We start from the raw sequence: 115,343 nt of genomic DNA on the forward strand, positions 1-115,343 counted from the left end.
GCCCGAGGCGTTCGTGCGGGGCGAGCGCGGGGGCGACGATGCCGGCGATGCCGCACATGCGTGAAGTCGCTCCGGGCCTTGGGGTCAGCGTGCGCCGTCGCGGCGGAAGGCCGCGAACCGGCGGTTCTCGAACAGGGGCTCGCCCCAGCGCTGCTGTCCCGCGTCGCGCGCGCGCGCCGGCAGGACGACGACGTCCGTGGCCGGCGCCGCCTCGAGCGAGGAATGAAAGCGCCACTGGCCGCGGGCCTCGAGCGAATCGCGGTAGCGGACCACGTAGTTGCTCGTCAGCACGTGTCCGCCCTCCGAGACCACTTCGGAAACCCGTCCCAGCCGGAAATCGGAGCCGGGACTATAGCAGTTGTCGTAGAGCACCGTGCCCGCTCCGGTCCGTGCGATCGCTTCGGCCATCGGCTCGCCGGATTCCTGACGCGCATACCGCACGAGCCACGGCGAGCCGGCCGTGAGCAGCAGTGGGGCGAACAGGAGCCCCGCCAGCAGCGGCCGCGGCAGGCGTCCCGCGCGGGCGCGCCAGCACTCCGCGCTCCACCAGGCGAGCGCCGGCAGGGCGGGCAGCAGGTAGGTGACGAGCTTGGAGCGCGAGAGCGTGAAGAAGATCGCCGCGAACAGCACGAACCCGGCCGCGACGCGCGTCGCCCCCGACCGCGGCATGCGCCACGGCGTCGCGAGCGACCAGGGCAGCGCGCCGCCCGCCAGCACCGCCGGCACGAACCACCACGGCTGGTCCCGCTTGAAGGCCCCGCTCGTCATACGTTCGAGCGATTCCTCGAGGAACGCGTAGCGCGCGTACTCGGGGTGGCGGCGCAGCGCCAGCGCGAACCAGCCGCCCGCCACCGCCAGCACGATCAGCCACCCGGGCGGCCACGCCAGCCAGCGCAGCGGCGCGCGCGAACGCATGAGCAGCGCCGCGCCGGCGCTGCCTCCCACGGCCCAGGCGAGCATCACCGGTCCTTTCAGGAGCACCCCGACCGCCACCGTCGCGTACATCGCCGCGCGGCGCGATGTCGAGCGACCCGAATCGGATTCGAGCGCGACGCCCGTCCAGACCGCGGTCACACACGCGGTCAGCGGCATGTCGAAGATGACGTAGGCTGCGAGCGAGGCGAACAGCGGCGCCGAGGCTGTGAGCAGCATCGTCTCGACCGGCGAGGGGGCTTCGGCGCCGGGCATCGCCGCGAGCCGGCGGGCGGTGCGCGCCAGAAGCAGGAGCACGATCAGCGAGGCGAGAATCGAAGGCAGCCGGGCCGCGACGCGGTTGGCGCCGAATACGCGGATCGCGAGCGCCCCGGCGGCGAACAGTCCCGGCGGCTTGTCGAGATACGGCAGGCCCGCGAGATGCGGAATCACGAAGTCGCCATCGGCCGCCATTTCGCGCGCGACTTCGGCGTTGCGACCCTCGTCGGGGTCCAGGAGCGGCACCCGCCAGGCGCACCACAGCGACAGAGCGGCCGAAGCTGCGAGGACGAGCAGGACCGCGCGGGAGGAGGACGCGCTGCGAGCGGGCATCACGCGCGGCACGTTAGCACAGCCTTGTCGTGTGCCGGCCCGGCGCCTTGCCACCACCGGCAGCGGGACGCATGCTGCGTGCAGCGGTGGCTGCGCGAGGCGCGCCGCGCGATTTCGTCACGATCATGGAACCGGGCGCTCCCTTCGTGGAGCGCCAATGAGGAGTGCGAGCGGTATGGAGATCGGCTTCGTCGGACTCGGCCGGATGGGATTCAACATGACCCTGCGCCTGCTGCAGGGCGGGCATCGCGTGTCGTGCTGGGACCTCAGTCCCGACAAGGTCGCGGCGGCGGCCGGGCGCGGCGCGACGCCGGCCACTTCGCTCGCGGATCTGGTGCGCCGTCTGGCCCCGCCGCGTGCGATCTGGGTCATGCTCCCGGCCGGCAAGGCGACCGACGACACGATTCACGCCCTGCAGCCGCTGCTCGCCGCCGGCGACCTGATCGTGGACGGCGGCAACTCCAACTTTCACGACGACCAGCGGCACGCGAAGGAACTGGCCTCCACCGGGCTGATGTACGTGGACGCCGGCACGTCGGGCGGGATCTGGGGCCTGCAGGTCGGCTACTGCATGATGCTCGGCGGTCCCGACGAGGCGATCGCCCGCCTCAAGCCGGGCCTCGACACGCTCGCTCCTCCCGAAGGCTGGCTGCATTGCGGACCGGCCGGGGCCGGCCACTACGCGAAGATGATCCACAACGGCATCGAGTACGGCATGATGCAGGCGTACGCGGAAGGCTTCGAGATCCTGCGCGCGGGCGAGTATTCGTACGATCTCGCGAAGCTCTCGCACCTGTGGAACCAGGGCGGCGTCATCCGTTCGTGGCTGCTCGAGCTGGCGGAGCGCGCGTTCGCGAAGGATCCGGGCCTCGAGAAGATCCGCGGCTGGGTGGACGACTCGGGCGAGGGCCGCTGGACCGTGCTCGAGGCGATCGAGAAGAACGTCCCCGCCGAGGTGCTGACGCTCTCGCTCATGCGGCGCTTCCGCTCGCGGCAGGAGGACACGTTCACCGACCGCGTGCTCGCCGCGCTGCGCGCGGAGTTCGGAGGGCACGCCGTCAAGGGCCGCGACGCGTGACGACGCGCATTCACGTGCCCGTCGAGTCGCCCGCGGCGGCCCGGAAGGCGCCCGCGCCGCCGTGCGCGATGGTCGTCTTCGGTGCGACCGGCGACCTGACGCGCCGCAAGCTGATGCCCGCGCTCTACAACCTGGCCGCCGGCGGACACCTGCCCGAGACGTTCGCGGTGCTCGGGTGCGCTCGGCGGGAGTGGAGCCGCGAGGAGTTCTGCGAGCGGATGCGCGCGGGCGTGCGGGAGTTCTCGCGCCGGCCGCTCGCGGAGCCGGCGTGGGAATGGTTCGAGCCGCGTCTGGGCTTCGTGTCGGGAGACTTCCGCGAGCCGGCGACCTACCGGCGCCTCGCGACCTCGCTCGGGGAACTCGACCGCCGGCTCGGCACCGCGGGCAACCGGCTCTTCTACCTGGCCGTGCCGCCGGACGAGTTCGGACTGATCCTGAAGGGCCTCTCGGGCGCCGGCCTGATCGCCCCGCCCAACGGACCGGCGTTCTCGCGCGTCATCGTCGAGAAGCCTTTCGGGCGCGACCTCGAGACCGCCCGGGCGCTCAACGCGCTCGTCAGCGAGGTGCTCGACGAATCGCAGACGTTCCGCATCGATCACTATCTCGGCAAGGAGACGGTGCAGAACATCATGGTGTTCCGGTTCGCGAACAGCATTTTCGAGCCGATCTGGAACCGCAAGTACGTGGATCACGTCCAGATCACCGCCGCCGAGACGGTCGGGGTCGGCTCGCGCGGCCGATTCTACGAATCCACCGGCGTGCTGCGCGACATCGTCCAGAATCACCTGCTCGAGGTGCTCTCGCTGTGCGCCATGGAGCCGCCCAACTCCGGGCACGCCGACGACGTGCGCGGCGAGAAGCTCCGCGTCCTCAAGGCGCTGCGCCTGCCCTGGCAGGGCACGGTCGAGGACGAGCTGGTCGTCGGCCAGTACGGGGGCTACCGCGCCGAGCCGGACGTCGCGGCGGACTCGCTCACGCCGACGTTCGCCGCCCTGCGCGTGCACGTGGACAACTGGCGCTGGCAGGGCGTGCCGTTCTACCTGCGGGCCGGCAAGCGCATGGCGAAGCGCGTGACCGAAGTGTCCTTCCACATGCAGCCGATTCCGCTCTCGCTGTTCGGCCGGGGCGACCTGTGCGAGCACGTCGAGCCGAACGTCATCACGCTCCGCATCCAGCCGGAGGAGGGCATCGAGCTTTCGTTCTCGGCCAAGCAGCCGGGGAACGACTTCACGGTGACCCCGGTGGCCATGGACATGAAGTACGCCGAGGCGTTCGGGGGCGAGCCGCCCGAGGCCTACGAGCGGTTGCTGCTCGACGCCATGCGCGGCGACGCCACGCTGTTCTCGCGCCGTGACGCCGTGGAAGCCTCGTGGACGTGGATGCAGCCGATGCTCGACGGGCTCGAGGCGCTGCCGCGCCGGGCACCGCTCGCGTACGAGCCGGGCAGCTGGGGGCCCGAGGCCGCCGACCGCTTGATCCAACGCGATCGCCGCCGGTGGCGAAACCCCTGAGCGCGCCGGCGCATCGCCCGCGGGTCTTCGCGGACGCCGGCGGTGTCGCCGAAGCGGCGGCGCGAATCGTCGTCGAGGCTTCGGTCCGCTGCCTCGAGGAGCGCGGCGAGTTCCGGCTCGCCATTCCCGGTGGCCGGTCGGTCGCGGGGATGCTCGACCGCCTCGCGCGGGAGCCCGACCGCTCGCTGGTGGACTGGACGCGCGTGACGCTGTTGTTCGCCGACGAGCGGGCGGTGCCGCCGGACCACCCCGATTCGAACTACCGGCTGGCCCGCACGCTGCTGCTGGACGCTCTCGGCGATCCGCTGCCGCGCGTGCGCCGCATGCGCGGCGAGGCGGCCGATCTCGAAGCCGCGGCGCGGGAGTACGACGCCGAACTGACGGTGCCGGCCGATCTCGTGGTGCTGGGGATCGGCGAGGACGGGCATGTCGCCTCGCTCTTTCCCGGCTCGCCGCTGCTCGCCGATTCGCCGCGGCGCGCGGCGTGCGTGCTCGACAGCCCGAAGCCGCCACCGCGCCGGCTGACGCTCACCCCGCGCGCCCTGCGCGAAGCGCGCGAGGGGCTGCTGGTTCTCGCCACCGGCGCCGGCAAGGCCGGCGCGGTGCGCGCGGCGCTGGCGGGCGGTGCCGACTTCCGCCGCGTGCCCGCCGCGCTGGCGCGCGACGGGATCTGGCTGCTGGACGCCGCCGCGGCCGGTTGAAGCCTCAGGGCTTGCGCTGCGGGCGGATTCCGCCCGCGCGGAGCAGGGCGTAAATCGCCGCCACCTCGATGTCGCTGGCGTGCGCGAAAACCGGATACGGCATGCGCAGCGGATCGAGCGACCGTCCGTCCACCGGGCTGAGGCCGCGCCGCATGGCTCCGTCGAACCCGGTCAGCGAGTGCGCCGAGGCGAGACCGACCAGGTCGGGGCCCTTCGGCGCCATCTGGCCCTCGGGTGCGCCGCGCAGGTCCTCGCCGTGACAGTCCTGGCAGGCGAGGTAGCCCGCGACGTATTCGCCGTACTCGGGCGTCACGGCTTCCGCCGGTCCATCCTGAGTCGCCGGCGCCTCGGGCGTGACGGCGAGAGGGAAGAGCTTCGCGCCCAGCACGAGATAGGCGAGCGGACTGAGCACCCGCGGCGGGACCGCACGCGAGACGGCCGGCTGCGAACGAAGGTAGGCGATCAGGGCGGCGACGTCGCGATCCGAGAGGTTGTGGAAGCGCACCGACGGCATGACGAGCATCGGCCTGCCCTCGCGATTGACCCCTTCGCGGATGGCGCGGGCGAGCTCCGCGTCGGAATAGCGGGCGAGCACTCCGCCGGGTGTGAGATTCGGCGCGTGCAGGTGGCCGAACGGCGGCATGCCCGGTTCGGCGAGGAAATCCGCCGTCGAACCGGAGAGCGGCAGCTGCAGGTTCGGCGAGTGGCAGCCCGCGCAACTGCTGCGCGCGAGGTGCTCGCCCCGCGCGAGCAGCGTCGAGTCGGGGCGGAGGGCCACCGCACGGGCGCGGTTCGCGGGCGTGCGGTGAACGAGGATCCAGCCGTTCAGCATCAGCGCCGCCGCGGCGACGAGGATCAGGGCGAGAAGGCCGCCGGCGACGATGGCGAGGAAGCGGACGATTTTCATGCGCGGCTCCGGGCGTGAATGGCGCCGGCCCATGCCGGCGCAAGAAAGAAGGGAGCGCTCCCGAAGGAACGCTCCCCGCCTACGCCGGCCGGCTAGCGCAGGTTGCGGCGCGACTTGCCGCCACCCGCGCCGAACAGGACGTTGAGGTAGTTCGAAACCTCCTCGCGGACGATGCCCGGCAGCACTTCGCGCACCTTGGCCTGCACGCCCGCGCGAACCTGCGCGTTCAGGCCGACGCCGGCCGCCTTGCCGCCGGCCGCCTTGCCGGAGAACGACATGACCGCCGGCTTGCGGCCGCGCGGCCCCTTGATTCCCGCCTTCTTCCGCCACGAGTAGTAGGTGACGTTCTTCACGCCGAACTTCTTCCTCACCTGATCGGCGGTGAGCTTCTCCGAGATCGCGGTCGCCAGAATCTGCTTGCGCTGCGCCTCGGAGTACGACTTTCGTTCACGTTTCGCCATGCCAGCCTCCTGAAGTCCGATGTCCATTCGGGGGATGATGACGCCGGGCAGAGAAGGCCACATTTCGAATGCGGGGTCAATGACGATGTTGACCGGAATCCAGATTCAGGCGACGAATACAAAATGCTCGCTTTCGGTCAAGCCTGTTTCATCCGCGCAGCATCGCCACCTCGCGCGCGCCCCGGGCGCCACGTAGGCGAGCACGAACGGGGCCGGATGGCGTGCGAACACCTCGGACGACGCCACGCGGGCCTCGACCACTGTTGCGATGCGATTCCCGAGCGCCGCGACCCAGGCGGCGAGGCTGGTCCCGACACCGACCAACGTGGCGCGGCGGTCGGGTGCGAGGATTCCGCGAACGAGGAACTCCCGCTTGAGCGCCAAGAACCGGTCGCGCGCGTAGCGGTCGTCGGCGCGCGTCGCGCTGCGCGCGTGCTGCCGCCAGCCGTAGAGGACGCGGGGAAGCTTCGCGAACCGCGCTCCGGCTTCGAAGAGCCGCAGCCACAGGTCGAGATCCTCGGCCCAGCCGCGTTCGCGCCAGCCGCCCACCGCTTCGAGCGCCGGTCGCCGCAGCATGGCCGTGCCGTGCGCGAGCGGGCTGTCGATCAGGGACTCGCGACGCATTTCATCGTGGCCGAGCAGGCCGTTGTGCCACGCGGCCCAGCGTCGCATGCCGGTTCCGAAGCCGCCGGACGGGAACAGGCGGACGCGCGCGCCGACGACGCCGACGCCCGGTCGAGCGCGCAGGAACGCGAGCTGCGCGGCGAGGCGCTCGCGATGCGACAGGTCGTCGGCGTCGTGCCGCGCGAGGATCGGCGAGCGCGCGAGGGCGAGCGCGGTATTGAGCGCCGCCGGCAGCCCCCGGTGGGGCGTGTGCACGACGCGCAGGCGGGGCTGGAACTCCGCTTCGCGGTCGAGCAGCCGGGCGGAGCCGTCGCTCGAGCCGTCGTTGACGGCGACCACCTCGAAATCGGCCAGGGTCTGCCGCCACAGCGAGGCCAGGGACGGGCCGAGCCAGCGGGCGGCATCTCGTACCGGAAGCAGGACGGAGACGGCGGGCATGGGGCGACGGTAGCGTGGAGGGCTCACCGACCGCCAGCGCGGTGGTGCTCGAGCGACCGGCCAGCAACTCGCATCGGAGAACGAAAACCGCACTCGATTGCCGGCGTCCGCGCCCGGCGCTTAACCTGCGGACATGGCGGGACGGCGGCTCCTCATTCTCGGCGGTGGTTTCGGCGGCCTCGACGTGGCGCGCGCGATCGGGCGCTCACGGGCCGCGCGCGGGTACTGGGACACGTTGCTCGTGGACAAGGAGAACTTCTTCCAGTTCAACCCGCTGCTCCCCGCGGTCGCCGTCGGCGCGGTCGAGACACGGCACATCGTCTGGCCGCTGCGCGAAATGGCCCGACACCGTCACATCCGCTTCCACAAGAACAAGGCGATGCGGATCGACCTCGAGCATCGGGCCGTCACGCTGCACAACGGCCTCGTGCAGCCGTGGGAGAAGCTCGTCATCGCGGTCGGCAGCGTGACGAACTGGTACGGCGTCCCGGGCGCGGAGGCGAATACGCGCCCGTTCAAGACGATCGTGGACGCGATGACGCTGCGGGCGCGCGTCGTCGAGCTTTTCGAGATGGCCGAGCAGTCGCAGGACGATTCCCAGAAACGCCGGCTGCTGTCGTTCGTGATCGTCGGCGGCGGCGTGACCGGAGTGGAGGTCGCCGCCGAACTCCTCGACATGACCCGCGAGACGCTGCTGCCCAAGTACTCGTCGCTGTCGGTCGCGCACCTGTCGGTCACCGTGATCGAGGGCGGCGAGCGCATCGTCTCGGCGGCCCGACCCTCGCACTCGGCCTACGTGAGGCATTTTCTCGAAACGCGCGGAGTGCGGGTCGAGACGAGCGCGCGCGTGACGCGCGTCGAGCCGCGGCGCGTACACCTGGCCGACGGACGGAGCTTCGATGGCTTCACCATCGTCTGGACGGCCGGCGTCTGCCCGCCGTCGCTGGTGCAGGAACTGCCGCTGCAGCGCCACCTCGACGGCCGTCTGATCGTGGACGAGCACCTGCACCCGCTCACGCCGGAGGGCCGGCCGCGCGAGGACGTGTTCGTGATCGGCGACTGCGCCGCTTCGCCGAAACCCGGCGGGGGCATGCAGCCGCAGCTTTCGCAGACCGCGATCGCCATGGGCACCTTCGTGGGCGAGTCGCTCGTGCGGGCGGCTCACGGCCGGCCGGCGCGAAAGTTCCATTTCAAGGATGCCGGCTACATCATCTCGCTCGGCCAGCACAGTTCGGTGCTCGACCTCTTCGGGATCCCGCTGTCGGGCCGGCTCGCCTGGCTCGGCTGGGCGGCGGCCTACCTTTTCAAGATGGTGGGGCTGCGAAAGCAGCTGGAGGTCGGCATCGATCACCTGACGCACATGATCTTCCAGCACGACACTTCGCAGATTCTCGCGCGCCGCGCCGTGCTGACGGACGACGAAATGAACCTGTCCCTGCGGGCCGATGCGTCCGCGGACGAGAAGAGGGCGCCATGAAAACCGAAACGACGCTGCGACTGGCGACGGCCGCGGGCACGAGCCTGCGCTTCGACGCCCAGTTTCCGAAGCACTCGATCACCCTGGACAGCGGGCCCGAGCCGACGGCGCCGAGCCCGATGCACCACCTGCTGGCGGCGATCGGCGGATGTGCGGCGATGGACGTGATCAGCATCCTGCGCAAGAAGCGGCTCCAAATCAGCGCCTACGAGGTCGAGCTCGAGGCCGAGCGGGCCGAGACGCACCCGAAGCGGCTCCTGTCGGTGACGCTCGTCCACCGCGTGACCGGCCGCGGCGTGCCGCTCGCGGCCGTCGAGGAGTCGGTGCGGCTCTCGGCCGAGCGCTACTGCTCGGTGCGCCACACGCTCGATCCGGCGATGCCGATGACCGACCGCTGCGAGGTGATCGAGGGCTGACGACGCGTGTGCGCGCGAAGCCCTGCGTCGCCGGGACCCGCGGGTCACCCGCATGCATGCGTGCGGGCGGGGTGAAAACCCACTAGCATCCGCCCCGAACGCCCGCCCCACGCGGGGCGCGCCCGTCCCGACCGCACGAAGCCGCGAGACGCCTCGCGTGACTCCAGCCTGGGAGAGCCCCATGTCCGAGTTCCGGATCGAGAAAGACAGCCTGGGCGAGATGAAGGTGCCCGCCGCCGCGCGCTACGGTCCGCAGACGCAGCGTGCCGTCGAGAACTTTCCGGTCTCCGGCCGGCCCCTTCCGCCCGCCTTCATCCACACGCTCGGCCTGATCAAGGCGGCGGCCGCCCGGGTCAACGCCGGACTCGGCACCGTGGATACGGCCATCGCGAAGGCGATCGAGCAGGCGGCGCTCGAGGTGGCCGGCGGGCAGTGGGACGCCGAGTTTCCCATTGACGTCTTTCAGACCGGCAGCGGCACGTCGTCGAACATGAACGCGAACGAGGTCGTCGCGCACCGTGCCAGCGAGATTCTCGGGCGCAAGGTGCACCCGAACGATCACGTCAACTTCGGCCAGAGCAGCAACGACGTGATCCCGACGGCCCTGCACGTCTCGGCGGTCCTGGAGATCGAGCGCGACCTGCTGCCGGCCCTCGCGGTGCTCTGGACCGTGCTCGATGCCAAGGCGCGGGAGTTCCACGACGTCCTCAAGACCGGTCGCACGCACCTGATGGACGCGACCCCGATCCGGCTCGGGCAGGAGTTCTCGGGATACGCCTCGCAGGTCCAGCACGGCATCGCCCGGATCAAGGCGACGCTGCCGGACCTGTGCGAGCTGGCCATCGGCGGCACCGCGGTCGGCACGGGGCTCAACACGCATCCGGAGTTCGGACGGCGGATGGCCATGGAGCTTCAGCGGCTGACGGGCAAGCCGTTCACCGAGGCGGCGAACCACTTCGAGGCGCAGGGCGCGCAGGACGGCGCGTGCTGGGCGAGCGGGGCGCTCAACTCGGTCGCCGCCGGCCTGATGAAGATCGCCAACGACGTGCGCCTCATGAACAGCGGCCCGCGCTGCGGGCTCGGCGAGGTCACGCTGCCCGCGATCCAGCCGGGCTCGAGCATCATGCCGGGCAAGGTGAACCCGGTGATCTGCGAGTCCGTCGTGCAGGTCGGCGCGCAGGTGATGGGCAATCACGTCGCGATCACCGCCGGCGCGCAGTGGGGACAGCTCGACCTCAACGTCATGCTGCCGCTCATGGCCCGCAACCTGCTCGAGAGCATCCAGCTGCTGGCCGCCGCCTCGCGCGTGTTCGCCGACAAGGCGCTGCGCGGGCTGGTCGCGAACGCCGACACCTGCGCCGGCTACATCGAGATCTCGCCCAGCATGGCGACCGCGCTGAATCCGCTCATCGGCTACGACAAGGCCGCCGAAATCGCCAAGCGTTCCTTCAAGGAGCGCCGCCCCGTGCGCGAGCTGGCGCGCGAGATGACGACCCTGACGCCCGCGGAGATCGACGCCGCGCTCGACCCGGCCCGCCAGACGCACCCCGGACTGGAGATCGGCGGCGGGGCGGGAGGCTGAGCCGGATGGGCTCGTACGCCGTCGAGCACGGCGTCCCCTCGCACGAGGATCTGGCCGCGCGCTTCGCCCAGGCGCGTGTCCGGCTGGCCGCCGTCGCGCACCGCACGCCGGTCGCCTCGTCGCGCTCGCTCGATGCCCGCTTCGGCGCCCGGTTCTCCTTCAAGTGCGAGAACCTGCAGCGCGCGGGCGCGTTCAAGTTCCGTGGCGCGTGGAATCTGGTCTCGAAACTGCCACCCGGGGTTCGCGCCCGCGGCCTCGTCGCCTACTCCTCGGGCAACCACGCGCAGGCGGTGGCGCTCGTCGCGCGCGAGCTGAACGTGCCCGCGACTATCGTCATGCCGAGCACCGCGCCGCGCGTCAAGCTCGAGGCGGTGCGCGAGTACGGCGCCGAGGTCGTCCACCACGACCTGCTGGGTGAGCGGCGCGAAGCGCTGGCCGAGCGACTCGCGCACGAGGGCGGCCGCACGCTCGTGCCGCCCTTCGACCATCCCGACATCCTTCTCGGACAGGGCACGGCCGCCGCGGAGCTGTTCGAGGACGCCGGTCCGCTCGACCTGCTCCTCGTGCCGCTCGGCGGCGGCGGGCTGCTGTCGGGCAGCGCGCTCGCCGCACGGCTGCTCGCGCCGGACTGCCGGGTGATCGGCGTCGAGCCCGCAGCGGGCGACGACGGGGCGCGCAGCTTCCGCAGCGGCGCGCTCGAGCGCGCCCGCGAACCCGTCGAGACGATCGCCGATGGCGCGCGCACGCCGAGTCTTTCGAAGCTGACGCTGGCGCTGGTGCGCCGCTACGCGCACGACGTGGTGACGGTGACCGACGCCGAGCTGCTCGCGGCGCTGCGGCCGCTCTGGGAGCGGCTCAAGCTCGTCGTCGAGCCGACCGGCGCGCTCGGTTTCGCCGCCGCGACCGCCGGCCGCTTGGATGTGGCCGGGAGGCGTGTGGGCGTCCTGCTCTCGGGCGGCAACGCGGACGTTGCCGCTGTCGCGGAAGCCCTGACAGCATAGAATGACCGCCCCGCGTTGCGGGGGCGAGGCCGCGCCGGTGGGATGACGTGCCGGGCGGGCATCTACATCTGCCGGATCGAACAGCCGGGGAGGAGGGCGGCGTGTCGCTTCGCCTTCATCCGCTGATCAGGGTTGTGCTCCTCATGGTCGCCTTGGTCTGCTGCTCGCTCGGCGGGGGCGCGACGGCTCAGGCGCAGGATTCGGGCAAACTCGTGGTTGTGCATCCCAACGGTCAGGACTTTCCGCGAATTGTCGACCTGTTCGGCGGGTACTCAGTGCTTGCCTGGCGAGGGCAGCCCGGGACGTCGAGCCAAGTGATTTGTGTAACGCTGCTGGACTCGAATGGAGTTCGAGCCCCGGGCTGGTCTGAGGGTGGTCAACGAGTCAGTCCAGATGGCTTTGGCGTGTTCGAGCCGTATATTGTCCGGACTTCGGACGACGCAGCCGCAATCGTGTGGATGGATCGGTCGTCTGGAACCCCGGACGCCTACGTTGCGTGGATTGCTCGTACGGCAGGCGCCATTCCGACACCTGAGCTTGTAGCGATCGACACCGTGACTTCGAGGCACAGCTCCCAACAGGTCTTCGATGCAGTTCGAGCGGACCCCAACCATGCGATCGTGGCGTTGTCAGAGAGCTCTTTTGAGCCAACACGCACGCTGCTCAAGTCGATCGCTCGGCCAGGCGCTCCGCCTACGGCCTGGCCGTCGGCCGGCGCCACTCTTGCAGACACGGTTGAGATGTTTCCAGAAGCGCTGGAACCGGACGACTCGGGTGGGTGCTTTGTGCTGACCCAGTCGTTCCACTCCTGTCCGAACTGGCAGTTGGGGGACCCGCCCTGCCCGATCGATCTCAAGGTGCATCACCTGCTCGCGGACGGCTCGCAGGATCCTGCCTGGCCGCCGGGGGGCTTCCTGCTCACGGACCATGCCGGGTGGGATTTTCATGGGTGGGTGGTCTCGGACCGGTTTGGCGGTGCGTACGCAGCCTGGTACGACACGACGTCGGATACGTTGCGGATTCGCGCCCAGCACCTGGGGCCGAACGGCCAGCCGTACGCAGGTTGGGCCGCCGACGGAAAGGAACTGGCGGCGGCCACCGGGTCGCAGATCCGCTACGTCCTGGATCTCGACGCGACCAGCACGGGTGCGCTCGTCGCGACGCTCGAGCTCAACTGGGAGCCGTACCTGGTCGCGCTGGCGCCCGACGGCACGACCTTGCCAGGCTGGCCAGCGGAGAAGCGACTCATTCCTCCGCTCACGTTTCCCGATGACATGTTCTCTTCCAACTACAACACGGCGCTGACTCCCCAGGATTGGATCGTCGTCGTATGGGAGACGTTTACTTCGTACACGGGGGTCAACATCTGGGGAACGGCTGTGGATTCCGATGGCCGGACACTTCCGGGATGGCCCACCGCGGTCCGGGCGATCTGTACGGCGCCAGGCGCGCAGGCCCGACCGTATCTGGCTCTGGATGCGGACGGCCAGACCTTCAAGGTGGTCTGGGAGGACACTCGGCTGGGGCCGAACATCGGTGAAGCCATCTACTACGACCGCTTCTGGCTCACCGACGGCACCGTACCGACTGCCTGGTCCGTGAGGCTGCTGGGGGCTCGCTTCGACGGGCGGGCCCTGCGCGCCTCGTGGCGTGTCTCCGGCGGAGACCTCGATTCGGTGGTTGCGCTCCGTTCCGTGGACGGGGGAACCTTCGGGACCATTTCTCGGCCACTGCGGGCGGGGGCCGAGGAGCTCGCCCTTCAGGACTCGCTTCCGCCGAGCTTCGCCAGCGCCCGCTACGTCCTCGCGGCCAGCGAGTCGTCTGCGCTCAGAGCGATTTCCGATACGCTGGAGATTCGTGCACGGTCGGAGACGGGGCGCCTGCGGCTCCGGTGTGCGGCGATTCAGCGCGGCGCCGCCCTCAGCTTCCAGGTCGACCTCGATCGTGACATGGAGGAGGGCAGAGTGGAGGTGTTCGATGTGACGGGCCGGCGGGTGCTCGAGCGCCGTCTCGGGATGCTCGCGGCGGGCTCGCATCCCGTGGTGCTGGATCTGGGCTCCGAGCCGAGCGGGCTCTACTATGTTCGCGTGAGCGGACCCGGCGGCTCCCGAGCGACCTCCGGCGTGGCGAGGATTCGCTGACGGAAACTTCCGACGCCCCCGGCGGCAACGCCGACCTCGTCGCGATCGCCGCCGCGCTCGCGCGGGGCTAGATCCCCTCGATCCCCGCCTCGCGCAGCGCGTCGCGCAGGTCTTCCTCGGGGTGCACGCCGAGCAGCGAGCGGACGATCCTGCCGTCGCGGCCGACGATCACCGTGAGCGGAATGGACTGCGCTCCGTAGGCCGCGCCGACCTTGCCGTCGGCGTCCATCAGCACCGGCACCACGATGTTCTGCTTCTGCACGTAGGCGCGGACGGTCGCGGGCGGCTCGTGCAGGTTGACGGCGTAGAAGCGCACGTCCTTGCCCGCGGTCTCCTTCTCGAGCTTGGCCACGATCGGCATCCAGCGCCGGCACGGCCCGCACCAGGTCGCCCAGAAGTCAAGGACGACGACCTTGCCGCGGTTCTGGGCCAGCGAAACCTTGCCGCCCTTGCCGTCGAGCACCGAGAGCGAGAAGTCGGCGGCGGCCTTGCCCGCGTCATCCGGGTCGTTCGAGGCGCCGATCCGGCGCACGCGCTTGAGATCGGAAGGCGTCGTCAGGCGGAAGAACGAATCGGCCACCGCGCGGCCCGTCTCGGCGAGGGTGAAACGCATGTCCTGAATCTGGCGGACCTCGCCGACCTGCGGGTGCGTGAGGTCGGTCGTCAGCGAGTCGCGCAGCAGCAGCTCGCGCACCGGGTCGATCCACAGCACGCGCGGCAGCACGCGCACGCCGGGCCGGGTGCTGTCGGGCGCGTAAGTGACTTCGACCCGACGGACCTCGACCGCTCCCGCGTCGGTGCGCACGGTGTCGCGCCCCAGCATGCGGGCGCTCGTGATGTCGCCGCCCAGTCCGGCGGCGATGGCGAGCGCGCCGTCGAACGAACGCGCCATCGGATCGAGTTCCGCCGCGCGCGAGAAGTCGGGCGCCTTGCTCACGGAGTACTGGCCGAGGCCGGGAGCCGAGATCATCAGCGACTCGCCGTCGGCGACGACGCGCGACGGCATCATCGGGTTGCGGACGTCGTTCAGCAGCCGCGACGGGCGCACGGCGGCGTAGCGGAAGGGCATCTCGAGCGACTGCGCCTGCGGCAGCCGGGGGCCGGTGGCGCTCGCGTGTACGACGCCCTCGAAGCGGTAACGTTCCAGCCGCGGGTAGTGCGCGGCCACCGAGTCCACGAGCGCGCGGGCGTCGTCGGCGGTGGCCGTCGGAGCGCAGGCAGGAACCAGCGCGGACGAAACGAGCAGAAGCGCGAGCAGCGTGGGCGCGAAACGACGGATCATCGCGGGTTCTCCAGCGGATGGGGGAGCGCGGTGAAGGCGCCGGCGAGCCGCTCGAGCCCCGCATCGGGGTCGGAGCCCAGGTCCACGCGCAGCACGCGCCGGCCGTGCTTCTCGAGCACCTCGAAGTCGCCGGCGGCCTGCGCGGTGCGCAGCGTGCCGAAGCCGTAGCGCTCGTCCGGAATCGGCAGGTCGCCCTCGTCGGCGGTCACCTGCAGGAAGACGCCGGTGTTCGGGCCGCCCTTGTGGAGCTGGCCGGTCGAGTGCTGGAAGCGCGGGCCGTAGCCCAGCGTCGCCGCGACCTTCGCGCGCTCGCGCACGGCCTGGCGGATCGCCTGGAGCTTCGCGTGCCGCGCGTCGGTGCGGCGCAGGTAGGCGAGCACTCCGAAATAGTCGCCCGGTTCGATCTGCGCGAGCAGCCACGCGGCCCACCCGGGCGCGCCCGCGCCGGGCGAGCCGCCGCGCGCGGGAACGTAGGCGGCCAGCGCGCCGTCGCTCGCGGCGCTCGCGCGCGCCGGCAGGCGGCCCTCGGCGAGATATCGCTCGAGCATCGCCTGCGTCGCGGCCTTGGCCTCGGCGACGTTGGGTTCGTCGAAGGGGTCCACGGCGATCGCGACGGCGGCGGCGGCGGTCGCGACCTCCCAGCGCAGGAAGTCGCCGCCCAGGTCCTCGAGCCGTGGGGAGTCCCAGGACAGGACCGGATGACCGGCCCCCGCGAGCGCCTCCAGCCGGCGCTCGACGTCAGCGGGCAGCCCGGAGGCGCCGACGGCCACGAACACGCGGTCGTTGCCATACTCCGCGGGCTCGGCGAGCGGTTCCTCGGCGATCGGCACGAGGCCGCGTCCGCTCTTGCCGGTGCTCTCGGCGATCAACTGCTCGACCCACGCGCCCACCGACGCGAACGCCGGCGCGAAGACGAGCGTGACCTTGTCGCGGCCGTGGCGCGCCAGTTCGCCGAGCGCCGCTCCGAGCGCCACGGCGTCGCCCCCGTCGCCCGCGAGCGCGGCGCGCTCGGCGAGGGCCGCGTCGAGCATCGCGGCCACGTCGGCGCCGATCAGGGCCGCGGGCAGCAGTCCGAAATAGGAAAGGGCCGAGTAGCGGCCGCCGATGTCCGGCGGATTCTCGAACGTGCGCCGGTACCCGCGCGAGGCGGCGAGCCTGCCGAGCGAAGTGCCGGGGTCGGTGATGGCGACGAAACCCCGGCCGGCGCGATCGCCGCGCACGGCGACGGCGCGCGGCCAGAAGAACTTCTCGAACGAAGCGACCTCGATCGTGCCGCCCGACTTGCTCGCGACGACGAACAGCGTCGTCGCCGGGTCGTGCGTGTCGGCGACGGCCCGGACCGCGGCGGGCGAAGTGTTGTCGAGCACCGTCAGGTCGAGCCGTCCCGATCGCACGCCGAAGGTGTGGCGCAGCACTTCGGGCGCGAGGCTCGAGCCGCCCATGCCGAGCAACACGGCGCGCGTGAAGCCTTCGGCCGAGACCCCGGCCGCGAACGCCTCGAGTTCGGCGGCGCGTGCGCGCATCGCCGCGGGCGACTCGAGCCAGCCGAGGCGGTTCGCGGCGACCCTGCGGTGCGCGGGATCGTCGCCCCACAGGGCGTCGTCGTGGGCCAGCAGCCGTGCCGGGAAGCGCGCCGAGCGCAGCGCTTCGAGCCGCCCTCGGACGTCGGCCTCGTGCGCCCCGAGCCGCAGGCGCAGCGTGCGCGCGCTCACGAGCCCGCTCCGCGCTGCGCGACCATTCCACGCCGCTTCGTCTCGAGCGTCGCGAGCAGATCCTCGTAGGACTTGACGAACGCGCGCACGCCCTCGTCCTCGAGCTGGGCGATCAGCGTCTCGCCCGGGATGCCGAGCGCCGACAGCCTCCCGAACAGGGCGCGTGCCTCGTCGAGGTCGCGATGGATCCGGGTCTCGACGACGCCGTGGTCGTTGAACGCCTGCAGCGTCGCCGGCGGGATCGTGTTGACCGTGTCCGGGCCGATCAGCTCCTCGACGTACAGCACGTCGCGATACCTGGGGTTCTTGGTGCTCGTCGAGGCCCACAGCGGCCGCTGCGCGTGCGCTCCCTTCGCCTTGAGCGCCGCGAAGCGCGGCGAGCCGAAGGCGCGCTCGAACTCCGTGTAGGCGAGCCGCGCGTTCGCGATCGCGGCCTTGCCGCGCAGGGATTCGAGCTCGGCGCGCTCGCTGGAGCCGGCCGGCAGCGTCGCGAGCCGCTGTTCGATCGCCGCGTCCACCTTGGTGTCCACCCGCGAGACGAAGAACGAGGCCACCGAGCGCAGCCGTCCGAGCTCGCCGCCCGCGGCCGCCCGCTGCTCGAGGCCCGTGAGGTACGCTTCGATCACCTCGCGGTAGCGGGCGAGCGAGAAGATGAGCGTCACGTTGACGCTGACGCCGGCCGCCGTTCCGGCCGCGATCGCGCCCAGTCCGGCCGGCGTCGCCGGAATCTTCACCATGACGTTGTCGCGCGCGACCGCCGCGTTCAGCCGCTTCGTGGCGGCGAGCGTGCCCGCGCCGTCGCCCGCGAGGCGCGGGCTGACCTCGATGCTTACCCGGCCGTCGAGGCCGTGCGAGGCGTCGAACACCGGTTTCAGGTGATCGCACGCCATCTGGATGTCCTCGATGGCGAGCGATTCGAACAGCGCCTCGCCCTCCAGCCCCGAGGCGATCCGGGTCGCGAGCGCGGCGTCGTAGTCGTCGCTCCGGGCGATGGCGTGCTCGAAGATGGTGGGATTGGACGTGACGCCGACGACTCCGGCGTCACGAACGAGCGCGTCGAACTCGCCCGAGACGAGGTGGCCGCGGCGGATGAAATCGAGCCACACGCTCTGGCCGAGCGAAAGCAGTTGCTGGGCACGACTGGACATGGCGTTCCTTCCTCGGATGGGCGGCCGGGGGGATGCCCGCAAGATGCCCCCCGAAGCACCGGCGCGCAAGCGCGCTGGCCGCGGCGGTCAGGCCTTCGTTTCGCGTCCGTACAGCGCGGTCAGCGACCGCAGCCGCTCGGCGAGCGGCGCGTCGAAGACGCCCGGGGAGGCGCGCCAGCTCCAGTTGCCGGCCGGCCGTCCCGGAAAGTTCATGCGCGCCCCGCCGCCGAGCTGGAGCAGGTCCTGCGCGGGCACGATGCAGGTGTCCGCGACCGACGCCATGCACGCCCGCAGCAAGTCCCACGGCGGCTCGCGCATCGGGCTCGCGAGATAGCTGCGGGCATGGTGGCGTTCCGCTTCCGAAGCCGAAGCCCACCAGCCGGCGGTCGTGTCGTTGTCGTGCGTCCCTGTGTAAACGACGCTGTTGGGCACGTGGTGATGGGGCAGGAAGACGTTCCCCGCGTCCGAATCGAAGGCGAACTGCAGCACCTTCATGCCGGGGAAGGCGAACTCGTCGCGCAGCGCCTCGACCTCCGGCGTCAGCACGCCGAGATCCTCGGCCAGGATCGGAAGGCGGCCGAGGCCGCGCTCGAGCGCGCGAAAGAGCGCCGCACCGGGCCCGGGTTCGAACGCGCCCGCGCGCGCGTCGGGCGCGCCCGCCGGCACGGACCAGCAGCGCGTGAAGCCGATGAAGTGGTCGAGCCGCACGCGGTCCACCAGCGCGAAGATGGCGCGCAGCCGCGCGAGCCACCATGCGTAACCGTCCCCGGCCATCTCCTCCCAGCGGTAGAGCGGGTTGCCCCACAGTTGTCCGGTCTCGCTGAAGTAATCGGGCGGAACGCCCGCGACCGCGGTCGGTCGGCCGTCGTCGCCGAGTTGGAAGAGCGAGGGGTTGGCCCACACGTCGGCGCTGTCGTGCGCGACGAAGATCGGCGCGTCGCCGACCAGCGCGATGCCGCGCAGCGCCGCGTAGGCGCGCAGCTGGCCCCACTGGCGGAAGAACGCCCATTGCGCGAACGCGTGCGCCGAGACCGCTTCGCCCAGCCGGGCGCGCGCCGAGGAGAGCGCCGCGGCCTCGCGGCGGCGCAGAGGCGCCTCCCATTCCACCCACGGCGCGCCCCCGTGCGCGTCCTTGAGCGCCAGGAAAAGAGCGACGTCCTCGAGCCAGGCGGCATGCTCGGATCGCCACCGCTCGAACTCGGTGCGCAGGCTGCGCAGGCCCGCGCCCGCGGCGAAACGGCCGGCGGCGCGGGCGAGCAGTTCTCGCTTCCACCCGATGACCGGGCCGAAGTCCACGTGGTCCGGCGGCAGGCGGGGTGCGCCTTCCAGATCGTGCTTCGACAGCAGCTCGTCGGCGACCAGGGCATCGGGGGAGACGAGCAGCGGATTGCCCGCGAACGCCGAGAAGCACTGGTAGGGCGAGTCGCCGAAACCCGTCGGTCCGAGCGGCAGCACCTGCCACAGCGACTGCCCGGCGGACGCCAGCCAGTCCACGAAACGATGTGCCGCGCTGCCGGCGTCGCCGATGCCGTGCGGACCCGGGAGCGAAGTCGGGTGGAGCAGCACGCCGCTCGAGCGGGGAAAACGCATGAGGCCCCTTTCGGTCATGGGTCCACGGACGGAACCGGCCGCGCATTGTGGGCGAACGTTCCGGCGCGCTCAAGGAGGGGCGCCTGCGGTAGGGTGAGCGGACCGGATCGCTTCGTGGTCGCCGACGCGCGCCGCGCGGGGCGTCCGGGCGAACCGATCTCCTCTTAGAAGGAGGAACCCGTGCAGTTCGCGAAGTCGTTCAGCCGGCATTTCCGCCGCGCCGCCGGTCGTCTGCGCGTCGCGATGCTCGGCGCCACGCTGCTGGCCGCCTTCGTCGCCGCTCCTCGAGACGTCACCGCGGCGTCCCCGGGCGGCGCGTACGTGATGCGCAGGGGATCGGACACCCTCGCGGTCGAGCGATTCGAGCGCGCCGGGGGTGTCCTGCAGGGCACGCTGCTCTTTCGCGTCACCGGCATGCTCGTCCGCTGGCGGCTGGCCGACGGCCCGGCGGGAGGAACGACCCGCATGGAAGCGTCGTTCTCCGGTGCGGGCGATCCCGCCGGCTCGCCGCCCCGGCAACAGGTGACGCTCGAGTTCGCCGGCGACAGCGTCTTCAGCGTCTCGCAGCCCGGAGGTGAGCATCGCTTCGGAACGGCGCGCGGCGCGATGCCGTTCGTGAACCCGTCCGTCGCGCTGGTGGCCGAGTTCGCGCTGCGCCGTATGCCGCTGCCCGGTGGCCGCGCGAGCGGCGCGTTGTTCCTGCTCGCCGGAGGCGGCACCACGGAGGCGGTGGTGACGCGGCCGGCGGTGGACAGCGTGGTGGTGTCGTTCGCCGGGGTTTCGTTCTGCTTCGGGCTCGACCGCGACGGCGACGTCGTGCGTGGCCGCGTGCCCGAGCAGGACCTCACGATTGAGAGGGTCGCGGACCTGCCGCCGGGATTGCTGTCGCTGCCGGCGCCCGATTACTCCGCGCCGGCCGGCGCGCCCTACAACGCCGAGGAGGTGAAGGTGCCTACGCGTGACGGGCACGTGCTGGCGGGCACGCTGACGCGTCCGCTGGGCCCCGGGCGCTCGCCGTGCGTGATCACGCTGACCGGCTCGGGCCAGCAGGACCGCGACGAGGCGATCGGCATCGTTCGCGGCTACCGGCCGTTTCGCGGCGTCGCGGACGCGCTCGGCCGGCGCAGCATCGCGACGCTGCGGCTCGACGACCGCGGCGTCGGAGCGACCGACGCGCCGGCGCGCGGCGCGACGAGCGAGACGTTCGCGCACGACGCCGAGGACGCGCTCGCCTGGCTGCGCGGGCGGCCGGACGTGGACGGCGACCGTCTCGCCCTGATCGGTCACAGCGAAGGAGGGCTGGTCGCGCCCATGGTCGCCGGAGCCGATCCGAAGCTGCGCGCGCTGGTGCTGCTCGCGGCCCCGGCGTGGACCGGCCGCCGCGTGCTCGAATATCAGAACGACCGCGCGCTCGCGCGCTACTCGCCCGCGTCGCCGCGGGACTCGGCGCTGCGCGCCGCGATGGCCGAAGTGGACAGCCTGGCGGCCCGCGACGCGTGGCTGCGCTTCTTCCTCGACCATGACCCGATGACCGCGATCGCCCGCGTGCGCGTGCCGGTGCTCCTGCTGCAGGGCGAGACCGACCGGCAGGTGACGGCCGGGCAGGCGGAGGAACTCGCGAAGGCCCTGTCGCGCGCCGGCAACCGCGACGTCACCGTGCGCGTCTTTCCGCGCCTGAACCACCTGTTCCTCGACGACCCCGACGGCGACCCGTCGGGATACCCGCGCCTTTCGGGCGAGGGTTTCTCGCCGGCCGTCGTCGAGACCCTGGCGGTCTGGCTCACGAAGCGGCTGCGCTGAACCCCGCGGTCGTGAGCGGCGCGCTCTACCCGCCCGCCAGCCAGGCCGTGACGCGCTGCGCGACCGCCTCGGCGGTGAGTCCGAAGAAGGGCGCGAGATCCGACGCGGGCGCCGACTCGCCGAAGCGGTCAATGCCGATGAGCAGCCCCGAGTCGCCCGCGATCTCCCGCCACCCGGCGGTGACACCCGCCTCGATCGTGACGCGGCGTCCGCCCTCGGGCAGCACGCGCGAGCGCCACTCGGCCGGCTGCGCCAGGAACAGCTGCGGCGCCGGCATGCTGACGACCCGCGCCGGCCGCCCGGAGCCGGCGAGCAGGGCTGCCGCCGCGACGGCGACTCCGACCTCGGAGCCGGTCGCGATCAGGGTCACCGCTCCCGCGGCCGTGGATTCGACGAGCACGTAGGCGCCGCGGCGCAGGTCGGCGGCGTCGAACGTCGCCGGACGCGCCAGCACCGGCGTCGTCTGGCGCGTCAGGGCGATGATGGTCGGGCCGTCGCGCCGTTCGATCGCGAGGCCCCAGGCGGCCGCCGTCTCGAGTCCGTCGGCGGGCCGCAGCACGAGCAGGTTGGGAATCGCGCGCAGGGCCGCGAGGTGCTCGACCGGTTGGTGGGTCGGGCCGTCCTCGCCGACGAACACGCTGTCGTGCGTGAACACCCAGGTCACCGGCAGCTTCATGAGCGCGGCGAGCCGCAGGCTCGGGCGCGCGTAGTCGGTGAAGACCAGGAACGACGAGCCGTAGGGCACGAAGCCCGAGAGCGCCATGCCGTTCAGGATCGCGCTCATGCCGTGCTCGCGGATGCCGAAATGCAGGTTGCGTCCGCCGAAGTCGCCGCGCCGGACGCTGGGCGAGTCCTTGATGCTCGTCTTGGTGCTCGGCTCGAGGTCGGCGCTGCCGCCGACCAGCGCGGGCACGAGCGCCGCCGCCTGCTGCAGAACGGCGTGGCCGTGCGCGCGCGTCGCCGCCGCGGCGGTGGGCGCGGCCTGGCACAGCCGGTCGAAGAGGTCGGCGGGAATCCGGCGTTCGATCATCGCGTCCCAGCGCCCGGCGCGCGCGGCATCGCCCGCCCGCCAGCGCTTCATCCCGGCGTGCCAGGCGTCGTAGCCGGGCCGCAGTTCCGCCGCGCGCGCGGCGAAGCGGGCACGCACTTCAGCGGGCACGAGGAATGGTGGCGAATCCGGCCAGCCGAGCGCGCGCCGGGCGCCGGCGAGCTCCTCGGCGCCGAGGGGCTCGCCGTGCGCGTGCGAGGTGTCCTGCTTCTTCGGCGCGCCGTAGCCGATGTGCCCCCGCACGATGACCAGGCTCGGCCGCGACTCTTCGGCGACGACGGCCGAAAGCGCCGCCTCGAGGTCGGCGTGGTCGTAGGGATCCGCGCGCAGCACGTGCCAGCCATAGGCCTCGAAGCGCTTCTGGACGTCCTCGCTGAACGCCAGCGACGTGCTGCCTTCGATGGTGATGCGGTTGTCGTCGTAAACGAACACGAGGTTGCCGAGTCCGAGGTGCCCGGCGAGCGAGGCGGCCTCGTGCGAGACGCCCTCCATGAGGTCGCCGTCGCTGCACAGGCCGAACACGCGCCAGCTCACCGGCGAGAACTCCGGCGTGTTGAAACGCGCCGCCGCCATGCGGGAGGCGAGCGCCATGCCGACGGCGTTGCCGATGCCCTGCCCGAGCGGCCCGGTCGTCGTCTCGACGCCCGGCGTGTGACCGTGTTCGGGATGTCCGGGCGTGCGGCTGCGGAGCTGGCGGAACGATTGCAGGTCCGCCAGCGAGAGGTCGTACCCGGCCAGGTGCAGCGTGGCGTACAGGAGCATCGAGCCGTGCCCGGCGCTCAGCACGAAGCGGTCCCGGTCGGGCCACGCCGGATCGTCCGGCTGCCAGCGCATGAACTTCGTCCACAGCACGTAGGCCACGTCGGCCATGCCCATCGGCAGGCCCGGGTGCCCGGATTTCGCCTTCTCGACGCCGTCGGCGGCGAGGAATCGGATCGTATTCGCGCACAGCTGGTCGAGCGCCGCGTTGGCATGCGTCGGGACGGGGTTCATGGGCGAGCCTCCAGCAATGGGGAACGGCGGGCGTACGCCGCGGCGCCCCAGACCGCGGTCCGGGAGTCGAGCACCACGGCGATGGGGACCCGCGAGAGCACGGGAGAGAGGCGGCCCTTGTCGAGGAAGGCGCGGGTGAATCCGCCGCCTTCGAGCGCCGGCAGTAGTCGCGGGGCGATGCCGCCGCCCACGAAGACGCCCCCGAGGGCGAGCGCCTTGAGCGCGAGATTGCCCGCTTCGGCGCCGTAGATCGAAACGAAGCGTTCGAGCGCGAGCGCCGCGCGTTCGCACGACCCGTCGAGCGCCGCGGCCGAGACCACCGACGCCGGGTCGGACGCCGAGTCGAAGGCGCGCGCGACCGCCGAGGGTTCCTCGCCCCGCCCGGTCTCGCGCATGAAACGGTACAGGTTCGCGAGTCCCGGCCCCGAGAGCACGCGCTCGTAGCTCACCCGCCCGTGCTTTGCGCGGAGCCACACCAGCAGCTCGTCCTCGAGCGTGTCGCGAGGCGCGAAATCCGAGTGCCCGCCCTCCGACGCCATCGGGATCCAGGTCGTGCCGTCCCAGTGGAGGATGGATTCGCCGAGTCCCGTTCCGGCGGCGATCAGCGCCCGGTTCCCTTCGGCACGCTCGCCGGCCTGCAGCGTGCGCAGGTCGGAAGGGCCGAGCATCGCGAGCCCCCAGCCGGTCGCCTCGAGGTCGTTGATCAGCGTGACCGGCGCGCCCAGGGCGCGCTCGAGCGCCGCGCCGTCCACCTGCCAGGGCAGGTTCGTGGTGATGCAGCGATTGTCCGACACCGGTCCGGCGATGCCGAGCACGACGCGCGCGGGTCGGACGCCGGTCCGCTCGAGGAAGGCGCGCAGCAGCGCATCGAGCGAGGCCGAGCCGGCGGTGGGCAGGCGTTCCTCGATCGAGGGCGCCCGGGTTCCGTCGCCGGGAGCGAAAACCGCGAGGTGGGCCTTGGTGCCTCCGATGTCTCCGGCGAGAATCATGATGGGCCCGACTCTAATGTCGCGCGTGGCGGCGCGCCAGCCGGCGCCGGCCGAAGCCCGCCGACCCGCCCGCGCGGACATGCGGACGCGGCTTGAACGCGGGCGTGCCCCCGCCTAACGTCTGCGCGTCGCCCGCTCTCCATCTGGCCAGCGCCGTCCGAGGAGCCCCGAGGCCCGTTGAATCCCACCCTGCCCGAGCTGACGCGTGAAGAGCTCCGTCGCTACGGACGCCACCTGACGCTGCCCGAAGTCGGACTCGACGGCCAGCGCCGGCTGAAGGCCGGCAGCGTCCTGCTCGTCGGAGCCGGCGGGCTGGGTTCGCCGGCCGCGCTCTACCTCGCGGCCGCGGGCGTCGGCCGGCTCGGCATCGTGGATTTCGACGCGGTGGACGAGAGCAACCTGCAGCGGCAGGTGGCGCACGGCACCTCGGCGATCGGCCGGCCGAAGCTCGACTCGATGCGCGAGCGGCTCGCGGACCTGAATCCGCACGTCGCGATCGAGCCGCACGCCGTTCACCTGAAGCGCGGCAACGCGCTGGAAATCGTGGAGCGCTACGACGTGGTCGTGGACGGCACCGACAACTTCGCCACGCGCTACCTGGTGAACGACGCCTGCGCGCTGCTGGGCAAGCCGAACGTCTACGGCAGCATCCTGCGCTTCGAGGGGCAGGCGAGCGTCTTCGACGCGGCGCGCGGACCCTGCTACCGCTGCCTCTTTCCGGCCCCGCCGCCGCCCGGCCTGGTGCCGTCGTGCGCCGAGGCCGGCGTGCTCGGCGTGCTGCCGGGCGTGATCGGCGCGATCCAGGCCAACGAGGCGATCAAGCTGCTGCTCGGCGAAGGCGAGACGCTGCTCGGGCGGCTGCTGCTGTACGACGCCTGGTCGCTCACGTTCCGCGAGCTGGTGCTGCGCAAGGATCCCGAGTGCCCGCTGTGCGGTCGAGCTCCGACGATTCGCGCGCTCGTGGACTACGAGAAGCTGTGCGGAACGAAGCCGCCGCCGGCGCCCGCCGGGGTGGTCCGCGAGCGCGTCACCGCCCCGGAGCTGGCGGCGATGCGCCGGGAGGGCGCCGCCTTCACGCTGCTCGACGTGCGCGAGCCGGCGGAGCTCGCGATCTCGCGGCTCGACGGCGCGACCCACATCCCGATGGGCGTTCTGCCCGTGCGGGCGCACGAGCTCGACGCCGCGCGTCCGGTCGTGGTGTTCTGTCATCACGGCGTGCGCAGCCTGCATGCCGCACGCTGGCTGCGCGCCAACGGATTCACCGACGTGCGGGATCTCGAGGGCGGAATCGAGGCGTGGTCGCGCGACGTGGACCCCGCGGTGCCGCGGTACTGAATCGAGGAGGGGCGATGGACCGGTGCATCCGACGACGGCTCGCGCGCATGCTCACCGGCGGCGCGCTCCTCGCCCTGGCTGCGGGCTGCGCGATCAACCCGGCGACCGGCCGGCGAGAGTTCTCGCTGGTCAGCGCCGAGCAGGAGAAGCAGATCGGTCGCGAGGGCTTTCCGGCGACGATCGCCGAGTACGGCCAGTACGACGACGCCCGGCTCTCGGCTTACGTGGACAGCATCGGACAGCGGCTCGCGAAGGTCAGCGAGCTGCCCGACCTCGACTGGCACTTCACCGTGCTCGACGATCCGGTCGTCAACGCGTTCGCGATGCCCGGCGGCTACATCTACGTCACGCGCGGCATCCTCGCCTACCTCAACTCGGAGGCGCAGCTCGCCGGCGTGCTCGGGCACGAAATCGGCCACGTCACCGCGCGACACTCGGCGAGGCAGATCACGCAGCAGCAGCTGGCCGGGCTGGGACTCGGGCTGGCCAGCGTCTTCTCGTCGTCGTTCCGTCGCTACAGCGGCGCCGCCGAACAGGCGCTCGGGCTGCTGATGCTCAAGTACGGGCGCGACGACGAGACGCAGGCCGACGCGCTCGGAATCCGCTACGCGACCGCCGCCGGCTGGGATCCCCGGCAGATTCCCGGCACCTACGAAACCCTCGGCCGGCTCGCCGACAAGGGTGGCGGAAGGCTGCCGTTCTATCTCTCGACGCATCCCGATCCGGGCGACCGTCAGCAGCGGACCGCGCAGCTGGCGGCGGAGGCGGTCGCGGGCCGGAAGGACCTGCGCGTGCGCGCCCACGAATATCTCGGGCACGTGCGCGGCGTCGTTTTCGGCGGCGATCCGCGCGCGGGTTACTTCGAAGGCGCGCGCTTCTATCACCCGCAGATGGGCTTCGAGCTCACGTTCCCCTCCGGCTGGACGACCGCCAACAGCCACTCCGCCGTGGCCGCGCAGCAGCCGCAGCAGCGCGCCGCGCTGCAGCTGACGCTGGCGCCGAACGCGGGCGCGCTCTCGCCCGCGGACTACGTCTCGGGGCTTGCCCGGGATGGCCGGGTCGCGAGCGCGACCGGCGCACGCGAGAGCATCGGTGGCTGGCCGGCGTGGGTGGGGCGCGTGGCGCTGCCCGCGCAGGACGGCGCGACTCCGGTCGTGCTCGACGCCGCGTGGGTCCGGCAGGCGCCCGACCGCCTGTTCCAGTTCCTCGGCCGCAGTTCGGTCGTCGGCGACGCGGACGAGGCCGCGATCCTCGCCGCGGTCCGCTCGCTGCGTCCGCTGGATGCCGGGCGCGCGAGCGCCGTTCCCGATCGCGTGCGCGTGCTGAGCGCGCCCGCCGCCGGCACGCTGCGCTCGCTGCTGCCGCGGCTGCAGCCGAACGCGCTCGATGTGCTCGATCTGGCCATCCTCAACGGCGTGGATTCGACGACGGCGATCGCTTCGGGCGAGTGGCTCAAGCTCGTCGAGCCCGGTCGGCGACGATGAGCAGCTTGAGAAGGGTTGACATCCCCGGCGCGGCATCCTAGGTTGCCGCACGGCCATGAAGAAACTCACCGTCGCCGCCATCGTGGTGTCGTTCCTCGCGCTCGCCACCGTCGCGTTCACGCAGTCGTTCGGCGTGCAACTCGGCGGACGCAAGGGACCGAAGCAGCCGATCGCCTACAGCCACGCGATTCACGCGGGCAAGCTCGGCATGGACTGCCGCTACTGTCACTACGGCGCCTACAAGTCCAACTGGGCGAACATCCCGGCGATGAGCACCTGCATGGGCTGCCACAAGATGGCCGCCACCGACCGCCCCGAGGTGCAGAAGCTCACCGGCTACTGGGAGCGCGGCGAGAACATTCCGTGGGTCAAGGTGCACTACCTGCCCGACCACGTGAAGTTCAACCACAAGCGCCACGTCCAGGCCGGCTTCGCCTGCCAGGAATGCCACGGCCCGGTGCAGGAGATGGACGTCGTCTACCAGTACAGCTCGCTCAAGATGGGCTGGTGCGTGGACTGCCATCGCAAGCACGAGAACGACCCCAAGTTCACGGCCACGCTCGACTGCCTCGCCTGTCACCACTAGAGGACCCGTTCCCCCATGTCGGATTCGGTGGTCTTCAATCGCCGCGACTTTCTCAAGCTGGTGGGCGTCGGCGTCGCCGGCGCGGCGGCGGGCTGCGCGAAGCCACCCGCGGAGAGACTGATTCCGTACCTGGTGGCGCCCGAGGACATCCTCCCGGGCGTTCCTTACTTCTACGCCAGCACCTGCCGTGAGTGCCCGGCCGCCTGCGGCATCGTCGTCCGCACGCGCGAGGGCCGCGCGATCAAGATCGAGGGCAACCCGGATCATCCGGTGAACCAGGGCGGACTGTGCGCGCGCGGGCAGGCGTCGCTGCAGGGGCTCTACGATCCCGACCGCCTGAAGACGCCGATGCTGAAGGAAGCGGGCAAGTGGCGGCCCGCCACCTGGGAGGAGGCGCTGGCGCTCGCCGCCGGCAAACTCGGCGCCGCGAAGGGCAGGACGCTGCTGCTCACCGGGCGCGAGACCGGCTCGATGCGCGCGCTGGCCCGCGATTTCGCGAAGGCCACCGGCGGCCGGCACGTGATGTGGGAGCCGTACGCGTACGAGGCGGTGCGGGCGGCCAACCAGAAGACGTTCGGCCTCGCGGCGGTGCCGCGCTACGACTTCGCCTCGGCGCGCTGCGTCATTTCGTTCGGCGCCGACTTCCTCGAGACGTTCGGTTCCCCGGTGGCGCAGGCGCGCGGATTCGCGGCCATGCGCGCGAAGCGGGACGATTCGGCCGGCTGGTTCGTTGCCGTCGAGCCGCGCCTTTCGCTGACGGGCGCGAACGCCGACGAGTGGGTCGCGATCCGGCCGGGAACCGAAGCCGCGCTCGCGCTCGGGCTCGCGCACGTGATCCTCGCCGAGAACCTCGGGCCGCCGGTGCCCGAGGGCGGCGCGCTGCGCGCCGCGGTCGCGGCCTGGACGCCCGACGAGGTCGCGAAGCAGACGGACGTGGACGCCGCAAGCGTGCAGCGGCTCGCGCGACTGTTCGTCAGGGCCGGCTCGCCGCTGGCGGTGGCGGGCGGCATCGCCGCCCAGGGCACGCAGGCGACCTCGCTGGTCGCCGCGGTCAACCTGCTCAACTACGCCTCGGGCGCGGTCGGCCGCACGCTGCGATTCGACCGGCCCCTCGACTTCGACGGCGTCTCCGGTTTCGCCGCCCTGGGCGAGGAACTGAAGGCGATGTCGGCCGGCGCGTTCGACGTCGCGCTCGTGAACGGCGCGAACCCCGCCTACGCGCTGCCGGCGTGGGCCGGCTTCGCGGACGCGTTCGCGAAGGTGCCCTTCAAGGTCGCGCTCGCGGCGGCGATGGACGAGACGGCGGACCAGTGCGACCTCGTGTTGCCGGTCCTGCACCCGCTCGAGAGTTTCGGCGACGACTTCGGCGTCAAGGGCGTCTTCTCGCTGATCCAGGCGACGATGAAGCCGCTGCCGATGTTCGACGCGCGCGCCGCCGGCGACGTGCTGCTGCAGCTCGGCACCGGCTCGGGACTTCTCACCGGCGCGGCCCCGGCGTGGTTCGACTACGTCAAGGCCAACTGGAAGCCGGTGCACGCGCGGCTGGGAAGCGGGCGCGACTTCGACACCTTCTGGCTGGACTCGCTCAAGGCCGGCGGCGTCTGGGAGCCGGCCGCGAATCCCGCGGTGCGCTGGGCCGGTGCGCCCGTGTTCGCGACGTCGCCGCTCGCGGGCGAGGGCGACTACACGCTGGTCGTGGTGCCGTCGAACAATTTCCACGACGGCCGCGGCGCGAACAAGCCCTGGCTGCAGGAACTGCCCGACATGACCAGCAAGGCGGTGTGGGGCACCTGGGCCGAAATCCACCCCGACACGGCGAAGAAGCTGGGGCTGGACTCCGGCGACGCCGTTCGCGTCGAGACTTCGGCCGGCAGCGTCACGGTGCCCGCGTACCCGTATGCCGGCATCCGTCCGGATACGGTGGCGATCACCCTCGGGCAGGGCCACACGAACTATGGTCGCTACGCGACCGGCCGCGGCGTCAACGCGCTCGCGCTCGTGCCGCAGGCGACCGACGCCGCTTCGGGCGCGCTCGCGTACCTGGGCGCGAAGGCGAAGCTGGCCGCGGGCGCGAAGGCGGCCAGCCTGTACCTGCAGCAGGCCACCAAGGACCAGCACGATCGCGGCATCGCGCAGGTCATCCCGGTCGCTCAGCTGCTCGCGGCGGCGGGTGCGTCCGGCGGGCACGCGACGGAAGGCGGGCACGCGAGCGAAGCGAAGGGCGCGCACGAGCGCGCGTATCCGGGGCACTACCCGGGCGGCGAGGGCGTGCACGGCGACGTGAGCCCGATGCAGATGAAGAAGGGCCGCTACACCGAGCCGCTGGCGCGCCCCGACTCGGTGAAGATGCCCGCGCACACGATCACCGCCTTCGAGAGCGAGCTCAAGGGGCGCGGACCGCGCGCGAATCCGGTCAACGTCGGCAGCTACGCGACCGCCAAGCACCGCTGGGCGATGGCGATCAACCTCGACGCCTGCACCGGCTGCGCCGCGTGCGTCGTGGCGTGCTACGCCGAGAACAACATTCCGGTCGTGGGTCCCGAACTGGTCCAGAAGGGCCGCGAGATGGCGTGGATCCGTATCGACCGCTTCGAGGAGAAGCTCGCGCCGGGCGCCGCCGACGTGCGCTTCATTCCCATGATGTGCCAGCACTGCGGCGACGCGCCGTGCGAGATGGTGTGCCCGGTCTACGCGACCTTCCACACGCCCGAGGGGATCAACGGGCAGGTTTACAACCGCTGCGTCGGCACGCGGTACTGCTCGAACAACTGCCCGTACAAGGTGCGCGCGTTCAACTGGTTCGACTACAGCGCGCCCGAGAAGGTGACCTTCGCGTTCCCCGAACCGCTCAACTGGCAGCTCAATCCCGACGTCACGGTCCGCTCCAAGGGCGTGATGGAGAAGTGCTCGATGTGCATCCAGCGCATCCTCGAGGGCAAGGGCAACGCCAAGGACGAGCATCGCGAGGTCCGCGACGGCGAGATCCAGACCGCGTGCGCGCAAAGCTGCCCGGCGCGGGCCATCACGTTCGGCGACCTTGCCGACGCCGATTCGGCCGTGCACAAGGCCAGCTTCGGCGAGCGGCGCTACTGGGTGTTCGACGAACTCAACACGAAGCCGGGCGTCACGTACCTGCAGAAGGTCAAGCGGGACACGATGAGCGGGGGGCAGGCGTGACGACGACGACCCTGCGGGATCTGACCGTGGACGGCGTGAACGACGTGGACGAACGTCCCGTCACGCAGAAATCGCTGAACGACGACGTCCTCAGGCTGATCAGCCTGCCGGGCAAGGTCTGGTGGACGCTGTTCCTGCTCGACCTGATCGTGCTCGCGGTCGCGCTCGCCTCGGTGCGCAACCTGATCGTGCTCGGCTGGGGCGTCTCGGGCTTCCAGCGCCCGGTCATGTGGGCGGTCGGCATCACGAACTTCGTCTTCTGGGTCGGCATCGCGCACTGCGGCACGCTGGTCTCGGCGGTGCTGTTCCTGTTCCGCTCGCATTTCCGGCGCGCCGTGTATCGCATCGCCGAGGCGATGACGATCTTCGGCGTGCTGACCGCGGCCGTCTTCCCGGCGATCCACACCGGCCGGCCGTGGTTCGACTACTGGCTGTTCCCCTATCCGAACCAGCGCCAGATCTGGACGAACATCCGCTCGCCGCTCGAGTGGGACGTGTTCGCCGTCAACACCTACCTGACGATCTCGAGCATCTTCTTCCTCGTCGGGCTCATTCCCGACATCGCCGCCGCGCGCGACCGCGCCAAACACCCGGTGATGCGGCTGATCTTCTCGCTCCTGTCGTTCGGCTGGTCCGGCGCGAACTACCAGTGGAAGCACTTCTACGGCGCCTACCTGTTCTTCGCCGCGCTCGCGACGCCGCTGGTCTTCTCGGTGCACTCGGTCGTCTCGTGGGACTTCGCGATGGCGCAGGTCCCGGGCTGGCACACCACGATCTTCGCGCCCTACTTCGTGGCGGGCGCGATCTTCTCGGGTGTGGCGATGGTGATCTTCCTGCTCATCATCATCCGCAAGGGCTTCAACCTGCAGCACCTGGTCACCATCGACCACATGGAGAAATTGTCCAAGCTCGTGCTGCTGACCTCGAGCATGGTCGGCTACTCGTACCTGACCGAGTTCTTCATGGCGTGGGCGGGCCCGAGCAAGACCGAGCGCGACCTGTTCGTGTTCCGGGCGTTCGGGCACTACTGGTGGGCCTTCTGGATCATGTTCAGCTGCAACGTGATCTTCCCGCTGTCGCTGTGGTTCAAGTCCGTGCGGCGAAACATGACGGCGCTGTTCATCCTTTCGATCCTGGTCAACGTCGGAATGTGGTTCGAGCGGTTCGTCATCATCGTCACCTCGCTGGCGCGCGCCTTCAACCCGTCGAACTGGTTCCACTACCGCATCTCGATCACCGAGATCGCGCTGATCGTCGGGTCGTTCGCGTGGTTCTTCATGTTCTTCCTCGTGTTCGTCCGATTGCTGCCGGCGTTCTCGATCACCGAGATCAAGGAAACGCTGCCCGTTCCGCGGCGAAAGGGGAGCCACTGATGCTGGGCGGGATGTTGGAACGCATCTTGAACCCGGTGCCCCCGAAGTTCAGCGGCGTGCTGGGCGTCTGGTACTACGTGGACGACGCCGCCGACGCGGTGAAGGCGCTGCGCCAGGCCGGGCACGCGGACCTCAACGTGTTCTCGCCCGTGCCGCACCACGAGCTCGAGAGCGCGCTCGACCACGGCCCGTCGCTGGTCCGCTGGGTCACGGCGGTGGGCGGCTTTCTGGGCGCCGCCGGCGGTTTCGGCCTGTGCTACTACACGCTGTGGGCGTGGCCGCTCGTCATCGGCGGCAAGGAGCTCTATTCACTGCCGCCGATGACCGTGATCGGCTACGAATCCATGATTCTCATCGCCGGCATCGCGAACCTGATCGGCATGCTCGCGCTCGCGAGGCTGCCGCAGGTCAAGCCGGTGGCGCCCTACGATCCGCGCTTCCAGGAGGACCGCATCGGCGTCTGGGTGCCGTGTGACGCGAAGGCCGCGCAGCGCGTCGAGGAAGTGATGAAGGGCAGCGGGGCCGAGGAGGTGCAGGTCCATGCTTAAGCCCGCGCTCCTGCTCGGCGTCCTCGCGCTGTGGTCGGTGTCCTTCCAGCAGGGCTGCCAGGATCTGAAGAAGTCGCTCACGCACCTGCGCTATTACCCGATCCGCGACATGCGCCAGACCATCGTGATCGACCCGCAGCGTTACGACCCGACGAACGGCAAGTGGGTCACCTTTCGCGCCCCGGACTCGCTGGCCGTCTCGTCGATCGGCCAGGACCGCTGGATCGGCTCCGCGCCCTACGACGAAACGGCGCCGCTGATCCACGACCCCACGCCCGTGACCGACGAATCCATCGTGCGCGGCGACACCTTGTTCCGCGCGATCTGTTCGCCCTGCCACGGCAAGACGATGATGGGGGACGGCACGGTCGTGCCGTTCTTCATGCCGCCGCCCGACCTGCTCGCGCAGGCGACGCGCGATCGCAGCGACGGCTTCATCTACAGCTACATGCGCTACGGCGGGGTGGTGATGCCGTCGTACGGGAACGCCCTCTCGGCGCACGACGCGTGGGACATTTTGCACTACCTCCGCCACATGCAGAAGGTCAGCCCGAGATGAGCCACGAGGACGTGCTCCGCGACATCGCCGGCAAGCTCCCCGTCCGGCCCAACGCGCGCAAGCGGCGGATCTGGATCGCCTGTTTCGTCGTCGGGGCGGCGTCGCTCGCCTACCTGTTCGCGACCAACCCGCTGCGTGCCTGGGGCGCGTGGGCGATCAACACGATCTACTTCCTCGGTGTGGCCCAGGGCGCCATCGCGCTTTCCGCCTCGTACCGGCTGTCGAACGGTCGCTGGGGCGGTCCGGTGATGCGCATCGCCGAGTCCTTCACGGCCTACCTGCCCGTCGGCATCGCGACGCTGCTGGTGCTGCTCGTCGGCGGCATCGGGACCTACCTGCCGTGGGTGCAGGGAGTCGAGCCGCGGCTCAAGCCGTTCCTGAACGTGCCGTTCCTCTACGTGCGCACGCTCGGCGGCGCGCTGCTCTTCTGGTGGCTGTCGGCGAAGCTGGTCCGGGTGACGCTGCGCTCCGACCTTCAGGCCCTCAAGCCGCACGTGGCGCCCGAGCTGAAGGCCGAGTACGAGCGCATGTCGGCGAACTGGAAGGGCGACGAGGCGGAGGCGAAATGGCGCCGTCACGAGCTCGCTCACCTCTCGCCCCAGCTGGCGCTGACCTTCGTGATCTTCTTCTCCGTGCTCGGCTGGGACTTCATCATGGAGCTGACGCCGAACTGGGTGAGCGGCCTGTTCGGCTGGTGGATCTATGCCGGGGCGTTCATCGCGGGCATCGCGATGACGGCTTTCATGGCCGTGCAGCTGCGCGCGAAGTACCGGCTCGAGGCGTACATCTCGACCAACATGTTCTGGGACATCGGCAAGATCCTGTTCGCCTGGTGCATCTTCTGGGCCTACCTGTTCTGGTCGCAGTACCTGACCATCTGGTACGCGAACATTCCCGAAGAGAGCTGGTGGGTGTTCATCCGTTTCGAGGAGCCGTGGCGCACGCTGTCGTTCACGGTATTCACGCTGGTGTTCGCCATTCCCTTCCTCGGAATGCTCAACAAACCCGCGAAGACGAAGCCCGTGCTGCTCATGACCTTCTCGCTCATCGTGCTCGTCGGTATCTGGCTCGAGCGCGTCGTCCTCGTGATGCCGTCGCTGAACGCCGAGCAGGTCTGGCTCGGGCTGCCGGAGATCGGGGTCACGATCGGCTTCCTCGGTCTGTTCGGCTGGCCGGTGCAGAGCTTCCTGTCGAAGTTCCCCGTCGTGAACGTGACCGACGTGTTAGAGGGCGCGGGAAGATCCGGGCACTGACGTCTTTCCTCCGCCGATGACGGCGCCCGGATCCTCGCCTCGAGGGTCCGGGCGTTTCTCGTTTCGAGGCTCGTTCGGGGGCGTTGGGGATCGCATGCGGGCGGGTTCTGGGCCCGCCCGATCGGAAGACGCCGGGATGGCGGAATGGCAGACGCAGCGGACTTAAAATCCGCTGGGGGAAACCCCGTGCAGGTTCGAGCCCTGCTCCCGGCACATCTCCGAAGTCGGGACGAACGACGGCAGGTGCGGATCGAAAGAGCGGGGCGGACCCGTGCGGCGTTCGTGTATCCTGCGCGCTCGTCGGCGCTCCGCGCGCCGCCCACAGGGAGGTGCGATTGGGGCTCTGGCGGTGGCTGGCGACGTCGTGCGACGCGGGCTGGCGGCGGCATGCGCGGTTTCTGGGACTCGGCTGGCTCGGCGGCCTGCTGGTGTGCGCGCTCGCCGCGTGGGCGGGGCACGGGCTTTACTACTTTCTCGACTTCCGCTGGAGCGGACGGCCGTTGTCGGGGTTGATGACGCTGGCGAGCGGCTTCTGCCTGGTCATTTGCGGCAGCGGTTTCCTGGTCGCCTCCCGGCGCGCGATGCGAACGCCGGGGCAGGGGCGTGAATGGCTGGGCTGGCTCCTCGGCGGGCTGGGTTGCTTCTGGCTCGCATTCGACGAAGTCGGCCAGCTTCACGAGCAGGCGGCGGAACTGCTGCTTCGCGCGGGTGTCCCGCGTCCGCTGGGCGTGCTCGACACGGATCTGTACGTCTTCACGGCCTACGTGGCGGGGCTGGTGCTCGTCGTCGCGATGCTGTGGCCGACGCGCCGGGCACTCGAGCCGGCCATGCTCCCCCTGGCCGTCGCGCTCGTCTGCTTCGCGCTGTCCGAGGTGTTCGACCAGCTTCCGTGGGACCGCCTCGCGCCCGCGACGCGGCCATGGGTGGGAACGACCGAGGAGGTCTACAAGTCGCTCGGTGCGTGGTCGCTGGCGATGTGCGGGCTGCTGTGCGCCGACGAGGCGACTCGCGCGGACGCGAACCCGGGCGAGCGTGTCGGTCGAACCTGACGCCCGCGAGCGGGCGCCGCGGGAGCGCGACGGGCCGAAAGCGCCGAGGCCGCCCGGAAGGTTCCGGACGGCCTCGAATCATGCGCGGTTGCAGGGGCTCATCCCGGCAGTCCGCCGTTCACCTCGGTGACGATCGGAGCCTCGGGCTTCTGCTTCGCCGGCTTCGGCTTCGCGGGGGCGCTGGCCCGCACGGGAGCGGCGGTGGGCCGCGGCTGGTTCGAGCGCCAGCCGAGGAACGCGAGCGCCGCCACGGTCACGAGGGCGACGGCCCACACGAGCGGTCCCGGGCCGGACTTGTTCTCCATGGCTCAGATCTCCTTCCACGACAGCGTGCGCGCCGTCGGCATGTTGGAGTTGAAGCGGAGCGTGGTCGGATAGCACGGCGGCACGAGGCCGCGCTTGTCGTAGCGGAAGTTGCGGCCGTAGCCGGTGAGCAGCTTGCCCGTCCTGGTGTCGAACGTGAAGAACGGGCCGTAGAAGGTTTCGGTGATGCCACCGCGAAGATTGAAGATGCCGCGCGAGGAGCCGCTGTTGTAGTTGTCCACCGTGAACTGGCCGTCGGTGGCGTCGGTCGCCATCACGAACGCGTCGAGGTTGAGATTGTCGGGAGCGCCGCTGCCGACGTGCACCGCACCGACGGGCGTGAAGATGCCGAGCACGTTCGCGGCCTTGTCGTAGCTGTCGTAGGTCAGGTCGCGCGTCAGCGTGATGTCTCCGTTGGCGGTCAGCAGCATCTTGTTGCCCTCGGCGACCGCCGGCAGGACGAGCCCGCCGCTCGTGCGGTCAGGTCCGCGCAGGTCGCTGATGCTGCCGTTCACGAACAGCTGGCCGTTGGGGACGCCGGTGAAGGAGGCGTCCGGCGAGCCGCTGAAGCTGGACCCGTTCCAGACCTTCGTCGAGCCGCCGGAGGCCGGGTCCACGCATACGGTCTTCACCGTGCTGCCCTGCGTGAACTGGTACCACTGGCGGTTGCCCACCGTGTCCGCCCACATCTTGCACTTGTCGAGCCTGCCCTGGATGTACAGGCCGCCCGTCATCGCGCCGGTGGTGGCCGAAGCGCCGCCCGAGTTGACCATGTAGATGCCGTTCGGCGGGGTGCTCGAGCCCGCGCCCGTGCCGAGCACGCCGTTCACGTACGAGTTGGTCGGCGAGGTCGTGGCACCCGCGTTGCCGAGCGCCTCCTGCTGCTGGTTGTAGGCGTTCGTGGGCAGCGGAATGTCCGGCTGACCCCGGTAGAAGCCGTTGCCGAAGTTGGGCACGTCGATCGTGCCGTTGTTGTTCGCGGCGAGCGTCTTGGGGCTGCCGTTGTTGTTGAACATCGCCCTGGAGTTGGTGCTCGTCACCGCGTCGTAGAAGGTCGGCTTGAACGCGAAGTGGAGCATGTCGTTCGCGTGCACGCGGCCGTCGAAGGTGACGCTCGAGGTGAACCAGATGGCCGCGCCGCTGGTCGAGGTGTGGTTCTCGAGGAAGATCAGGTAGTCGGCGAACGTGCCGCGCGTGGCGCTCAGGCGCAGGTTGCCGGACGCCTGCACGCGGCGGGTGCCGCCGTTGCCGACGGTGCCCTGCGACTGGATCGTGAAGCGGTAGTCGTACGCCTGCATCTGCTTGGTGATGTCCGTGTCGGCCCAGGCGATGGTGCCGCTGGCCGAGAACGGCGGGTTGGAGGAGGCGACGGTGAAGACGCCGTTCGGGAAGATCGCGCCCGGGTTCTTGATCACCAGGCTGTCCATGCCGTTCCACGCGGCGACGCAGCTGTCCACCTTCGCCTGCGCGAAGTTGGCCAGCCACTGCTGCTCCGTGCGCACGCCGGCGTCGGCGGCGTAGAGCGAGGCCTTGGCGATCTGGACGTTGGACGACATGGCGCGCTCGCCGACCGTGGTCGTCATGAACGTCGCGACGATGATCGACGACATCAGGACCACGAGAATCGCGGCGGCCAGGGCGATCCCTCGCTCCGAATGCGTGCGGTGCGGGCTGCGAGCGGGAACCATGGGAAACCTCCGGAGCTAGAACGTGCGTGGGCGGATCGAAGCCCACACGCTGTCGCGCAGGGTGCCGTACCGGGCGTCGTCCACCCGGGTGAAAACCACGGGAATGATCTTGTCCACCATGTTCAGGTCGACGGGATCGCGGGTCCACGTGCCGTCCTGGAGCTGGTACCAGACGCGGAAGCCGCTGACGTCGTAGGCGACGACCTGGCGAGGCTGGCCGGGCTCGTAGCGAACCACGCACGGTTTGCGGAAGCTCGTCGAGTCGTACACGTAGCTGGACATCGTGACCTTGTACAGGTACGAGCCCGAGCCGTATCCGGGCGAGGGCGGCCAGTTCGTGTGGCCGGTGTTGTAGGACGACGTGTTGGCGTGCAGCAGCGTGTTGGTGCCGGTGTTGACACCGGTCACCTGGAACAGGTGCGCGCGCTGACTCTGCTTGTCGGTGATGAGCACGAGATCGTCTACGTTGATGCCGGCCACGCTGGCGACGGTCAGCGCCGAGTTTTCGTCGAGCATGTTCGCCGTCAGGGTCGTCGCGGACTGCCAGGCGCCGAGCAGGACGATCGAGTCCGGACTGGTCGGGCCGCCGTAACCGAAGTTGATGGCCTGCAGGTCCGCGCCGCCGCCGGAGCGGACGACCGTGCGACCCCAGCCCGAGCCCGACATGCGAACCTCACGCTCGAGGAGCTGCACGGCGGTGCGCGCCATCTGCCGCTCCTCGGCGACCTTGGTCACGCGGGTGCTCTGGTTCTGCGAACCGGTGAGGGCGAGAAACACCATGCCGAGCACGCCGCCCAGCACGGTCAGCGTCACGAGCAGCTCGATCAGGCCGAAGCCGTGAACGGCCGCCGCGGGGGTCGGGACACGGGACCGCATCTCAACCTCCCGACTGCGGGCACACGATCGTGACCGCGGCTTCGGCCTTGGCGCCGACACTGTTCTTCGAGACGCTCACCACGACGCGCTTGCACCCGGCGATCGGCGCGTCGTCCGTGACGGTCCACCTCACGTAGTAGGTGCTGTCCACCGGGTTTTCCGGGTCCGTGTGGGCGCCCGAGAGCAGATCGTCGTGACCATAGGGCGTGGTCAGCAGGGTCTCGGCCCTTTCGGCGGCGAGCGCCGACGCGCGAGTCTGCACGCCGGCCTTGGTGACGCGCTTGGTCGCGGCCGGGACGACGAGGCCGAGCGACAGCACGCCGACGGCGAAGATCACCAGCGCGACCATGACCTCGATGAGCGTGAAGCCCGCGCGAGGGTTGCGGAGTCCTGCTGGGCGACGGGAGCGGAGTCGTTCGTTCATGGCCGGTACGCGATTCCCGCGGCGGAGACCTGGAGCGTGTCGCTGTTGCCGCGCTGATTGGCGAACACGAGCGTTCCGCCGTTCGAACCCGGCCAGAGGATCCCGCTGATGTCGAACACCAGCGTGTCGGGTTGCGGAGAGACGGAGACGCTGAGGAGCTGCGTGGTCGAAGGCAGGTTGCGCCGGTAAAGGCGCTCGTCGGTGTCGAGGACGCCGTTGGCGTTCTTGTCCACGTAGATCTGGTAGCTGGTGATGTTGGTGGTGGCCGGGGGGTTGCCGAAGATGACGTAGACCGGGGAGCGCCTCGAGACGGCGTACTGCCGGGCGCTCCGCAGGTCCTCGAGCAGGTTCGTCCTCACCTGCTTGAGCGCGAGCGAGTTCCGGTAGCTCCCGAACGCGGGCAGGCCGATCGCGAAGATGATCCCCGCGACGACCAGCACGATCATGAGCTCCATGAGGCTGAATCCATCCATGCGACGCACTGCCCACCTCCAAGGTGCAAGCCGGACACAATCCAATGCTGCCTCTGCAAGTCCGGGGCCGGGCAGCTCCGGCGCTTCAAGCCCAGCCTCCGCTGGCGTCTGGGAGATCTCGCCCGGCCGGAGGCTGGCGTTTTGCAGCCCGGAAGCCCGCTCCGCCGTGCGTCCCGCACGGACGTGCGCCGCTCGATGACCCGAAAGCTCGTCCGGAGTTCGGCGGTCCGAGGCGCCAGGCCCCGCAGTTCGCACTGGGCCGAAGCGCCCGACTGTGGACCCGGCTCATTCTCTACCGGGGGACGGCCAGAACTCGCCCGTGAACACCTGCCGATTCATCTGTTATAAGGAACGCCCATCGGACCCGCGGCGCTCGCACCGCCTGCTGCGCCCAGCGGGCCTCGGCATTTACCCGAGGGAGTCATGTCGCGGCCACTCGATTTCGTCCTGCGTGCCAACGCCGACTACATCGACGCGCAGCACTCGCGCTGGCAGGCCGATCCCGCGTCGGTTCCGCCCGAGTGGGCGCTGTTTTTCGCGGGCGTCGAGGTCGGCGCCCGGCGTGACCGAGGCGAGGCGACTGCCCAGACCACGTCCGAGGGGGGCGCCCAGGGGGTGATCCACGCCTACCGCGAGTTCGGCCACCTGGTGGCCCGGCTCGATCCCCTGGGCTCGGGTCCTCAGCAGCACCCGTTCCTGGAGCTCGCGGCGCACGGGCTCTCGGAGGCCGATCTCGATCGGCCCGTCTCCGGGGCACCGTTCCTCGGAGAGTTCGGCGGCACGCTGCGCCAGCTGATCGAGGCGCTGCGTTCGACCTACTGCGGAACCCTGGCGGTCGAATACATGGACATCTCGGATCCGGCGCGTCGCGAGTGGCTGGCGGACCAGATCGAGCGCGGGCTCAACCGCCCCCGACCCACCCCGGGAGAAAGGGTCCGCATCCTTCGCGCGCTGCTGGCGGCCGACGGGTTCGAACACTTCCTGCACGCCCGCTATACCGGTCAGAAGCGCTTCTCGCTCGAGGGCGCCGCGAGCCTGATTCCGATGTTCGAGTCGCTGACGGTCGAGGCCGGGCTGCTGGGCGTCGAGACGCTGCGGATGGGCATGCCGCATCGCGGCCGGCTCAACTTCCTCGCGAACATCCTGAAGAAGCCGCTCGAGGAAATCTTCAGCGAGTTCGAGGGCAGCTTCCTGCCCGAGGACGTCCAGGGGCATGGCGACGTGAAGTACCACCTCGGCTACTCGTCGAGCATGCCGCTGCCGAACGGCCGCAGCATCGCGCTGTCGCTGTGCTACAACCCCAGCCATCTGGAGTTCGTCAACCCGGTCGTGCTCGGATCGCTGCGCGCCAAGCAGCAGGTGGCGGGGGACACCACGCGCACCCGCGGCGTGCCGGTGCTGATTCACGGCGACGCCGCCTTCGCGGGCGAAGGCATCGTCGCCGAGACCCTGGCGCTCGCGCAGCTGCCGGCCTACGTCACCGGCGGCACGATCCACGTCATCGTCAACAATCAGGTGGGCTTCACGACCTCGCCGGAGTACTCGCGCCCGACCCGTTATCCGACGGCGATCGCACGGGCGCTGGACGCGCCGGTGTTCCACGTCAACGGCGACGACCCGGAGGCCTGCGTGCGCGCGATGTCGCTCGCCCTCGCATGGCGCATGCGCTTCCAGCGCGACGTGTTCATTGATCTCGTGTGCTATCGCCTGCACGGGCACAACGAGATGGACGATCCGACCTTCACCCAGCCGGTCATGTACAAGGCCATCGCCGAACACGTGCCGGCCGCCCGCCGCTATGCCGGGCGGCTGGTCGCCGAGGGCGTGCTCGATTCCGCCACGCTCGAGAAGATCGAGTCCGAACTCGCCGCCACGTTCCGTGCCGCGCACCGCAAGGCGACCAGCGATCCCGTGCCCCCGAACCGCGGAAATCCGGCGGGCCTGTGGCGCGGGCTGGAGTGGGCGGGTGAGGACTGGAGCGCCGACACGCGCGTGCCGCGGGCCACTCTGGAGCAGATTCTGCACGGGCTGACGAACCTGCCGGAGGACTTCCGGCCCCACCGCAAGATCGCGCAGCTTGCCGTGGACCGCCGGAAGATGCTCCTCGAGGACCGGGTGGACTGGTCGCTCGGGGAGTCGCTCGCCTACGGCTCGCTGCTGCTCGAGGGCCGGAACGTCCGGCTCTCGGGACAGGATTCGGGGCGGGGCACGTTCACGCACCGCCATGCGATGCTGCACGACGCCGAGGATGGCCGCCGGTGGGTGCCACTGCAGCACCTCGCGCCGGAGCAGGGACGTTTCGAGATCGTGGACACGATGCTCAGCGAAGCGGCCGTGCTCGGCTTCGAATACGGTTACAGCACGGCCGACCCCCACACGCTGGTGATCTGGGAGGCGCAGTTCGGGGACTTCGCCAACGCCGCCCAGGTCATCGTGGACCAGTTCGTGGCGAGCGGCGAGGCCAAGTGGGGCCGCATGTCGGGCCTGACGCTGTACCTGCCGCACGGCTACGAAGGGCAGGGACCGGAGCATTCCAGCGCGCGGCTCGAGCGGTTCCTGGAGCTGTGCGCCGATCGCAACATGCAGGTGTGCAACCTGACGACGCCCGCACAGCTGTTCCACGCCCTGCGCCGCCAGCTGCACCGGCGCTTCCGCAAGCCGCTGGTCCTGATGAGCCCCAAGAGCCTGCTCCGGCACAAGCTCGCGGTCTCGCGCGTGGAGGAGTTCGAGCGCGGGGCGTTCCAGGTCGTGATCGACGATCCGCGAACCGACGTCGCGGCCGTGACGCGCGCGCTGATCGTTTCGGGCAAGCTCTACTACGCGCTGCTCGAAGCACGGGCGGCGGGCAAACGCGAGGACGTCGCGATCCTGCGGCTCGAGCAGCTCTATCCCTTCCCCGGCGACGAACTCAAGGCGGCGCTCGCGCGCTACCCGAACCTCAAGGAGGTCCGCTGGGTTCAGGAGGAGCCGGCCAACATGGGGGGCTGGCGGGCGATGCGCCACCGCATTGACGGCGTCCGTCCGGCGGGCACGGACTTCCGGCGCATCTCGCGCCCGGCGGCGTCCTCGCCGGCGACTGGCTACTACGGAATGCACCAGCAACAGGAGCAGCAGCTCCTCGCCGAGGCCTTTGGCGCCACCGTCGTGGATCGCGACTCCGAAGGGCGCCCGGCACGGGCGATGAAGGGAGCAAGGCCGTGAGCGTCGAGATCCGGGTACCGAGACTGGCCGAGTCCATCTCCGAGGCGGTGCTCGTGGAATGGCTGAAGGACGACGGCGCCGCCGTGCGCGTGGACGAGCCGGTCGCGACGCTCGAGACCGACAAGGCGGCGGTCGAAATCGTCGCGGACACCTCCGGCGTGCTTCGCCACGCACGGAAGGTCGGCGAAACCGTGCAGGTCGGGGACGAACTCGGCCGGATCGAAGCTGGCGGGGTCTCGGCCCCGCCCTCCGCGGCGGTCGCGTCAGCGCCAGAGGCCGCCCCGCCGGCCGTCGCGGCCGCGGGCCCCGCGGCGGCGCCCGCGAAGGACACGACGCTCTCGCCGGCGGTCCGAAGAATCGTCGAGGAGCGCGGGCTCGATCCGGCCGCGCTGCAGGGCACAGGTCCCGGCGGCCGCGTGCTCAAGGAAGACGCGCTGCGTGCCGCGGCGTCCGCCCCGGCGGCGCGCGCGGCCGTGCCGCAACCGCCACCGGCCGGTTCCGCGCCCTGGGCCGCGCCCGATTCGGCGCCGGCGGTCGCTCCGCGGCCGGCAGCGCCGGAGCCGGCGACGCCTCCCGCCGCGCTCGAAACTCCCGCGCCCGGCTCGGACGAGCGCATCGTGCCGATGAGCCGGATTCGCGCGCGCATCGCCGAGAAGCTGGTGCGCGCCCAGCAGACGGCGGCGATCCTCACCACCTTCAACGAGGTGGACATGTCGCGCGTGATGGAATCGCGGGCGCGCTGGAAGGACGCATTCGAGAAGAAGCACGGCGTGCGCCTCGGGCTGATGAGCTACTTCGGCCGGGCGTGCATCGAGGCCCTCGAGGACGTGCCGGCGGTCAACGCCGAGATCCGCGGCAGCGACATCGTCTATCACGACGTCGTGCACCTCGGCATCGCGGCGAGCACGCCGAGGGGCCTGGTCGTTCCGGTCGTGCGCAACGCCGAGCGGCTCGACTTCGCCGGCCTCGAGCGCGAGATCGCGCGCCTGGCCGGCCGCGCCCGGGACGGCATCCTCACGCCGCAGGAACTCTCGGGGGGCACGTTCACGATCACCAACGGCGGCGTCTTCGGATCCCTGCTTTCGACGCCGATCCTGAATCCACCGCAGAGCGGCATCCTCGGCATGCACAAGATCGAGAAGCGGGCGGTGGTGGTGGACGACTCCGTGGTCGTGCGGCCGATGATGTACCTGGCGCTCTCCTACGACCACCGCCTGATCGACGGCGAGCAGGCCGTGACGTTCCTCGTGCGCGTGAAGGAGCGCCTCGAGGATCCCGAGCGGCTGATGCTGGCGGTCTGAGGGAGCGATGAGCGAAACGGTGTTCGACCTCGTCGTCATCGGTTCCGGCCCGGGCGGCTACGTCGCCGCCATCCGCGCCGCGCAGCTCGGAATGAAGACCGCCTGCGTCGAGAAGTACGCGACCCTCGGCGGAACGTGCCTGAACGTCGGCTGCATCCCGAGCAAGGCGCTGCTGGATTCGAGCGAACATTTCCACCTCGCGCGCCATGGCTTCGCGCAGCACGGGATCCGCGCCACCGTCGAGCTCGACCTGCCGGCCATGATGAAGCGCAAGGACGGCGTCGTACGCGACCTGACGCGCGGCGTCGAGGGGCTGTTCCGCAAGCACGGGATCGAGCGGGTCGCCGGCACCGCGCGGATCGCGTCCCCGGCAGCGGTCATGGTCGCGAACGGGACGGATGTCCGGACGCTGAACACCCGCCGCATCCTGATCGCGACGGGCAGCAAGGCCTCGTCGCTGCCCGGGATCGAGTTCGACGGCCGGCGGATCGTGCATTCGACCGACGCGCTGACCCTGCCCAGCGTGCCGGCGCGGCTGGTGGTCGTGGGGGCCGGCGCGATCGGCCTCGAGCTGGGATCGGTGTGGCGCCGGCTCGGCAGCGAGGTGCTCGTCCTCGAATACCTCGACCGCATCACGCCCGGCATGGACGCGGGAAGCGCCAAGCTGCTGCAACGCGCCCTCGAGCGCCAGGGCGTGAAGTTCCGCTTCGGCGTCTCGGCGAAATCCGCTTCCCTCGAAGGCGAGGAGGTTCGCGTCGAGGTCGCGCCCGCCACGGGGGGCGAATCGGTCACGGAACGCTGCGACGTGCTTCTGGTCGCCGTCGGCCGCCGGCCGTACACGGATGGCCTCGGGCTCGAGCAGGCCGGCGTTCGCAAGGACGCACGCGGGCGAATCGAGGTGGACGACCATTGGCGCACGAACGTGCCGGGCGTGTGGGCCATCGGGGACGTGATCCACGGGCCGATGCTCGCGCACAAGGCGGAGGAGGAGGGCGCCGCCTGCGTCGAGCGGATGAACGGCCTCGCCGGGCATGTCGCGTACGGGGCCATCCCGAGCGTCGTCTACACGTGGCCGGAGTTCGCGTCGGTCGGGTTGACCGAGGAGGCCGCCCGTGCGGCCGGCCGCGAGGTCGCCATCGGAGTCTTCCCGTTCCTGGCCAACGGCCGCGCCCGCGCGCTGGGGGAGAAGGACGGGCAGGTCAAACTCGTCGCCGACGCGCAAACGGACCGGCTGCTCGGCGCGCACATCGTCGGGCCGAGGGCGAGCGACCTGATCGCCGAACTGGTGCTCGCGATCGAGCTGGGCGCGAGCGCCGAGGATGTCGCCCGCACGGTGCATGCCCATCCGACGCTGCCCGAGGCCGTGAAGCAAGCGGCGCTCGCCGTGGCCGGGAGGCCCATCCACATCTAGATGTTGCCCCGGCGCGTTCCCAGGGGCTCCCACCCGCAGGTCCTAAGTGCATGTGAAATTGCTTGCTAGGGGCCGGGTGGCTGATGGTAGACTTGCCCGCGTGAAGCTGTAGTCGTAGCCGGCGTCTGTGCGCCCTTGCGGTCCCCCCTTCCGCGCAGACCACTGGCGGCATGGCTGCCCCGGTGACTCCCGATTCGACAGCCTGAATGACACCAAGGAGATACGCCGATGAGGCAGTCCCGTTCCCTCATCGTCGCGGCGCTCGCATGCCTGACGACGATGACGGCGAGTCTCGCACTCGCTTCCAGTCCCGTTCCGGTGCCTTTCGGCGCCAGCTGGGACCCGCCGGCCCACTCGCTCCAGAACATCGTGGACGCCTACCTCGGAACCGCCGGGGCCATCAACGTCCAGACGGACTACATCGGAGCGCACGCGGGCGACCCCGACCCGTGGTTCTGGATCGGAAGCGGATTCCCGGCCCTCCTGGTCTCCGAGGTCGCCGGCAACGCCAACGTCAACACGCTCGGCTGGTACGCGGAGACGGGTTCCGTCCCGGTGATCGACGGCGTCGGCGACGGCGTCGTGTTCTCGGGTTCGCAGGGCGCGGGTTCGAGCACGGTGGTCGTCATGCCGGGCAGCACGATCCGCTTCGGCTTCTACCTCGATCCCGCTCCGGAGAGCCCCGCGTCGCACCAGCGCTTCTTCACGAACCGGTTCCTGAACGACCTCGGGCCGCAGGGCGCGGGTGCCGTGCATGCGCCGTTCGACGGCGACGTGCAGGCGATCGTGTTCGACGTGTCACGCTGGAAGGGCCCCGATACCTGGCTCGTCTGCTTCGAGGATCTCGACGCCGGCAATCCGATCACGCCCTGCTGCACCGGCACCGACGACGACTACAACGACATGGTCTTCCAGGTCTCGGCGCTCGGCGCGACTCCCGTGCGGGCGCTTTCCTTCGGCGAGCTGAAGCTTCGATTCGGCGGCCGGTGACGGTTCCCGGGGCGGCCGGCCCGCGTGGCGGTCGGCCGCGATCCGGTTGACGGGCGGACAGCGCGCACCCATCTTGCCGGCATGCCGACGCTTCAGCTGGGCGAATGGACGGTGCACACGATCGAGAGCGGCTTCCTGTGGCTGGACGGCGGCTCCATGTTCGGTTCCGTGCCCAAGCCGCTGTGGAGCCGCACGAACCCGGCCGACGAGCGCAATCGCATCCGGCTCGCGATGCGCTGCCTGCTGATGATCGGGCATGGCCGCCGCGTGCTGGTGGACGTCGGTCTCGGCGACAAGTTCGACGCGAAGCTTCGCGACATCTACCGCGTCGAGCCCGGGCCCCGGCTCGAGGACTCGCTCGCCGCGGTGGGGGTTGCGCCCGCGGAGGTCACGGACGTCGTGCTCACGCACCTGCACTTCGATCACGCCGGCGGCGCGACGGCCCGGACGGACGGCCGGCTCGTGCCGCGCCTCCCGAACGCCCGCTGGTACGTGCAGCGACGCAACTGGGAGAACGCGCACGACCCGAACCCGCGGGAGCGTGCCTCGTACCTGCCGGAGAACTTCGATCCGCTCGAGGAGTCCGGCGTGCTCGAACTGTGGGAGGGCGCCGTCCAACCCTGGCCGGGCGTCGAGATGATCCCCGCCGAAGGCCACACGCGCGGCCAGCAACTGGTTCGTGTCGAAGGGGGCGGGCAGGTCGTCTACTTCGTCGCCGACCTCATTCCGACCGCCGCGCATGTCCGCATTCCCTTCGTCATGGGCTACGACGTGGCGGCGATCGAGACGATGACCGAGAAGCGGGAGCTGCTCGCCCGCGCCTCGGCGGAGCATACGTGGATCGTGCTCGAGCACGATCCGGACGTGGCGCTGGGCCGCCCGATCGCCGACGGCGCCGACTTCACGTGGGAAGAGCGCGTGTCCGCGGCCGCTTCCGCCACCGCCGGCTGAGCGCCGGCCACCCGAACGGAGCGTCATGTTCCACCAGCTGTTCGCCCTGTGGATGAAGCTGTCGCTCGACTGGGGCTACCTGGGCGTCTTCCTGCTCATGGCGATCGAGTCCACGGTCTTTCCGCTGCCCAGCGAACTGGTCGTCCCGCCCGCCGCGTACTGGGCGCAGCAGGGGCACCTGTCCTTCTGGGGTGTCGTCGCCGCCTCGACACTGGGTTCGTGGTTCGGGGCGACGCTCTCCTACGGCTTCGCCGCCTGGCTCGGCCGTCCCGCGATTCTCAGATATGGCCGCTACTTCTTCGTGCCGGAGAAGAAGTGGCTACTCGCCGAGAGCTGGATTCTGCGCTACTCGGCGGCGGGGGTTTTCTTCGCGCGATTGCTGCCGGTGGTGCGCCACCTGGTTTCCCTTCCCGCCGGGGCGGCGAGGATGAACTTCAGGATCTTCTCGCTGATGACGCTGGCCGGATCGTTCGTCTGGTCCGTCGTCCTCGCCTGGTTCGGCGCGCGCGTCCTCGGCGGCGAACCCCGGCTGCTCAACGAGCCCGACGCGCTGATGCACGTGCTCAAGGCGAAGCTGCTGTGGTTCGTGGGCGCGGCCGCGCTGCTGCTGGTCCTGTACGTCGTCGTGGATCTCCTGGGACGGCGCATGAAGGAGAAGGGAACCGCGCCCGAAGCGTGATCGGGCTGCGCGGCGGCGCCCGCCGGCGCGCCGCGCTTCGATCCGGCGGGCGGTTGCTTCGGGCGCCGCGGATGACCTAACGTCGGTCGCGTCCACGCCTCGCCGGCCTCCACCCGGATACTCCCCATGCCCTCCGTCGAACTGCGCAAGCTCGGCAAGACCTACGGCCGCGGCCAGAAGGCCGTGGAGGGCGTGGACCTGCTGATCCACGACGGCGAGTTCCTGGTGCTCGTGGGGCCGTCGGGTTGCGGGAAGTCCACGGTGCTGCGCATGGTCGCCGGGCTCGAGGACGTCTCGGAAGGGCAGGTTCGGATCGGCGACCGGGTGGTGAACGACGTCGCGCCCAAGGATCGGGACGTGGCCATGGTGTTTCAGAACTACGCGCTCTACCCGCACATGAGCGTGTTCGACAACATGGCGTTCGGGCTCCGCCGGCGGCGGATGGCGGAGGCCGAGGTTCGCAGCAAGGTCGAGGAAACGGCCGAGGTGCTCGGGCTCTCGGGCTACCTGCGGCGTCGGCCGCGCGAACTGTCGGGCGGCGAGCGCCAGCGGGTCGCACTCGGCCGCGCGATGGTGCGCAAACCGCAGGTCTTCCTGTTCGACGAGCCGCTCTCGAACCTCGACGCCAAGCTGCGAGTGCAGATGCGCGCCGAGATCAAGCGCCTGCACCAGCGTGTCGGCGCGACGATGATCTACGTGACGCACGACCAGGTCGAGGCCATGACGCTGGGCGACCGGATCGCGGTCATGAGCAAGGGCCACCTCATGCAGTGCGCGGATCCGTTCACGCTTTACACCGCCCCCGCGAACCAGTTCGTCGCCGGCTTCATCGGCAGCCCGCCCATCAACTTCATCGGCGCCACGGTCGCGGCCGACGGTTCGTCGCTCGATGCGGGCGGCGTGCGGATCGCGCTGGAAGGCCCGTCGCGCGCGGCGGTCGGCGGCCTGCACGGCCGCGCGATCACGATCGGCATCCGCCCCGAGGATCTGCACCTCGAGCCCCGTCCCGATGCGGCGGCGATTCCCGCGACGGCCGAGGTGCGCGAGCCGCTGGGCAACGAGACCCTCGTGCACTGGACCTCGCCCGCGGGCGGCCTGGTCTCGCGTGTTCCCGGACAGTCGGCTCCGGCGGTGGGCGAACGGGCCACCCTGTACTGCCCGCTGGCCAGGATCCACCTGTTCGATCCGGCCACCGAGGCCTCACGGACCGGCGCTTCGCCGGCGGCCCCGGCGGCAGCCGCGAACGCGCCGTAGCGAGCGACGGCGCGCGCGCACGCTCGCCGGCATCGTCGGCGGGTATTCTCGATCGCCGCCGGGCGCGACTTCGCCCGCGCGTTCGGCGCGCGGCACGCCGCGAAGTCCGTCGCGAGCCCGGCGTCCGTCCGTTTCGCCGGCCGCTCGGAGCCTTCCGGCGCTCAGGCTCCGCGGCGTGCGAGCAGGCGCGCGAGCACGGGCCCGCCTTCGGGCTCGACCTCCTCGTAGTGCTCGACCTCGAGCCGGGGGAACGCCGAGCGCAGTTCGTCGGGCTGCAACAGGAATCGCGGACTCTTCGGCCTCCCGTAGCGCTCCTGCCCGGTGCGAAACGTCTCGTAGACCAGCGTGCCGCCGGGTGCGAGCGCGCGCTCGATCCATGGAAAGAGCGGCCGGTGCAGGAAGCGCACGACCACGATCACGTTCCAGGGCCCGCCCTCCGCCGGTGGGGCGAGGCTTTCGAGCTCGACCTCGCGCGTCGCGAGCGCGACGCCCTCGACCGACGCCAGCGCGCCCGCGCGCCCGAGGGCGACCGGGTCGTGGTCCCAGGCCTCGCTGCGCCAGCCGTGCAGCGCGAGCCAGACCGCGTCGCGGCCGGAACCCGCGGCAAGGTCCAGCGCCCGGCCTTTCGCGAGGCGCGGGAGCGACCGCTCGAGAAACGGAGAGGGCCGCCACAGGCGCGCGGCGGGCCCGCGATCGGCGTGGCCGCCGGGCAACGATGCAAGCGGCGTGTCGAGCCAGCGAACGCGTTGATAGCCGAGCAGCGCGAGCGTGGTGGCCGCCCGCCGCGCCTCGGCCGGCTCGTCGTGCACCACGAGCACGGACGCGGTGCGCGGGGGGAGCTCGGCCCTGCGAAGTCGGAACTCGTCATGCGAAATCCGGCCGGCGCCCGCCAGGTGTCCGCGTGCGAACGCCAACGGCTCGCGTCCGTCGAGCACGAGCGAGCCCGCCAGCAACCCGCCGGCCTCCTCCGGCGAGGCCGCGATCGCGCGGCCGGGGGGCGGTCCGGCATTGAATGGTGCGTTCGCCTTCCGGGCAGTCCCGTCGTCCGGGCGGTTCATGACCGCAGCTGCGCCGGCCGGAGATCGGAGGAGCGGGCCGGGTCCACCGGCACGAAGGGGCGGCTCATGGGGCGTTCCTCTCGAGCGTTGGTTTCGTTGAGGGGATGGAGGCGAACCCGATTGACCCCTGCGCGCGTCACGAACCATACTTCGCGCCGCGACCCGGCGTCCTGAGCCGGCCGGCTGCGCCGGTCCTCCCGCGAGCATGCACAGAGCCTACCCTGCCGTCGCCATCCTCGCCTTGTGCTTCCTCCCGCTCCTTGCCGGGCGGGCCGGCGCGGGCACGCCTCCCGGTGCGCGGGAGCGGCGCGAGGCGGAGGCGGCCCGCCTGGTGGAGAAGGCGGTCTTGCGCCTGCGCGCCGGCACGATCGACGCCCGCCGCAGCGCGCTCTCCAACCTCGAGCGCGCAGTCCAGCTCGCCCCGAGCCGGCCGGACTACGAGCTGCTGCTGGCCCGTGCCTACATGGCCGGCGGCTACCAGCGCCAGGCCCGCACGCACTTCACCCGGGTCACGGCGCTCGCGCCCGACGACGCCGAGGCGCGCTTCGGCCTCGCGCGCATGTGGAGGCGCGATTACCTCAAGTACCTCGACACCACCTCGCTGGTCCGCGCGATCGGGCACCTCGAGCAGGCCACGCGGCTGGACACGGCGAACGTCGCGGGCCGCGTGATGCTGGCGTCGCTTCGGACCGAGCACAGGGATTTTCCCGGCGCGCTCGCTGCGGCGGAGGACGCGCGTGCGCATGCGCCGCGGGCCCCGGAAGCGCTCGCGGCGCTGGGCACGGCACGCTGGCGCATGGGCGATGTCGAGGGCGCCGACAGCGCGTTTCGCGCGGCGCTTCCGCGGCTCCCCGAGAAGGTGCGGGAGCGCTTCGACGACATCGCGCCGCTCGTGACCGAGGCCGACACGGCCTACTACAACCACCTGTCCGCCGAGGACCGCTACGAGTACGCCCGCCGGTTCTGGGCGGAGCAGGATCCCGACCTGGGCACGAGCGAGAACGAAGCGCGACTGGAGTACTGGTCCCGCGTGGCGCAGGCCTGGTCGTTGTGGTTCGACACCCGGCGGCAGGAATGGGACGAGCGCGGCGAGGTCTACGTGCGCTTCGGCCCACCCGAACGACAGGTCTACAACCCCGTGGGCATGACGCTGGACGCGCAGGCGGCGAGCACGTCACGGTTCCGTTTCCCGCTGAACGTGCTGCAGTGGCAGTATCCGTCGCTCGGCATGACGGTGAATCTCCTCGACCGGGTGCTCGCCGAGTATTACCTGCTCCAGCGTTACGCGGACCACCCGCCGGATCCGGTCCCGGATCCGGACTCGCTCGCCCGGCGCGACCTCGTCGCGACGCCGGGAGTCCGCGGGCTGTTCCCCACGCTGCCCCCGGGCGCGAAGCGCATTCCGCTCGCCGGGCAGGTGTCGCGCTTCGAAGGGGCGGGGCGGCCGCGAATCGTCGCGACGCTCGAGGTGCCCGCCGGCCCCGCGGATTCCCTGGTCGCGGACTACGTCGTCATGGACAGCCTCGAGCACGTCGTCGCGCGTGGCGCGCGGACGCTTTCGCCGTCCGCCTGCGCCGCCGACCGCTTCCGCGTCGCCGACTTCGCGAGCGACCTGCCGCCGGGCGGATACCGTGTCGGCCTCTCGGTCCGTGGTCCGGGAGGGCGCGGCGCGCTTCGTCTGCCCGTCCGGTTGCCGGCGGCGGACTCGGCGCTCGCGCTCAGCGACCTCGTCGTCACCTGCGGAACGCCGGCGCCGCTCGAGGCCTCCGTGCGCCTGGCCGCGAATCCCGCCGCCCGTGTCGTCGGCGAGGATCCGTTGACCGCGTACTTCGAGATCTACCATCTCGCCACCGGAGCCGATGGACAGGCGCGATTCGAGGTCGGCTGGACCGTGCGTTCGCAGGAGCGCGATTCGCGGGTCTGGCTCCAGCGCCTGCTCGCGCCCAGGCCGGCGCCGCCGACGATCGAGGCGACGCGGCGGGAGTCGAATACGGGCCCGCTGCGCCGGCAGTTCGTCAGCGTTCCGGTGCGTTCGCTTCCGCCGGGCCGCTACCGGCTGGAGGTTTCCGTGCGGGACCTCTTGAGCGGCGCCGAGGCGGCGGGCGGGGTGTCGTTCGTGCGCGCGCCCGCCGCACCCTGAACGCGCCGGCGGACGCCCGGACGTGCGGCCCGATTTCGGGCTGCAGGCGCGGGCGGGGGCGACCGATAACGGCCGCGAACGACTCGCACCGACCCGTGAACGGAATCCCACCATGCCCCAGAACCCGCCGCGCATCCTGATCGTGGACGACGAGCCCGACCTGCGCTCGGTGCTCCGCTTCGGGCTCGAGGCCGAGCGCTTCGAGGTGATCGAGGCCGCCGACGGCGAGGAAGGCCTCAAGCTCGCCTGCGATCAGTTGCCGGACCTGATCGTGCTCGACCTGATGCTGCCCCGCATGGACGGCTACAAGGTCTGCCGCGCGCTCAAGTTCGACGACCGCTACCGGCACATTCCGGTCATCATCCTCAGCGCCCGCTCGGGTGAGACCGACCGCCGCCTCGCGCTGGACCTCGGGGCCGACGGGTACGTGACCAAGCCGTACGACATGAAGGACCTGGTGTCGCGCGTTCGCGAGCAGCTGCAGAACGCGCCGCGCACCGACGCCGCCTGAGGCGGCGTCGGCCCGCCTCCGCTTGGCTTCCTTCAGAGTGCCGCGCGCACGTGCGCGTCCGGATGGCGCGCCAGCACCTCGAGCAGCCGCGGGTGCAGCTCCGGCCCGGCGGCGCACACCTGCCGGCCGTCGAGCCGGAACTCGCGTCCCGCGTAATCCGTGATCCGGCCGCCGGCCTCGCGCACGATGAGCGAGCCCGCGGCGACGTCCCACGGCGAGAGGTTTCCCTCCCAGAAGCCGTCGAAGCGGCCCATCGCGAGGTAGCACAGGTTGAGCGCCGCCGAGCCGTCGCGGCGGACGCCCTGCGCGCGCACCAGGAACTCGCCGAACAGCGGCAGGTGACGGTGCGGATATTCGCGAACGTCGTAGGGAAAGCCCGTGACCAGCAGCGCGTCCTCGAGGCGCGCGCAGCCGCTCACGCGGATCGGGCGGCCTCCGAGCGTCGCGCCTTCGCCGCGTGCGGCGGCGAACATCTCGTCGCGGACGGGATCGTAGACCGCGCCGGCGGTCATCACGCCCCCGACCTCGACTCCGACCGAGACGGCGAAGAACGGGTAGTTGTGCGCGAAGTTGGTGGTGCCGTCGAGCGGGTCGAGGATCCAGCGCACGTCCGCTCCGCCGGCGCCGGCGTGCGCGCCGGACTCCTCCGCCATCACCGCGTGTCCGGGGAAGGCCTCGGCGATGCGCTGCAGCAGACGTTCCTCCGAACGGCGGTCGTACTCGGTGACGAGATCCGTGCGTCCCTTGTGCTCGGGGACGTGCTCCATGCCGTAGCCGGCGAGCACGACGGCGCCGGCCTCGCGAGCGAAGCTCACGGCGGCTTCGCGCAGAATCGCGGCGGAGAGTTCGTTCATGCGTGGGCGGGTCCCGGCACGCGGCCCTCAGCGACGGGCGGCGCTGTAGAGGCAGAAGCGTGAATAGGGGCAGAAGCCGCAGTTGCGCTGGTCGGGCGTGGCCGGAAACTCGGCGCGGCGGATTCCCGCGGAGGCCCTGGAAATGCGCTCGAGCGCGAGCTCGTGGTGCTTCGGCGCGACGTCCGCCGAGCCGACGAGTCCCGAGCCGACGAAATGGAGCTGCACGCGTGCGGCGTCCTTGCGGCGGGTCTCGCGATACGCGAGCGCGTAGAGCCCGAGCTGTCCCTCCTTGAGGCTCTCCTTCGCGCGCTCGTCGGCCTTCGCCTGGTCGCTCACCTCGCCCGTCTTGTAGTCCACGAGCACGATGCCCTCGGCGGTCTCCTCGATGCGATCCCAGCGCCCGCTCACCACGTCACGGCCGATCGCGAAGCGGAACTCCATCTCGACGGCGAGCGGCAGCCGGCCGGACGCGGACTCGCGCGCCATGAATCGGCGCAGCGACTCGCGGCCCTCTTCGAGCCGCAGGTCCTCGTGCTCGACCGAGTAGAAGCCCTCGCTCGACCACGCTCCCTCGAACGCCGCGATCACGTCCCGCTCCTCGATCGGCAGTCCCTTGAGCCGATGCTGCAGAAACACGCGGATCGCGTGATGGATGGCGATGCCGTACATCGCCTGCGGGTCCGAGGCGAGCGGCACGCGCACGACGTGGGCGTAGCGGTACTTGAGCGGGCAGGTGAGGTAGTCGTCGATCTGTCCGTGCGAGAGCGTGAGCGGCTCGTCGTCGGCGAGCGGACGCGTTCCCGCGGCGGGGGCCTCGGCCGCCGGGGCGAACCGGCGGATGCTCTCCTCGGCGCTGGCCGTCTTGCTCGTCTTGGGCGGCGCGGGCAACCGGAGCGCCTCGACGACGAACTTGCTGAGCTTGACCGTTCGCTTGCCGCCGTAGTCTTCGGCGCTCGTCAGCACCAGCCGGTCGCGCGCGCGCGTGAGGCCGACGAAGAACAGCCGGCGCTCCTCGCGCTCGTGATCGGCGCCCGGGTCGGCCCCGCCGTGCGTGAGTTCCGGGGGAAAGGGCAGGCCCCCGCCCTTCGCCCGCATCGGAAACCGGCCCTCGGCGAGCTGGACGAGCCAGACGACGCCGAACTCGAGTCCCTTGGCGTTGTGCGCGGTCAGCAGCTGCACGGCCTCCTCGTCGGTGTCGGCGGTCGCCGCCTGCGGGTCGTCGCCCGCCTCGATCAGCAGGTCGAGGTGGCCCACGAACTCGGGCACGCGGTCCCCGCGCAGGAGCGGGCCGACGCGCTGGACGATGCCGAACAGCTTGTTCAGGTTCTGCACGCGTTCGGCGGCCTCCGCCGACTCGTCCTGCGAGAGCCGGCCGAGCAGGCCGCTTTCGGTGACGAACGCGTACAGGACCTCGCTCGTCCGGCGGCGCGTCGCCTGCTCGGCGAGAACGTCCCAGAGCGCGAAGAAGCGGCGCAGCGCCTCGAGCGATTCGGCCGAAAAGTCCTGCGGCGGCGCTTCGGCCGCGCCCCGGGCCGCGCGCAGCAACCCCCGCCGCGTGCGGTTCGCGGCGGCGGTCAACTGCAGCAGGTCGAGCGGCGCGACGCCGAAGAGCGGGTCGCCGAGCACTCCGAACGCCGCCGGCCCGTCGTCGGGATCGGCGAGCGTGCGCAGGAGGTTCAGGCACAGCAGCACCTCGGGACGCGAATACAGGCCGCGCGAACTGCGGCGCTGGAACGGCACACCGCGGGCCCGCAGGCCGAGCGCGAAGGATTCGAGCTGCGAATGCGCCCGCGCCAGGATGGCGAGTTCGGAGGGCCGGCGGTCCCCCGAGGCGATCGCCGACGCGATCTCGGCGGTCACGGCGTCCACCTCGTCGGCGCCGGTCGCGAACGCCTGATGCACGACCTCGCCCGGCAGATCGCGCGCGGCGCGCAGGCGTTTGTCGAAGCGCACCGCGTCGGAGGCTTCGAGGCGCCCGGGATTGTTGAACTGGATCGCCCGGTGGGCGACGTCGAGAATGCGCTGCCCGGAGCGGTAGTTGTCCTTGAGCAGCACGACCTTCGCGGACGGGAAGGCCCCGAGGAAGCCGAGCAGGTTCTCGACCTTGGCGCCGCGGAAGCGGTAGATGCTCTGGTCGTCGTCACCGACGACCGCCAGGTTGCCGCTGCCGCGCTCCTCCGATCCCCGCGCGGCGAGGAGCTTCACCAGCTCGAACTGGACGTGGTTCGTGTCCTGGAACTCGTCCACCAGGATCCAGCGGTAGCGTGACTGCACCTCGCGGCGGACGTGCGGCCGCTCGCGCAGCAGCCGCAGCGCGAGCGAAATCTGCGAGCCGAAGTCCACCCGGCCGTGCTCCAGCAGCAACCGCTGGTAGGCGGCATAGGCTCGCGCCTTCTCGAGCTCGGATTCGGCGCGGTCGCGGTCGGCGTCGGACGCCGCCGCGGCGGCGAGCCCCGCGGCGAACGCCAGGTACTGCTCGGGACTCACGTCCTCGTCGCGCGCGCGATCGAAGACGCGCACCAGCGCCTCGAGGTGCGTGTCGGGCGCACCGAGCGGCCGGTAGCGCGCAAGGCCGAGCTCGAAGATCCGTTCGCGCAGGAACACGAGGATCTCCGCGGGCTGCTCGACCCGCAGCTGCGAGGTGAGGCCGAGCTCGATCGCATGCTCGCGCACGAGCCGGTCGCAGAAGGAGTGGAACGTGGAGATCGTCGCGCCGGTGAACCCGTACGGCACGCGCTCGTCCACGCGCGCTTCCATCTCGGCCGCGGCCTTGTCGGTGAAGGTCAGGGCGAGGATTTCCTCGGGTCGGGCGCGCCGGGTGGCGATGAGCCAGGCGATGCGGCGGGTGATCACCGCGGTCTTGCCGGTCCCGGCGCCGGCCACGATCATCAGCGGTCCTTCGCCGTGCGTGACCGCCTCGAGTTGCGGCTCGTTGAGCCCCTCGAGCGCCTCGTGGATCTCGCGCGACTCGCCCGTCGCGGTCTCGCCCGGCGCGCTCATCGAGCGCCCGGAGGCCGCAGGTCGATCGGCGCGTTCGTCAGCCGGCGCGCGCCTTCCGCCTCGACCACCACGATGTCCTCGATTCGAATGCCGAAGCGGCCGGGAAAGTAGACCCCCGGTTCGACGCTGTGGACGTTGCCCGCCGCGAGCGGCTCGCGATTGCCGCGCACGAGCCACGGAGGCTCGTGGACTTCGAGCCCGAGTCCGTGGCCGGTCCGGTGGGTGAAGTGCTCACCCAGCCCGGCGCGCTCGATGACCTCGCGCGCGGCCGCGTCCACCGCCTCGCACGCGGTTCCGCTTCGCACCGCGGAGATGCCGGCGACGCGCGCGGCGTTCACGACCTCGTGCGCACGCAGCACCTGGCGGGGCGGGTCGCCGAGGAAATAGGTGCGCGTGATGTCGGAACTGTAGCCGCGGGTGGAGGCGCCGAGATCGAGCAGCAGAACCTCGCCGTCCTGCAGGGGGCGGTCGGAGGTGAAGTGGTGGGGATCGGAGGAGTTCGGCCCCGAGGCGACGAGCACCCAGGGATCGGAGTCGCCGAGGGACTCGAAGCGCTCGAGGGCGAAGCGCGCGACCTCGCGTTCGGTCATGCCGGGTCGCGCGTGATCGGCGGTCGCCTCGACCACGTCGTCGGCGTGCGCCGAGGCCTCGCGCAGCCCGGCCAGTTCCTCGGCGTCCTTGACCGCGCGCAGCGCGCCGAGCGCGGGCGTCGCGGCCCGGCAGTGGGTGGTCGCCGCCAGGCGCAGCAACTGCGGCACGCGCATCCCCTCGCCGAGCAGGATGCGGCTTCCCGTGCCGAGTCCGGCGCGCGTCACGAGCCGCTCGAGCGGGTCTTCGTGCTCGTCCCAGGCGAGCAGCTCGAGCTCGGGCATCGCGGTCGCGAGCGGTCCGGCCTCGAGGCGCGGCGCGACCAGGAAGGCGTCGCCCGAGCGCGGGACCGCGAGGGCGACGAGGCGTTCGGTGACGCGAGCCGTGGCTCCCGTGAGCCAGCGGAAGTCGGGGGAGGCGGGAACGATGAGCCACTCCGCGCCGGCGCTCGTGAGCGCGGCCCGCGCGCGATCGATGCGCGCGGCGCGTTGAGCGTGGCTTGCCATGAACCGCACGCTAGCAGCGCGCGGCCACGAGGGTCAACGACCGACGGCGTCCGCCGCCGCGCGAGGCGGGTGCGACCCGGATGCCCCGGCGAGGAATCCTGACTACACTGTGCCGCCATGATGCCGACCGCATGGAAGCGAGCCCGGAGCCTTGCGATTTCGCTGATCGTTTTCGGTCTGCTGTCGTCCGCCGGCTGCGCGCCACGCCGGCCGGTCGTGACGACCCGCGCCTGGGTCGCCGGCTGCGCCGAGCCCGTCTTCGACCCGGACGGTCCGCCGCACGCCGTCCGCTGGGCGATGGAACGGCTCCTCTCGCGGGGGCTGGTCGAACTGGACTCGACCGGTCGGGCACGGCCCGCCGCCGCGGAGTCGGTCTCCGTGTCCGCTGACGGACGCACCTGGAGCTTTCGCCTGCGGGAGGGCCTGCGCTTCACCGACGGCAGTCCGGCGACGAGCGAGGACTTCCGCGTCGCGCTGCTCGCCGGGCTGCCGCGCGAGGACCACGGCTCGCGTGCCTGGCTGCTGGCGGCGGTGACTGGGGTGGATCGCGTCCGCGCGGGCCGCACGCTGCCCGCGCTCGGCGTCGAGGCTCCCGATCCCCGCACGCTGGTGTTGCGCCTCTCGGCGCCCGATTCCTTGTTGCCGCTCAAGCTCGCGCTGCCCGGCGTGGCGACGCCGTGGAAGCGGCGCACGGGGATCGCGTGGAGCGAAGCCGTCGGACTCGGGCCCTACCGCGTCGTGGACGAATCCGACGGCCGATCGCTGCTGCTCGCGCGGGCCGCGGACTGCGTCGTCGCCGACGCGGCGGCGGACACGCTGAGGGTGCGATTCGTCCTCGGCGCGCCTCGCGTACGCACGCTCTTGCGTGCCGGGGCCGCCGATCTGGCCTGGCCGCTGCCACCGACGTTCCTCGAGCAGGCGGTGCCCGAGGGCTACGTGATCGGGTCGTCGCCGGCCGCCCCGGCGAGGCGGCTGCTTCTGGTGTTGCGTGACGACGTGCCGCCGACCACCCGGACCGCAGCCCGGCAGGCGCTTGCTCATGCGCTCAACCGCGGGACGCTCCTCGAAGCCCTGCGCGGCCGCGCCCGGGCGGAGCCGGGCTGGGTCCCCGGGGCGGGGCCGTTCGACTTCCCGCGACTCGACGCGGGGGAGTCCCGCGCGTGGCTCGCGCGCGGCAAGCTCGGGGCCTCCCTGCACGTCACTCTCGCCTTCGACGCGGACCTCGCCGGCGCCGAGGTGGCGCGCTCGTTGCAGGGCGAGTGGGCGCGCCAGGGCTTCTACGCCAGCCTGCGCGGCCAGCGCGGGGAGCCGGCGCTCGAGGAACCGCTTCGGGCGGCGGCCGCGCAGGCGCAGCTCGTCGAATCGCAGGCGCTGGTGCCGGGCGCGGTGGGCCTTCTGGCGGGCCTCGTCATGCCGCCGCGCGGTCCCGCCGTCGGGTCGTTCAGGACCGGCTGGCGCACCCGCGAGTTCGATCCCTGGCTGCTGCCCGGCCACCGGGCTGGCCCGCTCGACGCGGCGGGGCTGCAGGCCAGGCTGGTCGAGGAGCGCAACGTGCTGCCCTTGGCGGAACTGCCGTGGTTGTGGGCGGCGAGGCACGGGGCGGCGACGGTTCGTGTGTCGGCCCGATTCGGCCCCGAGTTCGCTTCCGCGCTGCCCCTCGCTGCGGCGGCGCAGGGAAGTCGTTGACCGCAACTCAACGTGTTGCATAGGATTGACTGCCACCAGATTCGGGCCAGACACCGCGCCCCGCCTCACCATCGTGTGCCCGTCGCCGAGCAGCCTCGGCGGTGATGCCGGTCGCGCGGCCCTGTCACTTTCCTGACCGTTACACGCCTCGCGCGCGCCACCGGGAGAACCTGCTCATGCACCTTCGATTGTTCGCCGTGTTCGCCGGAGCGCTTCTCGCGACGGCGGGGGTGGCCAGTGCCGCCACCGTGATCGAGAAGGAGTTTCGCTACGACGCCGGCCGCGTGCGCGTCGCGAGTCGCGATGGCTACACCGCGGTGGAAGCGCGCGGAGCGGTGCGCGAGTTCCGCTCCGGGCATCCGGACCTGCCGTGGATCAGCGAACGCATCGACCTGCCGGAGGGAACGCGCGCGACGTCGGTCGAAGTAGTGGACGTCGAAACCGGCCTGCTCGCGCGCGGCGCGCTGATCGCGCCCGCCATGGTCCTCACGCCGGGTCTGGGCCCGGTCGAACGGACACGGCCCGATCCGCGATATTTCTCGACCGCGACGCCGCAGCCCGAGGACTGGGTCGGCCTCGGAGAGCAGGGTTCACGTCGGGGTCGCAACGTCGCCTACGTGCGAATCAGCCCGGTGCGCTGGAACCCCTCGACCGGCGAGTTGGACCGGGTCGCGCGGGTGCGGGTTCGGCTGACGCTCGAGGCGAGCCACGATGTTCCGGTCACACGCGAGCGGATCGTGCGCGAATGGGAGGACGGGGGGCTGCCGAGCGGCGTGCCGACCCGCGCCCTGGGTGCGGCGCTCACCGCGGCCGACGGGGTCCCGAGGCCGGGGGCGGGCGCGTTCCGGCCGCAGCAGCTGCCGTCGGTGCTCGGCAGCCCGGTCGCCTATCTCATCATCACGAGCGACGCGCTGGCGCCCTCGTTCCAGCCGCTCGCGGACTGGAAGACGCAGTGCGGCGTCCCCGCGGTGGTGCGCACGACCTCGTTCATCCAGCAGCAGTACCCGTCGGCGGCGGACGACGCCGAGCGCATCCGGCTGTTCATCCGCGACGCCTACTCGCGCTGGGGCACGAAATGGGTGTTGCTCGGCGGCGACACCGACATCATTCCGACGCGGCAGGCCATTACGCTCTTCTATGGCGGCGAGAGCATCGCCACCGACCTGTACTTCAGCTGCCTCGACGGGAACTGGAACGCCGACGGCGACAGCGTCTACGGCGAGGGCTACTCCTCGCCGTCGGACCCGGGAGACGGCTGCGACCTCCTGCCGGACGTGTACGTCGGGCGCGCGCCGGTCCTGACGGTGAGCGACGCGCAGACGTTCGTGAACAAGACGCTGTCGTACGAGAAGACCCCGCCGGGCGGCTACGAGCAGGGCTGGCTGTTCTTCGCCGAAGTCCTGTTTCCGCAGCCGTGGACGACGGGCCAGCCGACGCAGCTCGATGGCGCCGAACTGACCGAGGACCTGCTGCCGCTCACCGACCAGGTGCCCGCCATTCACACGGCGAGACTGTACGAGAACTACACCGATGGCCGGTGGCGCCCGGGGTCGCTGCCGGAGGATCAGCAGTCCGTGATGGACTCGCTCAACGCCGGCTACGGAATGGCGCTGCACATCGGTCACGGCTACCGCAACGTGATGGAGGTCGGCTCCGGATCGCTCGTCAACTCCGACGTGATGAGCCTCCACAACGGTGACAAGCTCTTCAACCTGTACGCGATCAACTGCACGTCGAGCGCCATCGATTTCCCGTGCATCGGCGAAGCCTTCATCCTCAATCCCAACGGCGGCGCGGTCACCAACGTCGGCTCGACACGCTTCGATTTCCCGAGCGCCGGCCGCTCCTACCAGTACGAGTACTTCCGGCTGTTCCTCGAGGACAGCGTGGACGCCGTGGGAGAGCTTCAGGCCCGGCAGAAGGAACCGTTCGTGGCGTTCTCCGCGTACGATGGCGTCCATCGCTGGACGCAGTTCACCCTGCTCCTGCTCGGGGACCCCGAACTGCACATGTGGCACGGCAGCTGGCGGCCGCTCGCCGTCTCGCATCCCGCTTCGGTCGCGTTGAGCGATTCCCAGTTCGCGGTGAACGTCTCGAGCGGAGGTCAGCCGGTCGCCAACGCGCGCGTGACCGCCTATCGCGCGGGAGACGAGTACGCGAGCGTGACGACCGACGCGCTCGGCAACGCGATCGTGCCGTTCCGTCCGGACTCCGCGGGCTCGTTCGTCCTGACGGCGACGGCGTACAACGCCCACCCGTATCAGGCCACGGTGGCGCTGCTGCCCTCGGCGGTGGCGACGCTCGTGGACGGGGCGGTGATCGTGGACGACGGCGCCGCCGCGGGGACTTCCGGCGACCAGAACTCGAAACTGGACGCCGGTGAGACGGCCGAACTGAGGGTCGCCGTTCGCAATCGCGGAGCGCTCGCGGCCACGAACGTGACCGCCAAGCTGTCCACCACCGACCCGCAGGTCACGATCCTCGTGCCGACGGCCAGCTACGGCTCGCTCGCGGCCGACGCGCTGATCGTGCCGTCGGTGGGCTTTCGCGTCAGCACGCCGGACACGATGACGGACCAGCGCGAAATCCCGTTCACGATGACGGTCCTCGCCGACGGCGGGCTGAGCTGGACCGAGAAGTTCCAGCTGACCGTGCACTCACCCGAGCTGCGAAGCTTCGGACACGGTGAAACGGAGCCCGTCGGCAACGGCAACGGGCGACCCGAGGTGGGGGAGACGGTCCAATACGCGATCCAGCTGCGGAATCTCGGCACCGGAACCGCCTACGGCACCGCCGCGGTTCTGCGCAGCTACGACGGGCTGGCGCTGGTGACGGACAGCACCACGTCGTTCGGCACCGTCGCGCCGGGCACGGTCTCGACCGGCGATCCGCTCGTCTTCCAGCCGTTGTCGGCGGGCGCGAAACTCGCGCTGATCGTGAGCGACTCCCGCGGCCTGCAAACGACCCAGACGCTCGACCTCGGCCATCCCGCCGTGCCGAGCGCGATCAAGGGGCTCGGGGCGGCCTCGAGCATCGCCCTGACCTGGAAGCGCGTCCTGGACCCCGACCTGTTCGGCTACCGCATCTACCGGAGCTCTTCGCAGGGAGGCACCTACACGCTGGTGAACCCGGTCCCGACGGATCGGATCGCCTATTTCACCGACGAGGGGTTGGTGCCGCTCACGCGCTACTACTACAAGATCTCGTCGGTGGACTCCTCGGGCAACGAGTCGGCGCTTTCGGCCGTCGCGGCCTCGAGCACGAACCCGCCCCTGCATTCGATCTTCCCGGTGCCGACCGGCCGCAACACGCCGTCGCCCGTCGCGCTCGAATACGTGTACTCCTCGTCGCAGATGGACATCGCCGCGGGCGCCGACTTCCTCTATGTCCTGCACGCGGACGGCAACGCGCCGGTGGACGCCGACGGTTCGGGCGCGACCCTCGGCGACTTCAGCAACGTGGGCAGTTACTACGCGGCCGGCCCCTCGATCGCGCCGCTGGCGCCCGGCCAGGGCTGGTCGTTCATCTGCCCGACCTGGGACTCCTCGGCGCTCTACGTGTTCGACACCGCCGGCCAGCTCCGGCCCGGGTTTCCGGTCAGCACGCTGGATCCGCTGTGGAGCTCTGCGGCGGTCGGCGACATCGACGGCGACGGCCGGATGGAGATCGTGGTCGGATCGAACGGCGTGCGCGTCTACGCCTTCAACGACGACGGCACCGAAGTTCTCAACGGCGACAACAACGCCGGAACGCAGGGTGTCTTCAAGGCGCTCTCCGCCGGCCCGAACTTCTGCACGCCGGCGCTCGCGGACATTGACGGCGATGGTCTGCCGGAGATCATCTTCAACGGCGGTGACGGCCGCGTGTACGCCTGGAACGCCGACGGCTCGAACGTTCCCGGGTTCCCGATCGTCACGAACGCCTACTTCTCGGGCTCGCCGGCCGTCGGACATCTCGACGGCGCGGGAGACACGAGCCTCGAGATCGTCTGCGTGGGCACGAACGACTCGATCTACGTTTTCGAACCGGATGGCACGCGACGTCCCGGCTGGCCGCTGTGGAATCGCGCCAGCGGCACCAGCAAGTCGCCCTCGCCGGCGATCGCCGACATGAACAACGACGGCTACAACGACATCGTGTTCCAGAGCACGAACGGTTACCTGTTCGTCTACAACCGGAACGGTACGGTCCTCCCGCCGCTGACGGCGATCAAGTACACGGCGCTCACCTCCGGGGTCGCCGAGTGCAGCCCCATCGTCGCCGATCTGAACGGCGACGGACGCAACGACGTGTTGCTCGGTGACGAGGCCGGCGTTCTGACGGCGATCTCCGGCATGGACGGGACGGTCCTGCCGGGATTCCCGATCCAGCTCGCCGGCGAGGTGCGCGGCACTCCGGCGGTCGCGGACATCGATCGCGACGGCATGACCGAAATCGTGGTCGCGGACTGGGACAAGAACATCTACGTCTGGGACTACGATTTCCCGTTCCAGCCGAATGGTGAGGCCCCGTGGCCCCAGTTCCACCACGACCCGCGCCGGACGGGCCTGGCGAGCTCGGTGCTCTACCTGGGCGCCGGGGATCCCGGGCAGGGCGGTACGCCGGTGCGCGAGCTCGAGCTCGCGCCGCCGTCGCCGAATCCCGCGCATGCCCGTTCGCGGCTCTGGTACGGCGTGCCGGTCACGCTGGCGGGCGGAACCTACGATCTTTCGATCTACGACCTCGGTGGACGGCGCGTTCGCCACGTCGCCTCGGGCGAGGCGCGCGCCGGGCGCTGGTCGCTCGAATGGGACCTGCGCGGCGAGGATTCGCGTCCGGTGCGCGGCGGAGTCTACTTCGCGCGCTTCTCGCTGGGCGGCCACGCGGTGACCCGCAAGCTCGTCGTGGTCCAGTAGGCGGATCCGCGAGGGCGGCCGCGCCGGCCTCCGGCGCGGCCGCCGCCCGCGCGCCCGCGACTCCCGCACCGCAGCGGCCCGATTCGCGCGCAGGTTTGACCGCTCGTGCCACCGGTCCGTAACCTGCGCCGCCCGAGCGCAGGCCCGTACCGAGGATCCGCCCCGCATGAGCGTCCGCGTCCGTTTCGCCCCGAGCCCGACCGGCTTCCTGCATGTCGGGGGCGCCCGAACGGCGCTCTACAACTACCTCTTCGCCCGCTCGCGGGGCGGAACGTTCGTGTTGCGCATCGAGGACACCGACGCCGGCCGCTCGAGCGAGGCGTCCGTGAACGAGATTCTCGCCGCCCTGCGATGGCTGGGCCTGAGCTGGGACGAGGGTCCGGGCGCCGATGGCGGGCACGGCCCGTACTTCCAGTCCCAGCGCACGGACTTCTACCGCCGCGCCGCGGCCCGGCTGGCGCAGGGCGGGCACGCCTACCCGTGCTTCTGCTCGACCGAAGAGCTCGAGCAGCGCCGCGCCGCACAGGCGGCGCGCGGCGAGGATCCGAAGTACGACGGCCGCTGCCGGACGCTTTCGCCGGCCGACCGCGATGCGCGGGGCGCCTCGGGCCGTCCGCACGCCCTACGCTTCGCGCTCGGCGCCTCGGAGGAGGTCGCCTGGGACGACGTCGTGCGCGGGCACGTGTCGTTCCGCAGCGACGTGCTCGACGACTTCGTGCTGGTGCGCTCGGACGGACTGCCGACCTACAACTTCGCGTGCGTCGTGGACGACCTCGAGATGCGGATCACGCACGTCGTGCGCGGCGACGACCACATCTCCAACACCCCGCGCCAGCTGCTGCTCTATCGCGCGCTCGGAGCCGCGCCGCCGGTCTTCGCGCACGCTTCCATGATCCTCGGCCCCGACGGCAAGCGGCTCTCGAAACGTCACGGCGCGACGTCGGTCGAGGCCTTCGGCGAGCTGGGCATCGTCCCGGAGGGCATGGTGAACTTCCTGGCGCTGCTCGGCTGGGCCTACGACGGCCGGCAGGAGCTGTTCACGCTCGCCGAGCTCGAGAAGGCGTTCACGCTCGAGCGGGTCGGAGCCCATCCGGCGGTGTTCGACACGCAGAAACTCGAATGGGTGAACGCGCAGCACCTGAAGCGCCTGGACGAGCCCGAACGCGTGCGCCGCGTCGTGGCCTTCCTCGAATCGCGCGGCCACGACCTGACGGAGCGAAGTCCGGAATGGCGGCGCGTGTTCGTCCGGGCGCTCGGCGACCGCCTGCGAACGCTGGCAGACGCCGAAACGTGGGGCGCGTTCGCGCTGCGCGGAACACTCGAGATCGAACCCGAGGCCTGGGCCGACCTGGCGTCGAGGCCGGCCGCGTCACGGGTGCTGGCGCGCCTCGCCGACCTTCTGCGGGCCGACGAAGACTTTTCGCTCGCGAGCCTCGAGGCGGGCACGCGCGCGCTCGCGGCCGAACTGGGACTCAAGCCGGGCGAGGTGATCAGCCCGGCGCGTGTCGCGCTCACGGGCCGCAAGGCCGCGCCCGGGATCTTCGAGGTCATGTGGCTCCTCGGCCGGCAACCGTGCGTCGCCCGGTTGGAAGCGGCGCACGAGCGCTTGCACTCGCAGGCTCGGAGCGGCTAGATTCCCGCCCGCGATTCCCCGGTAGTGTAACGGCAGCACGACAGGTTCTGGCCCTGTTAGTCGAGGTTCAAATCCTTGCCGGGGAGCCATTTCATCGCGCGCGCCGGGGATGCAGAGTCCCCGGCGCGGCGCATTTGCCCGGTCCACTTGACGCGTCGTGAGGGCGTCAGTAGATTGCCGCCCGCTTCGCGGCGGGACCGTGGGCCGCAAGCCGTGTGGCGCTATCGTCTAGGGGTCTAGGACGGGTGGTTCTCAGCCATCAAACCGGGGTTCGAATCCCCGTAGCGCTACCAACTTCGCTGCTGGAGCGCGCCGTCGCGACTAGCGTGCGGGTCCGCCGCCGGCGCCCGTCGAATCCGGGAGCGTGAGGTGGCGGAACTCCGAGCCCCAGCGCATGTCGAGTTCGGGGCGCCCGTCCTCGGCCAGCCGGGCGTCCACGCCCGTGCGGCCATTCGCGTCGAGCAACTGCACGCGAGGCGAACCGTCCGCGCCGACCTCCAGCACGATGCGGTTGCGTCCGCCGGCGTCGGACAGCCGCAGGCGCGGCGATCCGTCGGGCCGGATGACGCCGTACAAGACCGCGCGGCCGGACACGTCGTTGAGGCGCACGGTCGGGCTTGCGCTTTCGTCCAGCGCGAGCGCCCCGCGCCAGTGCTGGTCGCCGTCCACCAGCAGGAAGCGCTGCGCGACCACCTCGGTCCGCGGCAGCAACGCCCAGAAGACGGCGAGCGCGAAGCCGACGGACAATGCGGCGACCGCCGCGGTGAGCCGTTCGAGCCGGCGCGACAGCGCTCCGGCCTCCGTGTTCTCGCTGGGCATGGCCACGGTCTCCACTGCGCAGGGGTGAATCGTGGTTGACCGGCGCGAGCATAGGGCAGCGGGCGCGGCGGAGCGACCCCGCCCGCGGCGGGAGCCGTGAGCGCCGCCGGATCACGGTCGCCCGGATTTCCGCATCGCGTCGTCGCGGTGACGGGCGCGCTCGGTTTCGTCGCTTCGAGACTCCTGCCGCGGCTGGCGAGGCGCGGGGTGCGCGTGCTCGCCGTGCTGCGGCCCGGTCGCGACCCTTCGCCGCTCCCGCCGCTCGCCGAGCTCGAGGTTCGGCACGGCGACCTCGCGGAACCGGCGTCCCTGCGCGGCGCGTTCGACGGCGCGGGAGCGGTCGTCCACCTGGCGGGACTCGCGCTCGTGCCCGGGATGCTGCCGGCCATCGAATCGGCCGGCGTCGCGGCGGGCGTGTTCGTCAGCTCCGCCGGCGTCTACACGAAGCTCGCGAGCCGGGGGGCCGACGCCAAGCGCGCCGGCGAGCAGGCGCTGCGCGCTTCGGCGCTCGCATGGACGATCCTGCGTCCGAGCATGATCTACGGCACTCCCCGTGACCGGAACCTCGTGAGACTGCTTCGCTGGTTGCGACGCTGGCCGATCGTCCCGGCGCCGCTCGGCGGCCGCACACCCCAGCAGCCGGTGCACGTGGATGATCTCGCGGATGCGATCGTGGCCGCACTCGAGCGCCCCGCGGCGGCGCGCCGCGAGTACGACGTCGGCGGACCAGAGGCGATCCCTCTCGCGACGGTCATCCACGAGTGCGCGGAGGCCCTCGGGAGGAGGGCCCGCATCGTGCCGGTCCCGCTCGCGCCGGCGCACGCGGCGGCGGTGCTGGCGAGGCGGCTGCGATTGCCGTTTCCCGTCAGCCCGGAGCAGGTGCTTCGCCTCGCCGAGTCCAAGGCCGTGGACATCCGTCCGGCCCGCGAGGACCTCGGCTTCGCGCCGCGGGAGTTCCGCGAGGGCATCCGGGCCGAGGCGCGCATGCTGCTGGAGCAGGCCGACTAGGTCCCGGCGGCCGCGCCTTCTCCACCAGCGCTCCCCGGGTGGAGGGTTTTTTGGCGCAGACCCCACCGCGCGGCCCGTGACGGAGACGCTCACCCGGGGCTGCAGGCCCGGACCCGGCGGCGCACGATCCCGCCAACGGGCGGCCGACCCGGCCGGTCGCTCGTGCGCCATAAGCTCTTTTCTGCGCTTCATTTGACGCTGCCAGACCGGCTGCCTAGTATGCCTGCCACTCGCGCCCAAGGTCACGCGGGTGAAGCGGCTTCACGACGGCGCCGGCGGTCGAAGTGCTCGGCTCGGGACGGAAAGCATCCCCGGTTTCGCCCTCGGGCCCGCAGGCGCGTCGCTTGCATCTGCTTTCTCGGTTCGGGGTTTCGCCGTGCTCCGGCGGCCCCGGCGTTGCGCTCCGGGGATCGGCATTCTCCGGCGACGAATCTCCCCGGGTGGCCCGCGGCGGGCGGGCGACTCGACTCTCCTGCGAAGGTCTCCGCGACCGAATGTCGTTCCGAAAAGCACCCCGGTTCCTCGTGCTGACGCTCGGCTACACGCTGATCGTCAACCTCGCCTACGTGGCGGCGCTCATGCTCCGCTTCGAGGGTCAGATTCCGGCTCGCTTCTGGAACGGCTACCTCGATCTCGCGCCCGCGTTCACGCTGCTCAGCCTGCTCGGCTTCTTCCTCGCCGGCCTGTACCACGGCCTGTGGCGCTACGCGAGCACCGTGACGCTGTTCCAGGTCTTCAAGGGCGTCACGCTTTCGGCGGCCGCGCTGGTCCTGCTGCTGTTCCTGATTCCCGACCGCAAATTTCCCTCGAGCCTGATCGTCCTCGTCTGGCTGCTGGAGTTGGTCGCGATCGGTGGCGTGCGCTTCGCGTGGCGGCTGTCGCGCGACCGCGTGCTGGGCTCCTTCAGCGGACACTCGGTGCCGACGCTCGTGATCGGCGCCGACCACACCGGCGTGGACCTGGTGCAGGAGATGCGCCGCCGCCGCTCGGGCGAGGAATCGCTGATGCCGATCGGCTTCCTCGACGACGACCAGCGGCTGACCGGCCACCTGATCGAGGGACTCAAGGTGTTCGGCACGATCGCGGACCTGCCCGCGGTGCTGCGCGACCGGCACGTCGAGATGGTGATCTCGAGCGACGCGGCCCTTCCGGGCCGCGTGCTGCGCGAGATCGCGCGCGTGTGCACCGAAGCCAACGTGCGGATCAAGACGCTGCCCGGGCTGGCCGACCTGCAGCAGCAGGGCTCGCGGCCTTCGCTGGCGCAGATCCGCGACATCCGCATCGAGGATCTGCTGGGGCGAGAGCCGGTGCAGCTCGATCTCGTGGAGCTGGGAACCTTTCTGAACGGCCAGCGCGTGCTGGTCACGGGAGCGGGCGGGTCGATCGGCTCGGAGCTCGTCCGCCAGATCGCCGAATACGGCCCTGCGGAACTCGTGCTGCTCGACCACGCCGAAAACGGGCTGTACTTCATCAACAACGAAATCGTTTCGCAGCGCCCGGGCTACGCGGTGCACGCGGTCGTCTGCGACATCCGCGACGCCGCGGGGATCGAGTCGGCGTTCGCGCGGTTTCGTCCGAACGTCGTCTTTCACGCGGCGGCGCACAAGCACGTACCGCTGCTCGAATCGAGCCCGCGCGAAGCGGTGCTGAACAACATCGTCGGCACGCGCAACCTGGTGGACGCGTCGGATCGCCATGGCGTTCGCAAGTTCGTGCTGATCTCGACGGACAAGGCGGTGAACCCCTCGAGCGTCATGGGAGCCTCGAAGCGCGTCTGCGAAATGCTGCTGCAGAGCGCGTCGCAGCGCAGCACGACGCGGTTCTGCGCGGTGCGGTTCGGCAACGTGCTCGGCAGCGACGGCTCGGTGATTCCGCTGTTCCAGCGCCAGCTGCAGCGCGGCGGTCCGCTGACGGTCACCCATCCCGAGGCCCGCCGCTACTTCATGACGATTCCCGAGGCCGTCCGGCTCGTGCTGCAGGCGGGCGCGATGGGCAGGGGCGGCGAACTCTTCCTGCTCGACATGGGCGAGCAGGTGCGCATCCAGGATCTCGCGCGCCAGCTCGTGCGCCTGGCCGGCCTGCGCGAGGGCGAGGACATCGACATCGTCTTCACCGGCCTTCGCCCGGGAGAAAAGCTCTACGAGGAGCTTCACTCGCACACCGAGAAGACGCGTATCACCCGCCACGAACGCATCCTCGCCTGGGACCTGGACACGATCGACGAGCCCGGGCTCCGCACGGCCGTCGCCCGGCTGGAGCGCATCGCCGAGGGCGGCGAGCCGGGAGCGGTGAAGGAGCAGCTGCACGAGATCGTGCCCGAATATCGGGAGCCGACGGCCGAGGAGCTGCGATTGCAGCCGGCGCCCGTGACGCCCGACGTTCAGCTGCCCGCGGCGGTGGCGGCGCCCGCGCCTCCGCCTCTGGACGCGAGCGAGCGGCTGCGGCAGTCGCTGGACGTCGCGATCGCCGCGCTGCTGATCGCGCTCAGTTCGCCGCTGTGGCTGGTGCTGGCGCTCGAGGGCCGGTTGCGCGGCCAGCGCGAGTTCCTGCTGCGCGAGGTGCGGGTCGGCCGCTCCCGGCGGAGGGGCCAGCGGCGCGCCACCCCCGCGAACGTCTCGATCGACCGCCGCAGCATCGAACGACGCACCCAGGACCTGTTCGGGGAGCCGATCACCTGCGCGCGCTTCCGCTGCGACCTCGGGCCGGTCTCGCGCTGGGCGGCTCGGCGCCGGCTCGACAAGCTGCCCTGGCTGCTCAACGTGCTGCGCGGCGAGATGGCGCTGGTCGGACCCAAGCCCGAGAAGGAGGAACTGGTGCTGAGGTTCCAGAACCTCGTGCCCGACTACGCGCGCCGCTTCTCGGTGCTGCCGGGGATCACCGGGCTCGCGCAGGTCTCGCGCATCCCCGACGCGGAGGCCGACGGGGTGGTGCGCCGGGTCCACTACGACCTCTTCTACGTGGACCACCGGTCGCTCGTCCTCGACCTGCGGACGCTCGCCCGCACGTTCGGGGTCGTGCTCCAGCACCCCCTGGCCGTCCTTCGTCATTCAGAACCGGTCAAGGCGAGGCCGGCGGCATGACGGGCCGCCGCTGCCGTGAAGTAAGATGGGAACGAGGCGGTCGGGCCCGCGTCACGATTCACCGTGCGGGCCGAAGGAATGCGCACGGTCCAGGAGGGCATCGATGAGGCTCATGTCCATTCGCCGGCGGCTGGCGCCGGCGCTGTTCGCCCTGACGATGCTCGCCGCGGTCCTCGCGCCGCCGGCGCCGGCCCGCGCCGACGAGTACGTGCTCGGGCCCGAGGATGTCGTCGCGATCTCGGTGTGGCTGCATCCGGAGCTGGAGCGGTCGGTCACGGTCAGCGCCGACGGCAACATCACGCTGCCACCGGTGGGCGACATCAAGGCGGCGGGCCTGACGACGAAGCAGTTGAGCGAGCGCGTCGCCGACCGGCTTTCGGCCTACCTGCGGCAGACGACGACGGTCACCGCGACGGTGGCGAAATACATGAGCCGGAGCGTGTTCGTGTCGGGCTCGGTGGCGTCGCCCGGCCGCTACGGGTTCGAACGCATCCCCTCGATCGTCGAGGTGCTCGGATCGGCGGGCGGCGCGCTCACCGGCGCGAACCTCGAAAACGTCCAGGTCGTGCGGATGGAGAACGGCGTGCGCCGCACGCTGCAGGCCGACGTCGCCGCGGCGATGCGGGAAGGCGATACGAGCCGGCTGCCCGAACTCAAGGCGGGCGACACGATCATCGTTTCGGGCGTGATCCCGGGAGGCGGGCAGGGCACGGCGCTGACGCCCGGCGAGGGCGCCGGCGTGCTGGGCGAGGTCCACCGGCCGGGACTCGTGCCGGTCGGGGGAGGAGCGGACGTCTGGGCGGTGATCGCGGCGGCGGGCGGCACGACCGAGCGGGCGAACCTGCGCAGCGTGCGCGTGCTGACGCGCTCGGAGAGCGGCACCAGCGTCACCGCGTACGACCTGCGCGACGTGCTCGAGCACGGCAGTCGCGCGCCGGTCACGATCAAGTCCGGAGACATCGTCGTGGTGATGGCGAAGGGCGCGAACCCGTGGACCGGCATCGTTTCGATCCTCGCGGTCTCGCGCGACCTGCTCAACGTGGCCGTGCTGGTGGACTACCTGAACAACCGGCAGAGGAACTGACGACCGAATGAAGGCGAACGAACTTCCCGGGGCCGCTTCGCTCGACGTGGGCGAGCTGCTGCGCGTGCTGGGCCGGCGCAAATGGCTGGTCGCGCTGCCCTGGCTGCTGGCCGTCGCGATCGGCGTGACCGCCGCGTTCATGCTCAAGCCGGTGTGGTTCAGCAGCACCGTGCTGCTGCTGGACCGCGGACAGGCGCTGCAGGGTCCGCTCGGTGCGATCTCGGGCGGGCCGGACGTGGACCAGCAGGCCGACATCATGCGCGAGCAGATCCAGAGCAGCCTGTTCCTGCGCAGCGTGGTGGTGTCCTCCGGCGCGAAGGAGGACGCGGCGACGCGGGCCTGGGCGCTCAAGTCGGCGGCCCGCTTCCCGGGTCTTTCGCCGGACGAACAGGTCGAAGCCTTCCTCGTGGACTACCTGCGCAACGCCATCTCGATCCGGCGCAGCAAGGGCAAGCTCTTCCAGGTGACGGTCGCCGACTACGATCCCGACCGCGCGAAGCGCTTTTGCGAGTCGGTGGCGAACCAGTTCGTCGCCTCCTCCAAGGCGCGACAGCTCGAGGCCGTGCAGCAGCAGCAGGAGTTCAGCACCGAGCAGCTGCAGGTTTACAAGCGCGCGCTCGAGGAAGCCGAGGCGCGGCTCGAGGCGGCCCGCCGCAACGCGATTTCGACCGTTCTGACGGGCTCGGTCGTGAACGAACACAACGTCGGGCTCGCCCAGTCGTTGCTGGAACAGGCGGGGACGGAGGCGGACGAGCAGCGCCAGCGCGTCACGGACCTGCGCGGGCAGTTCGGCGGCCGGGTGAGGGAGAACGATCCCGCCTCGCTCGTGGGGCCGGACATCACCTCGCTCACGGGCCAGCTCGCGTCGCTGCAGCTTCAGCTCGGCCGGGCGATGCTGACCGAGGGCACCACCAACGGCGGCTCCAGTCTCCGGCTTTCGCTCGCCCGCCGCACCGCCGAACTGGAAACGGCGCTGTCCGCCGCCGCCGATCGCGCGTTCCCGGCGATGCCGCAGGACGCGCGTGACCTGGTCGTGCGCTACCGCGTCGCGCAGGCCGACCTCGCCGCTCGCGAAGCCTGGGGCTCCTGGCTGCGCGGGCAGGTCTCGGCCTACCAGAGCGAAGTCGTGATGGCGCCCAACCGGGAAATGGACATCACGCGCCTGACCGCCGAAGTCGAGCGCGCGCGAACGCTGTATGCGACGTTCCAGCAGCAGTCGGCCGCGGCGCAGATCGCCGAGGCGTTCCAGCAGGCCAAGATGAGCGGGCGATTCGTGGTCATGGAGCCCGCCAACCGGCCGCTGTCGCCGGGCAAGCCCAACCGGCCACTGGTCGTGATGCTCGCGTTCGTGATCGGCGCCGTCGTCGGCATCGGCACCGCGCTGGTCGTCGAGAACAGCGACCAGTCCGTCAAGAACGTCGAGGAGGTCGAGCACCTGCTCGGCCTGCCGGTGCTCGGGCAGGTCCCGCGCGTGGACGAGCTCAACCGCAGCCGCAGGCCGGCGAGGGGTTCGCCAGCCGCGGGCGCGCCGGGCGCCCTGCCCGCGCCGCGCGACCAGGGGCTCATCCAGCGCTTCAAGGTCGAGAGCCCGCTGGGCCTCGAGTTCAAGCGGCTGTACCTGAATCTCGCGCGTTCACGCGGGCGGGCCCTGCCGCGCACGATCATGGTCACGAGTTCGACGCGGGGTGAGGGCAAGACCACGACGGCCGCCTGTCTGGGCATCACGCTCGCGCGCGAGCACCGGCAGCGCACCCTGCTCGTGGACTTCGACCTGCGCAGTCCCGCCCTGCATCGCGCGCTCGGCGTTCCCGGCAGCAGCTGGGGGCTCGCGCAGATGCTGCTCGCGAAGCAGTTCGACGAGCGCTTCGTGCGCCAGACGGCGCTCGCGGACCTCGATTTCCTGTCCGCGGGACGCAGCGACCGCCCGGCCGCCGAGATGATCGACACCGATTCGGTCGAGTGGTTCCTCGCCGAGGCGCGCAAGCGCTACGACCTCGTCGTCGTGGACACGGCTCCGAACCTGGCCGTGCCGGATCCGCTGATCGTCGGGCGTGCGGTCGAGGGCGTCATCTACGTGATCAAGGCGGGCGGAACGCTTCGCAAGGCCGTGGAGTACGGCGTCAAGGTGCAGCGCGAGGCGCGCGACAACATCCTCGGCGTGCTGATGAACGACCTCGGCGAGTTCCTGCCGACGTACTACGGCTACAAGTCCAACTACTACGGGTACACGACCGAGGCGGCCGAAGGCTGAGACACGCCCGCGCCGATCGCCCTGGAGTCCGTCCGTTGGTCCGTTCCTGCCTCCCGAGCCGAGCCGCCGTGGCGTCCGTGCGCAGCGCACACGGCGGCGGGAAGGCCCGCGAACGAACGGGACTCGCGTGAGCCGGGCGACGGTTTCCGCCGTGATCCCGGCGCACAACGCGATGCCGGACGTGCTCGAGGCCGTGGACTCGGTGCTCGCCCAGGACCTGCCGGTGGACGAGGTCGTGGTCGTGAACGATCGCTCGAGCGACGGCACGGGCGAGGCCGTCGGCGCACGTTTCGGCGACCGGGTGCGCGTGCTGGCCGGCGCCTACGGCAGCGCCGCCGCCGCCCGCAACGCCGGCTGGCGCGCGGCGCGCGGGGCGTGGATCGCGTTCCTCGACGCCGACGACCTGTGGACGCCCGACAAGAACCGCGTTTCGCTCGGCCTGCTCGCGGCCGCGCCCCACGCCGACTGGTGCTTCAGTGACGGCACCGTGCGGGCGCTCGACGGACGGGAGTTCGATTCGCTGCTCGAGCGCTGGGTGGATCTGCAGGATCCCTACTGCGGCCGTCCGGTGGCGGAACTCATCGAGGTGAACTTCATCCTCACCTCCTCGGTGCTGGCGCGGCGTTCGGCGCTCGAAGCGCTCGGAGGCTTCGACGAGTCGCTGAGCCACGCCGAGGACGTGGACCTGTGGATCCGGCTTTCGCGCGGCGGCTGGGCGGTGGGCACGCACCGGCCGCTGGTGCGCTACCGCGCACGCGAGACCGGCCTGTCGGCGCAGGCCGACAAGCGCAACGCCGGCGCCGCGACGCTGTTCGCCCGCATGGCGTCCGATCCGACGCTGGAGGAGGGACTGCGCCGGCTCGCGCGGCGCCGCGTTTCGCGCCATCACTACCGGCTCGCGCTCGCGGCCCTGCGCGAAGGCGAGCCGGGCAGGGCGCGCGCGCACCTCGCGCGCTCGTGGATGTGGCCGGACTTCACCACGCCCGTTCTTCTCGCGATGGCGACCTCGTTCCTGCCGCGCGGGCTGCAGCAGCGCCTGCGCGGTCGCCGGTCGGTCGGCGCGGTCGCAGGGTCCCTGAAGGCTCCGCGGCGCGTGCGGCTCGCGGGCTTCGAGCCGCCGCCGGGCGCGGGCGGGGCGACGCCGTGAGCCCGACGACCACGCCCGGCGGCGGCGAAGCGCAGCGGGCGCGCGGAGCGGCGCGGCGTCAGGCGCCGGCGCTCGCCCGGGCCCTGCCCGTGCTCGGTGCCATGGCGCTGTCGGCGCTCCTCGTCGGCGCGCTGCTCGTGCTCGACTACACGTTCGACCAGGACCCCCACCGCATCTTCAAGGTCTCGCTCGGCATCGCAGGGCTCGGCTTCGTCCTGCTCAACCCGAAGATCGGGCTGCTGCTGCTGCCGGTCGTCGCGCCTTTCCTGCCGTGGATTCCGCCCACGCCGGTTCCGGGACTCAACCCGCTCAACATCCTCCTGTTCGCCATCTTCGGCACCTACGCCACGAGCCGCATCGTGCGCCGCCTGCCGCTCGTGCCCGAGAACCATCTCGGCAAGGTGCTCGGCCTGCTGATGCTGGTGATCGCCGTCTCGGTCGTGCGCGGAGCGGCGTTCCCCACCGGATACGGCTTCGACGCGGCGCTCGGGGCCACGACCGTGTTTCGCGCCGGCACGACGTTCGCGACCTACTTCATCGTCATGGCGATGGCGCACGGCCCCGAGGAGCGGCGCCGGGTCTGGTGGGCGGTGATGGTCGGGTTGCTGGTCGAGTCCATCGTCACCATCGCCTACGGCCGCAACGGCCGCGGCGGAAGGGCGATCGGTTCGATCGGCCAGTCGAACGATCTGGGCGCGTTCCTCGCGCTCTTCGCGGTGCCCGCGCTGGCCGGCGTCTTCGGGGTGAAGAACGGGTTCGGCAAGGCCGTGCTGCTCACGATCTTCGTGCTCGCCAGCATCGGCGTGATGATGTCGCTGTCGCGCGGCAGCATGGTGGCCCTGCTCGCCGGGGTCTTCGTGGTCGCGTGGATGTCGTCGCGCTGGGCGTTCGGCCTGCTCGTCGTCGCCATGCTGTTCTCGCCGCTGTGGGCTCCCGACTACGTGAAGGAGCGCGTCCAGTCCTCGTCCATGGAGGTCGAAGGCACCGACGAGGTCACGGTGGACATGGCCTCGGAGGCCCGGCTCCAGACCTGGCAGAGCATCCTCGAGGTCGTGAAGGATCATCCGATCGAGGGAGTGGGGTTCACGGGCCTCGCGTACGTGCTGCCCGAGATCGGCGAAGGTCTCGGGCTCGAGGAGGTCAAGGACTCGGCCCACAACACGTGGCTGCGCATGCTCGCCGAAACCGGCCTCATCGGCCTGACGCTGTTCGTGTGGTTGATGTGGAAGGCGTGGATGCTGGGTTACAAGGCGGCGCGCCGGGCGCGCGACGCGTTCGACCATGCGCTCGGGATCGGGCTGTGCGGAGCGGTCGTCACGCTGGCGGTCAACTGCGCCTTCGGGGACCGCTTCTTCAACGTGGTCATCGCGAGCAGCTTCTGGATGCTGTGCGCGCTCGCCGAGGTCGCGATCGGCGAGTCCCGCGCGCGCGAGGAGGAGGCGTGAGCGGTCGCGCCCTGCGCTGGCTGCTCTCGCTCGCCTCGGGGCCCCTCTCGCCCCGCTCGGGCCGTTCGCGCCTGACGATCGTGCGGCACCACCGCGTGTACGCCGAAGGCGAGCGGGCGCTCTACCATCTCGGGGTCTCGGAATCGGTGCTGGAGGCGCAGGTCGCGACCTGCGTGCGCGCGGGCGCGACGCCGTGCACGGTGCGCGAGGGACTGGAACGCCTGCGCGACGGCCGGCCGGGCCACGCGATCGCCTTCTCCTTCGACGACGGTTACGCCGACAACGTGACGCGCGCGCTTCCGATCCTCGCGCGCCACGGGGCGAAGGCCACCTTCTATCTGACCGCGGGTCTGATGGACTCGCGCACCGCACCGTGGTGGGACGAACTGGCGTTCGTGCTCGCGCACGCCGGCACCGCGGTCGCGCGCTGGCAGGCGGCGGGGACGACGCTGGGCCTCGACGTCTCGACGCCGCCGGGCCGGTCGGCGGCGCTGCGCGGGCTGCTGCCGCTGATGCGGGTCGCCCCCGCGGAGCAGCGCGTGCGGCTCGACGCGCTGCGCGAGACGCTCGGCGTGCGCGGGCCGGCACCCTGCGAGCTGGCGGACTGGCCGCTCGCCACGCGGCTCGCCGAGGCGGGCATGGAGATCGGCGCGCACACGCTGACGCATCCCTTTCTCACCCTGCTGCCGCCGGGCGAGCAGCGGCGCGAGATCGCGGACTCGGCCGCGCTCGCGGCCGCCCGCACCGGCGCGGCCGTGAGCGGGCTCGCCTATCCGGTCGGGGACCACGACGATCGGACGGTGGACGCCGCGCGGGCCGCCCGGCTCGCCCACGCGGTGACCACCCGGGCGGGCGACTGCACCGGCGCTTCGGACGACTTCCGGCTGCCGCGCCGCGCGCTGCCCGAGGGGGCGAGCCTGGGCCCCGGCGGCAAACCGTCCGCGACCATGGTCCGGGCCGAGCTGCGCGGCGCGTTCGACCGGCTGCGCGGCCGGCGTGCGGAGGCCGGCACGTGAGCGCGCCGCGCGGCGGACGGCGCATCCGGCTCCTTTACGTCGCCGGCAACTTCGTGACCGGCGGGGCCGAGCGCCATCTGCTCGAAATGTGGCGGCGGCTCGACCGCGGGCGATTCGAGGTGCGCATCGCCGTGCTGAAGCGCGAGGGCGCGTTCACGCCGCTCGTCGAGGCCATCGGGCTGCCGATCACCGACCTCGGCGTGGGACGGCGCCTCTACGACGCGAGCGGGTTGCGCGGACTGCTGCGGCTGATCTCGCTGGTCCGCGAGTTCCGACCCGACGTGATCCACGGGTACCTGTTCGGCCCGAACCTGTTCGCGGCCCTCGCCGGGCGGCTGTGCGGCGTGCCGGTCGTGTGCGTCGCCAAGCGCAACGTGGACGCGTTCGAGTCCGCCCGCCAGATCGCGGTCCAGCGGCTGGCACACCGGCTCGCGACGCACGTCACGGCGGTGAGCCATGAAGTGGCCGCGAGCAGCGTCGCGCTCGGCGTGCCGGCCTCGCGCGTCACGGTGATCGAGAACGGCGTGGACGTCGCCCGCTTCGACGGCGCGAGCCGTCGCGAGGCGCTGTCCGGGCTCGAACACGTGCCGGCGGACGCCCCGCTCGTCGGCAGCGTGGGCTGCCTCGCGCCGCGCAAGGACTACGGCACGCTGCTGCGCGCGCTCGCGCGGCTCGCGGGCAGGCACCGCTTTCATTGCGCGATCGCCGGCGACGGACCCGATCGCGCGTCGCTTGAGGGGGACATCTCCGCGCTCGGGCTCGCGGGGCGGGTCTCGCTGCTCGGCGAGCGCTCCGACGTGGACCGGCTGCTTCCGGCCTTCGACGCGTTCGTGCTCTCCTCGCGGGAGGAGGGCATCCCGAACGCGCTGCTCGAGGCGATGGCGGCGGCCCGGCCGTGCGTCGCGACGCGCGTCGGCGGCAACGCCGAGGTGCTGGAGGACGGCCGAACGGGCTGGCTCGTGCCCGCGCAGGATCCGGAGGCGCTCGCGGACGCCCTCGCCGAGGTGCTGACGCGACCCGACGAGGCCGCGCGCCGCGGCGCCCGTGCACGCGAGGCGATGATCGCCGAGCGCAGCATCGAGGCCATGGTGCGCCGCCACGAGGCGTTCTACCGGCAGGCGCTCGGCCTGGAGCGGGGCGGCGAACCGGCCGCCTCGGAGCGAAAGGGCGCCGCGTGAAATCGGTGCTCTACGTGACGACGACGTTTCCCACACTGGCCGCGTTCATCGAGAACGAGGTGAAGCGCCTGGACGAGCGCGGCGTTCGCGTGCGGGTGCTGACCCTGCGGGCGGTGGGCGACCAGTACCAGCCGGAGTTCGCGCCGCTCGTCGCCCTGACCCGCGCCGTCGGCTCGCCGCTCGATCCGCGCTCGTGGTGGGCGCTGCTCGGCTGGCTGGTGCGCCGTCCGCACGTGCTGCTCCCCGGGGCGGCGCGCATGCTGTGGGCCTCGCGCGGCAGCGCGTACGCGCTGGCCGGGCACCTCGCCTACCTGCCGGCCGCCGCGCGGGTGGCCGGCATCGCCGAACGCGAGGGCTTCGAGCGCGTTCACGGGGCGTGGGCGCACTTCCCGGCCTCGGTGGCCTGGCTGGCGGCCCGGCTCGCGGGCCGGCGCTTCAGCATGGCCGCGCACGCCGGCGCCGACCTCTACCGCACGCAGGCCTTCCTCGCCCACAAGGTGCGCGCCGCCGACTTCACCACCGCGTGCGTGCGCGGCAACGCCGAGATGCTCCGCCGCCTCGTGCCCGGCGGGCGCGTCGAGTGGCTGTGGCACGGAACCGATCTCGCGCGCTTCGGCGCGATCGCGCGAGCCCGCTCGGCCGAGCCCCTGCTGCTGGTCGTCGGCCGGCTCGCGCCCGGCAAGGGATTCGACGACGCGGTCGCGGCGCTCGGCGAGCTGGCGCGGCGCGGGCTGCGGCCCCGGCTCGTGGTCGTCGGCGACGGCCCGGAACGCGAAGCGCTCGGCGCGCTGGCCCGCGCGCACGGCGTCGCCGAACAGGTCGAGTTCCGGGGTTCGCTCACGCACGACGAGATCGCTCCGCTCTACGCGTCGGCGTGGCTGCTGCTCGCCCCGAGCAAGGTGCTGGCGAACGGGCGGCGCGACGGCATCCCGAACGTGATCGTCGAGGCGATGGCCGCCGGGTTGCCGGTCGTCGGCGCGCGCGCGGCGGGGCTCGAGGAGGCGATCGAGCCGGGCCGGACCGGGGCGCTGTGCGAAAGCGCGAACCCGCGCTCGCTTGCCGGGGCGATCGGGCCACTGCTGCGCGATCCGCGGGAGATCGACCGGATGGGCGGCCTCGCGCGGGAAGCGGCGCGCGGCTCGTTCGACGTCGAGGCCAGCTTCGCGCGGCTGTGGGAACTCTTCGGCGGCGCGCCGGTGCGCGGGGAGCGGGCGTGATGCGCGTCGTCCACGTCGTCGAGGCGATGCACCAGGGCGGCGCCGAGTCGCTGGTCGTCGAGCACGTGCGCCTGGCGTCGCCGGAGGTCAAGAGCACGGTGGTGGCGCTCAATCGCGGCGGTCCCGCGCTCGAGGCGGCGGCCGCGGCCGGCGCGGAGACCGTCGTGCTCGGCAAGGGCGCCGCGCGGGCGGCGGGCCTCGTGCGGCTGACCTCGCTGCTGCGTGCGCGTCGCGCGGACGTCGTCAACGGGCACAACCCGAGCGGGGCGATGTACGGAACCCTCGCGGCGCGGCTCGCGGGCGTGCCGGTCGCGGTGCGCACCGAGCACAGCATCCACTACCCGGGCCGGGCGTTCCGATTCTACGGGCCCGTCGAGGCGATGCTCACGCGCCTGACGGATCGGGTGATCTGCGTGTGCGAAGCCGCGCGGGCCAGCCACGCGCCGCGATTCCGCGGCAGCGAGGAGCGCTTCGTGACGATCGCGAACGGCATCGCCGAGGCGCCACCGCCGCGGCCGCGCGCGCAGACGCGCGCGGCGCTCGGCATTCCGCCCGCGGCGGCGGTCGCCCTGACCGTCGGCAGCCTGACGCCGCAGAAGTCGCAGGACGTGCTCCTGCGGGCGATGGCCGTCGCGCGACGGCGCGCGCCCGGCGCGGTGCTGCTCGTCGCGGGCGAGGGCAGGCTGCGCGAGCGTCTGCAGGCGCTGCACGCCGAGCTGGGACTGGGCGATGCGGTTCGTTTCCTCGGTCCGAGGAACGACGTGCCGGACCTGATGGCGGCGTGCGACGTTTTCGTGCTGTCCTCCTCGCGGGAAGGGCTGTCGGTGACGCTGCTCGAGGCGATGCGTGCGGCGCGCGCGGCGATCGCGACCGCGGTCGGCGGCAACGCCGAAGCGGTGGCCGACGGCGTCACGGGCCGCATCGTGCCGGTGGGCGACGTGGCGGAGATGGCCGGGGCCCTGGCGGACCTGCTCGCGGACGAGCAGCGCCGCGCCGTCCTCGGCGCGGCCGGCCGGGAGCGCTGGCGCGAGCGCTTCACCGCCGCGCGCATGGTCGGCGAAACCGAGGCGCTGTATCGCGAGGCGCTCGCGCGGCGCGGCGGGGGAGGGCCCCATGCGGCTGCTCGAGGCTGAGGGCGCGCTGCGGCTCACGCTCGCCGCGGTCGGCGACGTCGGCGTCCTCGGTTCGGTGCGACGGCGCGCCGCGAGCGAGGGGCCCGATGCGCCGTTCGCGGCGCTGGCGCCGCACGCGCGCGCCGCCGATCTGGCCTTCGCCAACCTCGAGTTCCCGGTCGGCGAGCGCGCCTGGGTTCGCCCGGGGCGCGCGGACGAGTTCTTCCACGACGCCGGGGTGCCGGCGGCGCTCGCGCGCGCGGGCTTCCGCGTCGTGTCGCTCGCGAACAACCACATGATGGACTGCGGCGAGCGGGGCCTCGCGCGAACGCTCGACGCCTGTCGGTCCGCGGGGCTGGCCGCGGTCGGCGCTGGAGCCGATCTCGAGGCGGCGCGGACCCCCGCGCGGATCGAGGTCCGGGGTGTCCGGGTCGTCGTGCTCGCCTACGCGACCGCCGGCGGCGACGCCGCAACGTCCGGCCGGGCCGGCGTCGCGCCGCTCGAGCCGGAACTCGTTGCCGCGGACCTCGCGCGCTGGCGGCCTCAGGCGGACGTGCTCGTGGTGAGCGTGCACTGGGGATCCATGTACGTGGACTTTCCGCCCCCGCGCGTCGTCGGAATGGCGAAGTCGATCGCGGCCGCGGGCGCCGACCTGGTGCTCGGACATCATCCGCATGTCCTGCAGGGCGCCGCAAGGGTCGGCCGCACACTGGTGCTGTACAGCATGGGCGACGCGGTCTTCGACGGCCGCTCGGGGGATTTCGAGGCCTCGGTCGCGGCGCTGACGCGCCGCGAGAGTGGTGTCTTCACCGCGCGATTCGGCGAGTCCGCCCACGGCCTCGAACTCGCGGCGCTGAAGCTCGACCCGGACGGCGTACCCGGCGAGCCCGCCGGGACCGAAGCGCGCGCTCAGGCGGAGCGGTTCGCGGCTCTGTCCGCGGGACTGGCCGACGCGGCGGCGCGCTTCGCCGCCGAGGGCGCGCCGAAACTGCTCCAGTACGAGCTGCAGAGCCTCGGAACCTACCTGCGGCAGGGCCGCTGGGACCGCGTCGCGAAGCTGCTCGGCGGCGTGCGCCCGCGACATCTGCCGCTGCTGTGGCAGGCTGTGACCCGGCGGGGACGTGGACGGACCCCGCCGGCCGCCCGATAACGGAGACGCGGGCGCCCGCCCGAGCTCCACGACGAGAACCGGGAAGGAATCTTCATGAGCGACGAATCGAAGGCGCGTGAGGCGTTCGAGCGCTTCGTGCGCTGGACCATCGAGAAGGAATACGGGCCGGTCCAGCCGCGGCTGCCCGAGGCCGAGCGCGAAGCGTTCGCCAGCTACTACAACCGCCTGCCGGCGCCGGGCGAGGAGGCGCGGATCCGCCGCTACCTGCGCGGCTTCTGGCGCAGCGAGGCCGGCTGGACGGCGCGCTGGATCGTCGCCCGGGCGCGGGAGCTCGGCGCCCGTCCGCGCGTCATGGACGCGGGCTCGGGCTTCGGCACCTACTCGATGCTCTACGCGGCCGCGGGCGCCGACGTGGTGGGCGCCGACCTGCGCCCGGACCGGCTCGACGCGGCGCAGAAGCGGCTCGAGTTCCACGCCGAGGTGACCGCCGGGGCGCTTCCGGTGCGCTACGTGCGCGCCGATCTCACCCGCGACTGGGACGCGGACTACGACCTCGTGTGGGTCTACAACGCGCTCTCGCACATCGATCCGCTGGATCGCTTCCTCGAGCAGACGCGCCGGCACCTGCGGCCGGGCGGTGTTCTGGTCGTCGGCGACATCAACGGCGCGCACCCCGAGCATCTCGCGCGACTGCAGGAACTGCGCGGCGACCACGTGCACCAGGAGTACGTCGCCCCCGACGGGGAGCGTTACTCGTACGCGGTCGAGCGGCCGTTCCCGCCGCGCGAGATCCGCGGCATCCTGGCGGCGAACGGACTGCGCATGGTGCACCACGAGCTTTACTGGGGCGGACTGGGCACGCTGCCGGACCCGGTGTACGAAGGTCTGCTGCGGCCGCTGCAGCGCACCTGGCAGCTCGGACACGGTTTCGCGCGACGGCAGCTCGTCGTCGCGACGCCCGCCTGACCCGGAGGCCCGGCGAGCCCATGCGCGTGCTGTTCGTCACGCAGTACTTCCCGCCCGAGACGGGGGCCGCGCCCGCGCGCGCCCTGCACTTCGCGCGCGCGCTCGCCCGCGCGGGCCACGAAGTGCGCGTGCTGACCGGCCTGCCCAACCACCCGGCAGGCGAAGTGCGCCCCGAGTACCGCGGTGTTCGCCGTCGCACCGAACAGGCTGACGGTATCCGCGTCGAGCGGGTGTGGCTGTACGCGACGCCGCGCAAGACGTCGCTCACGCGCCTGTGGAACCACCTGAGCTTCGCGCTCTCGGCCCTGCCGGTCGCGTTCGCGGGACCGCGACCCGATGTCGTGCTCGTCACCACGCCGCCGCTCTTCCACGGGCTCACCGCCTGGCTGGCGGCCCGTCTGCGCGGGGCGGCGCTGGTGAACGACTGCCGCGACGACTGGCCGCACGCGGCGATCGCCCTGGGTGAGATGCGGCCCGGTTTCGTCGCCCGGGTGCTCGACGGCGTCGCGCGATTCTTCCAGTCCCGCAGCAGCCGCGTGCTGGTGGTCACCCCGGGCATGAAGCGCCAGCTCGAGTCGCGCGGGTTCGAGCCGCGGAGGCTCGTCTTCCTGCCGAACGGCGCCGACACCGAGCTGTTCCGGCCGCCGGCCGAGCGGGCGGAGCGCGGCGGACGGCCGTTCACCGTGCTGTACGCGGGCACGCACGGGCTCGTGCACGGCATGGATGCGCTGCTCGATGCGGCGGCCGAGCTGAAGTCCGAAGGGGTGAGGTTCCGGCTCGTGGGCGACGGGGTGGCGAAGCAGGGGCTGGAGCGGGCGGCCGTCGGGCGGGGGCTCGACAACGTCACGTTCGAGCCGAGCGTGGCGCCCGCCGCGCTCGTCCCGCTCCTCCACGAAGCCGACGTCGCCGTCGCGACGACCCGGGCGAGCGAGTTCGCGGGGGAAACCATCCCGGTCAAGCTGTTCGACTACCTGGCCTGCGGCTGCCCGGTCGTCGCGGCGGTGCGCGGCGATGCCGCGGCGGTGATCGAAGCCTCGGAAGGCGGCCTGGTCGTCGAGCCCGAGAACGGAGCGGCGCTCGCGCGTGCGGTGCGGGCGCTTCGCGACGATCCCGGTCGCCGCGAAGCGCTCGCCGCGGCCGGGCCGGTGTTCGTCGAGCGCGAGCACTCGCGGCGCGCGCTCGGCGAGAGGCTCGTCCAGGTGCTGCTCGAGGCCCGGCTCGAGTCGCACGGCCGGGACGTGGGCCCGCTGCCACGGGGGGCCCGGGCGTTCGTCAAGCGCGCCGCGGACGTGGTCCTCGGCTGCGCGGGACTGATCCTGACGTCGCCGCTGATGCTGCTGGTCGCCCTCGCCATCCGGCTCGAATCGCCCGGCCCCGTGCTGTTCCGGCAGCGCCGCATCGGCCGCGGCTCCGCCGAGTTCATTCTTTTCAAATTCCGCAGCATGGCGGCGGGCACGCCGGACCTCGCCACGCATCTGGTGACGCCCGGAAGCGTCCGAATCACGCGTGTGGGGGCGATCCTGCGCCGCACCAGCCTCGACGAGCTGCCGCAGCTGTGGAACATCGTCCGTGGCGACATGTCGCTGGTCGGACCGCGACCGGCGCTCTACAACCAGTATGATCTGATCGGCCTGCGACAGGCCGCCGGGGTGGATGCGCTTCGCCCCGGCCTGACGGGGTGGGCGCAGATCAACGGCCGTGACGAAATCCCCATGGAGCAGAAGGTGGCCCTCGACCGCGAGTACCTCGATCGCAACTCGACCCGCTTCGACACCGAGATCCTCGTGCGCACCGCCCTGACGCTGTTCGCGATGCGGGGGATCCGGTGAGCGTCCCGACGATGGTCGCGCCCGCGAAGGGGCGGGCGGGCGCGTGGCTGAAGGGCGCCCTGCTGTTCGCGCTCGTGGCACTCGCCTGGCATCGCACGCTGGCGACGCTGTGGGAGACCTGGGCGACGAACGACAACTACTCCCACGGTCCGCTCGTGCCGGCCACCTCGCTGGTGCTCGTCTGGCTGCGGCGGGACCGGCTGCGGGCCCTGCCGGTGCGGCCGGCCACCTGGGGACTCGCGCTCGTGGGACTCGGGTGCCTGATGCAGGTCGTGGGCGTGCGCGCCGACGTGCTGGCGCTGCAGGGCTGGGGATTGCTGCCGCTGCTGTTCGGACTCTCGCTCGCGTTTCTCGGGACGGCGATGACGCGCATGCTGGCGTTTCCGATCGCCTACCTCGGCTTCATGCTGACGTTTCCGCCCCTGGTCATGAACTCGCTCAGTTTCGCGCTCAAGGAGATCTCGGTCAGCGCCTCGGTCGGCGCCGCGCACGCGCTCGGCGTGCCTCTCGAGCGGGACGGCATGTCCATCCTGCTCGCCTCCGGCGAGTTGCGGGTCGAGAACCCGTGCAGCGGACTGCGCTCGCTGCTGGCGCTGCTCGCGACCGGAACCCTGTTCGCCTACTTCCAGAAGGGCGGGTTCTGGCGGCGCGCGACCGTCCTGCTGGCGGCGACCCCGATCGCGATCCTCGGCAACGCCGTGCGTCTGCTGCTCGTCATCGTCGCGGCGGAAAGGCGCGGCGTGGTCTGGGCCTCGGGCACGTTTCACGACATGACCGGGTACGTCGTTTACGGCGTCGCGCTGGCCGCGCTGCTGGGACTGCGCGAACTGCTGACCCCGAAGGGGGCCAGGGCATGAAGACGCTCCTCGCCGCCGTCGTCATGCTCGTCGCGACCTCGGCCTCGGTGCTGCTGACGCCGCCCATCGACCTCGCCGCGGGTCACGGCATCCTGCGCGGCGTGCCGCACGAGTTCGGGCCGTGGCAGGGCACCGACGCGCAGTTCGAGCAGGCCGTGGTCGAGGAGCTGCGCGCCGACGACCTGCTGATCCGCCGTTACGTGGACGGGACGCGGTCGGTGTGGCTGTGCCTCGTCTACCACCAGAATCGCCGATACGGCGCGCACGATCCGCTGCTCTGCTACACGTCGCAGGGCTACGCGGTGCGGCAGCCGGGGCGCGCGAGAGTGGACGACGGCTCGCCGAAGGGCCTGATCGTCAACACCTGCATCGCCGAACGCCGCGACGACAGCCGCGTGGTCTGGTACTGGTGGACCACCGACGGGCTCTCGACCGGCGACGTCGGCGCCTTCCGCTCGCGCATGGCGGTGCTGGGCGCGCTCGACAACCGCTCGTGGGGCACGTTCGTGCGCGTCGAGTCGGTGCTGCGCGAGGACGGTGTCGAGGGCGCGACGCAGCGCGCGCGGGAGTTCTCGGGACTCGTGGCGCGCGAGCTGCCCGCGGTGTTCGCGCGGGCGCGCGCGGCAGCCCCCGCCGTGCCGTGAACGCGCTCGAGCAGGTCGCCTTCGGCTGGCAGTGCCTGCTCGGTGCCGTGCGCGCGTGCCGCCGGCCGCGAATCTGGGGGCCATGGCTGCTGCTGTTCGCCCTGCAGGCGGTCGGGATTCTCGCCTGCTGGTGGAGCGCGCACCCGCTCGTCTCGTGGTTCGCGGCGCCGCTGCTGCGCGCCCTCGAGGGCGACGCGTCGCTGCGCTACCCGGAACTGTTCCGGCGGCTGCCGGGCCTGGCCCGGGACGCGGGCCTGCTGACCGGCGTGCTCGTGCTGCCGGTGATGGCCGGCGTCTCCGCGCGACTGTTCGAACGCCAGTTCCGCGGCCTGCCGGACGGGTCCGCCGCGGCCTGGTCCGAAGGCATGAGCCGCGCCGGCGCGCTGCTCATCGCCGCCCTGCCGGTCTCGGCCGCGACGCTCGGGCTGCAGGCGATGCTGCACGCGCTGCCGCTCGTTCGCCTTTCCGGGCTGGCGCGCTCGTTCGCGCCGCCGGCCGCGGACGCGGCGTTGCTGTTCGTGCGCATCGCCTGCGCCTTCGCGCCCGCGCTGGTCGTGCTCGGTCACCGTTCCGGTCCGCGGGCGCTGGCCGGGCTGCCCGCGACGTGGGGAAACGGCTTCCTGCCCGCGGCGGTGGCGATGCTGCTGCTCGTCCCCGCGGCCGGCCTCGCCTCGGCGTCGGTCGCGGCGGCCTCCACGGCCATCGAGCGCGGCATGCCCGAGCTGGTCGCGGCCGCGGTCCTGCTGCGCGCCGCGACCGGAGCGATTCTCGGCATGCTCGCCAGCGGTGCGATCACCCTCGCCTGGCTCGGCGGCGTCGGCGCCGGGACGGAGGAATCCTGATGCGCGGCCGAAGAGCCGTGGCGGCGACGTTCGTGGCGGCGCTGCTCGCCGGCTGCGGCGACCCGGTGCTGTGGTCGCGCTGGCAGGCCGAGCGCGCGCTCTACCATGCCGCCCGAAGCGTGCGCGGGGCGGAGGCCGGCGATCCGCGCGAGGCCGGTCCGGAGCGTGCCGCGGCGCAACGCCGGTTGGACGACATCGTGTCCCGCTTCCCGGCCTCGCGCTGGGGCGCTCCGCCGGCGCACGGGCCGGCGCGGGACGTCGCGCTCGCCTCGGCGCGCGCTTCGCTGTCGCTTGCCCGGCTCGCCGCGTCGGCCGGGGAGGACGAGCGGGCGTTGCAGCTCTGGCGCGAGGCGCTCGCGCGATGGAGTGCTCTGCCCGGAGTCGTGGTCACCGCCCGGGCCGGTTCGGCGCGCGCGCTCGATCGCCTGGGACGCTTCGACGAAGCCCTTCGGGAGCGAATGGCACTGGCGCTTCTCGATCCGCTCGGCGACCCGGACCGCACGGGGCCGGTGCGGCAGGTGCTCGATGCGCCGGTCGCGGTCGCGGCCGAACTCCGGGAACTCGGACGGCCGGGAGAGGCGGCGGAGATTCTCGCCTCGGCCGACGCGACCTTCGCCGCGGCGCTGTCCCGGGCCAGGCCGGCCGACGCCTCCGCGCTCGCGGGGGCGCTGGCGCGCATCCGGCTCGCCCGCGGGAACGCTCCGGGGGCGCTGGCCGCCCTGCGACACCCCCTGGCCACGCAGCGCGCATGGGAACGTCCCGCGCAGGCGGTGGCGCTGGCGGCGTGCGCCCTCGAGGGAGGCGTGCCGGACTCGGCGATCTCCTATGCGCGCTGGGCGGCCTCGGCGACGAACAGCCGCACGGTCGCCGGAGCGGCGCTGCTGCTGGCCGCGCGTGCCTGGGAAGCCATGGGCCGGAACGACTCCGCGTTCGCCACCTACGACGCCCTGTTCGACCGCTGGACCGATCCGGGGCTGGTCGGTCCGGAAGCGCATTTCCGCCGCGCCCGGCTGCTCGAGCAGCTCGGGCAGTGGCAGCGCGCGCGCGCGGAGTTCGTGGCGCTCGCGGCGGCCGCGCCCTCCCATCCCTACGCCTTCAAGGCCATGCTGCGGGTGGTCGAGCATCACGTCGGGGCGGGCGAACTGGATCTCGCCCGGCTGGAAGGCGAGAACGCGGTGGAACGCATGGACTACCTGCTGAGCACGAACCGCGACGCCCGGTTCCAGCGGGAGGCGGGGGTCGCCCGGGCCGAGCTCCTGTCGGACCTCGGCTCCTTCGCGCCGGCGGAGTCTTCCCTTGTGGACCTGTGGCGCCGTTTCCCGGAAGATTCCACCACCGAGTCCGGAGCGCTCCGGGCCGCCTCGCTCGCCGAACGCCGCCCCGGAGGGCGGGCCACCGCGGTCGCGATCTACGAGGAGCTGGCGCGGCGGGCCATTTCGGCGTCCGTGCGGCGCACGGCCGCCCGCAACCTGGGGGCGCTCGGTTCGACGGGCGCTTCGGCGCGGGGAGGGGGCCGCCCATGACTTGGAGCTGGAACGCATCGCCCGTCCAGGGAGCCGCTGTCGCGGCGAGCGCGATGCTGCTCGCCGGCATCGGGCTGTTCGGCCTGCTTCGCCGGGGACAGTGGCTCACGACGCTGCTGTTCGCGTCGGCGTTCCTTTCGCTCGCGGCGTTCCAGGCGGGCACGCTGGGGATGGTGAACGCGGCCGACGCCGAACAGGCGCGCGTCTGGGCCACGTATCTGGCGCGGATCTCCGCCCTCGTCTCGTGGTTGTGGCTGACGCTGAGCGTCGTGCTCGGCCGCCCCGAACCGCGCCTGCAACTGCGCAACGCCGGCGCCTACCTCGTGCTGTCGCTCGTCGGTTGCGTCGTGCTCGCGTTGACCGCGGCCACTCCGTTCGCCGTGCGCGCCGTCACCGGACACGGACCCGAGGGAGTGGTCGTGTTCGGCCCGCTCGGCAAGGTGTTCCTGATGTATCTGCTGGTGGCGATGGTCGCCGTGCTCATGAACCTCGAGAGCATGCTGCGCGTCGCGCCCGCGAGCGGGCAGAAGCGCCTGCGCCCGCTGTTCCTGGCGATTCTCGTCAGCATCCTCACCGAACTGCTGGTCGTTTCCGCCGGCCTTCTCTACGGCGGGCTCAAGGTGAGCTGGATGGTGAGCTCGGCGCCGGTCCTGTTCGTGGCCGGCGTGGTGGCGGCGCTGGCCCTGGCGCGCCGCACGCTCTCGGACATGGACGTGCCGGTGGCCCGGCCGGTCATCTACTACTCGTCGGTCACGCTGACGCTCGCGGGTGCGTTCATGCTCGGCGTGCTGGTGCTCAGCCGCCTCGTGCCCGCGATGTCGCAGCAATGGCGCTTCGGAGTGACCTTCGCGTTCGTGGTGTTCGTCGGCGGTGGCGGTCTGTTGCTCATGCTCAGCCCGCGCACGAGCCGCACGATCCGCCGGTTCGTGGACCGCAACTTCTACGCGAACCGGTACGACTACCGGCGCGAATGGGAGCGCGTGACGTCATCGCTCGTTCCCACCGGGCGTCCCGAGGAACTCGCGCGGCAGGTCGAGTCGCTGGTCGGCGCGGTGTTCGAGGCCGACCGGATCGCCATCCACCTGCGGAGCGACGCGGGGGACCTGCGACTGCTGCACGGGCCGGCGGGGGTCGACCCGTCGCTGCCCGCGAGCCACCCGCTCCTCGGTCACCTGGGCCGGCGGCAGTTGCCGGTGGTGTTCCACGACATGGAACACGACCTCGACATGCTGCCCCTGCTGGTCGAGAGCCACGACACGATCGAGGCCCTGCATGCGGCCGTGTGCGCGCCGCTCACCGTCGGCGACGAGGTCGTCGGCCTGCTGTGGGTCTCGCGCAAGCGCGTGGACGAGGACTGGTCCTACGAGGACGTCGAGTTCCTGGCCTCGTTCGCGCGCCACGTCGCCTCGACGTTGTGGGCGGCACGGCAGGCGGAACTGCTCGCCGAGGCCCGTCAGCTCGAATCGCTCAACCGGCTCTCGAGCTTCGTCCTGCACGACATCAAGAACCAGGTTTCGGGTCTGTCCCTGGTGGTCGAGAATGCGCGACGGCACCTCGGCAACCCCGAGTTCCAGCGCGACGCCATGGCGGTCGTCGAGCGGACCGTCGCCTCGCTGCGCGAGCTGATGAACCACGTCTCGGGCGTCGCGCGCACGCTCGATGTGCGCCCCGAACCCTGCACCGGCCGGGAGATCGTCGAGTCGGCGATCGCCGACTCGGGCCTCGTCGCGGGAGAGGCGCAAGGCGTGCGTCTGTCGGTTCACGTGAAGGACGGCGGGGAGATCTTCGTCGACCGGCGGCTGGTCACCCGCGTGCTGGTCAACCTGCTGGTGAACGCCCGCGAGGCGACCGAGGGCCGCGGGCACGTCGAAGTCGAGGCCGGGCTCCGCCCGGGCGAAGCGGGCGAGCCGCAGTTCGAGCTGCGCGTGCGGGACGACGGCCGGGGCATGGGCGAGGAGTTCGTGCGCACGAGGTTGTTCCGCCCCTTTGCCACGACCAAGAAAAACGGGCTCGGCATTGGACTCGCCCAGTGCCGGACCATCGTCCAGGCGCACGGAGGACGCATCGACGTGAGCAGCCGTCCGGGCGCCGGCACGACTTTCACGGTCCTTCTGCCCGTCCGACCGGAAGCGGCCGCGCGCACGGAACCCGAGGCCGCAGGCGTGACGGGTGAACGATGAAAGGTGCGGAAGCGTCCATGGCGCACGACAAGATCCTGATCGTCGACGACGAGGATTCGATTCGGAACCAGCTGCGCTGGGGCCTGGCCGAAGAGTACGAGGTGCTGACGGCGGGCACCGCCGAGGAGGCGCGCCGGCTGCTGCGCGACGAGCGGCCGAGCGTCGTGACGCTCGACGTCACGCTCGGGCCCGCGACCGCGGGGCCCGAGGGCCTCGACCTGCTCGACGAGATCGTCGAGCGCCACCCGCTCACCAAGGTCGTGATGGTGACCGGAAACGACAGCCGCGAGAACGCGCTGGCCGCCATCCGCCGCGGCGCGGTGGACTGGTACGCCAAACCGATCCACCTCGAGGAACTGCGCGTCATCCTGCGCCGGGCGCTGCACATCCGGCACATCGAGCAGGCGCAGGCGCCCGACGCGCCCGTTTCGCGCAAGCGCTATCACCGGCTGGTCGGCGAATCCGAGGCCATGCGCCGGGTGTTCGGTCTGGTTCAGCGCGTCGCGCCGACCGACGCCAGCGTGCTGGTCGTGGGCGCCAACGGCACCGGCAAGGAGCTCGTCGCGCACGCCATCCATCAGGCGAGCGGGCGGCGGGACGGACCGTTCGTGCCGATCAACTGCGGCGCCATCCCGGAGCAGCTCCTCGAGAGCGAGCTCTTCGGCCACGAGCGCGGCGCGTTCACCGACGCGTACCGCACCCGCGAAGGCAAGTTCGAGCTGGCCGACGGCGGAACGCTCTTCCTGGACGAGATCGGCGAGCTGCCCACGCACCTGCAGGTCAAGCTCCTGCGCTTCCTGCAGGACCGCGTCGTCGAGCGCGTCGGCGGGCGGGAGCCCATGCGCGTGGACGCGCGCGTCGTGGCGGCGACGAACCGCGACCTGAACGCGATGCGCGCGGAGGGCCGTTTCCGCGAGGACCTGTACTTCCGGCTGAGCGTGGTGAGCATCGCCGTTCCGCCGCTGGCCGAGCGGGGGGACGACCTGCGACTGCTCTCCGAGTATTTCCTGGAGTTCTACGGGCGTCACCACAGGCGCAAGCTGAAGGGATTCACGCAGGCCGCGCTGCGGGCCATGGCGGCGCACCCGTGGCCGGGAAACGTGCGCGAACTCGAGAACCGCATCCAGCGTGCGGCGATCCTCTCCCAGGACTCGTACCTGCGCCCCGAGGATCTCGACCTCCCGCCCGTGGGCGAGCCCGCGCAGGACCGGCCGACGCTCCAGGACGCCCGCGATCGAGCGGAGCGGGAAATGCTGAGCGCGGCGCTGGCGCGCAACGCCGGCAACGTCACACGCGCGGCTCGCGATCTGGACGTGAGCCGACCGACGCTGCACGACCTGATGCGCAAGCACGCGCTCGAGGCGTCGCGCTTCCGACGCCCGGACCTGCCGGCCGAGGACGAGGAATCCGGCGCGGATTCTTGACGCTCGGCACACGCGCCGATAGCGTGGCCGCCGTCGCCCGAGGGATGAAGACAGCGAAAACCCCGCCCGGGATTCCCGGGCGGGGTTCGCAGCGAAGCTAAGGGGGGCTTCGTTCTCAGAGTCGCGGGCCGCACGCGAGATTCATCGAACTGGCCCCCCACTTCTCTTCGTCCGTTCACCGCTCTAGACGCGCGGTGGAGGGAAAGGGTTCCGCCTTTTTTTTCGGGATGCGTCCCCGCGGGCGACGTGCGCACTATCGCACCCGAATCACCGTTGAAAGGTCCGGGAAGTGTCACTTTCAGGGCCTCAGTTCACGCAAGTGACAAGAGACGACTGGGGCGTGACCGCTTGAACCAGGGCTTCTTCCTCGCGATCGCCGGGAACATCGGGGTGGGCAAGACCGAGCTCACGAATCGCCTCAGCGCGGAGCTCGGCTGGCTGGCGTACTACGAGCCCGTCATCCAGAACCCGTACCTGGATCCCTTCTATCGAGACATGCCGCGCTGGAGCTTCCACCTCCAGATCTACTTCCTCAGCGAGCGCTTCAAGGCCCAGGTCGAGATCGGGCGAAGTTCGCTGCCGTTCATCCAGGACCGGACCATCTACGAGGACGCCGAGATCTTCGCGCGCACGCTGCACGCGCAGGGCTCGATGACCGACGTGGACTACGAGAACTACACCTCGCTGTTCCGGGTCATGGTGGACTTCCTGCGCCCGCCCGACGTGATCCTGTACCTGCGCGCGAGCCCCGAGACGCTCATGTCGCGCATCGCCCGGCGCGGGCGCGAGAGCGAGAAGGGCATCGGCATCGACTACATCCGGCGGCTCAACGACGCGTATGAAGACTGGATGCGCCGTGCCGCGAGCGAGACCGAAGTCCTGGTCATCGACACCGATCAGGTGCCGCTGCAGGGCGAGACGCCCGCGTTCCGCGGGCTGGTCGAGCAACTCAAGCGCCGCTATCCGCCGCAGGCCGAGCTGCCGCTGGAAAGCCCGGAGCGCTGAGGCCGGTCGCCGGCGGGCCGCCTCGGCGGGCGGTCCGGCCGGGAACCGCGGAAGCGGTTCAGCGCGCCGCGAGCGCCTCCACGCACCGCGCGCACAGGGCGGGCCCCGGGCCCCCGGCGGCGACGTCGCTCCGGAAGGTCCAGCAGCGTTCGCACTTCGCCAGGGAGGTGCGGCGTACCTCGACCACGGGTTCCGCGCCGGGCGCGCCGGGCCGCAGTTCGACCCCGGCGACGATCAGGAACGATGCCAGTTCCTCCCGCCAGGCGGTCAGCCGCTCGAGCCAGGCCGGCGCGGCGGTGATCACGACCTCGGCCTCCGCGGTCGTGGCCAGCGTGCGCGCCGCCCGGAGCGGTTCGATCGCCGCGTTGACGGCGGAACGCGCTTCGAGCAGGAACTTCCAGTCGCCGTGGTCCGCGGCCGGGTCGCCGAGGTCGCCCCAATCCGAGAGGTGGACGCTCGCGCTTTCCTCCAGCAGTCCCGGATGGTGCTGCCAGACCTCCTCGGCCGTGTGAACGAGCGCGGGCGAAGCCGCGAGCGTCAATCCACGCAGGGCACGCCACAACACGGTCTGTGCCGAGCGCCGCCCGGGGGCCCCGGGCGCCAGCGTGTACAGCCGGTCCTTGGCGACGTCGAGATAGACGGCCGAGAGGTCCACGGTGCAGAGGTCGAGCAGTCCGTCCACCGCCCGATGAAACAGCAGTTCGGACCAGTCCTGGCGCACCCGGGCGAGACGGACCGACAGGTGATCCGCGAACGCGCGGTCCACCGCTCCCAGCTGCTCGCGCGGCACCGCGAGCGCCGGCCGGAAGTCGTGCAGGTTGCCGAGCAGGAAGCGGAACGTGTTCCGCACCTTTCGGTAGGCGTCTGCCACCCGCTGCATGATCTCGTCACCGACCCGCACGTCGCCCCGCCAGTCGGTCGAGAGCGCCCACCAGCGAACGACGTCGGCTCCGTGCTTCTGGATCAGGTCGATCGGCGAGACGACGTTGCCCAGCGACTTGTGCATCGCCCGGCCGCTTCCGTCGAGCACCCAGCCGTGCGTGCACACGGTCGTGAAGGGCGCGGCGTTCGTGGCGCCGGCCCCGACCATGAGGGACGAGTTGAACCAGCCACGGTGCTGGTCGGGGCCCTCGAAGTAGACGACTTCGGCGCGGCCGGCCCGCGCCGCCTCCCACGCGGGCGCGAGCTCGGGATGGGTGACCTGGATGGCGCGGTGGGTCGAGCCCGAGTCGAACCAGACGTCGAGCACGTCGGTCTCCTTGCGAAACGGTCCGCCGGCGCCGCACTTCGGGCAGCGATAGCCCTGCGGCAGGAAGTCCTCCACGGCCCGCTCGTACCAGACGTCGGAGGTGTGTTCGCGCGTCAGTTGCGCCGCGCGCTTCATGACCTGCGGATCCAGCGACGGTTCGCCGCAGGCCTCGCAGTAGACGGCCGGAATGCCCACGCCCCAGGTGCGCTGGCGCGACACGCACCAGTCGGGGCGGCTCTTCACCGCCTCGCGGATGCGGTTCTGCGAGCTGCCCGGGTCCCAGCGCACGGCGTTCTCGATCAGGCTCACGCAGCGGTCGCGGTGGCCGTCGTGGTCCACGATCATGAACCACTGGTCGGTGGCGCGGAAAATGACCGGCTTGCGACAGCGCCAGCAGTGCGGGTAGGCGTGCGTGAAGACCGACGAGTGGAGCAACCGCTCGCGTGTGGCCAGCCACCCGATGATGGAGTCGTTCACCTCGAGCACGCTGCGGCCGGCGAACTCCGCCACCTCGTCGGTGAAGCGGCCGGCCTCGTCCACGGGGCAGAAGACGCCGAGTCCCGAGCGCATGCCGACGATGAAGTCCTCGGTGCCGTGCCCGGGGGCGGTGTGCACGATCCCCGTGCCGTCCGCCATGCTGACATACGGCGTGCCGTCCACCACGCGCGAGTCGTTGCCGAAGGGCGCCTCGAAGATCGAACCGGCGAGCTCCGAGCCGCGCAGCGTCCCGAGCACCTGGTGGCCGCCGCCGAGCAACTCGGCGAACGGCGCGACCCGCGCCCCGGCCACGATCAGGTCGCGGCCGCCGATCCGGACGACCGCGTACTCCGCCTTCGGGTCCACCATGAGACCGAGGTTCGCCGGCAGGGTCCAGGGCGTGGTCGTCCACGCGACCGCGCTCACGCCCGGCCACGCGGCCAGCGCCCCGGTCGCATCGCGCCGCAAGGGGAAACGCACGAAGATCGAGGGCGAGGCGGCGTCGTGGTACTCGATCTCGGCCATGGCGAGTGCCGTGCGGTCGGTCGGGCACCAGTGAATCGAGCGCTTGCCGCGCTGGACGAATCCCCGCGCGGTCAGCGTCGCGAACGTCTCGAGGATCTCGGCCTCGAAGTCCGGCGCCATCGTCAGGTAGGGGCGTGCCCAGTCCCCCCAGCAGCCGAGACGCACGAACTCGTCGCGCTGGATCGCGATCCACCGGCTCGCGTATTCGCGGCATCCGCGCCGCAGTTCGAGCCGTCCGGGCCGCTGCTTGCGCTCGGCGAACTCACGCCCGACCTGCAACTCGATCGGCATGCCGTGGTTGTCCCAGCCGGGCACGAACGGCGAGTCGAAGCCGGCGAGCGAGGCCTGCCGGACCGCCGCGTCCTTCCAGATCTTGTTCGCGGCGGTCCCCATGTGCAGGTGGCCGTTCGAGTAGGGCGGTCCGTCGTGCAGCAGCCACACGGGCCGCCCCGCGCGACGGCGACGGAGTTCCGCGTAATGCCCGCGCTCGTTCCATTCGGCGATCCGCAGCGGCTCGCGGGCGGTCAGGTCGGCCTTCATGGGAAACTCGGTGACGGGCAGGTTCAAGGTTTCGCGCCAGCCGGGCTTCTTCGCCTTCTCGGACATTCGTGCCTCCTGGGTGCGACCGCGAAAACAAAACGCCCCGCGGCGCGGGTGCGCCGTCGGGGCGACGGAGGTCGCGGTACCACCCGACTTCGCGCGCGCCTCACGGCGCGCACCTTGGGAAGCCTTCCGGCTCCAGCCCGGTATCGGCGGGCCACCGTCCGAGCCTACTTCGCCGCGGGGCGTTTCGGTCGGCGGCTCGGGGGTGATCTTCGCCGCGCCATCGTGCGCCGGGCTCTCACCCTTCCCGGCTCGCTCCCGCCATGCGCGCGACTACTCGTCCCCGTCTCAGCCTTGTGATCGCGGCGCACATTGCCATCCGGCCGAAGGCAGCGTCAAGACCCGCGGCGCTCGCCGCGACCGACGCCTCGCGGCGCGCGCCGTGACTTCGGCTTCGGGGTGGAGCGGATCCTGGCGGGCGTTCGCGGGCCGGCGAGGTCCGCGAGAAGCACGCAGGCGTCCGCGACGGTCGGGTCGCCGGGCAGCCTGCGCAGCGACTTCCAGCGGGCCGCGGGCCGGTGCTCACCGAAGCGACGTTCGCACACTTCCTCGTGCGCCGCGGCGGCGAGCGGGCCATGCGGCGATCGCACGCCCACCTGGCGAAGCCGCCGCACGTCGCGCGCCAGTTCGGTCCACGAGAGCCGTTCCTCGGGCGGCGAGCCGAACTGCTCCTCGGGAAGCAGCCCGGCGGCGATCAGCGAATCGCGCAGTTCCGGCGCGTCCGCCCGGGCTCGCGTGCCGTCGTCACCCGTGGCGGCGGACAGCATCCCCCACCAGGTGTCGCGCGTCAGCGGCGCGTCGCCCGCAAGGCCGGCCGGAAGCAGCGATTCGAGCCTCGCCCAGTCGAGGTAGGCGAGCAGCTCCTTCGCGCCGGTCGGAGCGTCGCCGAGGCGGTCCTCGACGAAGGCAACGGGGTCCGTGACCGGGGCGTTCTCCCAGCGTTCGCCGGGCGAGTCGGGCAGCCTCACCTCGAAATGAAGGTGCGGCGTGCTCGCCCGGCCGGTTCGTCCGACCAGCCCGAGCGCGTCGCCGGCGCAGACCAGCTCCCCCGCGCGCACGCACGGGCTGCCGCGCACGAGGTGCGCGTAGACCGAGTACGCGACCCGATCCTCCCCGAGCCGGTGGGCCAGAACGACGTGCGCGCCGTAACCGTTGCCGTTCGTCACCGCCCGCACGAGCAGGACGATTCCCGCAGCGGCCGCGCGCACCGTGTCGCCGGCCGTTCCATTGGCGAGGTCGGCGCCCTGGTGCGTGACGCGCCCGCGCGCGCGCTCGAGTCCGCGGTTGATGCGAAAGCCCCTGCCCTCCGCGTTCGCGGGAAGTCCTAGCTCGCGCGGGTCGCCGACGGGGAACCGCCACGCGGTCGCCAGCCCCCAGCGTCCGGCGAGCGAGTCGTCCACGGAGAGGTAGCCGCCGAGCGCGACGGGCAGGGGCGCACCGAGCAACGTCAGGGCCAGCGCGACGCCGATCAGCGCAGCACCACCAGTCGGGCGTGCGCGGTCCTGCCGGCGCGGACGAAGTAGAGGCCGGGGGGGAGCGCGCCGGTCAGCGCACGGGGGAACTCGGCTCTTCCGCCGGAGGCGGCCGCGATCGTGGTCGCGACCCGGCGGCCGCTCGCGTCGAACAGCTCCACGCGGGCGGCCGGAGCGATCGCGGCGCCGCTCAGCAGCAGTCCGGTTCCGGCGCGCAGCGGATTGGGCCCGAGCGCGAGGGAAGCCGCCGGAGCGGGCGCCGGCGGAGGGACCCCGAGGACCGCGTTGCCGTCGAGCCGGCGCCGGCGGGACATCTGCTGGAACCCGGAGGCGCCGTAGTTCGTGTACAGGACGCTCACCCCGCCGTTCGTCACCGCCAGCACGCTCGTTCTCGAGGCGTTGCCGGCGGCGGGATCGGAGATGTCGGTCGAGCGGAAGTCCCAGCCGCGGCCCCGCGCGAAGCGCCGGTAGCGGACCTGCATGCCACCCGGCGTGTCGCGCTCGAACGCCAGGTGCAGGTTGCCGAAGACGTCGAGGGTGAGCGAGGGATTCTGGAGCGTGCTGCTGGAGCTCTCGAGCACGGTATCGCGCGGCGCGAACGACCCGGTCGCCGGGCGGGACATGTAGTGAAGCTCGCTGGCGCCTGGCGCGCTCTGCTGCCAGACCACGTGCGCCGTGCCGGCCGAGTCGGCCACGACATCCACCGACGCCTGCTGTTGCACGACGTTCGAGGTGTAGCGCAGTTTCGGACCCAGCCCGGAGTCCGGGGCGTAGCGCGCGAACATCACCGCGTACTGGCCGGTACGCCGATCCGGCCACAGCAACCATGCCCGCCCATCCGGCGAGGCGGAGAGCACCGGGGCGGAGGGGTCGTCGAGCGAGTCGGTCACCGCGAGCGCCGTTCCGAAGGGCATGGCCCAGTGGAACGTCAGGAAGCGGAGCGTGGCCTGCGACGAGCCCTGCTCGAGCCAGGCGGCGAAGATCCTGCCACGCGCATCGGCGGCGAGCGCCGGAGCCGTGCATGCGGCGGGCGCGCTGGTCAGCGCGGTTTCGCCCAGCCAGGTGCCGGCGATGCGGGCGCGGTACCAGATCTGATACGTGCCGCTCCGGCGATCCGACCAGGCCACGGCGAGATCCCCGCCGGGAAGCGCGGCCAGCGTCGGCTGGATGGCCGCGACGGGGCTGGACGAAAGCTGCTCCGCCGGCTCCCAGTCGCCGTCGAACGAGCGGGTGTGCAACAGGATCTGGGGCCTGCCCGAACGCGAGTCCGAGAACACTTCGTACTCACGACCCTGAGGAGTCACGAACGCATGCCGGCTGCGGCCCGGGTCGGGCAGCGGGCTGAAGGCGGGGTCCGAAGCGGTCGAGATCGGTTCCCAGCCGGGGGCGCGCACGTGGAAGTTGGCGGTCGTGCCGCCCGTGGCGGGCTGGATTCCGTCGAGCACCAGGTTCGTCACCGCGCCCGAGACGCTTCGCAGCGACGGGCTCGTGTCATCGTCGAGCCGGGTGACGCCGAGCGCCCCGGGGAGAGGGTCGTTGCCATCGCCACGGTTCAGGCCGTCCCCGAGGTCGTCGTCGCCGTCGCCCTCGAGCAGCCGGAGTCCGGGAGTCGGACCGGAGTTCACCCGGTTGGCGGCGAGCCGGGCGCCGATCGCGGCCTCGTCCACCTGGTAGATCACCAGGCCGCGGCCGGGCAGGTTGCGATCGAAACCCGACCGCTCGCGGCTCTCGACCAGGAAATGCTCCGAGCTCGCCTCGCCCTGAAACGAGTACTCGAGGATCTGACCGCCGTCCGCCACGGGCACGAGCGTCGCGACCGAATCGCGCACCGGGCGCGCGGCAGCGGACCAGCCGAGGTAGAGGGAGGGCCACGCGCCCGGGTGCACCGGATACTCGGGCGAGCGACCGTCGCCGCCATACGCGCCCGTGGACATCAGGGACCAGTTTCCCGGGCCGACATTGACGGCGCCGCCGAGCGCCGCGGTGTCGTAGAGATCCGGCAGCCCGAGGGCATGCCCGAACTCGTGGCAGAAGACCCCGATCTCGCTCAGGGCTCCCGGCTTGAATCCCGAGATCTCCGGCAGCACCGCGAAACGGTCCACGCGCACCTTCTGGGAAGTGGAGCCATTCAGCAGGTCCGCCGTCTCGATCACCCCGCCGAAACTCCAGCCCGAGCCGAGGCGGGCGGTGTTGGAGTAGAAGTTGCGCCGGCTTCCCGTCAGTTCCGCCCCGAGCCCGGCGTGCACGATCCACAGCATGTCCACGAAGCCGTCCCCGTCCCGATCGTAGCGATTCCAGTCCACCAGCGAGTCGGCGGCGAAGAGCGCGTCGCGAATCAGCCCCCAGTTGTTGTTGGGCGTCGAAAGCGGGTTCAGACCGTAGGAATCGTTCGTGTAGTAGTTCTCGGGATGGGGCAGTTGAACCGCCCCGACCACCTCGCCCCGGAAGCGCAGGTGCCCGCGCGAGGCCCACTCGAAGTAGTCGGGCACGGAGCCGGTCGCGGTCGCGTGGGTGGTGTCGAACAACGCCGACCGCAGTTCCCCGGGACCGTGGCGAAGGGTGCTGTCGGTGAAGCTCACCATGATGACCGGCACCAGCCAGTCGCTCAGGTTGGCGCTCGTGCCGAGGGCGGGGCGCGCCGGCAGGTCGAAGATCCCCGCCGCGGCGGCCTGGTGCACGACCGCTGGCAACACGCCGCCGAGCGGGGGCGGCATCGTGAGGGCGGAGCGTGGCGAGCCCAGCAACACGGCGCCAGCCGCCAGAAGGGGGAATGCGAAGCGAACGCAGGGTCGAGGCACGATCTCTCGAGTCGAAGGGTCGGGTGGGATCGGCCCGGTCAGACCCAATTGCCTCCAGTTACGGCTCCCGCGTCAAGGGACAATTTCCGGACGCGGCCCTCTCCAGCGGCATGTGCTAGCGTGCGGGCAGTGCCTTCCTTCCACCTCTCCGGCCAGGCCGTGCGTCGCATCGGCGTGCCCGCCTTCGCGGCTGCCGCCGTGCTTCTCGTGGCCACCGGCGCCCTCGCCTCGGGCGAGCTTCAGCCCCTGCGTTCGCTGCAGCCCCCGCTGTTCACCGCGGACGTCGCGGTGGCGCTCGACTCCACCGCACACCCGACGGTGGAAGTCACGTTCACGCTGCCCTATGCGGAGATCAGCTGGAACAAGCTCCAACGGGGCTACGCGGGCGGAGCCGGCTTCTCGATCGTCTTCGAGCCGTCGGGCGGTCGGCGGCTCTTTGGCGACTCCTGGGAGAAGCGCCTGCTCGTCGAGAGCTATGGCGCCACCCGAAACCAGCGCAACCAGCTGGTGGTCCGCCGCTCGTTCGACCTTCCGCCGGGGCGCTACCGGATCAGGGCCCGCGTCCGCGACGTCAGCTCGTGGGTGGAGTCCGAAGCCGACGACCAGCTCGATCTCGCCGATCTGGCGAATGTGCCGGTCGGCTTCTCGGACCTCCAGCTTGGGACCAGCGACTCGAGCGGGAAGTTCACCCCGGTCGCGACCCGCAGGTTCGGCGACGGCGCCATCGGGTTGACCGCGCGCGCGGTCGCCCTCGACCGGCGCGCGGGCGAGTGGCCGCGCCTGGCGAAGCTCCACTGGCGGATCAGCGAGGCGGGGGGCGAGGTCGTCCAGGAAGGGGACACCACCCTGACGCTGCGGCAGGAGGTGCAGCCCGTCGAACTGCGGCCGCGAAACCCCGGACTGTTCATCGGCGACTACCTCCTCGAAGTCGAACGGGTCGAGGGCAAGTCGCGCTGGCGCACGTCGCGCACGTTCGAGGTCGAGGAAAGCGGCCCGCCGAGGGGAAAAGAGTACGCGCTCATGCTCGAGGCGCTTTCCTACATCGCGCAGCCCAAAGAGATCGACGCCATGCGGAACCTGCCCGAGGACCAGCAGGCCGAGGCCTGGGAGCGCTTCTGGGCGCGTCGCGACCCCACGCCCGAGACCCCGGTCAACGAGAACCTGATCGAGTTCTATCGCCGGCTCCGCCACGCCAATCGGCAGTTCCAGGGCATCGGACCGGGCTGGCGCTCGGACATGGGCCGCATCTACATCCGCTACGGACCTCCCGACCAGGTCGAGTCGCAGCCGGGCAGCGCGACATCGCCGACGATCGAAATCTGGTACTACCACCAGCCCTACCATCGCTTCGTGTTCGCCGACCGGGAAGGCTTCGGCCGCTACACGCTGCTCAATCCCGAGGCGGAGTGAGTTATTCCTTCGCCGTCGTCAGTCTGCCGGCGCTCGACCTGCGCAGCCGGCCCGCCCACACGGCGGAACTGGGGTCGCAGCTCCTGCTCGGGGAGATCGTGCGGCTGGGCGTGGCCCGGAAGGGCTGGCGACACGTCACCAATCTCGCGGACGGCTACCGCGGCTGGGTTCGCGAGTGGGGGCTCGTTCCCGCCAGCGACCGCCGGGTTCGAGCCTGGCGGCGCAAGGCCCGGGCGTCGGTGGTTGCGCCGCTGGCGATGCTGAGCGCAGGCCCTCGCGGCGGGGTCGGTGCCGGCCCGGTCTTCTTCGGCTCGCGCGCGATTCCCGGCCGCCGGAGCCGGGGCCGGATCGAGTTGGAGCTGCCCGACGCCCGCCGCGGGTGGGTGGATCGCTCGGCGGTCGCCCTTCCCGGTGACGCGCGGCCAGCGCTCGCGCAGCGGATCACCAGCCTGCTCGGATCGCCTTACCTCTGGGGCGGGCGGACCCCAGCAGGCTACGACTGCTCGGCATTCGTCCAGCAGGCGCTGCTCGAACAGGACGTGCGGCTGCCGAGGGACGCCGCGCAACAGCTTTCCGCGTGCCGGCGGCTGGACCGCGGGGAGGAACCGGTCCCGGGCGACCTGGCCTTCTTCGCCGGCCGCTCGGGCCGGATCGAGCATGTCGGGATATTGTTTGCCCCAACGCTCTTCGTTCATTCTCGAGGCCGGGTCCAGTTTGCCTCGTTGTCCCCGGACAACCCTCTGTACGACAAAGAGTTGAGTGTTCAGCTGGCCGCCTGGGGACGCCCCCAACTCGGCGCCGGAAACTGCAGGCCGGACGCACCTGGCGCTTTTCCGCCCTTGACAGCCCGGGGGGGCGTTCATAACGTGCCGCGCGGGCGAGTGCCAGGATCCTTCCGCCAAGAAGGGTTCGGTCGGGTTTTTCCTTCGCGGCTCCATCACAGGGAATGAGATGGGGCTTTTGGCATGTAAACGGGTTTCAGTGTCGGAGGACGACAGCGAAAGGAGGTGGGGCACGGACCAACTCTCGAGTTGGCCAGCTGGCCAGCCCCTCGGCTAGGTGGTGCCAAAGTGGCTTCGTAGCTCTTACCTCGAATCGCGCAAGGAGGCTTCAACTCATGATGCACCAGATCAAGCGCTTCATCGTCGTGGCGGCGGTCGCCAGCATGGTGCCGGCAATCGCGTTCGCCTCGACGGGTCGTATCTCGGGTCTCGGCATCCCCGGCGACTACGTCAAGGACTACACCGGGATGTTCACGTACCTGTCTTCGGTCAACTCGACGGGCAACCTCGTGTATGCCGAGACCGGAACGATGTTCGGCGTCTCGACGGCGGATGACCGCGCGATGGGCGCGGTGCTGCCGAACCTGTTCGACGGCAAGGCCGGCGTGTGGGCCATTCACACCCGCATGTTCAACCCGGCCCTCGGCCAGTCCTGGTGGGGCGCCCCGATCAACGGTGGGTTCAATTCGTTCGACCCGAACGACGACGCCAACGGTTCCGAGTCGTTCGACCTCATGTGGGGACACCGCATGGGTTCGGCGAACCTCGGCCTGCGCCTGAGCCGCCAGTTCTTCTCGTTTGACAACGGCACGGACACGCAGGAAGGCTCCGACTCCGATGGCCGCAACATCATGGGCTTCGGCGCCGGCGTCGGCTTCGACATGAACGAGAACACCTCGGTCGAGGTCTCGGCCCAGTACCAGTCGCGTGGTTTCAAGCAGGGTGACCAGCCCACCGACCTGCAGGACGACGGCGGCGGTGCGTACCTCATCGCGGCGCGCGCGTGGATGAAGCAGGGCGCGAGCACGACGATCGTCCCGGTCGTGAAGGTCTGGTCGATCGACCAGTCCACGAAGAACTCGACCACCACGTTCGACGACAAGCTCAGCGGCTGGCAGGCGGGTCTGGCGGGCAACTGGAACGTCGGCCGTGACGACCTGTTCGTGCTCGGGGCGCAGCTGGTCGGCAACAAGAGAGACCAGGGCACGGACGAGTTCACCGAGACGCTCCTCCCGAACCTGTTCATCGCCCTCGAGACGCACCTGAACCCGTGGCTGGCGTTCCGCTGCGGCGCCCAGCAGTCGGTGTTCGGCAGCTACAAGAACGAGCAGCCGGGCCTGACGCAGACGACCAAGGTCTCGGATTTCAGCTTCATGATGGGCACCACGGTCAAGATGGGCAACGTGCAGTTCGACGCGGTCCTCGATCCGGCGTTCTTCAACAACCCGTTCGCGCAGCTGCTGGGCAACTCGAGCGCGGTGTTCGAAGGCACGGGCTACGGCATGGACACGCGCGCGACCGGCGGCCCGGGCTTCGGCTCGGCGTTCCCGCAGGTCAGCCTGACCTACACCTGGTAAGTCGAAGCACCGCTTCGGCGGCAAGTCGGGGGCGTCCCACTCGGGACGCCCCCGAAGTTTTTTCGTGCCGGGGCCTCCGGTTGAACGTCGGGGAGGGTGGCCGCGCCGGGCCCCTGCGGTCCCGCGCGGGTGGTTCCGACGTTGACAGGACACAAGTTCTGGACCTAGCTTTCGCGCACGGGTTCTGCTCCGAACGGTTCGCAACGCCACTGGACGGCGTTCCCCTCGACTCTGCGGGGGGAGCCGGAGGGTCTGAATGATTTCAACGGCGCACTCCCTCATGACCCGATCCCCCTTTGTCTCGTTTGGCCGCCTCGTCGCGACGGAGTCTGTCGCTGCGGGTGGCATTCGCGTCCCTTGAAAGGAGACCAGCCCATGCCTCGAAGCTTCCTGTGGGCCATCCGGCTGACGGTTCTCGCCGCCGTGGTGGCACTGGTGCCTCTGGCCCTGGCCGGCACGACCGGCAAGCTGTCGGGCCGCGTCGTGAACGAGAAGAAGGAGCCGCTCGCCGGAGTCAACGTCCGCATTGATGGCCAGCGCCTGGGTGCGATCACGGACGATGACGGCAGCTACTTCATCATCGGCATTCCGGCCGGCCAGTACGTCGTGCGCATGAACCTCGTCGGCTACGCGCCGTTCGTCGCCGAGCGCGTCGAGGTCTCGCCCGACTTCACCACGACCCAGGACGCGCAGATGCGCACCGAGGCCGTGCAGCTCGGCGAGGTGCGCGTCGAGGCGACCCGTCCCCTGCTGCAGAAGGACGCCACCGGCACGACCCGGTTCATCAGCTCGGACGACATCCAGAAGCTGCCGACCCGCGGTTACCGTGACGCCGCCGCCCTGCAGACGGGCATCGTCAACTTCGCCCGCAACATCGACACCGAAGCGCAGAACAACAACACCCTGATCATCCGCGGCGGCCGGCCGAACGAAACCGCCTACTACGTGGACGGGTTCTCGCAGCAGGACCCGCTGACGGGCACCTCGAGCACCTCGATCAGCAACAACGCGATCGAGGAAGTCGTCGTCCTGACGGGCGGCTTCAACGCCGAGTACGGCCGCATCATGTCCGGCGCGGTGAACGTCGTGACCCGCGAGGGCGCGGACAAGTACTTCGGCTCGATCGAGGCCGTCACCGACAACCTCGCGGGAAGCTGGATCGGGGCCGACAAGACCGACTACAACATCTACGACGTGTCGCTCGGCGGGCCGCTCTGGCCGGGCTACGAGGACGCGAACTTCTACGTCTCGGCCGAGCGCCGCTGGCAGGCCGATCGCGCCCCGGGGTTCCTGTCCGACGTCTTCAAGGACCAGCTCGCGACCGAAGGCCTCGCCGAAGGCCGCAAGCCTTCGAACAGCTCCGGTGGACAGACGTTCCAGGGCAAGGTGACCTGGCGGCCGACGGAGAAGGGCACCCTGAAGCTGAGTGCGCTGGGCTCCGAGGACGACTGGCGTCAGTACCTGCACGCCTACCTGTTCGACCTCCAGCACGCCCCGCGCTACTACGACCGCAACAAGTCCTACGGCGCCACCTACAGCCACGTGCTCAGCCCGCGGACGTTCTTCAACCTCTCGGGCAATTACTTCGAGACGATGCGCAAGCGCGGAGACGGGCTGGCGTTCGACCGTCTCGCCGAGTACTACACGCCCGGCGGCAGCAACCCGACCTACGATTCCGACCTGCCGTTCTTCTGGCGTGACGGTCACGTCTTCGACGACTACCTGCAGCGGCGGTCGTCCTATTACGGCATTCAGGGCGGGTTCACGTCGCAGATCAATCAGCACAATCAGCTCAAGGTGGGTGGCGACTGGCAGCGGCACACGCTTCGCTACTTCGATCACTTCTTCCCGGTGCAGCTCGGCGGAACGAATCCCAACCTGCTCGACTGGGACGGCTACGGCTACCAGATGAACGTCTTCCGCGACGCGAACAACGTCGTGACGCGCATCGACCTCGAGGAGGTCAATGGCGGCCGGGACGGCGCCAAGCATCCGCAGACGTGGTCCACGTACGTGCAGGACAAGTTCGAGCGCTCCGGCGTGATCGTGAACGGCGGCCTGCGCTTCGATCACATCAACGTCAACACGCCCGCGCTGCGCAGCGAGCGGTTCCCGCTGGGCGTGGACGATACGACCGCGAACCTGAGCGGCAGCCGGCTGGACGACGCCGACCTCGAGCCCAACAAGACCTACGCGCGCATCTCGCCGCGTCTGGGCGTCGCCTTCCCGGTGGACGAGAAGACGGTGCTTCGCTTCAACTACGGCCAGTTCTACCAGCAGCCGAACCTGCAGGACCTCTATGTCAGCTACCGCTTCCTCGACTACAAGGTTCGCAGCGGCGGTTACTTCGTCGGCTTCGGCAACCCCAATCTGCGCCCGGAGCGGACGACGGCCTACGAGGTCGGCGTCCAGCGGCAGATGGGGGATCGCGTGCGCCTCGACGCGACGGCCTACTACAAGGACGTCAAGGACCTGGTCGAGATCCAGGCGATTCCGTCGAGCCCCAAGAGCTTCTCGTCGTACCGGAATCGCGATTTCGCGACGATCAAGGGCTTCGACCTCGGCATCGCGATGCGCCCGGTCAACCACTTCTCCGGGCAGCTTTCGTACAGCTTGTCGTTCGCCAAGGGCACCGGCTCGGTGTCGAACACTCAGCGCAACATCGCCTGGGTCGGCACCGAGGTTCCGAAGCAGACGGCTCCGCTCGACTTCGACCAGCGCCACAAGATTTCGATGAACGTGGACTGGCGACTCGGCAAGGGCGAGGGCCCGCTCATGGGCTCGCACCGCTGGCTCGAGAACACCGGCATCAACGCGCTCTTCAACGTCGGGAGCGGCACCCCGTACACCCCGACCAAGGTCTACAACGAGGTGACGCTGGCCGCGGTGGCCTCCGAGCCGAGCGGTCCGGTCAACTCGGAGTACGGCCCCTGGTCGGTGAGCCTCGACCTGAAGGCGACGCGTGAGTTCGTGCTCGGCAACCTGAAGGTCGAAGCCTTCGTGTGGGGACTCAACGTGCTGGACAACAAGAACCCGATCACGGTCTACACCTCGACCGGATCGCCGTACACCACGAACTGGATCAACACCGACGACGGCCAGACCTTCCTCGCGAACACCGTGGCGAAGAACGGCGGGCAGCTCTACGACCTGGCCGAGAACAACCCGAATCTCTACGCCAACCCGCGTCTCGTGCGGTTCGGACTGCGGACGAGCTTCTGATGAACCTCATCGCCGGCAGGAGGCCTGAGATGATTCTTCGCCGTTCGTGGCCCGTGTGGGCCATGGTCCTGCTCGGTGTCGCGCTGCTCGCGGGCAGCGCGTCGTCCGAGCCCAACCGGGCACTCGCGCGGGTCGCCGTCCGCAAGCCGGCCGTCAAGCCGGTCAAGGCGCTGAAGGACGAGCGCGTCAACACCGAGAGCAGCGATCGGCGGGTGGACGTCAACTCCATCAACATGTTCGTGACCAACAAGGGTTCGATCGCGAACGACTTCGCGAACAACAACAACTCGGGGCTGTTCTTCCCCAAGGGCACTCTGAAGACGGCCGTGTACGAGTCGGGCATCTGGATCGGCGGCAAGCTCGCCGGTTCGCTCAACGACTACCGGGTCGCGATCGCCGAATACAGCCAGGAGTTCCAGCCGGGCGCCATGACCGGGCCGGGAGCGTGGGACGATCCGAACGACCCGGCGTTCACGGTCTACAAGGTGGCTCGCTGGAGCGGCAACCCCAACGATTCCGCGCACGTCGAGCGCGACCCCGTGGCGGTCGGCAAGGACCGCACCCTGGACCCGCTCTTCCATCATTCGTGGAGCGAGTACATGGCGGGCGCCGTCCCCTATGGCGCGCCGTGGAAGTACTACGACCTGCCCGACCCGAACAATCCGGGCGGAACGGTGCAGGTTCCCGGTCCCGACGTGACGGGCGACCAGATGCTGTGGTCGGTCTACAACGACGCCGACCCGGCCGTGCACACGAACCAGCTCTCGACGCCGCTCGGCGTCGAAGTCCAGAACTCGGTCTTCGGGTTCGACCGGCAGGGCGCGCTCGGAAACACGGTGTTCCTCGACTACAAGGTCATCAACAAGAGCGGGAACGACTACGACTCCTGCTACGTGATCCTGTGGTCCGATCCGGACCTCGGTGGCGCGGGCGACGATCTCACGGGCTGCGACACGACCCTGTCGGTGGGCTACGTCTACAACGCCACCAACACCGACCAGCTCTACGCCGGCCGCCCGCCGTGCGTGGGCTACGACTACTTCCAGGGCCCGAAGGTGAACGGTGTGCCTCTCGGCATGTCGGCGTTCATCCAGTACATCAACGGTACGGACCCTTCCAACGCCACCGAGACGTACAACTACATGCGCGGGTTCGCGAAGGACGGCTCGCCGATCATCAACCCGGACACCGACGAGCCGGCCAAGCTGATGTACCCCGGTGACCCGGTGAAGGGCACGGGCTGGCTCGACTCGAACCCGTCGGACCGGCGCTTCATGTGCATCGCCGGCCCGTTCACGCTGGCGGCCGGAGATACCCAGGTGATCGTCGGCGCGATCGTGATCGGCCAGGGCGGCAACCGGCTGTCGTCGATCACCGCGATGAAGTTCTACGACATCAAGGCCCAGAAGGCGTTCGACCTCGACTTCGACCTGCCTTCTCCGCCACCGCAGCCGCAGGTGTCCTTCAGCACGGACCATGGCAGCGTGAACCTGCTGTGGGACTCGGGTTCGCGCTTCAACTACATCGCGCCCGCGGGCTACGCGTTCGAGGGCTACAACGTGTACCAGGGCGCGTCCGTCGCCGGCCCGTGGACGCGGCTGTTCACGTTCGACGTTCCGAACGGCATCGGCGTGGTGCGCGACTCGGTCTTCGACATCGAGGTCGGCGAAGTCATCCACGACATGCCGGTCGCCTTCGGCGGCGACAACGGCGTGCAGTACACGTACGCCGCCAACACGGACGCGATCCGTGGCGGTCCGCTGCGCGACGGGACGCCGTACTTCTACGCGATCACGGCCTATGCGGTGAACCCGAACCCGTCGCAGGGCCTCGACAAGGTGCTCGAGACGTCCTTCCAGCCGGTCACCGTGATCCCGCAGCGGCCGGCCTCCGGGACCGACGTCAGCACCGCGTACGTGAACGCGGCCGATGTGCACCGGGTGAGCACGGGGACGCCGGCCACGACCGATCACGTCGTGGTGGACGTCGTGGATCCCGCTTCGATCACGGGGCACACCTACGCGATCACCTACCAGGGCGCGAGCCCGCCGTACACCTGGTCGCTCACCGACCTGACGACCAACCAGACGCTGCTGTCGAACCAGACCGAGCGGACGAACTCGCCCTCGTACGCGCCGGTGGACGGCATGGTCATCAAGCTGCGCGAGTCCCAGACCTCGCATGGCCCGCTCAACGACGTCTACTACGCGCCATTCGACAACGACATGCCGTGGCACGGCGTGGGCGCGGGGCTGGGGGACGCGGCGACCGGTTCGGAGCTTTACGACGACAGCTTCGGGTACGGCTTCGACTTCTTCGCCGGCATCGATCCGGACGCCAGCCCGGGGCTGTTCCCGAGCGTCGAACTGCGCTTCGGGCCGACGCAGCCCGGGTACATCTACTACCGCGACGAGCTTCCCGGCTCGGGCGGCGCCCCCGCCAACACGGGCCGTGGCTACACGTACGGCGGACTCGGCACCGTGCCCTTCCAGGCGTGGGACGTGGACAACAACGTCCAGCTCGAGGTCGGCTTCGTCGAGCGGCGGATCACCGACAACGACGGCAATCCGGCGGCCAGCCAGCCCGCGACTCACGACGGCATCTGGATGCCCGACGGCAGCTCGACCGGCGGCCGCGAGTATCTCGGCATCAGCTCGTATCCGTTCGTCGCCGGAACTCCGAACCCCCTGCTGGCCGCCGACGGCGCGCTCGTGGGCGGTGACGAGGGCTGGCTCTACGACGCGTGGCTCTACCGGACCGGCACGGTCAAGCCCGGAGACAGGTTCATCATCGTCTCCGGCGGCAACCGGCCCGGCACGCCCAACGACTCGCTGATCTTCACGACGGTCAAGTCGTCGAGCGGAGAGGTCGCCCTGCAGCGGGCGGGCTTCTCGAAGATTCGCGCGGTTCCGAATCCCTACTACGCGCATTCCGCGTACGAACTCTCGTCGCTCAACCGGATCATCAAGTTCGTGAACATGCCGGAGCAGGCCACGGTGCGGATCTACAACCTCGCCGGCGACCTGGTCCGGACCCTCCACAAGACCGACGCGTCGTCGTCCATTCTCGAGTGGGACCTGCTGACGGAGAACCAGCTGCCGGTCGGAAGCGGTGTGTACGTCTATCACATCGAGGTGCCGGGAGCCGGGCAGACCTTCGGAAAGCTCGCGGTCTTCGTCGAGAAGGAACGACTGTCCAACTACTGATCGGGAGGGCATGGACATGAACAACGGAAGGAGCCTGCAAATGGAGGGCAGAATGGCCCGATATTTCCTGCGCGCGCTCGTCCTGTCGGCCCTCCTGGGGCTGGCCGCCGCGCCGGCGCTCGCCGGCTCGGAGGCCCGCAAGGGCACGGCGGGCGCGATGGAACTGCGCATTCCCGTGGGCGCGCGTGGGACGGCGCTGGGCGGAGCGGTCGCCAGCGACATCACCGGCGTGGAAGCCATGTTCTGGAATCCGGCCGGCCTCGCGAGCGTGACCGGGACGGACGCTCTGTTCTCGCACCAGAACTACTTCGCCGACATGCAGCTGAACTACGCGGGCGTGGCGACCAACCTGGGCGGGTTCGGCGTCCTGGGCGTCAGCGTCAAGGTGCTCTCGGTCGGCGACATCTACGTCACGACCGAACAGGCGCCGGACGGCACGGGTGAGATTCTCACCCCGACGTTCGCCGTCCTCGGGGCGAGCTGGGCCCGGCAGTTCACGGACCGGGTGAATTTCGGCGGCACGCTGAGCTACGTGACGGAGAGCATCGCCGACAATTCCGCCAATGGCGTCGCGTTCGACTTCGGCGTCCAGTACGTGACCGACTGGCACGGGTTCCGGCTCGGCATGGTCATCAAGAACTTCGGGCCGGACATGTCGTACAGCGGCCCGGGGTTCGAGACGAGCGTGCTCGATCCGAACCAGGATCCGAACGCCGGCCCGCACCGGCTCTCCTACGCAGCCACCACGTTCGAGATGCCGTCCTACATCACGCTGTCCACCAACTACAACATCGTGCAGTCGAGCAAGGCCCGGTTGACCGCGCTCGCGGCGTTCCAGAACAACAACTTCTCCGGCGACAATCTCCGGGGCGGACTGGAATGGAGCTACCGCGACATGCTGGCGCTGCGCGGCTCGTACTTCGGCAGCTTCAACGGCAAGATCGACCCGACGACCGGCGACGAGACGTACAAGTTCGACAGTGGCGACGACCTGTACGAGGGCTGGGCTCTCGGCGCGGGTCTCGGCACCAAGGTCGGGGCCACCTCGCACCTGGGGGTGGACTTCGCCTACCGTCCCGTCAAGGACGGCCTGTTCGACGACACGTACGAACTCGGGGTGCGCCTGAAGTTCTGAGCGTCGCCCGCACGAACGATTCGGCCCCCGGACCGCGAGGTCCGGGGGCCGATTGGCTTCTCCGGGCGGCTCAGGAGTACATGCCGCGCAGCTCGTGCACGCGCTGCACGCGGCGAATCGCGACCATGTAGGCCGCCACGCGCAGCGAGCACTTCTCGCGGACGGCCACCTCGACCACGTCGCCGAAGGCCTGCTCCATCTTCTCGCGCAGGCGGGCGTTCACCTCGCGCTCGGGCCAGTAGAAGCCCATGCGGTTCTGCACCCATTCGAAGTAGCTGACGGTCACGCCGCCGGCGTTGCACAGGATGTCCGGAATCACCCAGACGCCCTTGTCCTGGAGAATCTTGTCGGCGTCGGGAGTGGTGGGACCGTTCGCGCCCTCGCCGATGATCCGCGCCTTCACCCGGGGCGCGTTCTCGTCGGTGATCTGGTTCTCGAGCGCCGCCGGGACGAGGATGTCGCAGTCGTACTCGAGGATCGAGGTCGTGAGCGGCTGCCCGCCGGCGAAGCCGGCGATTCCCCGGCGTTCCGCGACGTGCTTCAGCAGGGCCGGCACGTCGAGCCCGGCCGGGTTGTGCACCGCGCCGCCGACGTCCGAGACGGCCACGACCTTCGCACCGCACTCGCGGACCAGCAGGTCGGCCGCGACGCCTCCCACGTTGCCGAAGCCCTGGACGGCCACGCGGGCATCCTTGAGGGGCATGTTCAGGTGCCGGCACATCTGCTCGATGCAGATCATGACTCCGCGTCCCGTCGCCGCGCGGCGACCGGCCGAGCCCCCGATCTCGAGCGGCTTGCCGGTCACGACCCCCAGTTCGTTGCGACGGGTGTGCATCGAGAACGTGTCCACGATCCACGCCATCTCGCGTTCACCGGTGTTGACGTCCGGCGCCGGCACGTCGCTGTCGGGGCCGAAGACGTCGGACAGATCCGCGGCGTAGCGGCGGGTGAGGCGCTCGAGCTCGCCGGCCGAAAGCTTTCGGGGATCCACGACCACGCCGCCCTTGCCGCCGCCGAAGGGCAGGTCGGCCACGGCGCATTTCCAGGTCATCCACGCGGCGAGCGCGGAGACCTCGTCGAGCGTCACGTCCTGGTGGAAGCGGATGCCGCCCTTGGCGGGGCCGCGCGCGATCGAATGCTGGACGCGGTAGCCGACGAACACCCGGATGGTCCCGTCGTCCATGAGCACGGGCAGATGCTGGATGGTCGCTCGTCGCGGGCGCTTGAGGACCTCCTTGAGCCCCGGATTCAGGCCCAGGCGGGCGGCGGCTTCTTCGAACTGCCGCTCGGCGTTTTCGAGCGGATTGAGCTGCGAGTTGGCCCCCACGGCTGCCATGGGTTCGTCCTCCGGGGACACGGCGTTCGAGCGCGCCGGTGCCCCGAAGCGGGAGGTGCGGGGCGGCGACGCGGATCGCAAAGCAAAGCGCCCGGCAGTATAGAGACGGACCGAAGGCGTCTCAAGACCGGCCGGGCGCCCGGCTCACAGGCCCTGGAGCTTCACCCGGCCGAACGTGGACTCGACGTACTGCAGCATTCCGCGGTTCGTCGTGGCCGGGGTCGCTCCCGGTCGGCGGGACGCCGCGAGGCCGGGAGCGGGGGCGGTGGCCGAGCCGCCCGGCGGCAGCGTCTCGTCCTCCCAGCGTTCGATCCACCACCGGTTGGGATCGGGCTGGAATCCGCGCGCCGCCAGTTCGGGCGGGATCGCGGCCGAGTCGCCGCGTACGAGGTAGAACTTGGCGTAGCCGTTCACCTCGTTCACCTCCGGTCCGCTTCCGCGGTCGATGATGACCTTGAGGTTCACCTTGGTGCGGATCGAGTAGTGCCAGGGCGCGGTCTTTCCCGGCCGGTCGTCGTTGAGCGGTATCAGCGTCTTGTCGAGGTCCAGCTGGATGTCGCTCGCCGGGTCGTGGTCGATCGTGCCGACGAAAAGCCCGGTCGCGGTCCGGAGTTCGTCCTCGCGCGTGAATGGCGCGTCGCGGTACGCGTTGCCCGCCGAGTCGCCGAGCGCGAACTGGAAACGGTAGTCGTCGGTGAAGATCTCCTCGTACTCCTTGATTCCGCGGTTCTTCCAGCACCACTCGAAGAGCCGCACGACGTTCGCCGGGGTGTTCGGAACCGGGGCGGGGGTCGAAGCCACGCGCGTGGTCGAGACGTTCGGGTCGAACGGATTGAAGCAGCCGGCGGCGCCGGCGACGGTCACGGCGAGAACGAGGGGGGCAAGCAGGCGCTTCATCGGAGTCCTCCGGGCGATCACGAAGCCACCGACTCCAACCGGCGCCAGCCGAGCGTCCGGTTGTTCGGGTCCACGGGATCCACCCCGATCAGCGGATCGAGGCGGTCCTCCCAGCGGAGCACGTACCAGCGGCCCTGGTACTTGACGAGATACAGGTCCACGTACCCGACGGCGACGATCAGCGTGGTCGTCGAAGCCGTGGCCGCGACGTAGTACTTCCGGTGCAGGAGGGCGGTCCCCGCCGTCTCGTCGATCAGGTCGTTGGGCGAGGTGTCGTCGGCATCGAACACCATGACGTAGTCGCCGTCGAACTGCGAGATGAACTTGTCGTAGAAGCGGGTCTCGTTGTCGATCGTCCACGGATCGGGCGGCGTGATCGGCGACGAGAGAAGCCAGGCCGACAGGACGCGCGGGTCCTGAAAGGCGTAGAAGGCCCGCGTGCCGGTGCCGGTGGATTCGGCGAGGGCGTCGCGCCAGGCGAGCCGTCCGGCGGGGCCCTTGTTCGCGATCGCGGCTTCCAGGGTCAGGAGCAGCCGGGCGGGTGTCGAGAAGTCCTCGACGAGACCGGTTTCGTCGGGCGGCTCGGGCTTCGCCGGCGCGAACGGGTTCGTGCAGCCGGCGAGCGCCAGGCCGAGCAGCATCGCGGCGAGCGTCGCGCGCGGTCCCGTGCGGATCAGAGTTGCCATGTGAGCGTCAGGCTCCCGCTC

Annotated in this window: 82 protein-coding genes, 3 tRNA genes and 1 pseudogene (2 of these 86 cut by a window edge); 59 read left to right on the forward strand and 27 right to left on the reverse strand. The window is 71.0% G+C overall.

Annotated elements, in window-relative coordinates; translation table 11 throughout:
• Nucleotides 1-58, reverse strand: the 5' portion of a protein-coding gene (gene asnB / locus IT347_09685) for an asparagine synthase (glutamine-hydrolyzing) (GenBank protein MCC6349845.1). 1,952 nt of this gene lie to the left of the window's left edge; the window shows 58 of its 2,010 coding nt (coding positions 1-58); the start codon lies at nt 56-58; the stop codon falls past the left edge of the window.
• 26 nt (nt 59-84) lie between these two features.
• Nucleotides 85-1,524, reverse strand: a complete 1,440-nt coding sequence (locus tag IT347_09690) for a glycosyltransferase family 39 protein (protein MCC6349846.1) — start codon at nt 1,522-1,524, stop codon at nt 85-87.
• A 175-nt stretch (nt 1,525-1,699) separates the two neighbouring features.
• Here IT347_09690 and gnd point away from each other — a divergent pair, with 175 nt between their 5' ends.
• The 3 genes from gnd (at nt 1,700) to pgl (ending at nt 4,814) form a co-directional block, all read left to right on the forward strand.
• Nucleotides 1,700-2,602 (forward strand): decarboxylating 6-phosphogluconate dehydrogenase, encoded by a 903-nt coding sequence (gene gnd, locus IT347_09695; GenBank protein MCC6349847.1) that lies wholly within the window; start codon nt 1,700-1,702, stop codon nt 2,600-2,602.
• A 68-nt stretch (nt 2,603-2,670) separates the two neighbouring features.
• A complete protein-coding gene (gene zwf, locus IT347_09700; GenBank protein MCC6349848.1) occupies nt 2,671-4,113 on the forward strand; it encodes a glucose-6-phosphate dehydrogenase in 1,443 nt (480 codons plus the stop codon).
• Nucleotides 4,098-4,814, forward strand: a complete 717-nt coding sequence (pgl, locus tag IT347_09705; GenBank protein MCC6349849.1) for a 6-phosphogluconolactonase — start codon at nt 4,098-4,100, stop codon at nt 4,812-4,814. The genes zwf and pgl overlap by 16 nt, the downstream gene beginning before the upstream one ends.
• Nucleotides 4,815-4,818: 4 nt before the next feature.
• On the opposite strand, the gene IT347_09710 is transcribed toward pgl, so the two are convergent.
• The 3 genes from IT347_09710 to IT347_09720 form a co-directional block, all read right to left on the reverse strand.
• Nucleotides 4,819-5,721 (reverse strand): c-type cytochrome, encoded by a 903-nt coding sequence (locus tag IT347_09710; protein MCC6349850.1) that lies wholly within the window; start codon nt 5,719-5,721, stop codon nt 4,819-4,821.
• Between the two features lie 92 nt (nt 5,722-5,813).
• Nucleotides 5,814-6,182: a transposase gene (locus tag IT347_09715; GenBank protein ID MCC6349851.1), complete on the reverse strand. Its 369-nt coding sequence runs from the start codon at nt 6,180-6,182 to the stop codon at nt 5,814-5,816.
• Nucleotides 6,183-6,287: 105 nt separating this feature from the next.
• A complete protein-coding gene (locus IT347_09720) occupies nt 6,288-7,244 on the reverse strand; it encodes a glycosyltransferase (protein ID MCC6349852.1) in 957 nt (318 codons plus the stop codon).
• Nucleotides 7,245-7,377: 133 nt separating this feature from the next.
• Here IT347_09720 and IT347_09725 point away from each other — a divergent pair, with 133 nt between their 5' ends.
• The 5 genes from IT347_09725 (at nt 7,378) to IT347_09745 (ending at nt 13,861) form a co-directional block, all read left to right on the forward strand.
• Entirely contained in the window at nt 7,378-8,721 is a 1,344-nt protein-coding gene (locus IT347_09725; GenBank protein ID MCC6349853.1) for an FAD-dependent oxidoreductase, read from the forward strand.
• Nucleotides 8,718-9,137 carry an OsmC family protein gene (locus tag IT347_09730; GenBank protein ID MCC6349854.1) on the forward strand — a complete coding sequence of 140 codons (420 nt, stop codon included), beginning with the start codon at nt 8,718-8,720 and terminating at the stop codon, nt 9,135-9,137. Before IT347_09725 ends, IT347_09730 begins: the two co-directional genes overlap by 4 nt.
• Nucleotides 9,138-9,318: 181 nt before the next feature.
• Entirely contained in the window at nt 9,319-10,719 is a 1,401-nt protein-coding gene (locus IT347_09735) for a class II fumarate hydratase (GenBank protein MCC6349855.1), read from the forward strand.
• A gap of 5 nt (nt 10,720-10,724) precedes the next feature.
• Complete coding sequence (locus IT347_09740; protein ID MCC6349856.1) at nt 10,725-11,720, forward strand: pyridoxal-phosphate dependent enzyme; 996 nt, start codon at nt 10,725-10,727, stop codon at nt 11,718-11,720.
• 101 nt (nt 11,721-11,821) lie between these two features.
• Complete coding sequence (locus tag IT347_09745; GenBank protein ID MCC6349857.1) at nt 11,822-13,861, forward strand: hypothetical protein; 2,040 nt, start codon at nt 11,822-11,824, stop codon at nt 13,859-13,861.
• A gap of 67 nt (nt 13,862-13,928) precedes the next feature.
• On the opposite strand, the gene IT347_09750 is transcribed toward IT347_09745, so the two are convergent.
• From IT347_09750 to malQ, 3 genes and pseudogenes are all read right to left on the reverse strand, one after another.
• Nucleotides 13,929-15,143 (reverse strand): redoxin family protein, encoded by a 1,215-nt coding sequence (locus tag IT347_09750; GenBank protein MCC6349858.1) that lies wholly within the window; start codon nt 15,141-15,143, stop codon nt 13,929-13,931.
• Nucleotides 15,140-18,003 (reverse strand): annotated as a pseudogene (locus IT347_09755) (bifunctional transaldolase/phosoglucose isomerase). Before IT347_09755 ends, IT347_09750 begins: the two are co-directional and overlap by 4 nt.
• Nucleotides 18,004-18,090: 87 nt before the next feature.
• Nucleotides 18,091-19,593, reverse strand: coding sequence for a 4-alpha-glucanotransferase (gene malQ / locus IT347_09760; protein MCC6349859.1), 1,503 nt, complete (start codon nt 19,591-19,593; stop codon nt 18,091-18,093).
• Nucleotides 19,594-19,773: 180 nt separating this feature from the next.
• Between malQ and IT347_09765 the strand changes: the two genes are divergently transcribed.
• Complete coding sequence (locus IT347_09765) at nt 19,774-21,393, forward strand: alpha/beta fold hydrolase (GenBank protein MCC6349860.1); 1,620 nt, start codon at nt 19,774-19,776, stop codon at nt 21,391-21,393.
• Nucleotides 21,394-21,418: 25 nt separating this feature from the next.
• Here IT347_09765 and tkt read toward each other — a convergent pair whose 3' ends face one another.
• Both tkt and glk read right to left on the reverse strand, forming a co-directional pair.
• The gene (gene tkt, locus IT347_09770) at nt 21,419-23,434 is read right to left on the reverse strand and encodes a transketolase (GenBank protein MCC6349861.1); all 2,016 of its coding nucleotides are present in this window, start codon (nt 23,432-23,434) and stop codon (nt 21,419-21,421) included.
• Complete coding sequence (gene glk / locus IT347_09775) at nt 23,431-24,423, reverse strand: glucokinase (GenBank protein ID MCC6349862.1); 993 nt, start codon at nt 24,421-24,423, stop codon at nt 23,431-23,433. Before glk ends, tkt begins: the two co-directional genes overlap by 4 nt.
• Before the next feature lie 189 nt (nt 24,424-24,612).
• Here glk and moeB point away from each other — a divergent pair, with 189 nt between their 5' ends.
• The 10 genes from moeB to IT347_09825 all read left to right on the forward strand — a co-directional run bounded on the left by moeB (nt 24,613) and on the right by IT347_09825 (nt 35,787).
• Nucleotides 24,613-25,758 carry a molybdopterin-synthase adenylyltransferase MoeB gene (gene moeB, locus IT347_09780; GenBank protein ID MCC6349863.1) on the forward strand — a complete coding sequence of 382 codons (1,146 nt, stop codon included), beginning with the start codon at nt 24,613-24,615 and terminating at the stop codon, nt 25,756-25,758.
• Nucleotides 25,759-25,772: 14 nt separating this feature from the next.
• A complete protein-coding gene (locus tag IT347_09785) occupies nt 25,773-27,242 on the forward strand; it encodes a M48 family metalloprotease (GenBank protein ID MCC6349864.1) in 1,470 nt (489 codons plus the stop codon).
• A 55-nt stretch (nt 27,243-27,297) separates the two neighbouring features.
• On the forward strand, nt 27,298-27,828 hold the full coding sequence (locus tag IT347_09790; GenBank protein ID MCC6349865.1) for a cytochrome c3 family protein: 531 nt from the start codon (nt 27,298-27,300) through the stop codon (nt 27,826-27,828).
• Nucleotides 27,829-27,843: 15 nt separating this feature from the next.
• Nucleotides 27,844-31,005: a molybdopterin-dependent oxidoreductase gene (locus tag IT347_09795; protein ID MCC6349866.1), complete on the forward strand. Its 3,162-nt coding sequence runs from the start codon at nt 27,844-27,846 to the stop codon at nt 31,003-31,005.
• Nucleotides 31,006-31,016: 11 nt separating this feature from the next.
• Entirely contained in the window at nt 31,017-32,378 is a 1,362-nt protein-coding gene (nrfD, locus tag IT347_09800; protein MCC6349867.1) for a polysulfide reductase NrfD, read from the forward strand.
• A gap of 26 nt (nt 32,379-32,404) precedes the next feature.
• Complete coding sequence (locus tag IT347_09805; GenBank protein ID MCC6349868.1) at nt 32,405-32,926, forward strand: DUF3341 domain-containing protein; 522 nt, start codon at nt 32,405-32,407, stop codon at nt 32,924-32,926.
• Nucleotides 32,919-33,485 (forward strand): cytochrome c, encoded by a 567-nt coding sequence (locus IT347_09810; protein ID MCC6349869.1) that lies wholly within the window; start codon nt 32,919-32,921, stop codon nt 33,483-33,485. The genes IT347_09805 and IT347_09810 overlap by 8 nt, the downstream gene beginning before the upstream one ends.
• Nucleotides 33,482-34,738 carry a hypothetical protein gene (locus IT347_09815; protein MCC6349870.1) on the forward strand — a complete coding sequence of 419 codons (1,257 nt, stop codon included), beginning with the start codon at nt 33,482-33,484 and terminating at the stop codon, nt 34,736-34,738. The genes IT347_09810 and IT347_09815 overlap by 4 nt, the downstream gene beginning before the upstream one ends.
• Before the next feature lie 130 nt (nt 34,739-34,868).
• A tRNA-Leu gene (locus IT347_09820) sits at nt 34,869-34,951 on the forward strand.
• A gap of 122 nt (nt 34,952-35,073) precedes the next feature.
• Nucleotides 35,074-35,787 carry a hypothetical protein gene (locus tag IT347_09825; GenBank protein MCC6349871.1) on the forward strand — a complete coding sequence of 238 codons (714 nt, stop codon included), beginning with the start codon at nt 35,074-35,076 and terminating at the stop codon, nt 35,785-35,787.
• A gap of 98 nt (nt 35,788-35,885) precedes the next feature.
• Here the strand turns inward: IT347_09825 and IT347_09830 are convergent, their stop codons facing one another.
• Genes IT347_09830 through IT347_09850 form a run of 5 tightly spaced genes read right to left on the reverse strand, consistent with a single transcriptional unit; the run spans nt 35,886 to nt 39,551 of the window.
• Complete coding sequence (locus IT347_09830) at nt 35,886-36,092, reverse strand: hypothetical protein (protein MCC6349872.1); 207 nt, start codon at nt 36,090-36,092, stop codon at nt 35,886-35,888.
• 3 nt (nt 36,093-36,095) lie between these two features.
• Nucleotides 36,096-37,778, reverse strand: coding sequence for a DUF4900 domain-containing protein (locus tag IT347_09835; protein ID MCC6349873.1), 1,683 nt, complete (start codon nt 37,776-37,778; stop codon nt 36,096-36,098).
• Between the two features lie 15 nt (nt 37,779-37,793).
• The gene (locus IT347_09840; GenBank protein ID MCC6349874.1) at nt 37,794-38,654 is read right to left on the reverse strand and encodes a type II secretion system protein; all 861 of its coding nucleotides are present in this window, start codon (nt 38,652-38,654) and stop codon (nt 37,794-37,796) included.
• Nucleotide 38,655: 1 nt separating this feature from the next.
• Nucleotides 38,656-39,078 carry a prepilin-type N-terminal cleavage/methylation domain-containing protein gene (locus tag IT347_09845; GenBank protein ID MCC6349875.1) on the reverse strand — a complete coding sequence of 141 codons (423 nt, stop codon included), beginning with the start codon at nt 39,076-39,078 and terminating at the stop codon, nt 38,656-38,658.
• Complete coding sequence (locus IT347_09850; protein MCC6349876.1) at nt 39,075-39,551, reverse strand: GspH/FimT family pseudopilin; 477 nt, start codon at nt 39,549-39,551, stop codon at nt 39,075-39,077. The genes IT347_09845 and IT347_09850 overlap by 4 nt, the downstream gene beginning before the upstream one ends.
• A 423-nt stretch (nt 39,552-39,974) precedes the next feature.
• On the opposite strand from IT347_09850, the gene IT347_09855 reads away from it, so the two are divergent.
• The 7 genes from IT347_09855 (at nt 39,975) to ugpC (ending at nt 49,338) form a co-directional block, all read left to right on the forward strand.
• A complete protein-coding gene (locus tag IT347_09855; GenBank protein MCC6349877.1) occupies nt 39,975-42,752 on the forward strand; it encodes a 2-oxoglutarate dehydrogenase E1 component in 2,778 nt (925 codons plus the stop codon).
• Nucleotides 42,749-44,053, forward strand: coding sequence for a 2-oxoglutarate dehydrogenase complex dihydrolipoyllysine-residue succinyltransferase (gene odhB / locus IT347_09860; GenBank protein ID MCC6349878.1), 1,305 nt, complete (start codon nt 42,749-42,751; stop codon nt 44,051-44,053). The genes IT347_09855 and odhB overlap by 4 nt, the downstream gene beginning before the upstream one ends.
• A 7-nt stretch (nt 44,054-44,060) precedes the next feature.
• A complete protein-coding gene (gene lpdA, locus IT347_09865; GenBank protein MCC6349879.1) occupies nt 44,061-45,464 on the forward strand; it encodes a dihydrolipoyl dehydrogenase in 1,404 nt (467 codons plus the stop codon).
• A gap of 228 nt (nt 45,465-45,692) precedes the next feature.
• Complete coding sequence (locus IT347_09870) at nt 45,693-46,454, forward strand: hypothetical protein (GenBank protein ID MCC6349880.1); 762 nt, start codon at nt 45,693-45,695, stop codon at nt 46,452-46,454.
• Between the two features lie 81 nt (nt 46,455-46,535).
• Complete coding sequence (locus IT347_09875; protein MCC6349881.1) at nt 46,536-47,405, forward strand: MBL fold metallo-hydrolase; 870 nt, start codon at nt 46,536-46,538, stop codon at nt 47,403-47,405.
• A 25-nt stretch (nt 47,406-47,430) separates the two neighbouring features.
• Complete coding sequence (locus IT347_09880; protein MCC6349882.1) at nt 47,431-48,084, forward strand: DedA family protein; 654 nt, start codon at nt 47,431-47,433, stop codon at nt 48,082-48,084.
• Between the two features lie 126 nt (nt 48,085-48,210).
• On the forward strand, nt 48,211-49,338 hold the full coding sequence (ugpC, locus tag IT347_09885; protein MCC6349883.1) for a sn-glycerol-3-phosphate ABC transporter ATP-binding protein UgpC: 1,128 nt from the start codon (nt 48,211-48,213) through the stop codon (nt 49,336-49,338).
• A 161-nt stretch (nt 49,339-49,499) separates the two neighbouring features.
• Here the strand turns inward: ugpC and IT347_09890 are convergent, their stop codons facing one another.
• Complete coding sequence (locus IT347_09890; GenBank protein MCC6349884.1) at nt 49,500-50,396, reverse strand: hypothetical protein; 897 nt, start codon at nt 50,394-50,396, stop codon at nt 49,500-49,502.
• 331 nt (nt 50,397-50,727) lie between these two features.
• Here IT347_09890 and IT347_09895 point away from each other — a divergent pair, with 331 nt between their 5' ends.
• Together IT347_09895 and IT347_09900 are read left to right on the forward strand one after the other, a co-directional pair.
• Nucleotides 50,728-52,536: a GWxTD domain-containing protein gene (locus tag IT347_09895; protein MCC6349885.1), complete on the forward strand. Its 1,809-nt coding sequence runs from the start codon at nt 50,728-50,730 to the stop codon at nt 52,534-52,536.
• 112 nt (nt 52,537-52,648) lie between these two features.
• On the forward strand, nt 52,649-53,047 hold the full coding sequence (locus IT347_09900; protein MCC6349886.1) for a response regulator: 399 nt from the start codon (nt 52,649-52,651) through the stop codon (nt 53,045-53,047).
• Between the two features lie 32 nt (nt 53,048-53,079).
• Here IT347_09900 and IT347_09905 read toward each other — a convergent pair whose 3' ends face one another.
• The 3 genes from IT347_09905 to IT347_09915 are packed head-to-tail and all read right to left on the reverse strand — an operon-like array spanning nt 53,080 to nt 57,995.
• The gene (locus IT347_09905) at nt 53,080-53,901 is read right to left on the reverse strand and encodes an inositol monophosphatase (protein ID MCC6349887.1); all 822 of its coding nucleotides are present in this window, start codon (nt 53,899-53,901) and stop codon (nt 53,080-53,082) included.
• Nucleotides 53,902-53,928: 27 nt separating this feature from the next.
• Nucleotides 53,929-56,901 (reverse strand): ATP-dependent helicase, encoded by a 2,973-nt coding sequence (locus IT347_09910; protein ID MCC6349888.1) that lies wholly within the window; start codon nt 56,899-56,901, stop codon nt 53,929-53,931.
• Nucleotides 56,898-57,995, reverse strand: coding sequence for an aminopeptidase P family protein (locus IT347_09915; GenBank protein MCC6349889.1), 1,098 nt, complete (start codon nt 57,993-57,995; stop codon nt 56,898-56,900). The genes IT347_09910 and IT347_09915 overlap by 4 nt, the downstream gene beginning before the upstream one ends.
• 117 nt (nt 57,996-58,112) lie before the next feature.
• Between IT347_09915 and IT347_09920 the strand changes: the two genes are divergently transcribed.
• From IT347_09920 to IT347_09940, 5 genes are all read left to right on the forward strand, one after another.
• Nucleotides 58,113-59,681 (forward strand): hypothetical protein, encoded by a 1,569-nt coding sequence (locus IT347_09920; GenBank protein MCC6349890.1) that lies wholly within the window; start codon nt 58,113-58,115, stop codon nt 59,679-59,681.
• 176 nt (nt 59,682-59,857) lie between these two features.
• A complete protein-coding gene (locus IT347_09925; protein MCC6349891.1) occupies nt 59,858-64,576 on the forward strand; it encodes a VCBS repeat-containing protein in 4,719 nt (1,572 codons plus the stop codon).
• Between the two features lie 166 nt (nt 64,577-64,742).
• Entirely contained in the window at nt 64,743-66,209 is a 1,467-nt protein-coding gene (locus IT347_09930) for a glutamate--tRNA ligase (protein ID MCC6349892.1), read from the forward strand.
• Nucleotides 66,210-66,224: 15 nt separating this feature from the next.
• Nucleotides 66,225-66,298 (forward strand) — tRNA-Gln (locus tag IT347_09935).
• Between the two features lie 128 nt (nt 66,299-66,426).
• Nucleotides 66,427-66,502 (forward strand) — tRNA-Glu (locus tag IT347_09940).
• Nucleotides 66,503-66,530: 28 nt separating this feature from the next.
• Here IT347_09940 and IT347_09945 read toward each other — a convergent pair.
• Nucleotides 66,531-67,028 carry a hypothetical protein gene (locus IT347_09945; GenBank protein ID MCC6349893.1) on the reverse strand — a complete coding sequence of 166 codons (498 nt, stop codon included), beginning with the start codon at nt 67,026-67,028 and terminating at the stop codon, nt 66,531-66,533.
• Between the two features lie 96 nt (nt 67,029-67,124).
• On the opposite strand from IT347_09945, the gene IT347_09950 reads away from it, so the two are divergent.
• The 20 genes from IT347_09950 to IT347_10045 all read left to right on the forward strand — a co-directional run bounded on the left by IT347_09950 (nt 67,125) and on the right by IT347_10045 (nt 93,947).
• Entirely contained in the window at nt 67,125-68,036 is a 912-nt protein-coding gene (locus IT347_09950) for an NAD(P)H-binding protein (protein ID MCC6349894.1), read from the forward strand.
• 494 nt (nt 68,037-68,530) lie between these two features.
• Nucleotides 68,531-71,116, forward strand: a complete 2,586-nt coding sequence (locus IT347_09955) for a polysaccharide biosynthesis protein (protein MCC6349895.1) — start codon at nt 68,531-68,533, stop codon at nt 71,114-71,116.
• Between the two features lie 103 nt (nt 71,117-71,219).
• Nucleotides 71,220-72,200: a polysaccharide biosynthesis/export family protein gene (locus IT347_09960; GenBank protein ID MCC6349896.1), complete on the forward strand. Its 981-nt coding sequence runs from the start codon at nt 71,220-71,222 to the stop codon at nt 72,198-72,200.
• 7 nt (nt 72,201-72,207) lie between these two features.
• Nucleotides 72,208-74,451 carry an AAA family ATPase gene (locus IT347_09965; GenBank protein ID MCC6349897.1) on the forward strand — a complete coding sequence of 748 codons (2,244 nt, stop codon included), beginning with the start codon at nt 72,208-72,210 and terminating at the stop codon, nt 74,449-74,451.
• 127 nt (nt 74,452-74,578) lie between these two features.
• A complete protein-coding gene (locus IT347_09970; GenBank protein ID MCC6349898.1) occupies nt 74,579-75,598 on the forward strand; it encodes a glycosyltransferase family 2 protein in 1,020 nt (339 codons plus the stop codon).
• Nucleotides 75,595-77,043: an O-antigen ligase family protein gene (locus tag IT347_09975; protein ID MCC6349899.1), complete on the forward strand. Its 1,449-nt coding sequence runs from the start codon at nt 75,595-75,597 to the stop codon at nt 77,041-77,043. Before IT347_09970 ends, IT347_09975 begins: the two co-directional genes overlap by 4 nt.
• Nucleotides 77,040-78,059: a polysaccharide deacetylase family protein gene (locus IT347_09980; GenBank protein ID MCC6349900.1), complete on the forward strand. Its 1,020-nt coding sequence runs from the start codon at nt 77,040-77,042 to the stop codon at nt 78,057-78,059. Before IT347_09975 ends, IT347_09980 begins: the two co-directional genes overlap by 4 nt.
• The gene (locus IT347_09985; protein MCC6349901.1) at nt 78,056-79,237 is read left to right on the forward strand and encodes a glycosyltransferase; all 1,182 of its coding nucleotides are present in this window, start codon (nt 78,056-78,058) and stop codon (nt 79,235-79,237) included. Before IT347_09980 ends, IT347_09985 begins: the two co-directional genes overlap by 4 nt.
• Nucleotides 79,234-80,454 carry a glycosyltransferase family 4 protein gene (locus IT347_09990; protein ID MCC6349902.1) on the forward strand — a complete coding sequence of 407 codons (1,221 nt, stop codon included), beginning with the start codon at nt 79,234-79,236 and terminating at the stop codon, nt 80,452-80,454. Before IT347_09985 ends, IT347_09990 begins: the two co-directional genes overlap by 4 nt.
• On the forward strand, nt 80,451-81,587 hold the full coding sequence (locus IT347_09995; protein MCC6349903.1) for a glycosyltransferase: 1,137 nt from the start codon (nt 80,451-80,453) through the stop codon (nt 81,585-81,587). Before IT347_09990 ends, IT347_09995 begins: the two co-directional genes overlap by 4 nt.
• Entirely contained in the window at nt 81,568-82,716 is a 1,149-nt protein-coding gene (locus IT347_10000) for a CapA family protein (GenBank protein ID MCC6349904.1), read from the forward strand. Before IT347_09995 ends, IT347_10000 begins: the two co-directional genes overlap by 20 nt.
• Before the next feature lie 54 nt (nt 82,717-82,770).
• Nucleotides 82,771-83,643 carry a class I SAM-dependent methyltransferase gene (locus IT347_10005; protein MCC6349905.1) on the forward strand — a complete coding sequence of 291 codons (873 nt, stop codon included), beginning with the start codon at nt 82,771-82,773 and terminating at the stop codon, nt 83,641-83,643.
• A 20-nt stretch (nt 83,644-83,663) separates the two neighbouring features.
• Nucleotides 83,664-85,472 (forward strand): sugar transferase, encoded by a 1,809-nt coding sequence (locus tag IT347_10010; protein ID MCC6349906.1) that lies wholly within the window; start codon nt 83,664-83,666, stop codon nt 85,470-85,472.
• Entirely contained in the window at nt 85,469-86,329 is an 861-nt protein-coding gene (locus IT347_10015) for an exosortase/archaeosortase family protein (GenBank protein ID MCC6349907.1), read from the forward strand. The genes IT347_10010 and IT347_10015 overlap by 4 nt, the downstream gene beginning before the upstream one ends.
• On the forward strand, nt 86,326-86,973 hold the full coding sequence (gene epsI / locus IT347_10020; protein MCC6349908.1) for an EpsI family protein: 648 nt from the start codon (nt 86,326-86,328) through the stop codon (nt 86,971-86,973). Before IT347_10015 ends, epsI begins: the two co-directional genes overlap by 4 nt.
• Nucleotides 86,970-87,815: a hypothetical protein gene (locus IT347_10025; GenBank protein MCC6349909.1), complete on the forward strand. Its 846-nt coding sequence runs from the start codon at nt 86,970-86,972 to the stop codon at nt 87,813-87,815. Before epsI ends, IT347_10025 begins: the two co-directional genes overlap by 4 nt.
• On the forward strand, nt 87,815-89,338 hold the full coding sequence (locus tag IT347_10030; protein ID MCC6349910.1) for a hypothetical protein: 1,524 nt from the start codon (nt 87,815-87,817) through the stop codon (nt 89,336-89,338). Before IT347_10025 ends, IT347_10030 begins: the two co-directional genes overlap by 1 nt.
• Nucleotides 89,335-91,518 (forward strand): PEP-CTERM system histidine kinase PrsK, encoded by a 2,184-nt coding sequence (prsK, locus tag IT347_10035; GenBank protein ID MCC6349911.1) that lies wholly within the window; start codon nt 89,335-89,337, stop codon nt 91,516-91,518. Before IT347_10030 ends, prsK begins: the two co-directional genes overlap by 4 nt.
• 17 nt (nt 91,519-91,535) lie before the next feature.
• Nucleotides 91,536-92,942, forward strand: a complete 1,407-nt coding sequence (gene prsR, locus IT347_10040) for a PEP-CTERM-box response regulator transcription factor (protein ID MCC6349912.1) — start codon at nt 91,536-91,538, stop codon at nt 92,940-92,942.
• Nucleotides 92,943-93,290: 348 nt separating this feature from the next.
• Nucleotides 93,291-93,947 carry a deoxynucleoside kinase gene (locus tag IT347_10045; protein MCC6349913.1) on the forward strand — a complete coding sequence of 219 codons (657 nt, stop codon included), beginning with the start codon at nt 93,291-93,293 and terminating at the stop codon, nt 93,945-93,947.
• A 58-nt stretch (nt 93,948-94,005) separates the two neighbouring features.
• Here IT347_10045 and ileS read toward each other — a convergent pair whose 3' ends face one another.
• The 3 genes from ileS to IT347_10060 all read right to left on the reverse strand — a co-directional run bounded on the left by ileS (nt 94,006) and on the right by IT347_10060 (nt 100,987).
• Nucleotides 94,006-96,804 (reverse strand): isoleucine--tRNA ligase, encoded by a 2,799-nt coding sequence (ileS, locus tag IT347_10050; protein ID MCC6349914.1) that lies wholly within the window; start codon nt 96,802-96,804, stop codon nt 94,006-94,008.
• Between the two features lie 332 nt (nt 96,805-97,136).
• Nucleotides 97,137-98,246, reverse strand: a complete 1,110-nt coding sequence (locus IT347_10055; protein MCC6349915.1) for a M23 family metallopeptidase — start codon at nt 98,244-98,246, stop codon at nt 97,137-97,139.
• A gap of 23 nt (nt 98,247-98,269) precedes the next feature.
• A complete protein-coding gene (locus tag IT347_10060; protein ID MCC6349916.1) occupies nt 98,270-100,987 on the reverse strand; it encodes a M6 family metalloprotease domain-containing protein in 2,718 nt (905 codons plus the stop codon).
• Nucleotides 100,988-101,200: 213 nt separating this feature from the next.
• Here IT347_10060 and IT347_10065 point away from each other — a divergent pair, with 213 nt between their 5' ends.
• From IT347_10065 to IT347_10090, 6 genes are all read left to right on the forward strand, one after another.
• Nucleotides 101,201-102,481, forward strand: coding sequence for a GWxTD domain-containing protein (locus tag IT347_10065; GenBank protein ID MCC6349917.1), 1,281 nt, complete (start codon nt 101,201-101,203; stop codon nt 102,479-102,481).
• Entirely contained in the window at nt 102,478-103,431 is a 954-nt protein-coding gene (locus IT347_10070; protein ID MCC6349918.1) for a C40 family peptidase, read from the forward strand. Before IT347_10065 ends, IT347_10070 begins: the two co-directional genes overlap by 4 nt.
• Nucleotides 103,432-103,598: 167 nt before the next feature.
• A complete protein-coding gene (locus IT347_10075) occupies nt 103,599-104,840 on the forward strand; it encodes a hypothetical protein (GenBank protein MCC6349919.1) in 1,242 nt (413 codons plus the stop codon).
• Nucleotides 104,841-105,215: 375 nt separating this feature from the next.
• Nucleotides 105,216-108,062 carry a TonB-dependent receptor gene (locus IT347_10080; GenBank protein ID MCC6349920.1) on the forward strand — a complete coding sequence of 949 codons (2,847 nt, stop codon included), beginning with the start codon at nt 105,216-105,218 and terminating at the stop codon, nt 108,060-108,062.
• Between the two features lie 29 nt (nt 108,063-108,091).
• Nucleotides 108,092-111,268 carry a hypothetical protein gene (locus IT347_10085; protein MCC6349921.1) on the forward strand — a complete coding sequence of 1,059 codons (3,177 nt, stop codon included), beginning with the start codon at nt 108,092-108,094 and terminating at the stop codon, nt 111,266-111,268.
• Between the two features lie 52 nt (nt 111,269-111,320).
• Nucleotides 111,321-112,403 carry a PorV/PorQ family protein gene (locus IT347_10090; protein ID MCC6349922.1) on the forward strand — a complete coding sequence of 361 codons (1,083 nt, stop codon included), beginning with the start codon at nt 111,321-111,323 and terminating at the stop codon, nt 112,401-112,403.
• 70 nt (nt 112,404-112,473) lie between these two features.
• Here the strand turns inward: IT347_10090 and IT347_10095 are convergent, their stop codons facing one another.
• The 4 genes from IT347_10095 to IT347_10110 all read right to left on the reverse strand — a co-directional run.
• Nucleotides 112,474-113,739: a Glu/Leu/Phe/Val dehydrogenase gene (locus IT347_10095; GenBank protein MCC6349923.1), complete on the reverse strand. Its 1,266-nt coding sequence runs from the start codon at nt 113,737-113,739 to the stop codon at nt 112,474-112,476.
• A 144-nt stretch (nt 113,740-113,883) separates the two neighbouring features.
• Nucleotides 113,884-114,636: a hypothetical protein gene (locus tag IT347_10100; protein ID MCC6349924.1), complete on the reverse strand. Its 753-nt coding sequence runs from the start codon at nt 114,634-114,636 to the stop codon at nt 113,884-113,886.
• 17 nt (nt 114,637-114,653) lie between these two features.
• Nucleotides 114,654-115,322, reverse strand: coding sequence for a hypothetical protein (locus IT347_10105; protein MCC6349925.1), 669 nt, complete (start codon nt 115,320-115,322; stop codon nt 114,654-114,656).
• Nucleotides 115,310-115,343 carry the end of a hypothetical protein gene (locus tag IT347_10110; protein ID MCC6349926.1) on the reverse strand. It continues 2,105 nt past the right edge of the window, so only the last 34 of its 2,139 coding nucleotides appear in the window; its start codon lies beyond the right edge, outside the window; the stop codon is at nt 115,310-115,312. The genes IT347_10105 and IT347_10110 overlap by 13 nt, the downstream gene beginning before the upstream one ends.

This window comes from Candidatus Eisenbacteria bacterium (assembly GCA_020847735.1).
Taxonomy (GTDB): Bacteria; Eisenbacteria; RBG-16-71-46; order RBG-16-71-46; family RBG-16-71-46; genus CAIXRL01.

What these genes read in the sequence shown, in the direction of transcription:
- IT347_09690 (MCC6349846.1), bottom strand. Translation starts at nt 1,524, where the DNA reads ATGCCCGCTCGCAGCGCGTCCTCCTCCCGCGCGGTCCTGCTCGTCCTC.
- gnd (MCC6349847.1), top strand. Translation starts at nt 1,700, where the DNA reads ATGGAGATCGGCTTCGTCGGACTCGGCCGGATGGGATTCAACATGACC.
- zwf (MCC6349848.1), top strand. Translation starts at nt 2,671, where the DNA reads ATGGTCGTCTTCGGTGCGACCGGCGACCTGACGCGCCGCAAGCTGATG.
- IT347_09710 (MCC6349850.1), bottom strand. Translation starts at nt 5,721, where the DNA reads ATGAAAATCGTCCGCTTCCTCGCCATCGTCGCCGGCGGCCTTCTCGCC.
- IT347_09715 (MCC6349851.1), bottom strand. Translation starts at nt 6,182, where the DNA reads ATGGCGAAACGTGAACGAAAGTCGTACTCCGAGGCGCAGCGCAAGCAG.
- IT347_09720 (MCC6349852.1), bottom strand. Translation starts at nt 7,244, where the DNA reads ATGCCCGCCGTCTCCGTCCTGCTTCCGGTACGAGATGCCGCCCGCTGG.
- IT347_09725 (MCC6349853.1), top strand. Translation starts at nt 7,378, where the DNA reads ATGGCGGGACGGCGGCTCCTCATTCTCGGCGGTGGTTTCGGCGGCCTC.
- IT347_09730 (MCC6349854.1), top strand. Translation starts at nt 8,718, where the DNA reads ATGAAAACCGAAACGACGCTGCGACTGGCGACGGCCGCGGGCACGAGC.
- IT347_09735 (MCC6349855.1), top strand. Translation starts at nt 9,319, where the DNA reads ATGTCCGAGTTCCGGATCGAGAAAGACAGCCTGGGCGAGATGAAGGTG.
- IT347_09740 (MCC6349856.1), top strand. Translation starts at nt 10,725, where the DNA reads ATGGGCTCGTACGCCGTCGAGCACGGCGTCCCCTCGCACGAGGATCTG.
- IT347_09750 (MCC6349858.1), bottom strand. Translation starts at nt 15,143, where the DNA reads ATGATCCGTCGTTTCGCGCCCACGCTGCTCGCGCTTCTGCTCGTTTCG.
- malQ (MCC6349859.1), bottom strand. Translation starts at nt 19,593, where the DNA reads ATGCGTTTTCCCCGCTCGAGCGGCGTGCTGCTCCACCCGACTTCGCTC.
- tkt (MCC6349861.1), bottom strand. Translation starts at nt 23,434, where the DNA reads ATGAACCCCGTCCCGACGCATGCCAACGCGGCGCTCGACCAGCTGTGC.
- glk (MCC6349862.1), bottom strand. Translation starts at nt 24,423, where the DNA reads ATGATTCTCGCCGGAGACATCGGAGGCACCAAGGCCCACCTCGCGGTT.
- IT347_09785 (MCC6349864.1), top strand. Translation starts at nt 25,773, where the DNA reads ATGGACCGGTGCATCCGACGACGGCTCGCGCGCATGCTCACCGGCGGC.
- IT347_09790 (MCC6349865.1), top strand. Translation starts at nt 27,298, where the DNA reads ATGAAGAAACTCACCGTCGCCGCCATCGTGGTGTCGTTCCTCGCGCTC.
- IT347_09795 (MCC6349866.1), top strand. Translation starts at nt 27,844, where the DNA reads ATGTCGGATTCGGTGGTCTTCAATCGCCGCGACTTTCTCAAGCTGGTG.
- IT347_09810 (MCC6349869.1), top strand. Translation starts at nt 32,919, where the DNA reads ATGCTTAAGCCCGCGCTCCTGCTCGGCGTCCTCGCGCTGTGGTCGGTG.
- IT347_09815 (MCC6349870.1), top strand. Translation starts at nt 33,482, where the DNA reads ATGAGCCACGAGGACGTGCTCCGCGACATCGCCGGCAAGCTCCCCGTC.
- IT347_09830 (MCC6349872.1), bottom strand. Translation starts at nt 36,092, where the DNA reads ATGGAGAACAAGTCCGGCCCGGGACCGCTCGTGTGGGCCGTCGCCCTC.
- IT347_09835 (MCC6349873.1), bottom strand. Translation starts at nt 37,778, where the DNA reads ATGGTTCCCGCTCGCAGCCCGCACCGCACGCATTCGGAGCGAGGGATC.
- IT347_09840 (MCC6349874.1), bottom strand. Translation starts at nt 38,654, where the DNA reads ATGCGGTCCCGTGTCCCGACCCCCGCGGCGGCCGTTCACGGCTTCGGC.
- IT347_09845 (MCC6349875.1), bottom strand. Translation starts at nt 39,078, where the DNA reads ATGAACGAACGACTCCGCTCCCGTCGCCCAGCAGGACTCCGCAACCCT.
- IT347_09850 (MCC6349876.1), bottom strand. Translation starts at nt 39,551, where the DNA reads ATGGATGGATTCAGCCTCATGGAGCTCATGATCGTGCTGGTCGTCGCG.
- IT347_09855 (MCC6349877.1), top strand. Translation starts at nt 39,975, where the DNA reads ATGTCGCGGCCACTCGATTTCGTCCTGCGTGCCAACGCCGACTACATC.
- lpdA (MCC6349879.1), top strand. Translation starts at nt 44,061, where the DNA reads ATGAGCGAAACGGTGTTCGACCTCGTCGTCATCGGTTCCGGCCCGGGC.
- IT347_09870 (MCC6349880.1), top strand. Translation starts at nt 45,693, where the DNA reads ATGAGGCAGTCCCGTTCCCTCATCGTCGCGGCGCTCGCATGCCTGACG.
- IT347_09875 (MCC6349881.1), top strand. Translation starts at nt 46,536, where the DNA reads ATGCCGACGCTTCAGCTGGGCGAATGGACGGTGCACACGATCGAGAGC.
- IT347_09880 (MCC6349882.1), top strand. Translation starts at nt 47,431, where the DNA reads ATGTTCCACCAGCTGTTCGCCCTGTGGATGAAGCTGTCGCTCGACTGG.
- ugpC (MCC6349883.1), top strand. Translation starts at nt 48,211, where the DNA reads ATGCCCTCCGTCGAACTGCGCAAGCTCGGCAAGACCTACGGCCGCGGC.
- IT347_09890 (MCC6349884.1), bottom strand. Translation starts at nt 50,396, where the DNA reads ATGAACCGCCCGGACGACGGGACTGCCCGGAAGGCGAACGCACCATTC.
- IT347_09900 (MCC6349886.1), top strand. Translation starts at nt 52,649, where the DNA reads ATGCCCCAGAACCCGCCGCGCATCCTGATCGTGGACGACGAGCCCGAC.
- IT347_09905 (MCC6349887.1), bottom strand. Translation starts at nt 53,901, where the DNA reads ATGAACGAACTCTCCGCCGCGATTCTGCGCGAAGCCGCCGTGAGCTTC.
- IT347_09910 (MCC6349888.1), bottom strand. Translation starts at nt 56,901, where the DNA reads ATGAGCGCGCCGGGCGAGACCGCGACGGGCGAGTCGCGCGAGATCCAC.
- IT347_09915 (MCC6349889.1), bottom strand. Translation starts at nt 57,995, where the DNA reads ATGGCAAGCCACGCTCAACGCGCCGCGCGCATCGATCGCGCGCGGGCC.
- IT347_09920 (MCC6349890.1), top strand. Translation starts at nt 58,113, where the DNA reads ATGATGCCGACCGCATGGAAGCGAGCCCGGAGCCTTGCGATTTCGCTG.
- IT347_09925 (MCC6349891.1), top strand. Translation starts at nt 59,858, where the DNA reads ATGCACCTTCGATTGTTCGCCGTGTTCGCCGGAGCGCTTCTCGCGACG.
- IT347_09930 (MCC6349892.1), top strand. Translation starts at nt 64,743, where the DNA reads ATGAGCGTCCGCGTCCGTTTCGCCCCGAGCCCGACCGGCTTCCTGCAT.
- IT347_09945 (MCC6349893.1), bottom strand. Translation starts at nt 67,028, where the DNA reads ATGCCCAGCGAGAACACGGAGGCCGGAGCGCTGTCGCGCCGGCTCGAA.
- IT347_09955 (MCC6349895.1), top strand. Translation starts at nt 68,531, where the DNA reads ATGTCGTTCCGAAAAGCACCCCGGTTCCTCGTGCTGACGCTCGGCTAC.
- IT347_09960 (MCC6349896.1), top strand. Translation starts at nt 71,220, where the DNA reads ATGAGGCTCATGTCCATTCGCCGGCGGCTGGCGCCGGCGCTGTTCGCC.
- IT347_09965 (MCC6349897.1), top strand. Translation starts at nt 72,208, where the DNA reads ATGAAGGCGAACGAACTTCCCGGGGCCGCTTCGCTCGACGTGGGCGAG.
- IT347_10000 (MCC6349904.1), top strand. Translation starts at nt 81,568, where the DNA reads ATGCGGCTGCTCGAGGCTGAGGGCGCGCTGCGGCTCACGCTCGCCGCG.
- IT347_10005 (MCC6349905.1), top strand. Translation starts at nt 82,771, where the DNA reads ATGAGCGACGAATCGAAGGCGCGTGAGGCGTTCGAGCGCTTCGTGCGC.
- IT347_10010 (MCC6349906.1), top strand. Translation starts at nt 83,664, where the DNA reads ATGCGCGTGCTGTTCGTCACGCAGTACTTCCCGCCCGAGACGGGGGCC.
- epsI (MCC6349908.1), top strand. Translation starts at nt 86,326, where the DNA reads ATGAAGACGCTCCTCGCCGCCGTCGTCATGCTCGTCGCGACCTCGGCC.
- IT347_10030 (MCC6349910.1), top strand. Translation starts at nt 87,815, where the DNA reads ATGCGCGGCCGAAGAGCCGTGGCGGCGACGTTCGTGGCGGCGCTGCTC.
- prsK (MCC6349911.1), top strand. Translation starts at nt 89,335, where the DNA reads ATGACTTGGAGCTGGAACGCATCGCCCGTCCAGGGAGCCGCTGTCGCG.
- prsR (MCC6349912.1), top strand. Translation starts at nt 91,536, where the DNA reads ATGGCGCACGACAAGATCCTGATCGTCGACGACGAGGATTCGATTCGG.
- ileS (MCC6349914.1), bottom strand. Translation starts at nt 96,804, where the DNA reads ATGTCCGAGAAGGCGAAGAAGCCCGGCTGGCGCGAAACCTTGAACCTG.
- IT347_10060 (MCC6349916.1), bottom strand. Translation starts at nt 100,987, where the DNA reads ATGCCGCCCCCGCTCGGCGGCGTGTTGCCAGCGGTCGTGCACCAGGCC.
- IT347_10075 (MCC6349919.1), top strand. Translation starts at nt 103,599, where the DNA reads ATGATGCACCAGATCAAGCGCTTCATCGTCGTGGCGGCGGTCGCCAGC.
- IT347_10080 (MCC6349920.1), top strand. Translation starts at nt 105,216, where the DNA reads ATGCCTCGAAGCTTCCTGTGGGCCATCCGGCTGACGGTTCTCGCCGCC.
- IT347_10085 (MCC6349921.1), top strand. Translation starts at nt 108,092, where the DNA reads ATGATTCTTCGCCGTTCGTGGCCCGTGTGGGCCATGGTCCTGCTCGGT.
- IT347_10090 (MCC6349922.1), top strand. Translation starts at nt 111,321, where the DNA reads ATGGCCCGATATTTCCTGCGCGCGCTCGTCCTGTCGGCCCTCCTGGGG.
- IT347_10095 (MCC6349923.1), bottom strand. Translation starts at nt 113,739, where the DNA reads ATGGCAGCCGTGGGGGCCAACTCGCAGCTCAATCCGCTCGAAAACGCC.
- IT347_10100 (MCC6349924.1), bottom strand. Translation starts at nt 114,636, where the DNA reads ATGAAGCGCCTGCTTGCCCCCCTCGTTCTCGCCGTGACCGTCGCCGGC.
- IT347_10105 (MCC6349925.1), bottom strand. Translation starts at nt 115,322, where the DNA reads ATGGCAACTCTGATCCGCACGGGACCGCGCGCGACGCTCGCCGCGATG.